This is a genomic window from Acinetobacter sp. UC24323, from assembly GCF_024151445.1.
GTDB lineage: Bacteria > Pseudomonadota > Gammaproteobacteria > Pseudomonadales > Moraxellaceae > Acinetobacter > Acinetobacter baumannii.
The window spans coordinates 397,751-513,093 of record NZ_JAHIBY010000002.1; the positions used below are offsets into that span (position 1 = coordinate 397,751).

The following is a 115,343-nucleotide window of genomic DNA, read 5'->3' on the forward strand; positions in this document are numbered from 1 at the left end:
TAAGAATTGGAGTGATCGCATTTGTTGTACAACTTGCAGCAGAGATGATTTTGTCTTCATCTAAAATGTCAGAGTTGTTTACACCAAATACAACGTTTTTCATTTCGCCTTTACTTGGTGCAGTTAATACAACACGTGCAACACCTGGGCATTTCAAGTGTTGACTTAGGCCTTCAGCATCACGCCATTTACCAGTGTTGTCGATTAAAAGCGCGTTTTCAATACCGTATTGAGTATAGTCTACTTCGCTTGGGCTAGACGCATAGATCACTTTGATGAAGTTACCGTTAGCGATAATTGCTTCGTTTTCTTCATCAACAGAAATTGTACCTGCAAAAGTACCGTGAATAGAGTCACGACGAAGTAAAGAAGCACGTTTAGCCAAGTCACCGTCAGAAGACTTACGAACAACAATCGCTTTAAGGCTTAAACCACGACCTAAACCTGATTGGCTAATGATTAAACGAGCCAAGATACGGCCAATACGACCAAAACCGTAAAGAACTACATCTTTAGGTTGTTCAGAAGTTGCGCTACCTTTAATTGACTCAACAGCTTGAGCAACAAAAGCGTCAACATCACCGCCTTTTTCTTTATATTCAACTGCAAGTTTACCGATATCAACTTCTGCAGAACCGATATTTTCAACTTTTGCTAAAGCTTCTAAAATTGGGAAAGTATTTACTACAGAAAGCTCAACATCTACAACACGTGTACGACGGTGAGTTTTCAAAATTTGGATAACAGAACGGTTAATTAAAGAGCGACCGTAAACAGATACGACAATATTTTTTTCACGGTATAATTGACCGATTAATGCAATCATACGTTCCGCGATTTCTTCACGGTTTTTCCAACGGCCTTGGTGTTCAGCGTGCAGGGCGATGATAGTGTCTTTGCTCACAGATACGTCCTCTAATTAATTATATCTAGGCGTGATTTTTAAAACCCCGTAATTGTAATGGAATTATTGGCAAGAATGAATCAAAAGCTGACGTTAGTGGCTAGATTTTCCTAAAATTCATCATAAATTCATAAAATACCTATAATTATTTTTTATTATCTTATTGTTTAAAGCCGCTAAATTTTTGCTTTTTCTTACTTTTTAGATTTTGATGCTCTAATCGTGAGCATCATTTTTTAATCTTTTTTGATATTTTTCGATATTTAATTGCAAATTTTTGGCTTTTTGCTGCTGTTGGTAAAGATGAAAAGCCCCTTCTAAAACCAATACGAAAACGGCACACCAAATTGGAAGATAAGTAAACCATTCTTCTTTACCAATGCTTTCCCCTAGCACTAAAGATGCTAAAGCAAGTAACACCGGTTCAAGATATCCAAGCAGACCAAACACAACCAAAGGTAAATAACGGCTTGCCAATATATAACATCCCAAGCCTATAGCACTAAGCACACCTAAACCCGCAATAACCAACCCGAGTGTCGGCTGATCGAGGAACTTACTATATGGCAATAACCCTGTATGTGTCAGATAGATTGCAACTGGCATAATAATCAGAAGGTCCCACCAAAAGCCCCCTAAATTATCCGTTTTAATTTTCTTACGTAACAAGAAATAAGTGGAATAACCTATAGCCACTAAAGCAGTTTCCCAAGCAATACTTCCTAGTCGAAAAATCTCATGCCCTACGCCAATAATTGCAAGGACAATAGCGACTCACTGAAATTTCGATATTTTCTCTCCATATAAGACACTACCCGCTAAAACCAAAACAAGCGGTAACAGGAAATATCCCAAAGAAACTTGCAAACCACGTCCATGCATAGGTCCCCATAAAAACAGCCATAACTGCACCGAAGTCAAAACGGATGTTGTAATGAGTAATAGAAGTAAAGAAGGTTTCGCTAAAATACGTTGATATATATTTTTAATATGGCTTAAATCACCACTCCACCACATAAATAAAGTTAAAAATGGCAAAGTCGCAATAATACGCCATCCGAAAGTCTGTTCACTATCAAGCTGGCCGAGTAATTGAGTATAAAAATAAAGAACACCAAAAGTTAATGATGCCATGACAGACAAAATCACGCCCTTTAACATCACTAACCTCTTTATACTTTAAGAAAAATAAAGCGATACAATACTTGATTTATCCACTATAAAAAAGAAAAAACCATGCGAAAACATGGTTTTTTCTTAAGCAGTATATATTTATTCTTTATGCTCGGTATGAATAATATCTCGAATATCAAATCCTAATGTTTTTGCATAATTTAGATATTCATCAACCACTTCTTTGTGTGGATGTGGCGTTCTAGATAAAACCCAAAGATATTTTCGGGAAGGTTCGCCTACCAAAACCGTTTGGTAATCTTCATCGAGCTTTAAAATCCAGTAGTCTCCACGAATTATCGGAATCCATCTTACAGCTTCTGGTAAAAAGCTTACCTTTAATTTCGTGTTATACGGCGGATTTACTACAAAAGCCTCACCGATAGATTGCTGTAATTGCTTTTGATTATCGTAGCAGCGGTTATCTACAACTATGTTTCCATTTTCATTTAAGGTATAGGTTGCAGATACATTGTAAGCACATTTTTTTTGGAAAAAAGCAGGTTTACGCGCGACTTCATACCACACACCTAAATAACGGTCTAATTCAACCTTATCGACTGTAGGTAGAGGCTTCTGCTGGGCATAGGCATATGTTCCGACAGCTAAGCCAGTCAGAACAATACCGCCCAATGCAATTTTTGCCAAGCGCCAACTGGCTTGCGGAACATTATTTCGAAATGCCATTGTTGCCCTCAACTCTTTGTTGTGAATACAAAATAACTTAAATATCTACAGTAGCTTGTTTTTTAAACAAATCATGTAGTGTTATGTATCCATTTATTGCAACATTTGCGCTTTTAAACGAACAATTTCATCACGAATACGCGCCGCTTGCTCGAATTGTAAATCCTTCGACGCCTTTAACATTTCTTTCTCTAGCTTAGTAATGTGCTTACTAAACAATTTAGGGTCAGAAAGAATATGTCGTTCATCTGCGCTAAGTGCTTGCGCCTGCTCTAGTACTTTCTCATCAATCTGATCATCAGAAAGTACTTCACCCGTATCAATTTCTTTCACAGCCTGACGAACTGCACTACGTGGTGTAATACCATGCTGCTCATTAAACTCGATTTGTTTTGCACGTCGGCGCTCTGTCTCATCAATTGCCTTTCGCATAGAATCAGTGATTGTATCAGCATATAAAATTGCTTTACCTTTCACATTTCGCGCAGCACGACCAATCGTCTGAATAAGCGAACGCTCAGAACGTAAGAAACCTTCTTTATCTGCATCTAAAATAGCAACTAAAGAAACTTCCGGCATATCTAGGCCTTCTCGCAGCAAGTTAATACCCACTAGTACATCAAATACGCCTGTACGTAATTCATGAATAATTTTGACACGTTCAACTGTATCAATATCCGAGTGCAGATAAGCAACCTTAACGCCATATTCTTTTAAATAAGAAGTTAAATCTTCCGCCATACGCTTGGTTAAAGTCGTTACCAATACACGCTCATTTAAGTTTTTACGAATGTTAATCTCAGACAAAACATCATCGACTTGGGTAAGTACAGGACGAACTTCAATTTCAGGATCAATCAAGCCTGTTGGTCGAACAACCTGCTCAACCACTTGTTCTGATTTTTCCAGTTCATATCTAGCTGGTGTGGCACTCACAAAAATAGTAGTCGGAACAATACGCTCCCACTCTTCAAATTTCATTGGACGGTTATCAAGCGCACTTGGTAAACGGAAACCGTAATTCACCAAGTTTTCTTTACGCGAACGGTCACCTTTATACATTGCGCCAATTTGAGGAACCGTTACATGCGACTCATCGATAATAAGTAAGGCATCTTCAGGTACATAGTCAAATAAAGTCGGTGGTGCTTCACCTGCCGGTCGTCCCGATAAATGACGTGAGTAGTTTTCGATACCATTGGTGTACCCTAACTGCTGCATCATTTCCAAATCATAACGCGTACGTTGCTCGATACGCTGCGCTTCGAGTAACTTGTCATGTTCACGGAAGAACTTAAGCTGGTCTTGCAATTCATCCTTAATGGTATCGATAGCACGTGTTAGGTTGTCTTTTGGCGTCACATAATGGCTTTTCGGGTAAATCGTGACACGTGGTACTTTGCGGACCATTTTACCGGTAAGCGGATCAAACCATCGAATTGAGTCTACTTCGTCATCAAAGAGTTCAATACGAATCGCATGTTGGTCTGATTCTGCCGGGAAAATATCAATAATTTCACCACGGATACGATACGTACCACGTAAGAATTCAAGCTCATTACGCGTATATTGCATTTCAACCAAACGGCGAATAATTTCGTCTCGACTTACTCGGTCACCTTGGACCACATGCAATAACATTTGCATATAAGCATTTGGGTCACCCAAACCATAAATGGCCGAAACAGAAGCAACAATAATTGCATCACGACGTTCTAACAAAGCACGCGTTGCCGATAATCGCATCTGATCAATATGGTCATTAATTGCCGCGTCTTTTTCAATAAATGTATCTGATGACGGAACATAAGCCTCGGGTTGATAGTAGTCGTAATAACTTACGAAATACTCAACTGCATTGTTTGGGAAGAAAGCTTTAAACTCACCATAGAGCTGGGCTGCCAAGGTCTTATTATGCGCCATCACAATCGTTGGGCGCTGAGTTTGGGCAATCACATTTGCCATGGTATAGGTCTTACCTGAACCGGTCACACCTAGCAGTAACTGATTACGAAAACCCTTTTCGATACCATTCACCAGCTTTTCAATTGCCTGTGGCTGATCACCCGCTGGCTGGTAATGAGTGACCAAATCGAAAGGTTGATTTTCGTTCACAGTTCTCTCTCTTTATAAAAAATTTGAATTTATCGTCTAGCAAATTAATGGGGATTTTTTCCCTAATTTAAAGTCTATAGTGAGATTAATCTATATCGAAAATATTAAGCATCTTGATACTTGACCAATGCTGTAAACGGTTGCAACATGGACTTATCCATTAGATAAAAAGCATAACCATGACCTATCAATATCATGATGAAAGTATTGTAACCGAACTCCCTGAAGATACCGTGTTTGTCTTCGGTAGTAATATGGCTGGACAACATGGTAGTGGAGCCGCACGTGTTGCCAGTCAGCATTTTGGGGCTGTAGAGGGTGTAGGACGTGGCTGGGCTGGTCAGAGCTTTGCAATTCCAACATTAAATGAACATATCCAACAAATGCCACTCTCCCAAATCGAGCATTATGTTGAAGACTTTAAAGTTTATGCAAAAAATCATCCTAAAATGAAATACTTTGTGACAGCTTTAGGATGTGGAATCGCAGGTTATAAGGTTTCCGAAATCGCTCCTCTTTTTAAAGGCATACATCACAATGTGATTTTTCCTGAATCGTTTAAACCGTATGTGGAAGAAGATGCTGTTTCACAGTTCCCAACACTCACTCAAAAAATGGTTCAAAGTTTCATTAATGATGAAGTTATTTTCTACTTTAATCACGGCAGTGAATCTTTTGAAGATGCTTTAGATAAAACGGATTTATCACGTGCTGAAAAAGCGATAGCGCTTATTGTGCTTAATGAGGAATTGTATCCTCGTGACCGCTATGGCAGAGGCCGTGACCACGAATTGAGAGATATTTTAGGTAAGCTCAATGGTAAGATTTTTAATATTCATGGTAACTCAGAAGGTGCAATGATTTTCGTAAGTGTAATTGTTGCGCTTATGGAACTTTATGATTTTGATGAGCAAGATTTTATAAAATTATGGCGCGGTGAGAAAAATATCGACCACCCTATTAACCGTTAATTTACTTTGATATTTTATGAGTGAAGCAGATAAATTCTGCTTTCTCATTATTTTATTTTACTTATATTTAATATTTTTATTTTAATTATTCTAATAGATTTAAATCGATTATTTTCCCAAATCTTAGTTTTTCTCATTATACTTTAAGACAAAATGAATACTTAAAAGAAACGCATGGAAACTTTAGATTCTTCAATTTTTGACCTCACCCCAATTCCAATGTGGATTGAAGACTTTAGTGAAGTTAAGCAGTTATTTGACTTATGGAGAAATCAAGGGGTTGAAAACTTATATGAATTTCTAAGTCAAAATGAAAATCTAGTGGCTGAATGTGCTCATAAAATTAAAATTATTAAGGTCAACCAAAAAGTATTAGACCTTTTTGAAGCAAAAAACCAAGAAGAGTTATGTGCCAACTTAAATCTTATTTTTAAAAAAGAAATGTTTGAAGCCCATATTCATGAACTCGAAGCGTTATGGAAGGGCAAAACTCATTTCTCGAGTACCACTATAAATTACACGCTCTCTGGTAAGCGTATTGATGTACAACTACGTGGAGCAATTTTACCGGGTTCTGAAAATACGTTTGACCGTATTTTAATTACCACCGAAGACATTACTCCTTATCAAAATGCGCTTCGTCAGGAAGAGAAAAATCGACGCCTAGCAGAATCAATGTTTATCTACTCTCCGACTTCGCTTTGGGTTGAAGATTTTAGCCGTATTAAAAATAGAATTGATCAGCTTAGGCTATTAGGAATTGAAGACTTTAGAACTTTTTTAGATGTACATCCTGAATTTGTTCGCCAATGCATAGAAGACATTTTAATTTTAGACGTCAATCAGTCGACTCTCGATTTATTTAAAGCACCAGATAAAACCACTCTGTTAAAAAATACCCATAAAATTTTTGCCGAAGAGATGGTGGAAACTTTTAGAGAACAGCTAATTGAACTCTGGCAAGGAAATATTCACCACAAGCGTGAAGCCGTTAACTATGCGTTAGATGGCCAAATTAGAAATGTCTTATTGCAATTTACCGTATTCCCCGGTTATGAAGAAACTTGGGGATTGGTACAGGTTGCGCTTACAGATATTACTGCACGAAAGAAAGCCGAAAATTATCTAGAATATTTAGGCCAGCATGATGTACTGACTAAACTTTATAACCGAGCTTTCTTTACAGAAGAGCTTAATCGTTTAAATCGCAGTATTATCCGCCCTGTTTCTTCAATTTTTTTAGACATGAACGGCTTAAAGGAAACCAATGATCAACTTGGCCATGATATTGGTGATGGTTTATTACGTCGAGTAGGTAATATTTTAAATCAGGCAATTATGAATACTGCTTATACAGCTTCTCGAATCGGTGGCGACGAATTTGTAATTTTAATGCCTGGTGCAGATGAAGCGAATGTTTTGATGATGCTGCAAACCATTCAGGAGCTTTTTAATATAGATAATCAATATTATTCAAGTCATCCTATTAGTATTGCGATTGGGCACGCCACAACAAAAGAAAATGAACAAGTTGAAGATATGCTAAAACGCGCAGATCATCATATGTATCAAAAGAAAAAAAGTTATTATCAAGAAATTCTTCTACCATAAAAAAACAGGCATATTGCCTGTTTTTTTATTTAAATTAGCGCTTACCCATAGAACGACGAGTACCACGTGGTGGCATCCAAGTTCTATCTGCATATTGTTCAGGTTTCGGACGTACTTGGTTGTGTACAGCATCGCCTGCTTGGTTACTTTCATTCGGCATTGGAAATGGCAATTTCACCAAAGCCTTTTTCTGTTTTGGCTGTTGCTCAGTCATGATTCATTCTCGATATTTCGATTGCGGCTTATTATAAAGGATTTTTCTTGTTTCTTTCGAAAAAAGCTTCAATTGAATAAAACCGCAACAAGCTCTTTCCTAAATTAAACTTTTTTACATCTAAAAATCCCCACATCCGCAAATTGCTTAATTTTTGCGATAAGATAGTGTGCTTTTTATTTTTAATCCCATAAGAGGAATATTGCCGTGGACGTACGTCTTTCTGATCGTGTCAATGCTATCAAACCGTCCCCTACACTTGCTGTAACTAACAAAGCTGCTGAGCTTAAAGCTGCTGGCAAGAACGTGATTGGTTTGGGTGCTGGCGAGCCAGATTTTGATACCCCTCAACACATCAAAGATGCTGCAATTGAAGCGATTAATAATGGTTTCACCAAATATACGGCTGTAGATGGTACTCCTGGGTTAAAAAAAGCAATTATTGCTAAATTAAAGCGTGATAATAATCTTGATTACCAACCTAACCAGATTTTGGTTTCTTGTGGCGGTAAGCAAAGCTTCTTTAACTTGGCACTAGCATTATTAAACAAGGGTGATGAAGTGATCATCCCTGCGCCATTCTGGGTAAGCTATCCAGATATGGTCATTATTGCTGAAGGTACGCCTGTTATCGTGAAATGTGGCGAAGAGCAACGTTTCAAAATTACACCTGAACAATTAGAAGCAGCAATTACTCCTAACACTCGTTTAGTGGTATTAAACAGCCCATCTAACCCAACAGGTATGATTTATAGCAAAGCTGAATTAGAAGCTTTAGCTGAAGTTTTACGTCGTCATCCACAAGTATTTGTTGCATCTGACGACATGTATGAACCAATTCGTTGGGAAGATGAGTTCTACAACATTGCAACTGTTGCACCTGATTTATATGACCGCACGATTGTTTTAAATGGTGTTTCTAAAGCATATGCAATGACAGGTTGGCGTATTGGCTATGCAGCCGGCCCAGCAAAAATCATTGGTGCAATGAAAAAAATCCAGTCTCAATCAACTTCTAACCCGACTTCAATTTCGCAAGTTGCTGCTGAAGCTGCGTTGAATGGCCCACAAGATGTTTTAAAACCAATGATTGAAGCATTTAAACGTCGTCATGACTTAGTGGTTAATGGCTTAAACGACATCAAAGGGATTTCTTGCTTACCTGCTGATGGTGCTTTCTACGCGTATGCAAACATTCGCCCTCTTATTCGTGCAAAAGGCTTAAAGTCTTGCACAGAATTCTCTGAGTGGTTACTTGAAGAAACTGGCGTAGCAGTCGTTCCTGGTGATGCATTTGGTTTAGGCGGTTTCATGCGTATTTCATATGCAACAGCTGACGAAGTACTTGTTGATGCGTTAGCACGTATCAAAAAAGCTGCTGAATCAATCGAAGGTGTTGATGCTGCGATTGCATCTATCGAAGCTGAAAAAGCTGCTAAATAATTTGAAAATATAAAAAAGGCCTCAAAATTGAGGCCTTTTTTATAATTAAAATTATTCTAAATTAAATAAAGCTGCCACCTCAGCCTCAGTCAGTTTTTTTGTATCATTCTGAAAATTATAAAAATCAGGTTTTGAATCAATAAAAATTTCCATATCTAATTTCAAGTCTTTTACTGGTTCATTTAAAGAAAACACATTGATATTGCAGTAACTTTGATCTTTTGTTCTCCAAAAAATTGTTGTTCCACAAGCGTTACAAAAGCCTCTTTCACCCCATTCAGAAGAGTTAAATACACTAAGATGCTTTTGCTGAATAAACTTTAAACTACCTTTAACTACATCAACTGTCATAATGACACCACTGGTTTGTCTACGACACATCGAGCAATGGCAAACATGTACATCATGATTTTTTAACTCAACTTCGAAAGTTGTTTCACCACACAAACACTGTCCGTTCATTATTATTTTCCACAAAAAGTTTATATTTTTAGGGTTATAAAATATTCTGCTCAACCAAATTTTACAAGTTTATAAACTATAAGTGACCTATCCTTCTATTCACTCCAACTTGACAATAGTTAATTTAACGCCTAATTTAACATCAAGTTCTATTTTAGAACTTTAATAACTGAAGGACTCAAAAAATGAAAAATCCTATGGAAATGACAGGCCTCGAATTTTTACAAGCCATGATTGAAGGTTATATTCCACCTGCCAGTATTAGCAAAACTATTCCGATGCAACCTACTGAGATTTCTGAAGGATCTGTGACCTTTAAAGCACAAGCAGATCACAATCATTTAAACCCTTTAGGTGGTGTACATGGTGGTTTTGCTGCAACTGTTTTAGATTCAGTGACTGGCTGTGCTGTACATACAATGCTACCTGCTGGTGTGGGTTATGGAACCATAGATCTTAATGTGAAAATGTGCCGCCCTCTTCCACAGAATCAGGTTTTAATTGCCACAGGTAAAGTGATCAATTTAAGTAAAAATTTAGGTATTTCCGAAGGAAAAATTACTGATGAAGAAGGCAAACTTTATGCTTATGCAACAGCAACCTGCATGATTATTCGACCATAAAAACCAAGGCAGCTTTAAACGGCTGCCTTTTTTATTAAGTAAGGAATATCTGGGCGGTCACAAGTTTTCGCAACCACATAAGGTGCCCAAATATTCTTAAGTTGAAGCTCTATCACTTCATGATGCTGAGTAGACCAAGCTAAAACTTTATTTTTACCTAGGAATAATTCTCCTTCGAGCTGGAAAATATAGAGAGGTTTAGATTGATCTAATACCTTGGAACACTTTAAAACTTTCAATGAAGTATGCACATCCCATTTTGAACTAAACCAGAGTTGTAGTAAGTCACCTAAGTACAAATCTTGTTTTTTAAATGGAAAAGCATCGATCCATGCATCTTCTACAGGTGTGTAATAAGATTCTGGTTGATTTAAAATATTGAGATAATTGCGTTGATAAAAATCAAAATTAGAAAAAATAGAAGCAACAGTAAGTGTTTTCATACTTATCTCCGATTTAGCCATTTTAGTGCTGGCAAGTTGGTTTAAATCCACACTGTTTGGATTACTCCAAACGCTTGTTCTTTTCTGAATCTAGCAATTGAATTTTCAAAGCGCAAGTAATTTATGATCTTACCTTTCAACTGGTCAAATAAAAAGCATACAACACAAAAATGAATGAAACATGACGATTTTTACTTGACCCTTGTCAAAATCTCCTTATAATCGCATGCAGATTCTCCCATAGCTCAGTCGGTAGAGCGACGGACTGTTAATCCGCAGGTCCCTGGTTCGAGCCCAGGTGGGAGAGCCAAATACTAAAAAGCCCGCAGCATTAAAGCGGGCTTTTTTATTGCTCTCTATTACAGTATACCTATAAAAAAAATCCTCTACTGCCTGTAGAGGATTTGCTTTTCATAATTCAAATATTTACCAGAACGAATCATCAGTTCTAGACTTAGGTGACCTTCTAGGCTTAGATCTTTTTAAAATTACATTATTCCACTTCTACAACTTTTAAAGGGTTAAAAGTCTGAGTCGTTGGCATCATTTCTATACGGTTAATATTAATATGCGGTGGTTGTGATGCGATCCATGCTACTGTATTTGCAATATCTTCCGGCAAAATTGGATTTTTCTTATCGTATAGACTGTTAGCTTTCTCCTGATCTCCCTTAAAACGTACAAGAGAAAATTCGGTACCACCACACAACCCTGGCTCAATATTCGTTACTCGCACGCCAGTACCAGCCAAATCTGCACGTAGATTTAAACTAAACTGCTCTACAAAAGCTTTTGTTGCCCCATACACATTACCACCTGGATATGGGTATGTACCTGCAATTGAACCCATATTAATGATTAAGCCTGATTTCTTCTTTACCATACTTGGTAAAATTAATCGGGTAACCGTAACAAGACCTTTAACATTGGTATCAATCATGGTGTACCAATCATCTAAATCCGCTTTATCTGCTGGCTCTAGACCCAATGCCAAGCCTGCATTATTCACTAGTAAGTCAATTTGATCGATTTGAAATTCATTTGGTAATTCTTTAAATAAATTATTTATATTTTCTGCCGTATCAGTCATATCAAATACGAGTGGGTAGAAATTTTCGCCAAGTTGTTTTTGTAGTTCTTCTAATTTTTCTGCGCGTCTTCCACATCCAATAACTTTATAGCCTGACTCAATCAGTTTTTTTGAAATACTATAACCAAAACCTGCTGATGCGCCTGTAACTAATGCTAACATTCTTATATCCTTAGAAATAATCAACTGTTTCAGTTGAACTCATGATGAACATATCAGCCTTTATATTTACACAATATTTATTATTAGCCTAAAAAAATAAAAGTTTTTTTAAAAATTTTAAGAGAAATTTAAATCTGTAAAAAATATATTTATTAAATAATGATATGCATTAAAAAACTAAAAAATGGTCCTTACTTAACCTTAAATATCGACTCAAACTATTTAGAAGTTAGAGCTACTTAATAAAAAAGTTTACCGTGAAAGGTAAACTTTTTAACTTGAGGTATCCAAGCTTATGCAGGGATACCACTATGAAAACGGAAAGTATCATCTGGAGTCAAAATCAGATTCTTTTCAACTTCACGGATATGTTCAATACGCTGTTGAATATCTTCTTCAGGATCTTTCATTTTGGCAGTTTTTGCGACGTCAAGCGCTAGTGCTAAATAGTCTTCAAAATGACGAGATTCTGACTTAAGCAAGTAACGGTAATAGCGCCCTAACTCATCATCAACACGCGGAGCAAGCGCATAAAAGCGTTCACATGAACGTGCTTCTACAAAAGCCCCAATCACAAGTACATCAATTAGAGCTTCTGGTTCATATGTGCGGATTTCTTTTCGTAAGCCACCTGCATAGCGTCCAGCACTTAAACCTTTCCACTCTTGCCCACGTTTTGTCATAAATTCTAGAACTTGTTCATAGTGAAGCATTTCTTCACGTACAAGCTGGGCAAGCTTAACTTGTAGGTCCGTAAAAAAACTATAGCGGAACATCAAGTTCATGGCTGTACCCGCTGCCTTTTTCTCACAGTTAGCATGATCTTGCATCAAGATGTCTAAATTATTAACAGCCTCATCCAACCATTCTTTTGGGGTTTGACATCCTAAAAATGCTAATACAGGCTGCATTAATTCATCGTAATTGATACTCGACATTACTACTTATCCTGCTGCCTGAATCGCTGTTTTCATGTCTTTCACCGCCTGTACTAGTCCAACAAAAACACTTTCCGCAATAATTGAGTGACCAATATTTAACTCATGAATTTGTGGAATTGCCGCAATTGGAGCAATATTTTTCAGATTCAAACCGTGACCAGCATTTACAACCAAACCTTTTGAAGCTGCGTATTCCACACCTTTTACGATGCGAGCAAGTTCTTCTTGTTGTTCTTGCTCTGTTGTTGCATCTGCATAAGCCCCAGTATGTAATTCAATAGTAGGCGCTCCACAAGCAATTGCTGCATCAATTTGAGCAAAATCAGCATCAATAAAGAGTGAAACATCACAACCAATGGCAGCTAAAGCTTGAGTTGCAGCTTTAACTTTTTCAAAGTTACCCACTACATCTAAACCGCCTTCTGTTGTAACTTCTTGGCGTCGTTCTGGTACAAAACACACATGTTGCGGTTGAATTTCTTTCGCAAACTCAACCATTTCATCAGTTACGGCCATTTCAAGATTCATACGTGTTTTCAATAATGGACGCATACGGCGCACGTCATCATCTTGAATATGTCTGCGATCTTCACGCAAATGCAAAGTAATCCCCTCTGCACCCGCTTGTTCACAAATAAGAGCAGCTTCTACAGGGTCTGGGTAAGCAGTACCGCGCGCCTGTCTTAAAGTAGCAACATGGTCTATGTTTACACCAAGCAATGCAGCCATAAAAAAATCCTAATTACGATTGAGTTTGAGTATTTTGAATCCACAATTGTCGACTTTTTAGGGGACGGTCACCTAAAAGCGATGTAATCATTTGACGGTATAGTTTACCTAATAATTGCAATTGTTCGTGAGAAAAATTCTGTCCCTGCTCATAATCCAGCATGGATAAAATTGCTTTTCCTGACAACGATGAGCGACTTGCCTGAACAACGGGGGCAAATCCTTCAGTCACTTGAAACTGATAAAACTGTTGAGGCAAAATTTCTTTTTGTGAGCTATCAATTGAAAAATCCATCGCATAGCCTAGCTCTGCAAGCAAGATATGCTCAAATTGCCTCAAGATCTGTCTAAGAAATAAATCCGGATTTTCATGAGAAGATAGCTGCTGGAGTTGAAGCAGCGTTAACTGGTATTGTTCAAAAGTTTGTGGCATTGCCTCTTCTAGTGGGCAAAGTCTAAGAACAATTTCGTTTAAATAGAACCCTGCAAAAAAAGCATCGCCAAAAAAGAAAACCGGCTGATTTAGTATTTCCAGCTTTGTAAAATTTTTGAGCTCACTTTTGCCTGTGGCTTGCAAACGGATTGGCTGATATTGAGGAGGCGGAGTCTGTCTTAAAATACCATCAACCCGCCCATATTCTTGAGTGAAGAGATGCACAATATGGCTTTTTTCACGGTATTTACGATGGTGAATCATATATCCATGTAGGACTTCATTGCGCATCATAAAAAGAAACTATTCCTCAGATTCTTTTTCTTTTTTATCGTCATCATCACCATCAGGAATTACAGCCCCTACAACAGCAGCTGTACCCTTCACTACACCTTTAGTCGTTTTATAAGCAATACCTACTGGTACGGTTACAAGCTTATATACACAACCTTGCAACATCAATGTACATCCAACGATAATCAATATTGATGTAATTGCTTTCATACCAGTATTCCCTACTTTTTAGATATCACTATATCCTAAACTTTTTAAAGCACGTTCATCATCAGACCAACCGCCTTTGACCTTAACCCATAAGGTAAGCATGATCTTTTGTTCGAACATTTTTTCCATGTCTTTACGTGCATCCATGCCAATTGTTTTAAGCTTGGCACCTTTTTCACCAATTACAATCGCTTTTTGACCAGGACGATCCACAAAAATAGTTGCATCAATATAGGTACATGCTGGTTTTAAACGACCGGTTTTTTCATTAACAGTTGCCTCTTCCGTTTTGAAAGATTCAATTTGTACTGTTAAATCATAAGGTAGCTCTTCGCCCAACTGACGCATGATTTTTTCACGGATGATTTCACTTGCCAAGAAGCGCTCTGAACGGTCCGTAATTTGATCGAATGAATATAAAGGTGGCTGATAAGGAAGATATTTTTCAATCGTTTCACTTAAGTGCTCTAAGTTTGCTCCACGGAGTGCAGAAACAGGAACAATCTCAGCAAAATTCATAAGTTTGGCACGTTCTTGAATTAAAGGGAGAATCTCTCTCTTATCTCCAAAAGTATCAGCTTTATTAATTACCAAAATAACTGGCATATCAGCATTCTTGAGTTTCTCAAGCACTAAATCGTCATTTTGAGTCCACTTCTGGGCATCAATAACAAATAAGACTAAATTCACGTCACGTAACGCAGAATGCGCAGCACGGTTCATCATTTTATTGATTGCACGTACTTCTTTCTTATGCATACCTGGAGTATCGACATAAACCGCTTGCATTTTTTCACGCGAATCAATACCGATAATTTTATGGCGTGTCGTTTGAGGTTTACGTGAAGTAATAGAGAGTTTTTGGCCCAATAAATGGTTCATGAGGGTAGATTTACCCACATTTGGACGTCCTACAATCGCCACAAATCCGCTCTTAAAATCCGAAGGAATTGTAACGCCTTTGGAACTAAAAAATTGATCAATCAGATTGTTTGGATCTTGGTTTTCGTTTGAATCTGGATTGATTTGATCAGAATGCATCGACATGCAGGTTATTGCTCCAATAACTTTAAAATTTCCGCCGCTGCTGCCTGCTCGGCAAAACGACGACTTGACCCCTCACCATGAATTTTTGATAAACCATCTACCAAACATTCGACTTTAAAGTGCTGATGAGGCGCATCACCCTGAATATCTACAACCTCGTAAACAGGGAGAGGTTTTTTACGTGCTTGTAGATACTCTTGTAAACGTGATTTTGGATCCTTGAGTTGATCTGTTGGCTCAATATGATCTAAATAAGGCGTATACCATTTTAACACAATATCTTTGAGTAGGTTCAGATCACTACTATCAAGATAAATTGCACCAATAATGGCCTCCACTGTGTCAGCCAATATTGACTCACGATGATGACCACCAGATTTCAACTCGCCTGTGCTTAATATTAAACACCGACTAAGTTGCAAATCGGTTGCAATTTTACCTAATGCTTCCTGACGTACTAAAGTCGCGCGCATACGCGTTAGTCGCCCCTCATTTTCATGAGGGTACGCATGGTATAAATAATTGGCGATAATCATCCCCAACAGTGAATCGCCCAAAAATTCCAGACGTTCGTAGTTATACTTATGACTCACCGAACGATGAGTCAAAGCCAACTGTAGCAATTCAGGCTGCTTAAATTGATAACCGATTCGACTGAGTAAGCGAGGATCACTTAGCTTGAACTGATGTTTTGTCAAAACTCTTCTCAAATGTTAAAACTAAATCAATATTCAGTAAGAAAGGCTTTCTTACCTCATATTTCTTTTTGACTGTTAGACTTGGCTGGTTAAACACTTCAGCAATCTCTTTAAAATGCAGATCACGAATGTTGTTCATTTCCAGCCGTTGGTCCATCTGTGTCATAAACTTTTGGGGTGTGATATCAGCCGAGCTTTGTTGCATAAGCTCTGTAATCTGATTATTAATCACACGATCATCCCAATATGCTGGCCAAACTGCAAGTACGGCTTTCACCGCAATTGCAAATATGACCACCCCAAATAAAATTGCTAAATACGAAGTACCCTGTTGTGCCTTACGCATTTTTGTTTTCCTAATGGTTGTTTTTAATCTATTTTCCCATTTCGGTTAAAGCTTGGCAGGTGGAAACCAGGTTCTTTATGCATCCAGACATAGAAAGCTCGGCCTGTTAAATTTTCTTCAGGTACGAAGCCCCAGAAACGACTGTCAGCACTTTGATCACGGTTATCCCCCATTGCAAAGTAATGTCCTTTCGGAACTGTTACTTCCCAATATAAACCGTCTTGGTTTGCATATTTACCATTATCAACATAGTTGATAAATGGTGCCTGACGCGCTACATTTACGCCTTCAAGCTCACGCATCGTAAAAGTATGATCACCAATTGTTTCTTTATGATAAATAGAAGTTGGTGTATCTAAAGCATCTTTTTCGCGACTAAACTGTGTTGGTACTTTAGGAATTTTTTGACCATTAATAATCAATTGTCCATGATCATAAACAATATGGTCACCAGGTAAACCAATTACACGTTTAATATAACTAATAGTGGGTTGTGGTGGATAACGAAAAACGATGACATCACCACGTTTCGGTTCACCGATATCAATCACTTTTTTATTGACGATAGGTAAACGGACACCATAGTCAAATTTATTAACTAAAATAAAATCGCCAGTCTCTAAGGTCGGAACCATAGAGTCTGATGGAATATTAAATGGTTCATAAAGAAATGAGCGAAGTACAAGCACAACAGCTAAAACTGGCCAAAAGTCATAGGCCCATGTAATAACAAAATTTTCGTTCTCTCGCCCTTTATTTGCACGCTGTTTAAAAACAAGCTTATCTAGCAACCACACTGCAAATAAAATCAGCGTAACAGGAACAAGAATTAAATTAAAATCAAAATCCACAGGACCTCACTCGCAGCTTAGCTGCTTGCCTTGCGGCTGGGAGAAGATAAGTTCATCCCAGCCTTTTCTCTTATCTTTCTACTTTCAAAACAGCTAAGAACGCTTCTTGTGGGATTTCTACACTACCCACTTGTTTCATACGTTTCTTACCTTCTTTTTGTTTCGCAAGTAGTTTCTTCTTACGAGACACGTCACCGCCATAACATTTTGCTAAAACGTTTTTACGCATCGCCTTCACGGTCGAACGAGCAATAATTTGTGCACCAATAGCAGCCTGAATTGCGACATCGAACATTTGACGTGGAATCAAATCTTTCATTTTCTCAACTAAAGCAATACCACGATGACGAGCATCATTACGGTGACAAATCATTGCAAGCGCATCGACCTTCTCACCATTAATTAACACGTCAACCTTAACTAAAGATGAACTCTCAAAACGAATAAAGTTATAGTCAAGTGAAGCAAAACCACGTGAACATGATTTAAGCTTATCAAAGAAGTCCATAACCACTTCAGCCATAGGAATTTCAAAAGTAATTGAAACTTGATTACCTAAGAATTTCATGTCTTTTTGTACACCACGGCGCTCAATACATAGGGTCATGACGTTACCTAAGTACTCTTGCGGTACAAGAATATGACACTCTGCAATTGGCTCACGCAAATCTTCAACAACAGAACCATCCGGCATTTTAGATGGACTATCAATATAGATCGTATCGCCTTTTTTAGTGACAGCTTCATACACTACCGTTGGCGCTGAGCTGATCAAATCAAGGTCATACTCGCGCTCTAAACGCTCTTGTACGATTTCCATGTGCAACATGCCCAAGAAACCACAACGGAAACCAAAACCAAGCGCATCTGAACTTTCAGGTTCAAAGAATAAAGCCGAGTCATTGATCTGTAGTTTTTGTAAGGCTTCGCGGAATGGTTCAAAATCGCTTGCATCAATTGGGAAAAGGCCTGCGTAAACCTGAGGTTTAACCTTTTTAAAACCAGGAAGTGAAGCTACTTCAGGGGTTGTTGAAAGCGTGATGGTATCACCTACCGGCGCACCAAAAATATCTTTAATACCCGCGATAACAAAGCCTACTTCACCAGCTTCAAGCATGCCAGTTTCAGTATGTTTAGGGTTGAATACACCTACCGATGTAACAATGTGAGTCTGACCAGTAGATTTAACCAACATTTTGTCGCCCTTGCGGATACGACCATCTTTAATACGAACTAAAGAGACAACACCTAAATAGTTATCAAACCATGAGTCAATGATTAATGCCTGTAAAGGAGCCTCACGGTCACCTGTTGGAGCAGGAATAACATCAACTAATGTTTCTAAAACACCTTCAACGCCTAAGCCTGTTTTTGCAGAACATGTAGGTGCATTGGTTGCTTCAATACCGATAATTTCTTCAATTTCGTGAATAACGCGCTCAGGCTCTGCTTGCGGTAAATCAATTTTATTTAAAATTGGAAGAACCTCGAGACCTTGCTCAATAGCGGTATAACAGTTTGCAACTGATTGTGCTTCTACACCTTGTGCAGCATCAACAACCAATAACGCACCTTCACAAGCAGCTAATGAACGAGATACTTCATAAGAGAAATCAACGTGTCCCGGAGTATCAATAAAGTTAAGCTGATATTCCTGCCCGTTTGGATGAGTATAGTACAACGTCACCGAAGCAGCTTTAATGGTAATCCCACGTTCACGCTCGAGCTCCATTGAGTCCAAGACCTGAGCTTGCATCTCACGATCTTGCAGGCCACCACACATCTGAATAAAACGGTCAGCCAAAGTAGACTTACCATGATCAATATGAGCGATAATCGAGAAATTTCGGATATTTTTGATATCAACGGATTTTTTAGCTTGCGCCATGGGCTACCTTGAGAAAATATAAAGTGCTATGTAGCTTGTTTTAATACATAGCCAAAGCGGTTTAACAAATTGCGAGAGATTATAGCAGATTGCAGAAATGAAAAAGATATAAATTATTTCTTTTAAAAAAAGCTTTTAAAGTTCTCTATATAATCAGCTATTGTTCGTCTGAGAAAAGTTAAATTAATACAGCTTCAACTCAAATTTGAGTAAATCACCCCCTAATGTATTAACAGTATGGTTGACTGTTGTTCCAATTAATTCAAATCCAAGTCTGTTTGCAACTTGTTGTGACCTCACGTTCTTTTCAAATATTTCAGCCCAAATATATTTTATTTTTTTCCTAAACAATTGCTCTTGCTTCAGATACTGAATTAATCCTATAAGTGCTTCTTGCATATAACCCACACCCCATGCATCAGGATGAAGCTCATAACCAATGACTACACCGAAATCATCATTAATTTGCTTAATACTGTTTACACCGCATGTGCCAAATATAATTCCATCATGTTTATGACGAATTGCATGCCTAAAACCTAGCTGCTGATCCCATTTCTTATGCATTTTTTCAATCAAAGCTTCTGCTTCCTCTAAGGAAGTAAAAGCTTTTAAATCATAGAATTCAAGTACTATGGAATTTGAAAATAATTCAAAAATGAACTTTAGATCATCTTCTTTAAGTTCATTTAAAATTAGTCTATCGGTTTCAATCGAAAATAAACGCTCCAAATTCCGACCTCTCTTAATTACTACTATATGAAACAGTGAAATCTAAAGGATTTATACTTGAATCAAGAGGTTTATAAGCCTGTGTAAAAGTCGGCGACATACGTTTAGGTCGACCTGAAGCAATTTCAATACATGCCCATTTGGTATTTCCGACGAACAAAATTGCCTGATCAGAAGGACGGAAAAAGGCATACTGACGAAATGAATACAGAGCATTAATATCATCTAGCCATGTCCGCAGCACAATTTCTTCCCCTTCAAACGCAGCTTTACGGTATTGCACATGGTGTTCAACCGCAACCATTGCATGTTTTAGCTCTAGATATTTGGTTACTCCTACCCCTAATGTTTCCACATGAGCAGCAGCGACGTCTTGCATCCACTGGACATACATTACATTGTTAACATGCCCTAAAGCATCAATATGCTGTGGCTGAACCTGAATATGTAAATCGAAAATACTGCTCACAAAACACCCACTTTAATCATTAAATTCAAAGCTAAAATTTAATTAGCTAGATCGAACATTATGCCGAATACAAATAATAAAAAACCACCCATTTTCAGGGTGGTTCATTTTTATAATATTTTACTGAATACGTAAACCAAGCATTGCTCGTTGTCCTTGACGAATAATCCCAACTCGCGCAACTGTATTTTTCGGCAAATTCGAAACAACTTTTGCAAAATCCTGACTATTTAGAATTTGAGTATTATTAACCTGAATAATCACATCGCCAGGAATGATATTTGACAATGATGCTAATCCACCACGGCGGACATCTTGTACATAAATACCACCTTTTATACCTAAAGCATTTTTCTCTGGCACAGCGAGATCACGAATACTCATTCCCAATACTGGACCTTTAGAAGCAGAGGCTTGATTACCGGTAGCAGGTGTTTCATCTGGTGCAGTTGCCAGTGTTGCCGAGATATTTCGGGTTTTATCATCACGTAAAACTTCAAACTGAACAGTTTGGTTTGGTTGTACTTTATTTAATGCATAAAGCAAATCACTAGTACGCAGTACAGAAGCACCATTTAATTTTAGAATAACATCGCCAGCTCTAAGCCCTGCTTTTTGAGCAGGTGAATTTGGAGAAACCTGAGTAATCAGAGCACCTTCCGGTTTAGGCAATTTATAGGCATCTGCAAGGTTACGGTCAATATCTTGCATCATAACGCCTAGGTATGAACGAGTCACTTTCCCTTTCGTTTTAAGCTGTTCAGCTACATCCATCGCAACATCAATTGGAATAGAGAAAGATAAGCCCATATACCCCCCCGTACCACTAAAGATACGTGAGTTCACCCCGACAACTTCACCATTTTGGTTAAACAATGGACCGCCTGAGTTACCAGGGTTCAACGCCACATCAGTTTGAATAAATGGTACAGAGGTTTCACCGCTCATGTTACGTGATTTAGCGCTGACAATACCTGCTGACGCTGAATAATCAAAACCAAATGGTGAACCAATTGCTAAAACCGGCTCTCCTACACGTAAACGGTCAACATTTCCTACGCGTAAAGCAGGATAGTTAGTTCCATTTACCTTTAATAATGCAACGTCTGTCCGCTCATCACTACCGACCACTGTTGCATCAATTTCACGACGGTCATTTAAAGTAATACTGATGCGGGAAGCATTTTCAATTACATGGTGGTTCGTAAGTAAATAACCGTCTTTACTAATAAAGAACGCGCTACCATATGCAGTTTTCTCTTGAGGACCTTGTTGCTGTGGAATGATGACCTGATTACCAAAGAAACGTTTTAAAATTTCAGGAACTTGCTGTTGTAACAGTTCATCCTGAGTCATTTTTTTTACAACGTTTACACTCACCACAGCCGGACTAACTTGTTCAACGAGGTTTGAAAAATCAACAGCAGCATTTGCTTGAACAGCAGCAACTGTAAATACCGCTGCATACATTCCTTGTTGTAAATAGCGAGATTTCATTCGGTGCTCACCCACAATTGGTCTACGAGAATAAGAATAAAACTTTTGTATCACAATGCTTTGGAATTGTGCGTAACAATATGTTTATTTGTAAGGCATCCTCATCAAGTTTATTTTACACATTGCAATTTTTTAAGCTAATTGCAATTTTTCTGTGACTTAGAGCGCTTAAGCTCTTGCCTTTTTAGGTAAAAAGGGGTGTCATTAGCGGACGTTTTAAATTGATGCGAATGGACATGCCTAATCAACAGACAATTCACCACTTTGACGTGATTATTGTGGGCAGTGGCGGTGCTGGTTTAAGTCTGGCTTTATCGTTACCAAGTCATTTTAATATTGCAGTTTTAGCTAAGGCTGCTTTAACTGAAGCAAGTACCTTCTATGCACAAGGTGGTGTTGCTGCAGTGCTTGATGAAACTGACTCTATTCAACAACACATTAATGACACTATGATTGCAGGTGCTCATTTATGTGAAATGGATGCAGTCCAGCATACTGTAGAAGGCGGTCGCCCTTCTGTTGATTTCCTTTTAAAGCAAGGTGTGCAGTTTACCTTAGATGAAGATGAACAGCTTCATTTGACTCGTGAGGGTGGCCATTCGCAGCGCCGTATTATTCATTCTGCTGATGCAACTGGCAAAGCTATTTCAACCACTTTGGTTGAACGCGCCAAAGAACGTAAAAACATCACTATTTTTGAAAACTATATTGCGATTGATTTAATCACGTCGCATAAGTTAGGTCATACAGAGCAGGCAAATCGTGCTATTGGTTTGTATGCACTAGATGAAAGTACTGAAAAAGTTCATACCTTCCTTGCCCCATTTACCGCACTTGCTTGCGGCGGCGCAATGAAAGCTTACCTTTATACATCTAATCCGGATATTGCTACTGGTGACGGTATTGCGATGGCATACCGTGCAGGTTGCCGTGTTGCCAATATGGAATTTAACCAGTTCCATCCAACCTGCCTTTACCACCCGCAAGCACGTTCTTTCTTAATTACTGAAGCCATGCGTGGTGAAGGTGCTTACTTACGTTTACCAGATGGCGAACGTTTTATGCTACGTTTTGACGATCGTGCAGAGTTAGCTCCTCGCGATATTGTGGCACGTACCATTGACCATGAAATCAAGCGTCTCGGTATTCGCCATGTGTGGTTAGACATTACACACAAATCACCTGAGTTTATTAAAGAGCACTTCCCTACACTTTATGCACGATTGCTTGAGCTAGGTATCGACATCACTAAAGATATGATTCCGGTGGTGCCGGCTGCACACTATACCTGTGGTGGTGTTGTGGTTGACTCAAATAGCCAGACTGATATTGAAGGTCTATATGCAATTGGTGAAACCTCTTATACGGGTTTACATGGTGCAAACCGTATGGCGAGTAACTCATTACTTGAATGCTTCGTTTATGGCATGAGTGCAGCAAAAGATATCGAAAGTAAGTTTGATAAAAACTTCAAATTACCGGAAGTACCCACTTGGGACGATTCTCAAGTAACCAATCCAGATGAAGATGTCGTGATTTTACAAAACTGGGATGAGTTACGTTCGACCATGTGGAACTACGTTGGTATTGTAAGAACCACAAAACGTTTAGAACGTGCGTTACACCGTATTGAAATGTTAAAACGCGAAATTAATGAATATTATCAAGATTATCGTGTCAGCAAGAACCTGATTGAACTGCGTAATCTTGTACTTGTTTCCGAAATGATTGTTCGCTGTGCCATGCACCGTAAAGAATCACGTGGCTTACATTATACACTTGATTATCCGGAAACTTCGAGCGAGATTCGTAAAACGGTTCTGACGCCTCCAAACTTTGCAGTAGAGCAACCTTTGGTGAATACCAGTGTATAAATAGTTTCTTTATAAAAAAGCACGGTTCATGCCGTGCTTTTTTATTACTTAAGATTTATGGTCTAGGTGGAATTGAGTAAGTCGCGGTCACATGTGCCACGGGTTCCTCTTGCCCTACTGAATAAATCCAGACCTCACCTACGACTAAGCTCTTTCCTACTTTCATGAGCTTACATTCACTGCGTAAGTCTTGATCACCTGCGGGTTTTCTCAGGAAATTAATATTAAAATTGGTGGTTACAGCTAAACCAATAATTCCAATTTCACCGAGTATTGCAATATATAAAGCAAAGTCTGCCAAAGTCATCATAGTCGGGCCAGATATAGTACCACCCGGACGTTGATGTCTTTGGTCAACGTGATAATAAACAACGGCAGCTTTAGAGGTGACTGATTCAATCGTGCAATGTTCCAAACTTTGTGGGAATTCCTTTTCAAGAAATGCCACAATTTCTTCTTTTGAGCTTTTCATCCTTGTTATTCTTCAATTTTAAACAGTAATTAAAATAGCATAAGATACTGCCCAATATTTTCTATGACGTTTGAAACCAGATTTCTTGTCATTTTTCACCACTCCCAGAGAAATGAGAGTGGCTTTTACTACTACTTATCCTAAATATTGCAAAGCTTGTTCGAATACCTGATCAGGACTTTGGGTAGCATCTAAACGTTTAATACGCGCAGGCTCAGCTTTCCATAAGGTTTCATATCCTTCACGAACCTTAGTAAAGAAGCTTAACTTTTCCTGTTCAAAACGGTCTAAAGCTCCGCGTTCACGTGCACGGTTCATACCGAGTTCAATCGGTGCATCTAACCAAAAAGTCACTTCTGGCATACGTGAAACGAAGTTCTGGTTTAAAAGCTGTAATTTGTCTTGGCTTAAACCACGACCGGAACATTGATAAGCATAACTCGCATCGGTAAAACGGTCACTTAATACAATTTTATTAGACTCTAATGCCGGCAAAATAACTTGTTGTAAGTGTTGAGCTCGTGCCGCATAAATTAAGAGCAGTTCGGTATCATGACTCATATTTTCATCATGATTCACTGCTAAAAGCATCGAACGGATTTGTTCTGCGAGTGGTGTTCCACCCGGCTCTCGAGTTAAAACAACTTGTTTACCTTGTTCTTCAAAATGCTGATGAATTTTTCGAATGAGTGTAGTTTTTCCTACCCCTTCCGTGCCTTCAAAGCTAATAAACATCTCTTTTCCTTATTTCTTCGATCTCAACACGGATAAATACTCTTGCACTGCTTGGTTATGTGCTTGCAAGTCTGCCGTAAATTTATGTCCACCATTACCAGTCGCTACAAAATAGATGTTATTTGAATCATCTGGATGTAACGCAGCTTCAATGGCTTTTTGGCTTGGCAGCGCAATTGGAGTTGGCGGTAACCCATTAATTGTATAGGTATTATATGGTGTTGGTGTACGTAAGTCTTCGCGAGTAATGTTACCCTTATAGTTTGCACCCATACCATAAATTACGGTTGGATCAGTCTGTAAACGCATACCGAGTTTTAAACGGCGCACGAAAACCCCTGAAACTTGTGTAAGTTCGTTATCGAGGCTCGTTTCTTTTTCAACAATAGAAGCCATGATTAAAGCTTCATACTTATCTTTATAAGGTAAATTTGGCGCCCGCTTTGCCCAAGCCGCATCTAAGGCTTTCATTTGACGATGATATAAATCGGTCAGGATTTTCTTATCAGTCTCACCTTTAGCAAAGAAATAAGTGTTGGGTGCAAACAGACCTTCAGGATGATGATAAGGAATACCTAAAGCCTTCATAAGCTGGTCATCTGGTAAATCCAATATCGTATTTTTTACATTTTTATCGTTTTTTAGTGCTGTAATCAGCTGCTTAAAAGTTGTTCCTTCAATCACTAGAACACGGTTCATCTGGGCATTATCAGCATCAGATAACATCTCTAATACTTGTCTTACGCTCATTCCCTGCTCTATCTCATATACACCAGCTTTCATACTGTCATGAATCATAAACTTTTGATAAAGCTTAAGTACAATTGGGAAATGGATTTTATTTTCTTTGGCTAAACGATCAATAAAACCAGAATAGGTCTCACCTGATGTGATCGATAGCATCTGCTTTTTCCCTTCAATAGGATAAGCTTTAAATAAACTTGACCATAAAATAGCAAAAATAGAAATTAAAACGATAAAACAGCCAATCAGCACTAACTTTTTTGGAAAATTAGATGCTGTTTTCTTGCCCTTTTTTTTAGCATTTTTTGCTTTCGCATTCACAGGTGGCTTCGGCATATTAATGAATCTGATTCAAGTTAAGAGTATGAAATAAATTTAGGCACGCCTGTGACTCTAGAATTTGTTCACTGATTTGAGTAACTACTCGCATTGGATGTAAAGCATTACAAAAGAATAGACTCTGTATTTGTGGTACTTCATCTAGCTCAATTATTCTAACTTCACAGGCAATTCCGTAGTGCTGCATACGCGCCAAAATTTCTGCACGCATCACACCGTGGACGCCATTATAGCGAAGTTCCGGAGTAATCCATCTATCATTTAAACGAATAAAACAATTACTGCTTACCCCTTCAACAATATAACCTTGTACATCAGTTACTAAAGCTTCAACCCAGCCTTGTTGATCTGCTTCTTTTTTTAGCAATACCTGCTCAAGACGGTTTAAGGATTTAAGCCCAACTAAACTCGGCATGGTTAAACCTAAAGTCTGATTTAAAACACCACACTGTATAAAATCTGGCTGGAACTGCTCCAATGCTTTTGGATAAAACCAGATATAAATATCTGCCGCATGCTTTGGCAAACTATAGCCACGATCACCTTCACCACGGCTAATCACAATTTTTAAAGTCCCGTTGAGCACGAGATTCTGATTTTGGAGATGCTGCAAACTTTGTTCGATTAACTCAAAATCTGCAACCAAAGATAATTTTTGGCAAGCAAGTTTTAGACGTTCCCAGTGCCGTGCTTTAAGCTCAATCTTATTTTGAAAAACACGAATTGTGGTAAAGCAGCCATCCCCATAATGAAATGCCCGGTCCAATAAAGGAATGGTCTCTACAGGTTGTCCATTTTTAAAACACCACATGCTTAATCCATCCTTTATTTAAAACCACCCAACAATACAACACCTTTCATTTAATTAATAAATGACTGATTTTAAAAAATTATACCGATTTAAGAGAAACTTTTGAAACTTGTTATATATCAAGATTTAAGAATAACTTATCCATTTTTATTATTTCTATATTTTTCATATTAAATTCGTTTTTTATTATTTTTTTAGAATAAAGACTAGCGCTATTCTGCGTTCATGTTTTGAACATTTCGTATTTTTTGAGGGGTTATCTCATGCGTTTTTCTCAGTTAAAAGTCGGGGTTATTGCTGCATTACTTTCTGTTTCATCGTTTGCAGCTCAAGAATTCTTAAACGTTTCTTACGATCCAACTCGCGAGTTATATACAGATTTCAACAAACAGTTCGGTACTTACTGGAAACAGCGTACCGGTCAAGATATTGAGTTTAAACAGTCACACGGTGGATCTGGTAAACAGGCCCGCGCTGTAATCGATGGCTTAAATGCAGATGTTGTGACATTAGCACTTGCTGCTGATATTGATGAAATTGCTGAAAAAGCAAAATTGCTTCCAACAGACTGGCAGAAAAAGTTACCGCAAAACTCTACTCCGTACACATCAACTATCGTGTTTTTAGTTCGTAAGGGTAACCCTAAACAAATTAAAGATTGGGGTGACTTAATCAAGCCAGGCGTGGAAATTATTACGCCAAACCCGAAAACTTCTGGTGGTGCACGTTGGAACTATCTTGCAGCATGGGCTTGGGCAAAACATCAAGCAGGTGGTAACGATGCAAAAGCACAAGAATTTGTTCGCCAAATTTATAAACACACCAAAGTTTTAGATTCAGGCGCCCGTGGTGCAACCACTACATTTGCTGAACGCGGAATTGGTGACGTATTACTGGCTTGGGAAAATGAAGCACATTTAGCTATCCGTGAACAACCAGGCAAGTTTGAGATTGTGACGCCATCTTTATCTATTTTGGCTGAGCCGCCAGTTGCAATTGTTGAAAAAAATGCAGCGAAAAAAGGCAACTTAACTATTGCAAAAGGTTACCTCAACTATTTGTACTCACCTGCTGGTCAAGAAATTGCAGCACGTAATTTCTACCGTCCTCGCAATGCAGCTGTACTCAAAAAATACAGCAATGTATTTAAGCCATTGAAACTTGTCACCATTGATAAAGAGTTTGGCGGTTGGACAAAAGTACAAAAGCAACACTTTGATAATGGTGGTGTTTTCGATCAAATCGTGAAAATCAATAGTGCAGAGAAGTAATTCTTTGTTCTAACGATAAGGAGAACAGACATGACACACACTGTAATTGTTCCGGGTGTAGGTGGAAGTGAACATCAACATTGGCAATCTTGGTTGCAGCGTCAACTCGTGTCTAGTTCTCGCGTTGAGCAAAAAAACTGGGATAGACCCGTATTAAGCGAATGGATTGAGCAATTCGTTAACACAGTTCAAGCAGTACAAACACCAGTCCAAATTGTTGCGCATAGTTTCGGCTGCCTAACTAGTGTTGCTGCCTTAGCAGAGCATCCAGAGTTACAACTTCAAGTTAAAAAACTGATTTTGGTTGCTCCTGCAAATCCGGCACGTTTTGGTGAAGCCGGATTTGCCCGCCATAGTTTGACTGACTACAAAGATTATTTTCATCAGCTAAAAATTAATGTGCCTGCAACGCTACTCATTAGTGAAAATGATCCATGGTTAGACTTTTTTGATGCTTTACAGCTTGCGAAATCTTGGCAATTAACCCCGATTAACCTTGGACAAGTCGGTCATATTAATGTTGCTTCAGGCTTTGGTCCGTTTCCTGACTTACTGAATCATCTACTTCCTGAAGACTCGATGTGTAGCCACTCATCTATTGATCCGGTAAAGACACATTTCTCTTTGAAATTTGCTTAATACCTAGCTTTATACCGCGCCGTTTATCTTTATTTATTCGCTTACTGGTTTCAGCAGGCTTTTCTCTTTGAGGAAATATCATGTCGCAGCGATCCCGAGTGCTGCCTGGGTTTGGTCTATCATTGGGCTTCACCCTCGCTTACGTTTCTTTTATTGTGCTTATTCCATTAGCCGCAGTCTTTATCAAATCATTTGGAATCGGATGGGACGGACTATGGGAAATTTTAACCTCTGAGCGTATTTTAAAATCGCTTCAACTCAGCTTTAGTTCAGCCTTAATTGCGGCGTTTATTAATGTTGTATTTGGGCTACTTTTAGCTTGGTGCCTTGTCCGTTATAACTTTCCCGGAAAGCGTCTGGTTGATGCCTTAGTGGACTTACCTTTTGCACTTCCAACAGCGGTTGCAGGCATTGCGTTGACCTCACTCTATGCGCCTACAGGCTGGATCGGTCAATATTTAGAACCCCTTGGTATTCAGGTTGCATATACCCCCATAGGGATTACGTTAGCTTTGGTGTTTATCGGCATTCCTTTTATTGTTCGAACTGTTCAACCGGTATTAAGCGATATTGAAACTGAACTTGAAGAGGCAGCTTCCGCACTCGGTGCAAATCGTTGGCAGACCATTACCAAAATTATTTTACCAATATTACTCCCTGCCCTATTTACAGGCTTTGCTTTAGCATTTGCTCGCGGTGTAGGTGAATATGGTTCTGTAATTTTCATTGCAGGTAACCAGCCGTTTAAAACTGAAATTGCTCCGCTTATGATCATTTCTCGCCTCGAAGAATATGACTATGCAGGTGCAACGACTATTGCAGCAGTGATGTTGGTTCTCTCTTTCATTATTTTATTTGTCATTAACTTACTTCAAGCATGGGCAAACCGTCGTACAGGGAGAAATGTCACATGAACCTACATACCGACAGCAATGCACTTGCCTTGAAATTGCAATCTCGTGACGCGACACGTGAACCAACTTGGGTACGTTATACGCTCATTACAATTGCACTGATTTTTTTCCTTAGCTGCCTCATGCTGCCACTTATTCTGGTTTTTGTTGAAGCATTTAAACAAGGTCTTGAAGTCTATGTTCAAGCTTTAATTGATCCAGATACGTTATCAGCAGTGAAATTAACACTATTGACCGCAGCAATTGCCGTTCCGATTAATGTGATATTTGGTGTTGCCGCTGCATGGGCTGTTTCCAAATTTCAGTTTAAAGGCAAAGCAATTTTAACCACCATTATTGATATGCCTTTTTCGGTTTCACCTGTTATTGCAGGTTTAATGATTGTACTGATTTTCGGTGCTCAAGGCTGGTTAGGCGGTTGGCTCATGGAACATGACATCAAGATTCTATATGCCGTACCTGCCATTGTTTTAGCGACCATCTTTATTACAGTTCCATTTGTGGCGCGTGAGTTAATTCCACTTATGGAAGCGCAAGGAACTGAAGAAGAGGAAGCAGCGATTGTACTCGGTGCATCAGGTTGGCAAACCTTTTGGAAAGTCACACTCCCTAACATTAAATGGGGTCTGATTTACGGCGTGATTTTGTGTAATGCCCGTGCAATGGGTGAGTTTGGGGCAGTATCAGTAGTTTCCGGCCACATCCGTGGTGAGACCAATACCCTGCCTCTACATGTCGAAATTTTATATAACGAGTACACCTTTAGTGCAGCTTTTGCGGTGTCCTCACTACTTGCTTTCTTGGCACTATTAACACTGATTTTAAAAACCTGGTTAGAACTACATCAAGACAAACCAGAACCGCATTCAACTGATTCGTAAGGAATGAAATCATGAGTATTCAAGTTAAAAATATTGAAAAACACTTTGGTGCATTCCATGCGCTTAAAAATATTTCACTCGATTTCCCAGAGGGTGAACTGGTTGCCTTACTCGGCCCATCTGGCTGCGGTAAAACGACGCTACTTCGTATTATTGCGGGTTTAGAATCAGCAGATGGTGGTCAAGTCTTACTAGAAGGAGAAGATGCAACCAATGTACATGTCCGTGAACGTCAGGTCGGTTTTGTTTTTCAGCACTATGCTTTATTCCGTCACATGACCGTATTTGACAATATTGCCTTTGGTTTACGTGTCCGTCCTCGTGCCACACGCCCATCGGAAGCCGAAATTAAAAAACGTGTGACTCGTCTGCTTGATTTGGTTCAATTGGGCTTTTTAGCAGACCGTTACCCAGCCCAGCTTTCTGGTGGTCAACGCCAACGTATTGCCTTAGCTCGTGCACTTGCCGTAGAACCTCGTGTGTTATTGCTTGATGAACCATTTGGTGCACTAGATGCTAAGGTCCGTAAAGAATTACGCCGCTGGTTACGTAACTTGCATGATGAGCTGCATATCACTTCAATTTTCGTAACCCATGACCAGGAAGAGGCACTTGAAGTAGCAGACCAAATTATTGTGATGAATAAAGGTAACGTCGAACAAATTGGTTCTCCGCGTGAAGTTTACGAAAAACCTGCAACACCATTTGTATTTGATTTCTTGGGTCAAGCAAATCGTTTTGAAGGTGAACATGCAAGCGGTATTATCCGTATTGGCAATGATCGTATCGAATTACCGACCACAGTTCAGGCACCGCAAGGAAAAGTAATTGCTTTTGCCCGTCCGGATGAGTTACATATTCATGCGCAACCACAGGCAAATACAATTGAAGCAACTTTTGTACGTGAAGTCTGGATTGCTGGAAAAGTAGTGGCGGAATTACAAGATCGTAATGGACGTTTAATTGAGATTGCTCTGAGCAGTGAAGCTGCAAAACAACATGCATTTAAACCAAATCAAACTGTTTGGGTAAGTGCATCTCAACTTCACCTATTTGCAGATCAAGTTGCTTAAGGAATTATTTGGTGAGGAGCCATCTCGCGGTATTTAAAGCCGTTCCTCACCTCTTTTGAGGAAAAGTGTAAATGAACTTTCAACAATTAAGAATTATCCGAGAAACAGTACGCCAAAACTTTAATTTAACGGAAGCATCTGCCGCGTTATACACCTCTCAATCAGGTGTAAGTAAACATATTAAAGATTTAGAAGATGAATTAGGCGTACAACTTTTCGTCCGTAAAGGTAAACGTCTGCTGGGTTTAACTGAACCCGGTCAATCACTCCTTAGCATTGTAGAACGCATGCTTGTAGATGCTGAAAATATTAAACGTCTTGCCGATGACTTTAATAAAGTGGACGAAGGTACTTTAACGATTGCAACAACTCATACTCAAGCACGTTATGTATTACCACCAATCGTCAATCAATTTAAGAAACTATTTCCAAAAGTTCATTTGATTTTGCAACAAGCAAGTCCTGTCGAAATTGCAGAAATGCTTTTACAAGGTGAAGCTGATATTGGTATCGCGACAGAGTCTTTAACAACTGAAGAAAATTTAGCAAGTATTCCATACTATCAATGGCAGCACAGCATTATTACTCCTCAAGATCACCCACTTACACAGCTCGATAAAATTGATCTTGATGCTTTATCTGAATACCCACTAATTACTTATCACGGCGGTTTTACAGGTCGTTCAAAGATCGATAAAGCATTTGAAGATGCACAAATTGATGCCGATATTGTAATGTCTGCGCTTGATGCCGATGTTATCAAAACTTACGTTGAACTCGGAATGGGCGTCGGAATTGTCAATGATGTCGCTTACGATGCAGAACGTGATTATCGTTTAAAACAAATTAAAACTGATATCTTTGGTGTCAACACCACATGGATTGCTGTTCGCAAAGGCCATTTATTACGTGGTTATGGTTATGAGTTTATTTCTTTATGCTCACCTGATGCTGACATTAAAGCATTGAAAAAAATTGCCTATCCAGATGAGTAAAAATTAAAAAAATAAAAGAGCTTTTTAGCTCTTTTATTTTTTTATTAAGTACAAAAAAACGAGCCGTAGCTCGTTTTTCTTTTGTGATCTTACCAGTAGAAGTTCACACCAACCTTACCAACTGGTAACCATTTGTATTTATCGTCATTACGAATTTCATTTTCTTCCTTATCTACTGCATCTTGAGCAGACGTTGGGTTACCATTCACAGGAGCAAGATTATATTGAGTTAACTGAACTTTTGGATTACCTGTATAGTAAGCACCTACTTCACCAAATACACCCCAATTTTTATTAAATTTCGGTGCAAAACCAAAACCTACATAAGGGGCGATATTATTTTCATAATTCATCTTACCTCTTACACCACCTTCTTGGCCAGCAACTGCTTGTTGATAGTTTTTACCATCAATTGATAATGTTTCGCCATTACCAATACGTTTAGCTAAGTCATAATCATTATCTAAATAAGCAGCACCCGCAGCTACATATAAGCCTTGAGCCCATGGATTAGAACTAGCGCCCCAAGGACGTATTTCAGCATTTAGATAAATATTATTGTTATCCATATCTAGGTCATATTTAGTACCATTTACAGAGACGTCATCTGTCCACGAAATGTCACCGCCGTTATAACCCAGAGCCAAACCTACATATGGGTTGGCTTGCCATAATAAAGCACCACCGTAACCAGTTGTACCTACCTCAGCACGCACCCCTACAGGAAGTAATTGTTATTGGTCAAATGCATAGCTGTCATGAACAACAGCTTCATCTGCCATTGCGGCACCAGCAGCGAATAAAGCTGTTGTTGTGACTAACACACGTAATGCTTTCATAGTTTTCTCCTCAAAAAGGCTTTGTTTTTAATTTATTCATCTTGTGACTGAAATCATAATAATGACAGCTTAGATTCTTTTTTATACAAAAAATGCTAGATTTCTGTTATTTTTTGATACAAATTGAGTTAAATTTTTATTTTCAAATCATTTTTGTGTAAAAAACACTTGATTATCTAATAAGCTTATTTCGATTTACCTCATTTATATCATCAATTAAACGTAACACGTTTTTTGAAAGATTCTTGTCACAAATTAGTGTAAAATCTTTAAAATTTTTTATGGAAGGAAGATCATGTCTCAGCTTTCTACGATCATTGAGCAAGCATTTGAAGACCGCGCAAATTTCACTGCAACAGATTGCCCAAGCGAAATTCGCCAAGCTGTTGAAGAAGCAATTGCTGGTTTAGATAACGGTACACTTCGAGTTGCAGAAAAAATCAATGGTGAATGGGTTGTTCATCAATGGTTAAAAAAAGCTGTTTTATTATCATTTAAACTTAATGACAATAAACCAATCGAGTCATGTGATCTTCGTTTCTACGACAAAGTTGAAACTAAATTCTCTGGTTGGACTGAAGAGCAATTTAAAGCTGCGGGTGTTCGTGTTGTTCCTCCTGCTGTTGCTCGTCGTGGTAGTTTCCAAGCTAAAAATGTGGTGTTAATGCCATCTTATGTCAACATTGGTGCTTACGTAGATGAAGGCACAATGGTTGATACATGGGCAACTGTAGGTTCATGTGCTCAAATCGGTAAAAACGTTCACTTATCAGGTGGTGTTGGTATCGGTGGTGTTTTAGAACCATTACAAGCTAACCCAACCATTATTGAAGACAACTGTTTTATCGGCGCACGTTCTGAAATCGTTGAAGGTGTTATTGTCGAAGAAGGCTCTGTTATTTCTATGGGTGTTTATATCGGTCAATCTACACGTATTTATGATCGTGAGACTGGTGAAATCCATTACGGCCGTGTTCCTGCTGGCTCAGTTGTTGTACCAGGTAACTTACCGTCAGCTGATGGTAAATACAGCTTATACGCTGCAATTATCGTGAAAAAAGTTGATGCACAAACACGTGCAAAAACAAGTTTGAACGATTTGTTACGCGCTGACTAATTTCAGTTTGATCAAACATCTCTACGATCAACACTGATCGTAGAGATTTTATTTTTTATATAGTGTGGTATTTCTAGAATGGCTTCCTTACGTTCCTCTGCAATTCCTGTCTCTGACCCTGCGTCCGGTCTACGCATTACCGAGATTTTTTACTCCTTGCAGGGTGAAGCAAATGCCTCTGGCCTACCGACTGTATTTATTCGTCTCACAGGTTGCCCTTTACGTTGTAGTTATTGCGACACCACCTATTCTTTTGAAGGTGGCGAACGCTTATCACTTGAGCACATTATTGAAACGGCTGAAAAATATCAAACGCCTTATATTTGTGTAACAGGCGGTGAACCCCTAGCACAACCCAATTGCTTAATTTTATTACAACGTTTATGTGACGCCGGTTTTGACGTTTCCCTAGAAACCAGTGGCGCTCTTGATGTATCAAGAGTGGATCCGCGTGTTTCAAAAGTCCTCGACTTAAAGACTCCAACTTCTGGTGAAGAACACCGTAATCTCATCAGTAATCTTGACCATTTAACACCGCGTGACCAAATCAAATTTGTGATTTGTAATCGTGAAGACTATGAATGGTCAAAACAACAAGTTGAACAATATCAACTGCAAACCAAAGTCAGTACTGTCTGGTTCTCCCCTGCTTTTGCAGTTGAAAAAGGTGCTGTTGGCCTGCCACGTTTAGCACGTGATCTGGCACAGTGGATACTGGACGACAAACTGCCTGTACGTTTCCAGCTACAGTTACATAAACTGCTCTGGAACGATGAATCAGGTCGCTAATCGTTCAATAAAATAAATCATTCCGAATATGGAGAAAAATATGCGCCCTCGTGCCATTGTTTTACTTTCAGGCGGCTTAGACTCAACCACTTGCCTAGCTTGGGCACAAGCGCGCTATGAATGTATTGCTATTAGTTTTATGTATGGTCAACGCTCAACCACTGAACTTGATGCCGCAAAAGCATTAGCTCAGCGTGCAGGTGTCGAACACCGTGTAATTAATATCGATTTAGCCAATTTAGGCGGGTCTGCACTTACAGATCATAACATTGCTGTACCAGAACAATTACAAGAAGGTATTCCTGTAACTTATGTACCAGCACGTAACACAATTTTCCTCTCTTATGCCTTAGCAGCAGCAGAAGTTTTCAATGCTGAAGCGATTGTTATTGGCATCAATGCCGTTGATTATTCAGGATATCCTGACTGTCGCCCAGAATTTATTGATGCTTTTGCCAATATGGCTCGTTTAGCAACTAAAGCTGGCGTAGAAGGAAAACCTCTTAAATTTGAAACACCCCTGTTACATTTATCCAAAGCGAATATTATACGTTTAGGGATTGAACATGGCGTAGACTATAGTCAAACGGTATCTTGCTACCAAGCAGATGCTCAAGGACGTGCGTGTGGTAAATGTGACAGTTGCCGTTTGCGTAAAGAAGGCTTTATCGATGCTGGTGTTACCGATCCAACACGCTATATACCGCAATAAGTAGGTAAAATTTATGAAGTTGTTAAAATCAAATCTTATTCTTTCATCTTTATTCTCAGCAGCTGCACTTATGGCTGGTTCAGCTCAAGCAGCTGAAAACCCAGTTCAAGCAGCATATAAAAGCACTAACGTTAAAGGTGCATTAATCAACGTTTGTAAAGACCAAACTGCAAAAGGCGGTAAATTAAGTTCAGCTGAAGTAAGTAAATTCTGTAGCTGCCAAGTTGAAGCGCAAGGTAAAGTGACTGAAGCACAAAAATGGGAAATTCAAAGCGCAATCAATGCGAAGAAAAGCCCAAGCTCTTTAGCTTTTGTACAACAGCAAAACCGTGACCTTAAAGCATGTTTCGGTCCTCAGTTAACAACTAAGCTTGAGAAATTAACTGAAGAAGCAATGAAAGCAGCTCAACAACAAGCTCCTAAAAAATAAGCTTTTGTTGCTCCAAATTAAGCCTGCATTTATGCAGGCTTTTTTATAGCTCTGTTAAAATGACACCGATCTCGCCATTTGAAATAAGCCATGCAAGACCAATGGAAAACTAACGCACATAACAGACCGTCAATTGTTTCCTTTAGTGGAGGTAAAGATAGCTCTCTTGCACTTTATCATGCCATGCAAACTGGTAACGTAATTGGTTTAATCGTTATGCTAGAAGAGCAAGGACAACGCTCCCGTTCACATGCAATGCCACTTGATATTATTCGGGCGCAAGCACAAGCAATTGGCTTACCTGTATTTATGGCCTCATCTAGCTGGAATGACTATGAAAATAAATTCATCAACTTATTAAATGAAGCCAAACAAAAAGGTGCTGAGGTACTGGTTACAGGTGATTTAGATATGCCGGAACATGGTTGTTGGCATGATCGTGTTACTCAAACAGTGGGCCTTAAATTAGGAATGCCGCTCTGGCTAAGGCCCCATCGTGAAGTTGTTGAAGAATTTATTCAACTTGGATTTCAGAGTGTAGTTGTGACTGTAAACCTTAAACTCGGGATGAAGGTGGAAGATTTAGGTCAAGTGTTATCGTTAGAATATATACAGGAACTTGAAAACCGTGGAATTGATCCATCTGGAGAAGGCGGTGAATTTCATACCACTGTGATTGATGGTCCAATTTTTAACAAAGCTATTCCTGTAAGAAAGCTCGATATTGTTTATCATGAAGAATATGCTTTTTTACCACTTGAATTAGATCAAATTTAACTTTTAAAGGATAAGAAATGTCTGAGAATATTCAACTGCCAAATCAGGTTTTCCCAACCACACACGGCGAAGTTAATTTGGCTGAAGTCGATAATGAATGGCTGATTATTTACTTCTACCCTAAAGACTCAACGCCAGGCTGTACAACACAAGCTGTCGGCTTTTCTTGTTTAAAAGATCAATTTGATGCTTTAGGTGCTCGCATTTTTGGAGTATCACGCGACTCGGTAAAAGCCCATCAAAACTTTACAGAAAAACAGGCACTAACAATCGATTTAATTAGTGACAAAGAAGAAGTACTTTGCAAACACTTTGATGTGATTAAAGAAAAGAATATGTATGGGAAAAAAGTAATGGGGATCGAACGCTCTACTTTTATTTTCCATAATAAAACCTTAGTTAAAAGTTACCGTAAGGTGAAAGCAGCCGGCCATGCTGAACAGGTTTTAGAAGATTTAAAAGCATTACAAACAGCTTAATAAGCTTGAGTAACAAAAAAGCGAGTTGAATACTCGCTTTTTTACACGCACATAAATTGCTCAGCCATTTTAATTTGGCGTATGATAAAAATATTAAAATAACTCGAACTCAGGCATTGCTATGAATCTACTAAAAGTTTGTACTTTATTGCCTTGTAGCCTTGTTATTGCTGCCTGCTCCGTTAATTCATCAAGCACTCCTCCTACACTGAGCTCTTCTACACCACAAGTTCAAAAATCATCGATAGAAATAAGCTGCCAAGACTTACAAAATCCTGCTTACCGACAAGCTATGCTTAATGCAATTAATGAAATTCGACAACATCCTCGTCAATGTGGTCAGCAGTATTTTTCTGCAGCTAAACCTTTAAGCTGGAATAATAATTTATATCAAGGTGCAAGTGCTCACTCTAAAGATATGGCAAATAACAACTTTCTTGGACATGTTGGCTCAACAGGTTTAGATTTAAGAGCGAGATTAAAAAAATATCATATGCTGAGTAAAGCCAATGGTGAGAATGTCGCGAGTGGACAAAAAACTTTAAATGAGGTCATGGCTAAATGGATCGCCAGTCCTCTGCATTGCAGTAATATCATGAACCCTAGATATACCGAATATGCCATTGCATGTGCTTCTGACCAGTCTGCTAAACAAAGAAGCTACTGGACACAACAATTTGCAGGTTTTTAAAGTAGACTCAAAAAGGTATCAAACAATTCAAACTACTTAAAAAAACCAGAGATTCTTTAGTTAGATCGACTCATTCTTTATGAGACGACACGGTTTCCTCAATATTTGAATGGTCTGCCTGTAAAAACTTTTGTTGTAGCTGTAAATATAACGGTGTATTTTGGAATTCTTCCAAAAATTGAATGGTGCCTTTGGGAAATGCATCCGTTTTAATTTTGCCCTGATAGTAGGCTTCACGCATTGGAGTTGCAGAAATCGAATCTTTCAAGCTATCAAGTTCGACCATCACCCATTCTGGAAATAGTCGTAAATAATAAGATGACTCATCCTTGAAATGGCCAATCAAACCAACTTTTGAGTTCGGTTCTATTACACCATTTACTAATGATTTAACCTGTTTTACCCACTTCTCATCATTATAAACATCAACCACATGTACAAAACGAATGCGCTTTTGCTCATCTAATGAAAAATTAGATAAAATCATTTGTTCTCGTTCAATTGCAAGAAACGGATTTTTTATATTACGTTCCATTTGGGCAGAACCTAAAGCCAAAATCACATAGCGACTTTGTTGCAGTGCAATTTCAATCGTTTGCATATGTGCCAAATGAAATGGCTGAAAACGACCTATAAAAACGAGATAGTCAAATGTATACATAATTAATTTTTCACTTTTTATGAACTCACCAGTTACGCTCATTACAAAAAATATGCGCCATAATGAGAACCTAAAAATCAACAACGTGGTTTAAAGCAAGGATAGTACGATGACACTTAGCTGTATTCAACAACCTCATCAACATTTACAAGCAAATTTAGAAGGTGGCGTACTCACCTTAGCCATAAATCGCCCAGAAGCAAAAAATGCATTATATGGCGAACTTTACTTATGGATTGCCAAAGCACTTGATGAAGCCGACCAAAATAAAGATGTACGAGTAGTCGTTCTACGTGGTGCCGAACATGACTTTACCGCTGGTAATGACATGAAAGATTTTATGGGTTTTGTACAAAATCCGAATGCTGGTCCAGCAGGTCAAGTTCCTCCATTTGTACTCCTTAAATCTGCTGCCAGATTATCGAAGCCGCTTATTATTGCAGTAAAAGGCGTGGCAATTGGTATTGGTGTTACGATTTTATTACAGGCAGACCTCGTTTTTGCCGACAATACGGCCCTCTTTCAAATTCCTTTTGTTAGCCTTGGGCTTTCTCCTGAAGGTGGTGCAAGTCAATTATTGGTTAAACAAGCTGGTTATCACAAAGCAGCTGAACTACTGTTTACTGCCAAAAAGTTCAATGCAGAAACTGCTGTACAAGCCGGTTTAGTTAATGAAATCGTTGAAGATGCTTATGCCACTGCTCAGGCAACTGCCCAACACTTAACAGCTTTACCGCTTGCTTCATTAAAACAAACCAAAGCATTAATGAAACATGATTTAGATCAGATTATTGAATGTATTGACCATGAAGCAGAAATCTTTATGCAACGCGTTCAATCACCAGAAATGCTAGAAGCTGTACAGGCATTTATGCAAAAACGTAAACCGGACTTTTCACAGTTTAATTAAAAATCAACTTCTATGATTTGAATAAACTCAAAGGCAGGCTCTTCGTAAGGATGGCTTGCCTTTAATGCTTTTGCCACTGCACTTGCCTTTTCTTCAAGCACAATCGTTTCAACACGCCATTCATCAACTTGTTCAAGTTCACCTAGCTCTCCTATATAAGGGTCAGCTCCTTTAACTGGCTTGAATTGCCCTATTCCTTTAACTTGCCAAGCACATTGTTCATAGTTCCCTATCCCACCTGCTCCGACCGCAAATATAGACTGTTTAGTCGACTCAAGATGTGACTCAGGTACGTAATAAATCAGCTTTAACATGAATAGAATGACTCAAAACTAGTAATTAGCTTTAAATCATACCCTTTAAGAAGACTCCGAATCAAAGTCAGCTCATCATTGCTAAATAATTTGCTCCAATAAAAAGTATTTGTATGGCAAGCGCCAAGCCAAATAAGCGCCAACCTTTATCTCTTGTGTACATCGTTCTTATGTGATTTTTGTTTTTCATCATTTTGATCTCCGATTTTTATCGTTGTTACAGAGAAAGCAAAAATTGAACCAACAGCAATCCAAGCATAAGGGGTTAAATATACTTATGTCTATACTCTTATAGATTTTCTTAAAGTCCTTAAAAAATGTATTTTCTTACCTTTACTTTAAGTTTAAAGAAAATTTTTCTAATTCAGTGAGCTACCATTATTCTGAATCACTTTAAGCATTCGATTTCTTTAAATATCTGTTCTCATATACTGTCATCATAAATGCTAAACCACATAAAATGACAAAACCGCAAGTCATTGGAATTAGTGTGCCGTTATATAATTGCCCAATAATAGAGGCAAGAATAAGTGACAATACGGACGAAGCTGCACCAATAATAGCTGATGCCATACCAGCTACATGTCCCATAGGTTCCATTGCAATCGCGTTTAAATTACCAAATAAAGTTCCAAATAATAAAAATAAAATACAGGCATAAAGCATAAACATCCAAAATGCTACAGTCACACCTATAAGTTGAATCCCTAAGAAAGTTAATGAAATTAAGCACAGACCGAGAAAGCCATAAATACAGATTGGACGCATACCAAACTTCATGACAATTTTAGAATTGGTAAATGAAGCAATGCCCATTACACCAGCAAGCACAGCAAAATAAGCACTAAACTCTTGCCCTGTTTTACCAAACTGCTGCATAAAAATTTGCTGAGAAGTACCTAAGTAACCAATAAATCCACCAAAGCAAAAGCCTGCACATAACAAATAGCTCATGGTGGTTTTATTACTTACCACTTCTTTAAATCCCTCTTGAAAAGCTTGCAAGCGCATAGGTAAACGATTTTCAGGAAGTAGCGTCTCTTCTAACCGTAATGCTACCCACACTCCAACGACTGTGGCATAGACCATGTATAAAACAAAAATTTCACGCCAGCCAAAGAAATGAATAATGAGCTGCCCCAAACTTGGTGCAATTGCTGGAGCAACCATAAACACCATCATAATTAAGGACATAATACGTGCCATTTGTGCACCACTGTATTTATCGCGCACAATTGAAATAGAAGCTACGTAAGGACCAGATACTCCAATCCCTTGAATGAAGCGGCCAACTAAAAACCATTCAAAACTTTGTGTGGTAAAGCACAATAAACTTCCCAAAAAATAAATAATAATTCCTGCAAATAAAATGCGCTTACGACCAATCGCGTCGGATAGAGGCCCTGCAATGAGTTGTCCTATCGTCATACCAGAAAAAATACCAATAATGACCCATTGCGTCTGATTATTATTCTTTAAGTCAAAAACTCGTCCAATCTCACCTAAAGCTGGTAAAACTGCATCTATTGAAAAAGAAACAATAGACATGAGTAATGCCATCAGCAGTGCAAACTCACGGAAATGGATTTTTGACTTCATTTTTCTTCTCTACTATTTATTCTACTTACATTGTACTACATACAAATAAGCCACCTTACGGTGGCTTATTTCAATTTTTATATTAACCAATAAACTTACGTGCGTTACGGAACATACGTAACCAAGCACCGTCTTCAGTCCACTCTTCTGGACTCCAAGAGTGTTGAATTGCACGGAAAGTACGCTCAGGGTGCGGCATCATGATCGTTGCACGACCATCTTTAGACGTTACGCCCGTAATCGCTTCCGGTGAACCATTTGGGTTCAATGGATAATGTTGAGTCGGGTTACCGTGGCTATCAACATAGCGCAATGCAACTTGATTCGCTGCATTTAAGCTTGCAATATCAGCTTCGCTAGCAACCACACGGCCTTCACCATGTGCTACAGCAATCGGTAAAATTGAACCTTCCATACCCTCAAGTAATACAGAAACTGATTTTTCAACACGAACGTTTACGCTACGTGCTTCAAAAACTTCTGACATATTGCGGTGGAAACGTGGCCAGTGTTCAGCACCCGGAATAAGTGGCGCTAATTGTGACAACATTTGGCAACCATTACAGATACCTAAGCTAAATGTACCTTCACGGTGGAAGAATTGCTCAAACTGATCACGTAGTTTTGCATTGAACAGAACTGATTTTGCCCAGCCACCGCCCGCACCCATTACATCACCGTAAGAGAAACCACCACAAGTCACTAAACCTTCGAAATCACTTAGGCTCACACGACCAGCAAGTAAGTCGCTCATGTGTACGTCAATTGTGTTAAAGCCAACTTTGTCAAAAGCTGCAGCCATTTCAATATGACCATTTACACCCTGCTCACGCAAGATTGCCATATTCGGACGACGGCTATTAATAAACGGTGCTTCGATAGGTTCATTTAAATCAAATGTAGGTTTTGCAATTAAACCTTGATGTGATTTATCAGTAATTAAAGCAAATTCTTGGTCAGCAGTTTCAACGTTATCACGTAAACGTTGGATCTGATGAGATACTTCAGACCAAGCTTGTTGTAACTCTGCACGCTCTAAAGTTAAGCCATTTACAGATAATTGATCAGTATTATTTACGCGACCAACTACAGCAATTGCATCTTTTAAGCTAGAAGCAGCTACTTCTGCTTGTAAAGCTTCCCAATCAGCTGCTTTAATTTGAACTACTGCACCAATTTCTTCTGCAAATAAACCAGCAGTAGTCTGATCTTCTAATGCTACACCTAAACGCGAAGCGAACATCATTTCAGCTACAGTTGCGAGTAAACCACCATCACCGATGTCATGGTAAGCCTGAATCAAGCCACGGTTATTCCAGTCTTGAATTAAAGCAAAGAACGCTTTGAAGTCATCAAAACTATCAACATCTGGAGTGACTGAACCAATTGCTTTATATACTTGCGCAAGAATCGAACCACCTAAACGGAATTGTCCTTTAGATAAATCAATACGGACAAGTACTGAGTCTTCTAAATTCTTAAGTTCAGGTGTTAAAGTCTTACGAACATCAGCTACTGGAGCAAATGCAGTAATTACGCCAGTCATTGGAGATGTTACAGCTTTATCTTCACCGTTGTCGTTCCAAGTGGTACGCATTGAAAGTGAATCTTTACCTACAGGAATCGCAATTCCCAAAGCAGGACACATTTCCATACCAATTGCTTTCACACCTTCAAACAATGCTTGGTCTTCACCTTTTTGACCAGCAGCAGCCATCCAGTTTGCAGAAAGTTTGATATCGCTAATTTGTTCAATGTTTGCACATGCAATATTGGTAATTGCTTCAGCAACTGCCAAGCGAGCAGACGCTGCTGGATTTAACAATGCAACTGGTGGACGTTCACCCATTGCCATTGCTTCACCAGTGAAGCCTTGTAGGCTTGTAGTCGTTACTGCTGCATCTGCAACAGGAATCTGCCAACGACCAACCATTTGGTCACGTGCAACCATACCTGTAATTGAACGGTCACCAATGGTGATCAAGAATGATTTAGACGCAACTGTAGGATTTTTCAATACACGGAAAATCGCATCTTTCAAATCAACTTTTGAAGCGTCAAATTCGTTACCTTTACGTTCAATTGTTTCATAAGAACGTTGCATACGCGGTGTACCACCAAGCATCACTTGCATTGGGATATCAACTGCGTTGTTTTGGAACAATGGATCTTCAACAGTTAAGTGGCGTGCTTCAGTTGCTTCACCTAACACGGCAAATGGACAACGTTCACGAGCACAGATTGATTCGAACTGTTCTAAAGACTCTGGACGAATTGCAAGAACATAACGCTCTTGTGCTTCATTTGACCAGATTTCCATTGGGCTCATGCCCGGCTCTAATGAAGGAATCTTACGAAGGTTAAGAACTGCACCTAACTCATGATCGTTTACAAGCTCAGGCATTGCATTTGATAAACCACCAGCACCTACGTCATGAATAGACACGATTGGGTTAAAGTCTTCTAAACGCCAGCAAGTATCAATCACTTCCTGACAACGGCGTTCCATTTCTGGGTTTTCACGTTGTACAGATGCGAAATCAAGGCTTTCACCCATTGTACCGCTGTCTACAGAAGAGGCTGCGCCACCACCAAGACCGATTAACATCGCAGGGCCACCCAATACAATGAGCAAGTCACCCGGTTGAATCGCATCTTTTTCTACATGGTCAGGACGAATGTTACCGTAACCACCCGCGATCATGATTGGCTTATGGAAGCCCTTCACTTCACCATTTACGTTTTGTTCGAAAGTACGGAAATAGCCATTTAATGCAGGACGGCCGAATTCATTGTTAAATGCCGCGCCACCTAATGGACCTTCAATCATAATTTGTAATGGCGATGCCATACGTGAAGGTTTACCGTAGTTTTCTTCCCAAGGTTGTTCAAAACCAGGAATATTTAAGTTAGAAACTGTAAAGCCTGTTAAACCTGCTTTCGGTTTACCACCACGACCAGTTGCACCTTCATCACGGATTTCACCGCCTGAACCTGTTGCTGCACCAGCAAATGGAGAAATTGCTGTTGGGTGGTTGTGAGTTTCAACCTTCATTAAAATGTGAGCAGCTTGGCTCTTATATTTGTAAACAAAATGACCGTTTTCATCTGCTTTAGGATAAAAACGCATCGTGTCATAACCAACAATTACAGATGCGTTATCTTTATATGCTGATAACACGTCAGTTGGAGACTCTTTATAAGTGTTTTTAATCATTTGGAACAATGATAATGGTTGTTTTTCACCATCAATTGTCCATTCAGAACCGAAGATTTTATGACGACAGTGTTCAGAGTTTGCTTGTGCAAACATCATCAACTCGATGTCATTTGGGTTACGACCAAGTCGAGTAAATGCTTCAGTTAAATAATCAATTTCTTGTTCAGATAACGCAAAACCAAATTCGTTGTTGGCTTTTACTAATGCTTCTTTACCTTGACCTAAAATATCAATTGAATTTAAAGGTTTTGGTGCTGTTTCTGAAAACAGTGCTTTTGCATCTTCAATTTGTGCAAAAACAGTTTCAGTCATACGGTCATGAAGTACTTGTTTTACTTCATTAGAAATTTCAGAAACACCTTTTAAGGTAAATAAAAGACCACGTTCTAAACGGTGAACTGGAGTATTACAGTTTTTGAAAATGTCAGTCGCTTTAGATGACCAAGGTGAAATCGTACCCACACGTGGTGTTACTAAAATCTGAATCTCATCACTTGCAGGTTGACGAAGTTCAAAAGACTCACCGTCATTTAATAATTGCAAAGCAGATTGATGTTGCTGCTCGTTGAGCGCTTGATCAAACAAATAGACCCATTGGCTGTCAAAAGATTGAACAGAACTAATTGACGATAAACGTGTTAATAGTTGAGCTTTCTTAAAAGAAGAATGTGCTGCTGCACCGGCCACGATAAACATGTTGATTTTGGCTCCACGGGCAGGTCTTGTGAACCTTACCGCAATGTGACTTTAGAGAGAGCGCATATTCTACTGTGTCTTGCTAAAATCAGCTAGATGTAGAATCAGTATTCTGTAACCTAATTCTGCAAGAAGTGATGTGTTTTTTGTTCAAAATCATTTTTTTAATCATTCTCGCTCAAAATAAATTGTTTCATGTTTATTCAATAACATAATAAAACCTGAACTAAGACAAACTATGTCGCACCAAGCTAGTGCTTTTAGCATTTTTTTGGCATGATCAGGCTTTATAGTTTTGAATAATGATAAATGGAACAAATGCGTTGGTTAGAACTACTATCTGCAGTTCGTTTAGGTAGTAAAAAAAGCAGTACAGAGCTGGCTCGAAGCCCATTTCATAAAGATTATGACCGCATTATATTTTCACAAAGTTTTCGTCAGTTAAACCGCAAGACTCAAGTTCATCCTTTAGCACAGCATGATGGCATTCATACCCGTTTAACTCACTCGCTTGAAGTTTCCTGTATTGGCCGTTCCATGGGCATGCTGGCAGCCGAAAAAATTAAAGATGAATTGCCTGTCTGGATTTCTCCCGCCGATGTCGGCGCAATTATTCAAGCGGCCTGCCTTGCTCATGATATTGGCAACCCACCCTTCGGGCATGCAGGTGAATATGCAATTCGTGAATGGTTTGACGATGCCTCACATAATGATTTTTTAAAAAAATTAACTCCTGAAGAAGAAGCCGATGTCCGTCAGTTTGAAGGCAACGCCCAAGGATTACGCCTATTAACCCGTATTGACTATCATCCAGATGATGGAGGCATGCGTTTAACTTACGCAACCTTAGGCGCTTATTTAAAATATCCTTGGCTTTCAAAAACAATCGCGTCTCAAGGTGATCGTCCATCACACCAACGAGCGAAATTTGGTTGTTATCAATCTGAAAAAGAAATTTTAAAACAAATTGCTGAGCAGCTCGGACTTATTCAATTAGGTGAATATCACTACTGCCGTCATCCACTTACCTATTTGTTAGAAGCTGCCGATGATATTTGCTATGCTCTCATCGATTTAGAAGATGGCATTATTCTAAATATGCTGAATTACCAAGAGGTTGAACCGATTTTTCTCAACTTGATTGCAGATTATGGTCAACCTGAAGAGCTATCACTTCCAAGCAGTACATGGCAACAAAAAATTTCGGCATTGCGTGGTCGTGTTATGAAGCGTCTGGTTGATGAAGTCACTACAGCTTTTGCCAAACATCATTATGAAATTATTACTGGTCAGCTCAAAGGTAGTCTTTTACAGTACTGTTCGCCTGATATTGCGGCAGGTATTGAAACAGCCAAAAATCTGGCACGTGAAAAAATCTTTGAACACCCACAAAAGTCTGGTTTAGAAATTATTGCTCACCAAAGTTTGCAAACTATTCTTGATGCATTTGTTCCCTTAACGATGCCGCATAAATCTTTAAGCTTTAAAGAACAGCGCTTGATGTCTATTCTTAATTTGTACGGTGCTCGCTTTAGTAATAACCACTACAGCAATATCATGCAGGTACTCGATATTATCAGTAAGTTTTCAGATCATCAGGCTTATAGCTTGGCTCAAGAGCTACAAGGTAATAAAATCGGCTTGTTTTAAGCTGCCTTAATATAGAAAGAAATACAGCTAGTGTCGTTTTAATACATTTAGAACGACCAGATTTACAGTTATGAATAAGTGAAATTACGCTATGATCGGATGTTTAATTGGCGAAGTGTTTGCCCTAGAAGCCCCAACTGTCTTACTGAATGTAAATGGTGTGGGCTATGAAATTGATACACCACTTTCAACATTTTGCCAATTACAAAAAGGCCAGAAAGTTACGCTATGGACGCATTTGGTCGTCCGTGAAGATGCTCAGCAGCTTTATGGTTTTAGTGATGCTCAAGAGAAAACTATTTTCCGTACCTTACTAAAAGTAAATGGTGTGGGCCCGAAAATGGCATTAGGTATTCTTTCTACGTTAAGTGTTGAATTGCTGGTACACACAATTGAACATGACGATGTGAATACTTTGGTTAAAGTTCCGGGGGTAGGCAAAAAAACAGCTGAACGTTTAATGATTGAACTTCGTGACCGTTTTAAAACTTTGGCACAAGGAACTTCTAGCGCTGCCGCCCTGCCTCAGATTCAATTTGTTTCGAACTCACCTGTTGCAGAAGCAGAAGCAGCCTTACAGTCACTAGGTTATAAACCTCTTGAGGCACAAAAAGCTGTTGCGGCGGTTAAAGCCGATTACACTGAATCAGCCGATATTATTCGTGCTGCACTTAAATCAATGATGAAGTAAACACACCTATGCAAGACCGTCTAATCAGTGGAACAGAAAAACCTGAAGATCATTTTGATCGGGCTATTCGACCGACTTCACTTGCCGATTATATCGGGCAACCAGTCGTACGCGAGCAAATGGAAATTTTCATCGGTGCGGCTCGTGGTCGTGGTGAAGCACTCGATCACACACTGATTTTTGGTCCACCGGGCTTAGGAAAAACCACGCTTGCCAATATTATTGCGCGTGAAATGGGTGGCAATCTCAAATCCACTTCAGGGCCTGTTTTAGAGCGTGCGGGTGATTTGGCTGCAATGCTGACTAACCTTGAAGAAGGCGATGTTTTATTTATTGATGAAATTCATCGTCTTTCACCAGTGATTGAAGAAATTCTGTATCCGGCAATGGAAGATTACCAACTCGATATCATGATTGGTGAAGGCCCTGCTGCCCGTTCAATTAAACTAGATTTACCCCCTTTTACACTTGTTGCTGCGACCACACGTGCAGGCTTGTTGACCTCACCACTACGTGACCGTTTCGGTATTGTGCAACGTCTTGAATTCTATTCTGTAGAAGACTTAACTCACATCGTGTCACGATCTGCAAACCTCATGGATGTACCCATTACAGTTGAGGGTGCAGAAGAAGTTGCACGCCGTTCACGCGGAACACCGCGTATTGCCAATCGTTTATTACGCCGTGTACGTGACTATGCACAAGTAAAAGGTACAGGCGAAGTTAACCATGAAATGGCTCAACGTGCGCTTGATATGCTTAATGTCGATAAAGCTGGTTTAGATACCTTAGACCGACGTTATTTAAGTATGTTGTTAGAACGTTTTGATGGTGGACCTGCTGGTGTTGAAGCCCTTGCAGCTGCTATGGCTGAAGATAGCGGAACACTTGAAGATGTTATTGAACCTTATTTAATTCAGCAAGGTTATGTTATGCGTACTGCACGAGGTCGCATTGCAACCAACCAATCTTATTTACAGTTTGGCATGACGCCACCTGAACCTAAAAACTAACCAAAGGAAGAGAATTTTCTCTTCCTTTTTTTATTTAACTATTCTTTTTAACTCAAATAAAAATTGTCTTATCAATAAATTAGCCACTCTATACCTTTTAAGTCTTTCTTTATACCTTATTGATTTTTTAATATTTTTAAAAACTAAATTATAAGAAATCTAGATATTAAATCTTCTGAACAATAATATTTTTAGGATAAGGATATGTACAAAAAAGCTGCTTTAATTTTTCCACTTGCCCTAATAAGTCAATTGAGCCTAGCGGATTGGGTAAAAGATGCTACACAACAAAATGAAAATCAGGTCATTCAATTAAGACAACACATCCATGAGTACCCTGAACTAGGCAATATGGAATTTAAAACATCTGCATTGGTTCAAAAAGAATTAAAGTCTTATGGCATTCAAGTCAAAACAGGTTATGCAAAAACAGGGGTAATCGGCATTTTAAAAGGGAATAACTCCGGCCCTATTATTGCGCTTAGAGCAGATATGGATGCGCTACCTATGGAAGAAAAAAGTGGTGTGCCATTTGCCAGTAAACAAAAAGCAATTTATCAAGGTAAAGAAACTTATGTGATGCATGCTTGTGGACACGATGCGCACACTGCAATGTTATTAGGTGCAGCAAAGATATTGGCGGCCAATAAAGATAAAATATTAGGCACTGTAATTTTTGTATTTCAGCCCGCTGAAGAAGGTGGAGCAGATATCGATAACTTCACGCATGGTGATCAAATCGGCTCAAGAAAAATGATTGCGGATGGTGCATTTAAAGACTACAAACCAGAAGCCATTTTTGGCATGCATGTCATGTCTGGCATGAAAAGCGGACATCTATATTATAAAGATGGTGCTATTTTAAACAGTGCCGATCACTTACGGATTCAAGTTAACGGTAAACAGGTTCATGGCTCAACCCCTTGGTTAGGCAGAGATCCAATTTATGCATCAGCTCAAATGATTAATAATTTACAAAGTCTTATTAGCCGAAGAACCGACCTAACCCAAGGTATGGGCGTTATTAGTATTGGCAATATTCAAGGCGGTACAGCTGGAAATGTGATTCCTGAACAGGTCAATATGATCGGTACTATTCGATCTAACAACGAACAGATCCGAGAAAGTATCCTAAAAAACTTACCAACTCTGGTGGAACATAACGCTCAAGCTAATAATGTAACAGCAAAAGTTGAAATTGCGCCTTATGCTCCAGTAACCATGAATAATAAAGCTCTTACTCAACTTACCCAGCCAACATTAGCCAAAACTGTTGGAGATTCGAATCTTCATGTTTTGGACCATAATGCAAGTGCAAGTGAAGATTTTGCCTATTATGGGAAATTAATGCCCTCTTTCTTCGTTTTCTTAGGAGCAACACCTGAAAATCAGGACTTAAGCCAAGCTGCACCAAATCACAACCCTTCTTTTATAGTAGATGATAAGGCCTTAAAGACAGGAACCGAGCTACATATAAGATTCGTTTTAGACTATCCGGATATCGCTAAACAAGTTCAGGCTGCATGGAAACAGTCTTAACTTAACAATATGCTCACCATAGAGTGTTCCGTTTTAAAGAAGAAAGACAGCAGTCGCGATTGAAAGGTTGTGCCATAGGACTTAGTATGCAATCTGCTAAACTGCCCCGTATTTAAAAGCAGATGTATGGCTTTGGATAGAACTGATATTTTATTCAACAGTCATATTTTAAATATAAAGCTCTATAGTGAACTAAAACGGAATACTCTCATGGCGAATCATTTTGAATTCAACATTCGTGTTTATATTGAAGATACGGACGCAGGTGGTATTGTTTACCATGCCAACCACATTCGCTATATGGAACGTACCCGTACAGAATGGCTCCGCGCTGCTGGCGTTGACCATTACTGGCATCAAAAAGACTACAACTTTGTAGTATATAAAATTGACGTAAAATATATGCGTCCTATTTTAATGGATGACTTAATTACTGTTACAGCACGTGTAGTTTCATGTAAAGCTGCGTCATTTGTGTTGCAACAAAATATTTATCGTGGTGAAATCTTGCTTGCTTCTGGTGAGGTTGAGTTGGCATGTTTAAGTAAAGATCTAATGCCACGTCGTCTTCCGGAAGAAATACGTGATCTTATTCGTAAAGAATTGGAACAAGACTAAAAAAACAACCGGCATATGTAACTATGGCAACAAACATTGAATCAACCCTGCATATTTCTGACCTTATTTTACAAGCAAGTCCAGTCGTCCAGTTGGTCATGCTGATTTTATTGTTAGCATCAATTTTTAGTTGGTACCTGATTGCCAAGTTACATATGAGTTATAAAAAAGCACGCCAAGATGATGAACATTTCCAAAAAATGTTCTGGTCTGGTGCTGAACTCAATACGCTTTACAACAACGCACAACTCAATTCAAAACGCTCAGGCCTTGAAGATATCTTTTATCAAGGATTGAGTGAGTTTTTTAAACTCAAAAAACGCCAAGCTCCTACCTCACAAATGATCGAAGGAACAGAACGTATTTTACGTGTCGGTTTAAGTCGTGATCAGGGTAGTCTTGAATATGGTTTAGGTACTTTAGCAAGTATCGGTTCTGTTGCCCCATATATCGGTTTATTCGGTACTGTTTGGGGAATCATGAATGCTTTTATTGGTTTGGCTGCTGTTGACCAAGTGACGTTAGCGACAGTTGCGCCAGGTATTGCCGAGGCCCTTATTGCAACTGCAATTGGTCTATTTGCTGCAATTCCTGCGGTATTGGCTTTTAACCACTTTACAGCTAAAAGCGAAAGTGTCTACTCTGATCGTGCATTATTTGCCGAAGAGATGATTGCTTTATTGCAACGTCAATCTGTGGGTTCGTCACAGGAAGATGCATAATGGCCATTCAACGTTCAGGGCGCTTTGAGCGCATAAAAAAACCATTAAAAAGTGACATGAACGTCGTGCCTTATATCGATGTAATGCTGGTACTTTTAGTGATTTTCATGGTGACTGCTCCCATGATTACCAGTGGTATTAAAGTCGATTTACCTCAGGCAAATAATCATCCAATTGAATCAAAAGATATGCCAGCCATGGTCACGATTGGTAAAGATGGCAATATTTATCTTCAATATGAAGATTACAAAGATAATGAGCCACTTTCTCTTGAAAAACTTGAGTCTGTTTTAAGTGAAGCACAAAAACAAGCTGAGCAGGAAAATAAACAACTTACAGTTTTAGTGAATGGTGATAAGACCCGCCCTTATGGAGAAGTCGTATCATTGATGGCAAGTTTACAAGAAGCAGGTTTAACTCAAGTTGGCCTTCTGACAGAGCCTTTAAAATAAGCTATGAATAAAAATCAAAAGCCTCCTTTTAAACAAAATGCAATAGCATTGAGCTTCACCCTTGGAGTTCATGCAATTGCCATTGTTGGCTTGCTTTTTTTAGGCTTGAGTAAACCACCTGAACAACCAAAAAAGCTGACCACTGTTTTAGTTAAACCAGAAGATTTACCACCACCTTTGGCAAAAGAAGTTGAGCAACCAACCGTAGCAGAAAATCAGGCTGAAGAAGTTCTAAGCCCGATTGTGGATGAAACTCTTCCTCAAAATCTTCCAGCTGCCCCTCCTCCTCCAACAGCACAACAACTTGCTGCTCAAAAGCAAAAAGCTGAGCAGGCACAACAAGCAAAATTAGCTGAGGAAAAGCGTAAAGCTGAAGAAGCTGCTAAAGCAAAGCAAGCTGCAGAGCAACAACGTTTAGAGGAAGCACAGAAGCAACAGGCCGAAGCTAAGCGTCAAGCGGAGGCTAAAGCGAGAGCTGAAGCTGAACAAAAACGAAAAGCCGAACAAAATGCAAAAGCTGAGGCCGATGCGAAAGCTAGACAAAAAGCAACTGAGGAAGCTAAACGTAAAGCGGAGACTGAAGCAAGACTAAAACGTGAAGCTCAAAAGGCTGAAAACGCTAAACTTCAAGCACAACAAGAAGCTAAACGAAAAGCTGAATCAGATGCTAAGGCTAAGCAACAAGCAGCTGATAACGCGAAACGTAAAGCCGAGGCCGATGCGAAAGCTAAACAGCAAAAAGCAGCTGAAGATGCTAAACGTAAAGCTGAGGCTGATGCAAAAGCCAAGCAGCAAAAAGCAGCTGAAGATGCTAAGCGCAAAGCTGAGGCCGATGCGAAAGCTAAACAGCAAAAAGCGGCTGAAGATGCTAAACGCAAAGCTGAGGCCGATGCGAAAGCTAAACAGCAAAAAGCAGCAGAAGACGCTAAACGTAAAGCTGAGGCTGATGCAAAAGCCAAACAACAAAAAGCAGCAGAAGATGCTAGACGTAAAGCCGAAATTGAGGCCGAAGAAAAAGCTGCCTCTGCTAAAAAAGCTCAAGAAGAAGCTGCCCAGAAAAAAGGTGAAGCTAAAAAAATTGCATCTTCGGCTAAACGTGATTTTGAGCAGAAAATTCGTCGTGCTTGGGATGTTCCTACAGGAAGCAGTGGTAAAACTGTTAGCGTTAGATTTACCCTGTCTGACTCAGGTAGTGTTAGCTCGATTGTTATTACACGGTCAAGTGGAGATGATGCATTGGATGCAAGTATCAAAGCTGCAATTCAGGCGTCTGCTCCCTACCCAATGCCATCGGATCCTGATGCAAGACGAGAAGCGCGAAACGTTACCTCTACTTTCAGAGCACAATAATTTTGTAAGAGTTACATGCTTTAAATAGTTTGAAGCATGTAACTATGCTACAAAATCACCAGTCACAAAAATACCTTCAATGACTTTAAACCTATGAAAACGAGCCGCAAACACCTTCTAGCCTTAACGCTACTTACAGCATTAAGTCCTCTTGCACCAACAGCTGCCTTTGCTCAATTACATTTAGAGATTGCAAAAGCACCTGATCAGGCGCCTAAAATCGCTATTGTGCCTTTTAATAACGACAATGGACTTTATCCTATTGTTGAAACTGACTTGAACCGCTCAGGACGTTTCACAAGTTCATCAAAAAATTTACCTGCGAATGCCGCTATTAACCAGATTCAAGCATCTGATTGGCAAGCTGCGGGTATTCCTTATGTTGTTACTGGACAAATTAAGCAAACAGCTGATGGGTTTGAAGTCCATTACCAACTTTATGATGTACAAAAACAGCAATATCTTCTGAATGAGTTGTTAAATGTTCCTGCTTCACGCATACGTCAAGCAGGACATATGGTAAGTGACGCTATTTATCAGGCCTTAACCGGAATTCCAGGTGATTTTAGTGGTCGTATCGCTTATGTATTACGTAATCCTGCCACTCCTGCTGAACGTTACACCTTACAAATCGCCGATACAGATGGTGAACAACCGAAAACTGTTCTCTCTTCACGTGACCCGATTTTGTCTCCGGCATGGACTCCTGACGCTAAAAAAATTGCTTATGTTTCTTTTGAAACTAAACGTCCAGCCATTTATTTACAAGATCTCTCTACTGGAACACGTGAAGTACTTACGAGTTTTAAAGGCTTAAATGGTGCACCAAGCTTTTCACCAGATGGCAAATCAATGCTATTTACAGCATCGATGAATGGTAACCCTGAAATTTATCAAATGGATTTATCCACTCGCCAAGTCAAACGCATGACAAATGACTCGGGAATTGATACTGAAGCGCGTTACACACCAGATGGAAAAGCTTTTATTTTTACATCTGACCGTGGAGGCTCTCCTCAAATTTATCGCTATGATTTTGGGAATGGCTCAGTAAAACGCTTAACATTTAAAGGGTCATTTAATGCTCGTGGCACTTTAAGTGCAGATGGTAAAAAAATTGCACTCGTGCATCGACCAAGTGGTAGTAACTATAAAGTTGCGATCCAAGATATTAATACAGGCATTGTCAATATTCTTACCCCAACCAGTTTAGATGAATCACCAAGTTTCTCACCAAATGGGCAAATGGTGGTTTATGCAACTCGTGAAGGGAACCGTGGTTTACTGTCTATCATGTCCACTGATGGTCGTTTCCGTATGAATTTACCGAGTGAGCAAGGTGAAGTACGTGAACCAGCCTGGGCACCTAAATAACTTTTTATTCCATTGATGGAGATGATGATGAAATCAATTAAATATTTGGCCTTTCCTCTACTTAGTGCAGCACTTGTCATGACAGGTTGTGCAAGTCGTAAGCCAGCAACAACGACAACTACAGGTACAACTAACCCAAGCACAGTAAATACGACAGGCTTAAGTGAAGATGCTGCATTAAATGCTCAAAATCTAGCAGGTGCTTCTTCAAAAGGTGTAACTGAGGCAAACAAGGCTGCCCTAGCGAAACGCGTCGTTCACTTCGATTATGACAGTAGTGATTTATCTACTGAAGATTACCAAACACTTCAGGCTCATGCTCAGTTCCTCATGGCAAATGCAAACTCAAAAGTTGCATTAACTGGTCATACAGACGAGCGCGGTACACGCGAATACAACATGGCCTTGGGTGAGCGCCGTGCAAAAGCAGTTCAGAATTATCTTATTACCAGTGGTGTAAATCCTCAGCAACTTGAAGCTGTAAGTTATGGTAAAGAAGCGCCTGTTAATCCTGGCCATGATGAATCAGCTTGGAAAGAAAACCGCCGCGTTGAAATTAACTATGAAGCGGTTCCTCCTCTATTAAAATAAAACATCCCAAAAAATAAACGCCCAAATATGGGCGTTTATTTTTACATTCTTACTTTAAGAAGATTTGTTTTGCTCTTCTTCTGAATGTTGCATTGACTCAATCAAATCATGCTTATTAAAAGCTTTATATTCAGGTTTTGCCTCATAATCTTTCCAAGCTTCCTGAACACTTTCTTTCGAAATTTCTTCTAAATTGATTGGTTCACCTGCTGTTGGGGTCGCATCAAACTTCTTAGTTGTCATTTCGATTCTCCTAAATCTACATTCCTTTGTTATGCAAACAACATACCACGTAAAATGGGGCTTGTAAGCATAAATGCAACACAAATAAAGTAAGATAATTTTTATTTTTCGGCATTCTCATCTAGAATATGCCACGTATTTATCTGACTCATTTTGATGCTTGCGCACAGGAGCGTTTTTTTATGTCCAACCTCACATTGTCCCAATTTTTACAACAAGAAAAAGGGAATCTTACACCTGAGTTGGCTCAAGTCATCGACACAATTGCTGCGACTTGTAAAACCATTGATCAAGCCTTACAAAAAGGTGCCTTGGCTGGAATTTTGGGTAGCGCAGGTAACGAAAATGTTCAAGGTGAAACACAGAAAAAACTTGATGTGATTTCTAATGACTATTTAATCGATGCTTTAAAAGTCCATCCTCACGTCGGTGGTCTTGCATCTGAAGAACTTGATGATTTTACACCAGCACAAGAAAACGGCGAATACTTAGTTCTATTTGATCCATTAGATGGTTCAAGCAACATTGATATCAACATGTGTGTCGGAACAATCTTCTCGATTCTTCCTGCCAAAAATGCGGTTACACAAGCACAAGATTTCATGCAGGCAGGCACTCAACAAGTTGCTGCTGGCTATGTGTTATATGGCCCATCAACTATGATGGCTTTAACAGTTGGAAACGGTGTAGCTTTCTTTACGTTAGACCCAGAAACACAAACATTCTTACTTACTACAGAGAATGTTCAAGTGTCAGCAGATACTCAAGAATTTGCTATTAATGCATCTAACCAACGCCATTGGGAACAACCAGTAAAACAATATATTGAAGAGTTACTTGCAGGTAAAACATCTGTACGTGAAAAAGACTTCAATATGCGTTGGGTCGCATGTATGGTGGGTGATGTTCACCGTATTTTATGCCGTGGCGGTATTTTCCTTTACCCATATGACTTAAAAGACCCGAAAAAAGCTGGTCGTTTACGTTTAATGTATGAAGCTAACCCAATGAGTATGCTCATTGAACAAGCAGGCGGCGCATCAACTACTGGCCGTGTACGCATTCTAGAGATTGAACCTACAGAACTTCATCAACGTGTTCCTGTGATTATCGGTTCTAAGAATGAAGTTGAACGCGTAACAAGCTATCATTAATAATTTAAATTACACAGGGCGTCATAGTATGATGACGCCCTTTTGGATATTTCCTTATGGCGGTTATTTTTTTAGAATCAAAAGACAATGCAAAAATTAAACATTTGCGTGGTTTAATTGAACTCAATAGCGCCCGAAAAAAGCATCAACAAACAGTTCTTGAAGGTACCCACCTTTGTCTAGCTTGGTTACAACAACAGAAAAAACTCTTTTCATTGTTTACGACTGAACAAGCCTTAGAACATCCCGATTTAAAGAAAATCATTGAACTTCACCAAGGTCATGTCTTTATTATTAGCGAAGTTTTATATAAAGACTTAAGTACTTTAGGTAATACTCTTCCTTGCTTGGGTATTATCGATTTACCGAAAACTGCATCAACCATTGACTATAGCGTAGATACGTTAATTCTAGAAAATGTACAAGATCCAGGTAACGTAGGTACATTGTTACGTTCAGCGGCAGCAGCAAATATAAAACAGATTATTTGCACACAAGGTTCTGCCTCACTTTGGTCTCCACGAGTTTTAAGAGCAGGTATGGGGGCACATTTTAGCCTGTCTTGTTTTGAAAACTTTCAATTGACCGATATTCTTCCTAAATTTGATATTCCTGTTTTCGTTACAAGCTCTCATCGCTCGACTAGTCTTTATTCAAAAGACCTTTCAAAACCATGTGTTTGGATTTTAGGCAATGAAGGACAAGGTGCAAGTGATTATGCTTTAGAACATGCACAATCAGTGACTATACCGCAGCCAGGTGGTCAAGAGTCATTAAATGTAGCAATTGCAGGATCAATTTGTTTTTTTGAAATGGTTCGCCAACGCCAATAAAACGTTAATTTATTTTACATCGCTCATATTTGTGAAAAAAATCATTTACACTACTAAAAAATAGCCGATTGTTGTCAACCTCCCACCTCTTTTCAACGTTATATAAGAGATATATTGAAGATAAGGTGGGTACGTCCAATGACAGGATTTTCCATCTCCATGGATTTAGCACCGAAAAAGTCTCGATCGGAAACATCTAGTGCTCATGCCAGCACGGCTGAGCAACGCCTAAAGGTTTTCATGCAAGATGTTACTGGTCGTGCTTTAGTGATGATGGAAAGTGCTACCCAAGGTCAACAAGGCATTGCTATGGACTTGGTTCAAGAAGCATTTATTGCTTTACACAAGTCTTACGCCGATCGAAGTACTGAAGAATGGTATCCCCTATTTTATACTATTCTAAATAACAAACTTCAGGATTGGCGCCGCAAAGAAGCACGTCGGGCAAACCCATTTTCATTCTTCAAAAAAGTTAGTCTAGACAATGATGATGAAGAAATCATTGATATTGTCGATGAAAAAGCAATCAATCCAGCAGATTTTCTAGATCAAGCAGTGACCATAGAAGAGATTCAGGAAGCGATTGCAAAACTACCTGTTCGTCAACAACAAGCTTTTATGTTACGTGCGTGGGAAGGTTTTGATACCCATACTACAGCGCAAATTATGAACTGTACCGAAGGTAGTGTAAAAACCCATTATCATCGAGCAATTCAGGGACTTAGAGAGTATTTAGCGCATTTAAATCCCATGGGAGGTTCCAATGAATCATGATGATTTCACTAAAAAGGTGACATCCAAACTCGATAGTTTGGCCCATCACCATAAAAATAAAACAGTGGTGATGAATCATGTGCTTGACCATATCCAACAAAAACCAGCCTCTTATTATAGTGTCTGGAAAATGACTGGTTTTGCACTTGCAGCAGCGATTACTGGTTTTGTTATTTTACCAAATTCAGTAGATATGCTTGATAAGCCACAAAATCAAGTCGTTGTAAATCCTAAATTATCGCCACAAATGGTAGAAGATTTAGAAATGCTCATGGTGTTGGGTGAGGATAAAGTTCAACATGGTAGCTAAAAAGTTAGCACTTATCCTTTGTTCATTAAGTTTCTTGCAAACAAGTTTTGCAGGTTTCGAACGTTTCTGGATTTTTTCGAAAGATGCCAATACGCAAGTAGATGATACTTGGAATGCTCTATCTGAAGAAGAGCAACGAGCTGTAATTAAACGTTATCAAAGCTTAAAGGAATTACCATCTAACCAAAGTGCTAACTTGCAACAACGTATGGATTGGTTTAACCAGCTTCCAGATGCAGAAAAGCAAAAAATGCGTGAAGCCTGGCAAAAAATGAGTACACAAGAGCGTAATGATTTACGTCAACGGATGCTCAAAGCAAGTGCTGATGAAAAAACTGCTATACGCGAAGAATATATAAATAAATATTTAGAGCACTAAACCCGTATTTAACATTTATCTATTTAAAAATAAAAAAGTTACTAACAAATAAAAAGCCTCCTAGTGGGGGCTTTTTATTTTTTTCATCACTTACGATAACGTCTATAAGCAATTAAACTTAGTAGTGATACGATAGAAAGAATTCCAATACTTCCGCCACCTCCACCACCACGTGAATCATCAGTTGTGGTTGCTGTACTTACCAACTTAATAGTACCCTCATTTGAGATTTTACCATCAGCATCATATACATAATAAGTTAAGGTATCATTGAAGGTATTAAATACATTACTAGCTTGAATATAAATATTACCACCATAACAGATATTACCACTATCTTCTTTAGGACATGGGCCTTCACGATCTGCTTTAACTACCTTAAAAATACCATCCGTTGAAGTTTTATTTGGTATATAAATTGGTAACTCCACACCTTGATCATTTACCCAAAATTGAGATTTATTCGATTTTGTCCTAAGAGTATTAGTAGGTCCATCCCCTTCATCATTCGCAAATTGTAATAGATTTAAAGGAATGATCTCATTTGCTAAATATTTAAAAGTTACAGTACCCTCACCAGCTACTGGTGGAATATTATCAAATCGAGCTTCTAATAAACCAGATGTTTGCGTAATTCCATCCTTACTACTAATTGTATATTTACAATAGTTGTAGTCACCAGCTTGGGTAATAATATCATCTGAACGATAGAAGATTATTTGTTGGAGAGCAGGGTTCCATTCACAAAATAATCCATCGTCTTTTTTAATGCTTGTAGTTTTATCATCAATCAATCCTGTGCCAACAACTTCAAGGTTAATATTATAATCAGTAGTATTAAAGAACTTTAATAAATGGTTACTATCTTCATTCGGCAAAGGTAAGCCATTAGCTTTCAAATCTATATAGATAGCTCTGTATTTTGCATTTGCTTTGGTTTGATCAAAAAGATTTTTATAATTTGCAGAATCGATTTTTAATACATTTAATAAATATGCATAATCTGGATTTAATATATTTTTCTGAACCGTATCATATTGAGATTGATATTTTGCAAGTAGATCTGTAAGGGAAGTATTCCCTAAACCTTTTATATCACCAGCAGTCAGTTTCATTAGTTCAATTGAACCAATATCACAACTATTACGGTTATTTGGCTGATAGTAGAGCTTACTATCAGCAAGTCGTGATAGGCCTCGTTGATCTATAGAAGTACATGTATCTTTACCTTCTGGGTCTACATCTACTAAATTCTTACCACCAAGATTATTTTTTGGATAGTAAATTGGTAAAAAGCCAGTTTCTGGGGCAGATGCATGTAAAGGTTCAAGCAATAAATTAAAAGCCTGTCCCCCTATATCAACCGTTCGATGCGTAGATGTAAGAGCTTCTGCCGGCAAATCACATTTTCCAGCATCATTCGTTAAATTTAATGCATTAAAGGATAGTATGAAACCAGCATTTTTTAAATCAGTGGCCGGTCCTATAAAATAATGACACGCATAAATTCCAGAATTATAACCAATTAAGTTAAATCTTAATTCTTTACTTCCTAATGTGTCATATAAAAACGTGGTATAAGCATTATTTTCAATAATAGTATTGTTCTTTAAGGTTAAACTACTGTTAGAACTAAGTATGGTCGAAGGATTAGGTGTCCCGTTAGGAGTAGCATCACCAGTAAATTTCAAAATGCTACCATTGATTGTATTTGCAATATTTCGAGCAATTGTATTAATTGTAAAGGTTGCTTTCGGCTCTCCACAGAACTCAAAAGTATTATTGGAACTATTTGAACCATTATTCATAATACTAGAAGAGGTAAATGTTACTTCCCGTTTTGCATACGCTGTACCATTCCAACAACTCATTGAAAGTACACTTCCTGCTGTTGCAGTATTACCTTGAATCAAAGAGTGGGTTGCAGATAAATTAACATTATCGCCACCGAGGAAAATGGCACCGCCTTTAGATGCTTGTGAATTCAAAATTTGGCTATTTAATAAGGTAACATTACCACCTGCATAAATAGCCCCACCAAAATCTGGTACTGAACCATTTTCCAAAATAATGTTTTGAAGGAATAAGGGTTGTTTATTTACTGCCGTATTAAAGATACGTGATTTACCAGCAGCATTAATTCTCGTCTGTAACGGTTGTAATGCTGGATAATCATTGGTTAAAACACTCTTCTCTGACCAATTTTTATCTTGGTCTTTTTCACCAAATCCGTAAATCGCTATATCTGCATTTGGAGTTAGTTCTTTATTTAAGTTATAAGTTCCTGCTTTTAGCTGGATGACCTGACTTTTAGAAGTGTTATAAACTGTACATCCGTAATCAGATCTTCGTGTTTCAGCAACTTTTATCGCCTCCCTTAACGAACAAGCATTAGGGTTTTCACCATCTTCATCTGCAAAAGTTGTTACTTCGATTCTTTGATTAGCTGTATCGGCAAAAAGAGGCATAGCCGCTAGTACAGCTAATGCTAATACTGCTTTTTTATAGTTTTTCATAGTCCTCATCCCTGATTATGACTTGAAACGGCGTAATGCAATTAATCCAAATAACCCTAAAATTAATCCACCACCGACACTTCCCCCACCACCCGTACTCACAGATTTATCTTCAATACCAGATACAGGTTCCTGGACTACAGTTGCTGGAATCGATATATATTGGAAATCTGAACCATCGTTAAATCTCGATACACTTGTAACGACTTGAATACTAAAAATATCTGCACCATGCCAATTACCATTTGGTGTATAAATTACATTTCCATTTTGATCTATAGTTACACTGCCTTTAGAAAATGGTGTATCCGTACTTTGTTTTATTTTCAAACAGCCGGGTTGCCATTCTTTACCATCAGGACGTTCACCGAATAAACGCTTACACGTGGCAGGTGTAACCAAGTCTGCTTCACTTAAAGAGTTTAAAATATTAAATCTTGCGACTTGTCCATATTTAATGTCCTGCCCCACTGTACCAATTTCATTATTTAAAATATATTCAATCGCTCCTAGATCACATAATTCATCGTAACCACTGCGATTTTTTCCACGTTGATCAAGTCTCTCACAACTTGCTAAACCAACTGATGAACCATCACTATATAAACGCCCTTTATTAATAATTAAAGAGTCGGCTAAAGTATTATAGCTCTCAAGTAACCTTGGCTTAAAGAAACCAAGAAAACTATCTTTTGGTGTATTAAATGGGCATAACAAGCCATCTTTTACAGTTACATCACATATACCTTCATCACTATCGCCAGCAATTAATTTTTCATCTGCAGGAAAGATTATATTAGGAAGCTTTGATGTAGCATTACGATTACAGTCAGATATAACCAGATTACTTTGGATAATTGCTTTATCCGTTGAACTAGCCTGACAATTAATAGTATTTCCTACCAATATACTATTTGAAACTGAAGCATTACCTTGTGGAGCATCAAGAAATAAACCTGCCGCATTTTTAATCATTGTAATATTATTAACAAACATCCCATCTTTAATGTTTGCAATAAAACCAACTTTATTATGGAAAAAGGTACTATTACTAAAGCCGATGGCACGTACATTTAAGTATCCACCAGTACTTTCATCATCAAACTTTGTTGCACCATAAAACAAGGCACCATCTGCAGAAGAGATTTCATTATCACGTACTACAGATTGGGTCACCAAATATAAAGGCTGCTCACTATAAATGACACCACCTTGGGTTGCTTTATTATTTTGCATCAAACTATTTATAATACTTACAAAACCGGCTGTTTGACCTGTTTTAGATAATAGCCCTTGGTTGTAAATCGCCCCACCCTGATTCGCATATCCACCAATCAGTCGAGAGTTCTGAATAGTCAGTTTTTCATGGTTTAAAATTAAACCGCCTGTTAATACATTAGAGCTTGCGCCTGCACCATGTAAGTTAATATCACTTAAGGTCACAGCAAAAGATGCTTTCTCAACGCTACCATCATCAATTTTAAATAGCTGATCTGTACCTGCCATTTTAATGGTTGCATTATGAGAACCGGGCTGATCAGTATCAACTAATGTAGAATCGTTTTTTGCTGTACTAATTGTAAGGGGTGCTGTAATCGTTATTCTGCTATTTAACGTATATTCTTTATCGCGCTGTAAAATAATATTTGATGAACTATCTTTATTTCCACAGCCATGATACCCATCTTTTACTGAGGCAACCACGGTAGAATCACTTGAATTACGCTTATTTATTAGTTCTACAGCCTCACGTAATGAGCATACTGTATTATCGACATCTTCATCAATTGTAGTTGTGACTTCAATATCAGCAGAATAAGCGTGCCCAGCAGCAGCCAATAATGCAAAAGCAATGCTCCGTTTGAGCATACCCTTCTCCTTACCTATTTTTTTCATTTTTCTTTGTCGATATTGCAAAGTTTCCACTTTTGCAAACGCATCCTTTGTGCGTACTTTGTCACAGGAATCAGAATTTCTCAAGATGTTTTGATCGGTCTATAGCGTCATTTTCGATAGGGAACTTTCTAAATATTTGTACAATTAAAGATCTATTGATATATGAAAATTTTACTTATAAAAATTTAAAAGTATTTTTCAAGGTTAAAAGAATAAGTAGCTCATGATTTTTATAGTAAGGAAAGTCTACTTAGGCTAATAAATTAAAAGTCCAGAAGCTAGAAAATTATTATTGTTGATATTCATCAATTAAAGCATAGATTTGTCTTAACGTTGCATTTGAAAGTTTAGTCTTCTCACCTTTAAGGAGTTTTTCTAATTGTGCTACGGTTTGCAATAGAACAGAAGCTTGATGAGGCCCATGTAAAAGTAAATAGTCTACAATCTGCTGATCAAAATGGATCCCACGTCTAGCCATTACAGAAGTGACTAAAGCATAGCGATCAGCATATAAACTTCCGCTCGGCACTTTTACACTCACTGCTTGTGTAAGTCGCGATTGTAAATCTGGTAACTCTAGTTTTAATTCAATCGGTGCAACACGTGAAGAGAAAACAAGTTGTCCTTCATGGTTATTCATTAAATGAAAAACAGCTTTTTGCCAGTGAGGCACCCCACTAATTGACTCAATATCATCTAAAGCCACCAGATCATAGTGCTCTAAGCAAGTAATTGCCTCAATTGGAGCATCGAGAAGTTCAAGCAAAGAAACTTTAATTGCAGATTTACCGACCTCTAAATAAGAATCACAAATCGCTGAAAGCAAATGACTCTTGCCTGTTCCTGCCCCACCATAGATATAAAATCTATTTACTAGACCCGCATGTAGTTGTCGCACTGCATCCACTACATGCCCCCAACCTGGTCCCGAAAAATCACTGATTCGGGCATCAAGTTGAGGTTCTATATCCAGCTGGAGTTGACGCATATAATGAATTGGCCTTGAAATTATTTCTGATCTGAAAGATTCGGGGTATCTGTATCTTGCTGTTTTTTAACTTCAAGATCAAGTTTAGTATTTTCAGTTTCTACATGAAGTTGCTCAATATTACCCTCTTGGATTAATAATGTAGAAGATGGAGCATAGAATGAACTCCGTTCATAATTTTCTCTAAGGTGTTTTAAGAGCACCACAATGACAGCCGCCACAGGTAATGCAATTAACATTCCTAAAAAGCCAGCCAATTGAGCCCCAGCTAAAACAGCAAATACAACTGCAACAGGCGAAAGACCAATTTTATCACCGAGTAGGAATGGCTGCAGAATATAGCCCTCTACTGCCTGCCCAATCATAAAGACTACGCCAACAAGTAATAAGTGTGTCCAGTCCATTCCAAATTGGAACAAACTTGCAATAACCGCTGCAATAATCCCGACTGCAAATCCTAAATAAGGAATAATACTGGCAAGACCTGCCACCATACCAATAATTAGGCCGACCTCTAGTCCAATTAATTGTAAGCCTACAGCATAAACTACGCCGAGCAAAAGCATAACAAGGAACTGACCTTTAACAAATGCTCCTAACACGCTATGGCATTCACGGACGATTTGTAAGGTCGTAGCCTCATATGGCCGTGGAATGAGACGACGTAAGTTTTGTAACATACGGTCCCAGTCTAATAAGAAGTAAAAAGCAATAATTGGGATTAAAACAACTGTTCCACCAATTTGAATAAAATTAAGTCCTGATTGTGCAAGCTTTAATAAAACTGCTTGAATACTATCAGCACTGTAATTGGTTTGAACATAATCCATCACAGCTTTGGACATTTGATCGGTATCAATTTCCATTTGCTGGACATGGAATGTCGAAGAAATCCACGGTAATAGCTCTGCATTAATCCAGTGGATCCCCGCTGGAATACTGTCTCGAGCGTAAACAAGTTGTTTCCAGATCAGTGGAACCAGATACCATAATGCAACGGTTAAAGTTACACCTATACCAATAAAAACAATACTAATTGCCAACCAGCGAGGTATCTTAATTTTTACTAGAACTTCGACTAGTGGACTAAATAAATAAGCCAGGAAAAAAGCACCAATAAATGGAATGACCACAGGCTTGAGCAAGTATAATACCCATACCAGCAATACAATACCTGCGAGTAAGAAAATACGGCGCAGTATACGATCTTGCATAAAATCTAGCCTTTTTTGATTTAATCGTTATAAATGGAAAAATATTTTTATTAAAGATAGCATTTTCGAGCATAAATAACATAAGAGTTTCGTATATTCAGGTTATAATCTGCCGCCAATGCGGAGACTTCATTTATGAGCAACTCAACTTCTACCCCAAATACCGGTTTAAGCTACAAAGATGCGGGTGTTGACATTGAAGCGGGCGACGCACTGGTCGATCGTATCAAGTCAGTCGCTAAACGTACAACTCGTCCAGAAGTAATGGGCGGACTTGGTGGCTTTGGTGCACTATGCAAAATTCCTAAAGGTTACGAAGAACCTGTTTTGGTTTCTGGAACTGACGGTGTAGGTACTAAATTACGTTTAGCACTTAACCTTAATCGTCATGACACAATCGGCCAAGATCTTGTCGCTATGTGTGTAAACGATCTTTTGGTTTGTGGTGCAGAACCACTATTCTTCCTCGACTATTATGCGACTGGTCACTTAAATGTCGATGTAGCTGCAAACGTAGTTACTGGTATCGGTAAAGGTTGTGAACTTGCAGGTTGCGCACTTGTAGGTGGTGAAACAGCTGAAATGCCTGGCATGTATGAAGGCGAAGATTACGATCTTGCTGGTTTTGCCGTAGGTGTAGTTGAGCAAAGCAAAATTATTGATGGCTCTAAAGTAAAATCTGGTGATGTACTTATTGGTGTTGCATCAAGCGGTGCTCACTCAAATGGTTATTCATTACTACGTAAAATCTTAGATGTTAAGAATGTAGACTTAACTCAAGTAATTGATGGTCGCCCTCTTGCAGATGTAGCAATGGAGCCAACACGTATTTATGTAAAACCAGTTCTAGAGCTTTGCAAACAAGTTGATGTACACGCGATGGCACACATCACTGGTGGCGGCTTACCAGGTAACTTACCACGTGTATTACCAAATGGTGCTCAAGCTGTAATTAATGAAGCTTCTTGGGAATGGCCAGAATTATTCAAACTTTTACAACGCGAAGGCAATGTAGAACGTTTTGAAATGTACCGTACCTTTAACTGTGGTGTAGGTATGGTCATTGCTGTTGATGCAAATGATGCAGAAAAAGCAATTGAAGTGCTTAATGCTCAAGGTGAAAAAGCTTGGAAAATCGGACATATCCAAGAAAATGCTGAATCAGTGGAAGGTGCAGACGAAAAAATTCGTGTGATCTTTGAATGATGAAAATTGCTGTTCTAGTCTCTGGGAACGGCAGCAACTTACAAGCCTTGATAGATGCAAATCTATCAGGGCAAATTGTAGGTGTACTGTCTAATAAAGCCGATGCTTATGCCCTAGAGCGTGCTCAAAATGCCAATATCGCGACAGCCGTAATCTCTCACAAAGACTTTCCTAGTCGTGAAGATTTTGATGAAGCTATGCATCAGCAACTTATCGCATGGCAAGCTGACGTGGTTATTTTAGCTGGCTTTATGCGTATTTTAACTGCTGACTTTGTCGATAAATGGCAAGGTAAAATGCTTAATATCCATCCTTCATTATTACCTGCCTATAAAGGCGTTAATACACATCAACGTGTATTAAATACGGGGGATCGATTACATGGCTGTACCGTTCACTTTGTGACTTCTGAACTTGATGCTGGTCAAGCAATTGCTCAATCTGCCATTGAAGTAAAAGAACATGACAATGTTGCATCCTTGGCCGAACGTGTACATAAACTTGAGCATTTTATTTATCCTCAAGTTGCAGAGTGGTTATGCAATGGCCAGCTCACATGGAAAAATGGACAAGCCTATTTCCGCAATCAAATTCTTGAACACCCTATTCGTTTTGCATCTTGGTAAAAGTTTGCTTAACGTCAATTAAAAAAGGACATGCATGCATGTCCTTTTTTTGCGAAAGCTTTATTAGCGTGAATTACGGTGAATAAGTTCCTTAATATAATTCACTGTATCAATCGGATGCTCTAGAGGGAACATATGCCCTCCTTCAACAACACTAAATGGAATCCCCATTTTACGTTTTGCCATTTGAGGAAAACCTCTTTTTAAAAAGGCGCTCTCTTTTCCTACAACTAAATGTACTGGCATTTTCGGTTTTGGCATAGGTAACCACCACCAAGAAGGGTTTTTACGGAAAATCGCAACTTCATCTTCACGGGAAATAGTTAACGTTACACCACCACGTACCGAGTCTTCTTTTAAAGCATAGTCAATGTATGCTTGAAAGCAATCTTCATCAAAGTCTTTATAAAAACCTTTTAGGCGTAACAATGCAGCTGCTTGCTCACGTGATTCCCAATGCTCGCGACGACGCGCAGATAAACCTGCTGGTGTCATATCATCAACTATTTTGGGTTTAAATAATTTTGCCATATGAAAAGCAAAAGAATATCTACCTAAAATAAGAGGCGGATCTAACATGATCACTTGTGAGAACAACTCAGGCCGTCTAAAAGAAGCCATTAAAGTTAAAACTGAACCGAGTGAATGGCCCAGTCCAATCACTTTTCGCCCCTTCGCTTGACGTACAATACTATCAATTACCTGATCAACTAAAAAAGGCCAATGATTGGTAATCGGATAACGTTTGTCAGGTCCAATGAGTGGAACATAAATTACGTCATACTCATCTTTTAATTGATCAAACAATTTTTGATACACCATAGATGGCACGCCGTTGGCATGCGCAAAGTGTATAACCGGTTTTACTGACATACCGTTATCCTGCTTAAATTATTGTAGTTTTGCGTCCTGACTTGTTTGTAAGCGTTCAGCAACCGACTCACTTAAACCATTCCCCATTTCTGATCCCATTCGCCCTAGAATGGATTGTAATGGGTTACGTTCAATCGTGTAGTCAACTTTATTATCAAGCTTCAGTTCACGCATCAAGCTTGTAATGTTACCTGAACGGTCAGCTACGCCTAACTGAATTGCTTGCTCGCCAGTCCAGAAAAGACCAGAGAAAATAGCAGGATCATTAGTTTTTAAGCGTTTCCCACGTCCTTCTTTAACTGCGTTAATAAAGTGAGTATGAACATTATCGAGTACAGATTGGATATGTTGTCTTTGTACAGGATTAATCGGTTTTGTCATACTTAAAATGTCTTTATTCGTCCCCGCTGTAAGAGTTCGGTCTTCAATTCCTAGTTTTTGAGCTAAACCAGTAATGCCATAGTTTGGCATAATGACACCAATTGAACCTACCAAACTTGATGGATTCACAATAATTTCATCGGCAGCAGAAGCAATATAATAAGCACCCGAAGCACCCATATCGCCAATTACCGCATAGACTTTCTTGTCAGGATGCTCTTTTTTCAAATAGCGAATTTCCTGCCAGATTTCATCTGACTGAACAGGTGAACCACCAGGAGAATTAATATTAAGGGCAATTGCTTTACTATTCGATGCCTCAAAAGCACGTTTAAGCGCTTTGTTTGTATCTTCACTATTCACAGCCTGATTGCTTGAAGCATCAATAGTTCCAATAATATCAACTACTGCAAGGTGAGCACTGCTACTACTTGCTGTAGAGCCATCTTTAGTGGTCGAACAGCCTTTGCCCATTAAGACGATAATGAACAATAGATAAATAAAAGTAAGTGTTTTAAAAAATATACCCCAGCGACGACTACGGCGTTGTTCTTCTACAGAAGCCAGTACAGCTTTCTCAAGGATTTGCCATTCCGGTCCGTTCTGTTTAGGGGTTATAGGTTCATTTTGTGGTTTTGGTGGCCAATCGGACATAAAATTCCAATCCAAATCAATCGAAATGATGTCATTATATACGTTGATTTGATAAAAACTGTCTAAATAATATGATTTCATTTATAATATTTTTGTCTTTTTTTACTTGTTGTTTCTTCCTTACTTACTGCTATAGATGACTAGACCAGATTCAAAAAGCATGAACTATCAATTACTCAAAACATTTAGCCGCCAACCCATTCAATTTGGGCGTTTTCTTGCTCGTCTGTTAGCAGGACTTGTAAATACTCTAAAAATTACTAGAACATCAAAAAGTATTGAGCTTAACTTAAGAATTGCGCTTCCGTATTTAACACCTCAGCAGCGTATAGCGATTACAGAAAAAGCTGTAAGAAACGAATTAACTTCATATTTTGAGTTTTTAAGTATTTGGGGCTCATCAAATAGTAAAAATATCTCACGCATTCACCGTATTGAAGGTGAACATTTTTTTCATGAAGCATTGGCTGCAAAAAAAGGTGTAGTTCTTATTGTTCCACATTTTGGTACGTGGGAAGTCATGAATGCATGGTGTGCTCAATTCACATCAATGACCATTTTATATAAACCCGTTAAAAATGCTGATGCAGACCGTTTTGTGCGAGAAGCCCGTAGCCGTGAACAAGCGAATCTCGTCCCTACCGATGAAAGCGGTGTAAGACAAATTTTTAAAGCATTAAAGCAAGGTGAAACGACAGTAATTTTGCCGGATCATACCCCTAATGTGGGTGGAGATATGGTGAACTATTTTGGTGTTCCACTTGCCTCAAGTAATTTAAGCGCAAAACTCATCCAGAAAACTAAAGCAAAAGCTCTGTTTCTTTATGCGATCCGTAATGAAAACGATGGGTTTACTATGCATATCGAGCCAATGGATGAGAAAATTTATGAGGGTACTGCGGACGATGGAACGTATGTCATCCATCAAGCGATTGAGCAACTCATTTATCAATATCCAGAACACTATCACTGGAGCTATAAACGTTTTAAAGCGAACCCTGCTTTAGACAATATCTATAATATCGATCCGACAGAAGCACTTAAAATTGTAGATAGGCTCAAAGCAGAAGCTTTAAAAACCTCTACTCAACCAGAGCCTATCCAAACGTCGGTCATGTAAAACTATTTTGTGATTTTCCAACACAAAACTTAAGGTCCCTTGTTCCACAGTACTTTTTAGCGGAATATGTAGAGCTTTTAAACGTGCTATAACTTGTTGGCTAGGATGGCCATAACGGTTATCAAACCCTGCCGATGCAATGGCCAGTTTAGGTTTTAAGGTCGCTAAGAAATCATAAGCCGAACTGTGCTTACTTCCATGATGCCCTAGCACTAACACATCTATCTTCAATTTAGGATAATCTTTTAATAACTCGTATTCAGCTTCCCATCCTGCATCGCCCATAATAAGAAAATTTTGGTAACCAGCAACTTTTTTAAATTGAAGATATACAACACAAGAATATTGATTCTGGTTAGAAGCAACAAAAGCCAGATCTTTTTCTTTAGGCCATAAAATTTGAATATCTAACTCAGGATAATGCCATTGTTGCCCTTGATGGCAATATTGTAATGGTTGCTTTAAATCATTTGGTAATTGTTCATTCGAAATAAGCTGCTTTACAGGAATCTCTTGTTGAATAAGAGGAAACGCGCCACTATGGTCTTGATCAAGATGGGATAGCAAAACATGATCTAATTGTCTTACGCCTTGCTGACGTAGAAAAGGCACTACAACATTTTGTCCAATACTAAATATTTTTTCATCGTAAGAACCGCCTGTATCAATTAACCAGTTTTGTTGGGAATGTTGTAGAAAAATAGCCTGTCCCTGTCCAACATCTAAAATATTAAGCTGAATTTGCTGACTCGTTTTGTTCATAATAACTAAGGGTAAACAACATAATATTCCCCAAGTTTTGGGCAGAATTCCTTTAGGTAAAAATAAAATAATAATGGTACAGCTAATCGCCAATAAACACAGTGGCGTCAAGCTTATACCTTGTAATGGTAAAGAGAGTTTTTCTAATAAGCCCAAACAACTCAGCAATATACTGAGCAACATATCATTGAAATGAAAAAGCATATTTCCAAATGGTTTTACTACAAACCATGCGCAAGCAGCTATGATGTTTAAAGGGACAATAACACTACCAACAATAGGCACGGCAATAATATTGGTTAATGGAGCAACCCAAGAAATTTGTTGAAAGAAAAGTAAGGTTAAGGGACTCAATGCAATAAATATTTTGCCTTGAGATTCAATTAATACCTTACTCATAAAAATCATTTTTGAGTTCAGACTTAAAAAATGTTGCTCAGGTAGCTGCGCTATAGTTTGGTAAATTCTTAATAAAATAAAACATGCCCCATAAGACAGCCAAAAACCTGCAGAAAGCACACTAAACGGGTCCATTAGCAACAGTAGACTTGCACTATATACGAGTAATGTAAAAGGTTTAATAGGTTGTTTTAATAATAGAAATCCAATAAATATAAGGGCTGATAATAATGTTCGTAGTGCAGGAATTTCGAAACCTACAAATGCAGTATAAATTAAAACACCAAGGCAGCATGGTACAGCCATCAAAACCTGTTTCGGTTTCCATAAATAAATTTGAGGATAATAACGACTGATAAATTGATGACATGCCCAAGATAACATAATGGCAAAAATGAGCACATGTGGGCCTGAGATCGCCAATAAATGACTAATTCCTAATTGTTTGAACTGTAGTTGAGTTTCATCTGATAAAAGGCTTTCATCACCTGTCAGCAAAGCTAAAATTAAACCCTTTTGCTGTATAGATGAGCTGTTTAATATTTGCCTAAAAGTTAAGCGAATTTTTTCTATATTTAAACGAAAACTATTGGAAAAAGACTGTTGTTCTTTTAAATGTTGCTGATAGCCCAATCGATAGATTTCATCAAGGCTTAAAGGCTCAATATATCTCACGTTAAAACCAGACATAATATTTCGCTGAATAAACCACTTTTCCTGATCAAAAGCTCCTGGGGTGGCATAACTATGTGCAGGTCTTGTTTTTCCAGATATTCGATAATAGTGACCTAATTCAAGATTCTGATTATTCTTTAATAAATTTTGATTATTACTTTTTAAATATAGCAACCAATTCACCGGTTCTTTAGAAAGATTTAGAACTTGTGCAGTTTGTTGAACCTTATTATCTTTTTCTTCACTTAAACGGTTTATATAAACAATAATGTCGAGATTTCGGGTATCTGTTTCTCTTTGTTCTAATCGTTCAATCAGTGCTTTTTCAGCATAGTAGTAACCAACCATAAAAAGACTTGTTGTACATAATAAGCAAAACACTGCCTTTAAAAATGGTCGATCAACGAACATGGGGCGTTTATAAAGATAAAAAATAAAGGCAAGTAATAGTAGAGCCTCGCCCACTTTTTCATATTGCATGATTAAAGGGAAATCTATTCCCATCAATGCAATACCGCCAATCCACCCCAATAGAATAATCTTAAACATTTAAAAATCTAGTCATTATCATTTTAGTGGCAAAATTAAAGCCCAACTCAGTGGGCTTTAACAATGTGATTTAATGACATTTTTTTTAAGAACCATTTACCCACAGCCCATCTTCCATATGCAAGATTGAATCTGCTGCCTGAGCTAATTGCTCATCATGGGTCACAATTAACATTGCCATGTTCAGTTCTTTCTTAAGATCGGTGAGCAATTCGAAAATACCTACTGCTGTTTTACGATCTAGGTTACCCGTAGGCTCATCAGCTAGTACTACCGCAGGCTTAGTCACTAATGCACGAGCAAGCGCAACACGCTGACGCTCACCACCTGAAAGTTCACCTGGTTTATGGTCCATACGATGAGATAGCCCCACTCGATCTAGCAAATATTCAGCCTGTGCCTTTACCGACTTATATTGACTGTCTGCTCGAAGCATTAAAGGCATCGCTACATTTTCAAGAGCAGTAAATTCAGGTAATAAATGGTGGAACTGGTAAACAAAACCTAAGTATTGGTTACGTTGAAAGCCACGTTCCGCTTCACCTAAATTATCAAAGCGCTGACCATTCAAAAATACCTGTCCTTTAGTCGGCTGATCTAAGCCACCAAGTACATGCAACAAAGTACTTTTACCTGAACCACTTGCTCCGACAATAGATACAAACTGCCCTGCTTCCACTTGTAAAGAGAGACCTTTAATGACTTCAACCTTAGATTTACCGTCATCAAAATGTTTATAAATATCTTTTGCTTCTAAAACGACTTTACTCATAACGCAATGCCTCGGCAGGTTGAACTTTGGCTGCACGAAGCGCCGGATAAATAGTTGCCAAGAAACTTAAGAGTAAAGAAACAATCACAATAATTGTCACGTCTTGCCATCTTAAGTAAGAAGGTAAGTAATGTACAAAATAGGCATCGAACAGATTAAGTCCGAGAACATTATTAAACCAAGAAATAATATCGCTGATCGTAAGTGCCAGAATAACCCCTAAAACCGTACCCGCAACTGTACCGATCACACCAATAACCGTACCTTGCACCATAAAGATTTTAGTAATCATAGATGGCGATGCACCTAAAGTACGTAAAATTGCAATGTCTGATTTTTTGTCAGTCACGACCATAACTAAAGACGAAACAATGTTAAATGCAGCAACTACAATAATTAGTACAAGCAATAAACCGACTAATGTTTTTTCCATTTGGATGGCATTAAATAAGTTGCCATGTGTATAGGTCCAGTTTGTTGCGTAGAAATTGCTTGGCAAATTCTTCACAATGTCATCGGCAACTTGAGGAGCGGCAAAAATGTCATCTAATTTTAGACGAACGCCTTGAGCGCCATCAGGTAAACGCAATAAAGTTGAAGCATCATATAAAGCAATGTATCCAACCATCGAGTCAACTTCAGCACCTACACTGAAAATACCCACCACTTTAAAGCGTTTAAAACGAGGTACAACACCAGCTGGAGATGGAGTCGCTTCAGGTAAAACCAATGTCACGCTATCGTTTAGACGTAAGCCAAGCGAATCGGCCATGTCTTTACCAAGTACGATACCGAATTCACCTTTTTTAAGTGAGTCGAGGCTACCGGCAACAATATGATTTTGAATGATAGAGACATTCTTTTCATATTTAGGGTCAATACCCGTCACCATAATACCTGCCACTTGCCCTTGAGCAGTTAACATACCTTGCAATTGGGTAAAAGGTGCAACTCCAGTCACGTGGGGATGATTTTCAACTCGTTTAACCAGTTCAGGCCAATCCGTAAGGATTTGCGTCGATGAAACTGTCGCTTGCGGTACCATTCCCAAAACACGATTTTTTAATTCGCGGTCGAAACCGTTCATTACAGAAAGTACCGTAATTAGTACAGCGACACCAAGTGTCAAACCGACCATCGAAACCAATGCAATAAAAGAAATAAAATGATTACTGCGTCGAGCGCGAGTATATCTCAACCCTATATACAGTGAGATTGGTTTAAACATACCTTCTAAATCCAAGGTCATTGATGGAAAAAGAGAAGTGTTCATTCACACTTCTTATTTAGCCATATCGTTAGATGCTGTATTAAGGCTTAAAAATCAGTAAGTTCTGATCTATCCTTAACAATCCTAATATTATATTGCTGCGCTATTTTCTACTACTTAAGATATGAGATCAATTTGATCATGCATTTAGCTACGAATTAGAACAATTTAATGAATAAGCTCAACAAATTACCCTCATCTTCTCCTATTTAGACTTAATATGTTGAGCAAAATTACGATTTGCTTGAATGTCTTTATAAAAATATAGAAATAGACCAAATAAGATAATGAAAGCTCCCACAAAAACCATAATCGACAATTGTTCATGGTTTAAAACAGCTCCAATGATCATTGCTAGCATTGGTGTAATGACTGTTGTTAACGATAAAGTGGTTGGTTTTATATTCTGAACAAGTTTGAAATAACAGAACATAGCCACAAGTGAAGCCATCAGAACTGTATAAATTAATGCAAATAAAGATTTAGCTTGTGGTAAATGAGTCGGTGCATATTGCCAAATAAATGGAATAAGGCAGCTTGCCAAAATTGAAGAAACCAAGATCGAACCGGTCGCTTGAGCCATTGGCTGAATTTTGGCATTCACTTTCTTTACCCAAAATATAGAAAATGAATAAACAAAAACACTGACCAACATTAAGACAATGCCAAATGGATGCACATGTTGATTTGAACCATTTAAACAAATGATCGCTAGTCCACAAACAGCAACAGCCATACCTAGCCACTGCAATTTAAAAAGATGCTGACCAAAAGCAAAACGACCAATCAACCCAGCCATAATGGGCGCTAGACCAAACATCAAGGCAATCATGCCAGAACTTAAATATTGGGTCGCAGCATAGGTAAAAATTTGCGAGCCGATTAAACTAAAAGACCCTGCAAAATAACTATGTAAAGCTTGTTTATGAGTTGGAAAAGAAGTTTTTAGAACAAGTAAAACAATAACCGACAGAGGCAAAGCTATATAAAACCGTAACAGTAAAGCCCACATGACATGTAAGTCAGATACGCTCCATACAATGGCTAAAGGTGTCGTTGCCCAGATAAATACAAGCAAGACATAAGTTGAAGCCAAGTTGGTTTGGGATGGCATAAGAGGCTCACTAAGCAGTTTTACGTTTTTGCTTTAAAATCGTTTGGTCGAGTGCACTAGAAAATTCGCGCTTATCACGTTCTGAAATAGGTGGTGGACCACCCGTCTGTACTCCTGCGCCGCGCAGCGTATCCATAAAATCACGTAAGTGCAAACGTGCTTTTACGTTCGCTGTGGTATACACCTCACCACGTGGGTGAATCGCAATACCACCTTTCTCAATAACTTGAGCTGCGAGTGGAATATCTTGCGTAATGACAATGTCATTTTCAGACATACGATTCACAATTTCCTGATCGGCTTGATCGGCTCCACTTAAAACTTGCAGAGATTTAATACGCACTGAAGGGGTAATACCGACATTTTGATTGGCTACAAAAATCACTTCTAATTGATAACGATCCGAAGCTCTTAAAATGACTTCACGCAAAATTTTAGGTAATGCATCTGCGTCTACCCACAACTTGAATGGCAGCACGTTATTCTCTATTTCCACTAAAAATATAAGTCTAACAGATGCATTTCATTAGAGAATAGCGCTAAATATAAAACTTGTTTTCTAAATTTAATTTGAACAATACGTTAATGATTATTTATATGTACTCTTAACAGCACATGTTTTGCTAGGTGGAGAACTTTTTAATAACTAAATACGTGCTTTTACAAGAGAATTTACATATGTTGACTTGAAAAATAGCAATTACCCTCGATTTAATATATCAAGTGAGATAAACCCAACATCAATCGTACCTATGAAAAATCAAAACAGTCCAGAAGTTATTACGGTAAACGACCAAAATTTTGGTAGTCATGGAGAGCATTGGAATCTACTGACTTCCCATCCAGAGACAGATGTACCAAAATGGCTTGGACTAGCGCTTGATGCTCCTGTAATGCCAATGGGTTTATGCCAAAATGAAGACGAAATGGATCAATCTTTTTGGCTCATTCAAGGTCCACAAGGTCAGAAGGTCACCATTAATCAAATTATTGCAGTTGAAAATCAAAAACCTCGTGCTTTAAAAACTGCCTTCCCTAGTTTTGATAGTCCCTATCAATATAATGCCCAAATTGAGCGCATCATTACTTGTGACTCTGCTACTCAAGCAGTATTAAGTTTAAAATTAAATAAAAGTACAACGATTTATGCATTTGATAATTTATTTAGCGTTAATCGTTGCCAATATGACAAAACCCAAACTTATCAAGTCCAATTTAATGCATGGGCCTATGAATTAGAATCAGTGCCTGCGGGAGAAACAATTGTCGTAGATGATCCAGCGTCAATTAAACATCACCGTGCATTAAATGCGATTTTAACTGAACATAATGGAATTGCACCCGAAAACCTACAAGAACTGATTAATGAATGGCAACCAAAAACTAAAGAAGATCAAGAACCTGTAACGGTTGATTTTTCTAAAATGGTTGCATATTTATATGGAGAAAATCTTGGTCAAGAAGATGAAGCTTGGTTCCAAGGTAATATTGTCGGTAAAACTTCAATGTCATTTATGGGTGCAGAATATACCCTTTATGATGTCACTTTAGTTTTAGAAGACAACCTTCCTGCCATATTAGTGCGCATTGCTACAAAAAATGATTTGTACAAAAACTTTAATATTGGCGAATATATTCGTGGCAATATCTGGATTCAGGCGAATATTTATGCTAAAAATAGTGAAACTAATTGAATTTCACTAATATTTTAAAAATTAGGCTATTGAATGAAGATTATACCTGAACAAACCACCAGCCTCATTCAAACTAGTAACCCACGTATAAGGGTCGATACTGGTGCGTTTTGCTTTTTCGTTTTAGGTATGTTCTTAGCCGCAATTATGATACATCAATTTGGTTTTATGCCTTTTTAATTGATTATTTATATAAAAATAAAGCCCTCTTTTTGAGGGCTTTATTCATTTTATGACTTAACCATTACGTTTAGCAAAATCATCCATAAAGCGGATAAGTGCCTGAACGCCTTCTAATGGTACAGCGTTATAAATACTTGCACGCATACCACCTACTGAGCGGTGACCTGCTAAGTTCAATAAGTGATTTGCTTCAGCTTCTTTCAAGAATTGCTTTTCTAAAGCTTCATCTGCCAAAGTAAATGGTACATTCATAATTGAACGATTTGGAATGGCAATCGGGTTATTATAAAAGTCGCTTGAATCGATATAGCCATAGAGTAACTGAGCTTTTTCAAGGTTAACTTTATGGATAGCATCTACCCCACCCTGCTCTAGTAACCACTCAAATACTAAACCAGACAAGTACCAAGCATAAGTCGATGGTGTATTTACCATAGAGCCATTCTTGGCTTGATCAGCATATTTTAAAATGCTTGGAATTTCTGCTTTAGCTTGATCCAGTAAGTCATCACGGATAATAATAATTGTTAAACCAGCAGGACCAATATTTTTTTGCGCACCTGCATAGATGAGACCAAATTTCGAAACATCAAGTGGAGCAGATAAAATGCTTGATGAGAAGTCACATACCAGTGGTGCTTTAACATCAGGAACGCCAGCAAACTGTAAACCGCCAATTGTTTCGTTATCAGCATAATGGACATAAGCTGCATCGTCAGACAAGTTCCATTCGCTTTGCTCAGAAATTGCGAACTTACCGTCTACTTTAATACTAGCTTCTACAACATTAATATCGCCATAACGTTTTGCTTCTTTTAAAGCTTTTTCAGACCAAATGCCAGTATGGATATAATCTGCTTTGTTATTTTTTCCAAGCAGATTTAAAGGAATTGCTGAAAATTGTAATGACGCGCCACCTTGTAAAAATAGCACTTTATAGTTTTCAGGAATATTCATGAGCTTACGCAAATCTGCTTCAGCTTTTTCCGCAACAGCAACATAGTCAGCACTACGGTGACTCATTTCCATGATGGATAGGCCCTTACCTTGCCAATCCAACAATTCTTGTTGAGCTTTTTCTAAAACGGCAGTAGGTAATGCAGCAGGACCAGCACAGAAATTGTACGCGCGCATGATTTTTCCCTTGTAAAAGTGAAACACAATAAAAAAAGGCATTTAACCACAGATTGCTTAAGGTTGCAGCAGCTTCTCTAGTAAATATTTCAATGCTAGGGCGTGTTTATGCCTATTTTTTCAACAACTATTTTATTTATTTCATTGCTTTCACTTATTTTTTTATAAGTTTTATTAAATAAAGTTCAACTTGACTTGTGAATATAGTTTCCCATACTGTGATGAACATATAAAAACTTGCTGTATGATTTTCCATCAAGCAAAAATAACCTCAAAATCATTTTGTGCTTTTATACAATTGTATAATAAACAATATGATAATTGAATTTAATAACAAGAAATTTAAACTATAAGGGATGATCAAAAATTGTTATATAAAATGCCAACACATCAATATCGACAGTCTAAACGTCCTTTTTTGTTTAAACCCAATTACCTTGCGTTGGTATTGGGAGTGTTAATTGCAACGCCTATTTATGCGCAAAGTTTAAGTTATGCTGAAGCAGAACAACAGGCTTTAAAAAGCTCATACAGCACTCAAGCCAACCAAGCATTACAACAAGCCTCTCAGTTAGAAGCCGAAGCGGTAAAAGGTTTAGGACTCCCCAGAGTTGATTTAAATGTGAGAGCATATGCTTTTCATAGTGAAACAGATGTACCCTTAGGCTCTTTTAAACAAAAACTTGAAAATGATTTAAGCCAAGGACTCAATGATAAATTATCCCAGTGGAACAATGTCATTCCATCAGATGTTTTAGGTCAAGTTCAGGAAGGCTCAAACCAAATCATACATGACGGTATAAACCGTTTTCCTGACTACGCTAATTTGACTGTAGAAGACCAAGTAGTCCGACCATCTATTTCAGTGGTGATGCCGCTCTACACAGGTGGGTTAACAACTAGTGCAAAAAAAATAGCTAACATTCAGGCTCAACGCTCCGAGCTTTCAAGCCAACAACAACAAGATATCCAGCGCTTCGAAGTCGTACAAAGTTATTTTAATGTGCAATTACAACAACAACTGGTCGCAAGTAGTCTATTTAACTTTAATGCAATGCAAAAACATTACAGCAATGCGTTAAAGCTCGAACAGCAAGGTTTTATTAGTAAAGGGCAACGTATGCAGTTTGAAGTTGCTCGTAACAATGCCGAACGAACTCTACAAAATGCGCAGGCAAATCTGAATGCTAGCCAATTTAATTTAAACAATCTTTTGCACCAGCAAAATAATGCTGATTTAAGTACTCCTCTTTTTGTAAATACTGTTCGTAGCCAATCGTTAGAATCTCTTTTAAGCAGTTACTCTCAAAAATCTAGCCTTGTGCAAAAAATGCAGTTAGACACTCAATTGGCAAATGCAAATATTCAGGCTCAACAAGCAGCAAAAAAACCGAGTCTTTTCGCTTTTGGTGAGTATTCACTCGATGAAAATGAAAACTGGATTGTAGGTGTTATGGCAAAATACAATCTGTTTTCTGGCGTAGATAAAAATAAGAATATTCATGCTGCCGAGTTAAAACGTTATGCTTCAGAACTCATGACTGAACGAACTAAACAAGAGATTGAAGCATTATTGAATAAGTCTTATAACGAGCTCAATTCAGCACAGCAAAGTCATACGCTATTACAAAGGAATATCAGCGCAGCTCAAGAAAACTTACGTATTCAGGAACTTTCTTTCAGAGAAGGCATGGGTACAGCGACTCAAGTGATTGATGCACAAAATGCATTAAGTGCTTTAAAAACAGAAATGGCTTTAAATGCTTATAAATATGTCATATCGCTCGCAACGCTATTACAAAGCCATGGTTCTATGGACCAGTTTAAAGCTTATGTGACTCAACCACACACTGACTATATCCGCTAATGGGGACATAACATGAATCAAGACTCAGCTCATTCAGAACAAAATTCTCCAGTTGCGGATACGGCAGAAACTCACCAAAATCAGCAAAATACTCAAACCGACAATACTCAAGAAGTAAAAACGAGTAAAAGTGATTCTCAACCTCCTAAAAATTCGAAAATTAAACTAATTATTGCGGTCGTGGTTATTGCTCTATTAGGTTTAATCATTTTCGGTTTGTGGAAAAGCTATCAACCTAAGCCTATTGAATTACAAGGCCGAGTTGAGGCTGAAACAGTTCATGTCAGTACTAAGGTTCCGAGCCGTATTGAAGAAATTTATGTGCAAGAGGGCCAGAAAATTTCCAAAGGTCAGCCCCTTGTTCGTTTAGTCAGCCCTGAAATAGAAGCTAAAAAACAACAAGCCTTAGCCACCCTACAATCAGCTTTGGCATTTCAATCTACGGTAGACCGAGGCTCTCAACAGGAAAATATTGATACTCTTTATGCCAATTGGCAGAGTATGAAAGCACAGGCAAACCTTGCTAAAACCACTTATCAACGTGGAGAAAATTTATATAGACAAGGTGTTATTTCTCGTCAAAGAAGAGATGAGATGTTAGCCGCACAGACTTCTGCTCAAGAGTTAAGTGAAGCAGCTTATCAACAATATGCTCGAGCAAAGCGCGGAAGTACCAGTCAGCAGAAATCTACAGCGGATGCACAAGTTGAGATTGCAAAAGCCGCGGTAAGTGAAGCTCAAGCACTTGAGGCAGAAACTCGTTTACTCGCTCCTATTTCAGGTACAGTTTCAAAAACTTATGGCAAACCTTCTGAACTCGTTGCTATGGGTGTACCTGTTGTCAGCATTTTAGAAGATGATGATTTGTGGGTTAGTTTAAATGTCGGTGAAAACCAATACGCTTCTGTTTATAAAAACAAAACGCTGGAAGGTTTCATTCCTGCGCTGAATCAAAGTGTGATGTTTAAAGTGAAAAATATTGATGCCGAAGGCGAATTTGCCACCATTAAAACCACACGTCAGACCGGTGGTTATGACATTCGTAGTTTTAAATTACATTTGGTGCCTGAGCGTCCTGTCAAAGACTTAAAAGTTGGCATGAGTGTTCTATTTAAAATTAAAGAAGAAAAATAAAACATGTTTGCCAGCATATTACGTGAACTAAACTATTTAAGAAGCAATAAATGGGATTTGTGTATGATGACACTCATCCCTGCTTTTATCATTTTTTTGTTTAGCAGCATGTTTTATGCAGGTAAAGCTGAACATTTACCCATTGCCATTATTGATCAAGACCAGAGTGAACTGAGCCGTAATATTGGAAAGTATCTTTCACTAAATCATACAGTCGATGTAAAAACAATTACTACAAGCTCAAGTGAAGCCGAGAGATTACTCAATGAAACCAAAATATGGGGTTATATTTTTATTCCGGATGGTGCCGAAAAACGTTTTGTGAAAGCTCAAGATGCTCAAATCAGTATTGCTTTTAACCAATCTTTTTTTAGTGTCGGGAACACGATTTCCTCGGCGATGTTAGTCAGCACTCTCAATGCTTTAGCAGACTATGCTGGCCAGAATTATCTTGCAAATAATATTCCCTATTTAGATGTACCTACAGCACACGTCAAAATTTCAACGCTTTATAACCCGAGCATGAGCTATGAGTTCTATTTAGAACCCTTCATGGTTCCAGCCGTATTACATTTATTACTATGTTGCTGTGTGGCATTTGCCATTGGACAAGAAATTAAACGCGGTACACTAACACAGTGGGTGAACCGAGAAAGTTTTATTCAAGGCTTATTGGCTAAAAATTTGCTGTATAGCTTTATTTTCTGTTTCTGGACTTGGTTATGGATGTTTTGGCTGGTTGAAATTCGAGGCTGGTTTGTAGCAGGTTCACTAAGTTTCTTATTAGCTGCTCAGTTCTTGCTTTATTTTTCTTATGCTTTAATTAGTAGTACCGTCATTCTCGCGACCAAAAATTTAAGTAAAACTTTTGGTTTTATTGCAGTATATGGCGGATCTTCTTTAAGTTTTGCAGGCGTTACTCTACCATTAAATAATGCACCGATTTTCACTAAATTTTGGTCATTGATTATTCCGTACACCCCTTATGCAAAGCTCCAGACCGAACAATGGGTGATTGGAAGTCCACTTTTCATTTCAATGTCTCCCTTCTTAATACTTATTGGCTACTGCCTTATTTATTTCTTTTTAAGTTGTTTGCTGCTTAAAAAACTGGTTCAAGGAGCAACATCATGAAGGAATTTTTAAAGGCTTACGTTCAAACATTTAAAGATATTGTGAGTAACAGTTCAGTTTTCACAACACTTATTTTATCCGTCATTCTTTATAGCTTTTTTTATCCGACAGCCTATAAAGCTGAGCGCGCAGAATCAATTCCAATTGTCATTGTTGATGAAGAACAAAGTCTTTTAACTTCTCAAGTCATTGGTCAAACAGCCAATAGCCCTCACGTTAAAATTGTTGATGTCACTGCTAATTTTCTTGAAGCTGAACAAATGGTTCGCGAACAAAAAGCCGATGGTATTTTACTTTTACCAAGCAATTTAACGCAGAGCTTACGCCGCGGAGAAACTGGCGGAATCGGCTTATACTTAAGCACAACCAACTTTTTAAAAACTAAAGAAATTGGGTTAGGTCTTGCCACCTCTATTGAAGCAACTTTAAAGGAATATATTGAAAGGTTTGGACAACGTACACACTTCCAGCCTGCTCTTTCTATTCATCAAATGCCTTTATTTAATACGCTTTCAGGCTACGGTAGTTATATTTTTCCTGCAGTTGCATCACTTATTATTCACCAAACAATTGTGTTAGGTCTGGCCATGCTGGTTGCAAGTTACCGCGAACAACATGAAAAAATTACCCCTATTCGTTTTGCAGGAATTTTTGCCAGTATCTTTACAATTGGTTGTTTAGGAAGTTTTTATCTTTTTGGTTTTACCTTGTGGTTCAATGACTATCCACACGGTGGAAACTTTGTCGGTTTGCTAGTCGCTGTTCCTATTTTTATTAGCTGTGTAATTGGTTTAGGTATGCTGATTGGCTCACTTTTAGATATACCGGAACGTGCCGGACATATTATTGTATTTAGCTCAGTTCCTCTTTTCTTATTAACTGGTGCCGCCTGGCCTCATCAAGCCATGCCTGAATGGTTGCAATGGTTTGCTTGGTGTTTACCCTCTACACACGCCGTACAGATGTTTGTACAACTTAATCAAATGGGCGTTCCTTTAAATGTCGTGGCCCCGAAATTAATTTTTCTTGCGACTATTGGGGTTATATTTTTAATTACTGCCTATTCACGTTTAAAAGTATCTAAATAAACTTATTTATAGGCTAATCAAAGTGTACAGATTATATTTTTATTTACTATAAAATCTTATAGTTAAAGCTTATTTCTTAAAAAAATTGACTTAAATTTTATAAAAAATTAAATAAATTCAAATAATTAATTTACATCAATTGTCATAAAACCTTAAGAAAACTTTAAGTTGGAATTAAGGAAATTTCTCCATATTAAAAACGTATAGTTTTTCAGCAGCTAAGCAGAATAATTCTGTAACCCTGCCCTATGGTGGAATTTAGATATGGCAAAGGTGTGCTATTGCGCAGATGACTTTGCAATGAATGCAGAAATATCTGACGCAATTATTCAACTTATTGAACAAGGTGCGCTTCAAGCCACCTCATGTATGACCCAATCTGATTTATGGGAAACTGCTGCTGCCAAATTAAAACCGTTTAGTGATCGAGTTGATATCGGTTTACATTTAAATCTTACCCATGCTTTCGCTTCGGGTAATCTGGTTTTTCCCTTACCTATGCTTATAGTCCGAGCATGGTCTGCAAGTCTTAATCGCGAATTAATCACTCAATGTATTGAGGAGCAATGGGACTTATTTGTTTCAGTATTAGGAAAACAACCTGACTTTATAGATGGTCATCAACATATTCATCAATTTCCATTTATACGTGATATTTTGCTGCAATTACTAAAAGAGAAAAAATTTACGGGTTGGATTCGAAATTTACAACAGCCGATCAATCCCCCTCCTTACCGTTTTAAAACTCGTATGCTCTCAGCATTAGGTTCTAACTCTTTGGCAAAAGCTTGCCAGACATATCACTTTAATCAAAATGGCCAATTTGCTGGCATCTATGATTTCAAACTGACCAATTATGGCGAACTCAATCAATATTGGCTTGCGAATGCAAAAGACCATTTACTGATTATGTGCCATCCAGCACTTGCACAATCAAATGATCAAGATCCAATTCAACACGCCCGAATTCAAGAATATCAATACTTCTGTTCGGCTCAGTTCCAACTTGATTGTCAACAATACGGTATCCAGCTCACCAGACTAGGGGCAATGCAATGAATATAAAACCCTTTTTATCCTGCGTTGTTCCAGCCTACAACGAAGCAGAAAATTTAAAAACCTTTATTCCTGCTTTGGCAAATAGTCTAAAACAGCAAAATCTTAGCTATGAAATTATTGTGGTAGATGATGGAAGTAAAGACGATACCATTCCAATTTTACAAACAATGATTGAGGATTATCCTTTAGTTGTGCTGGAGCTTTCACGGAACTTTGGCAAAGAAGCAGCTTTAAGTGCCGGTTTAGACCATGTGACTGGTGAAGTTGCTCTACTGATTGATGCTGATTTTCAACATCCATTTGAAGCAATTCCAACCATGATTAATCTTTGGAAAAATGGTTATGACATGGTCTATGGTATTCGTAATCGTACAACCGAATCATGGCTTAAACGTGTTTTAACCCAAGCTTATTACCGTATTTTAAACTTAAGTTCACCTATTGATATTCCAGAAAGTGCTGGAGATTTCCGACTTCTTGATGCAAGAGTTGTTGAAGCCATCAAACAGTTACCAGAAAAAAATCGTTATATGAAAGGCCTATATGCTTGGGTTGGCTTTAAAAGTATAGGCATTAATTTTTCTGAGCAAGAACGTCAACATGGCCGTTCTAGCTTCAACTTAAAATCTCTTTTTAACTTAGCCATGTCAGGTTTAACGGGTTTTTCTGATTTACCTTTACGCGTATGTATTTACTTAGGTGCAATTCTAGCCTTAGGTGCGATGAGCTACGGAGTGTGGATTATCATTAAAACTTTGATTGAGGGAATTTCCATTCCGGGCTGGGCAACACTTGCGGCAGGTATGACGCTATTAGGTGGCATTCAATTGTTATTTATTGGAATTTTAGGTGAATACATTGGCCGCATTTATGCTGAAGTTAAAAACCGCCCAAAATATATTATTTCTACCGAACATTCTCGTACTAAGCAGGAACATTCAATCGCCCACCAAGAAAATACGTTCTCTAGTTTCTAATGTTTGCTCATATTCTTCAGCTTGCGCGGTTTACTACTACAGGGACCGCAGCAGCACTTACTCATTATAGTGTAGCCATGCTTCTATTTAAGAAACATGTTGCACTGCAATATGCCAATTTATGCGCTTTTCTACTCGCCTATTGGGTGAGCTATTTTGGGCACCGCGTTTTTACGTTTAAAGCACAACATCTTACGCATCGGCAGACTCTCCCAAAATTCACGTTGGTTGCCGGCTTAGGGTTTTTATTTAATGAAAGTTTTCTTTTACTTTCAAACCTCTATTTTAACGTACCTGTTTCAACCTTAGTGTGTACTGCAATTGTTCTGACATCTATGGTGACTTTTTTACTTAACCGTTTTTTTGCATTCCAACATTAAGGATTATGTATGCAGCAATGGCTTCGTAGTTCCAAATTTTTATTAATATTCTTACCAATTTGGCTATTTGTTTTGTCTTGGATTAGACCTTTATCTGTACCAGACGAAGGTCGCTACGGAGATATTAGCCGTACTATGTTCGAATCTGGAGACTGGTTAACTCCACGAATCGATGGTTTACCTTTCATGCATAAGCCTCCTTTACTACATTGGTTAAGTTCTATGTTTATGGAGCTTTTTGGCGTGCATGTATGGGTGTTACGTTTAGTACCCGTTTTAGCCGCTACACTCATGCTAATCGGTCTATTTTTATTCGTAAAAAAGCATATTTCAGAAAGCGTTGCACAACTTACCGTTATTATTTTAGCTACTAACCTGCTTTTTTTTGGTAGTAGCCAATACATTAACCATGATTTACTGCTCGCCTCTTGGATCACCATTAGTGTTTTATGTTTTGTGGACTTCACCATTTCTGCACGGAAATCTATTTTATTTTTAGGTTATATCGCTGGTGCAGCAGCCTTCTTAAGCAAAGGTTTAATTGGGATTTTAATTCCCGGGATGATTCTTTTACCGTGGTTAATTTACACCAAGCAATGGAAGAAAATACCTTCTCTTCTTAATCCATTGGCTATCTTGTTATTTTTACTCATCGTTAGTCCGTGGCTCTACTTAGTACAAAGTAAATATCCTCAATTTTTACACTATTTTTTTATTGATCAACAATTTAATCGTTTTAGTTCAAAAGAGTTTAATAACAAACAGCCATGGTGCTTCTATCTGATGATTTTATTTGTCAGTTTTTTACCATGGCTTTTTGCGAGTAGATTTACGTCTATAAAAACCATTTTTAAAGATTACAAATCATGCTCTTTACTTGCCCTATTTGTATGGTGGTTTGTTTCTGTTACTGTTTTCTTTTCTATTCCGCCTTCTAAGCTAGCAGGCTATATTTTACCTGCTGTTCCGCCTCTTGCCATTTTCTTCGCGCTTGTGATGAATAAGGTTCTTGAAAGCAGTAATAAAACCAGATTGCAGACTTGGGGTATTCCTGTATTTACTGTACTTGTTGGAATTGGCGTTAGTGCAACACCACATTTTATTCGTGTACATCAGCCTTTTTTCCAAAACCAAGCCATATTTATTTATCTCATTGGTGCCTTATTAATTGTGCTTCCACTTGTGTTAGTTGGGCTATATAAAAAACAGAAATTGAACTATTTGACTTATATTTTTATAAGTTTAATTGTTCTCTGTAGTGCAGTCCCATTTGCTGTTCGTATTTTAGATACCAAAAACAATGTAGGCCAAACAGATTTTGCTGAGTACATTGCCCCATCTACAAAAATCGTTTTCTACGATTATTATTTCTATGATGTTCCATTCCTTTTACAACTTAAGCACCCTGTTTATATCGTAAACCAATGGGATACTGTGCATTCAGATAGTGCCTCTTTAGAAATTAAAGATGGTTTGTTATTTGAACCGCAACTCAAAAAGTACTTGTGGAGCGAACAGCAGCTTCAAGATGCTCTAATGCAAAAACAAGATCTGATCGTGGTAAGTCAACCTCATAATTTTGCAACTAAAGACCCGTCAGTAAAAACTTTGCATTACAGAAACTATGATGTATTTATTTTCCATCCCTCGAAATAAACCAGAAATAAAAAAGGAAGCCGAAGCTTCCTTTTTTATTTTAAAACGTTTTACTCTTCAGAAGTATCTTCATTATTAGATACAGCTTCTTCGCTATCAGTTTCAGTCGTATCTACTTCACCTTCAAGAAGTTCTTCTTCGTCTTCTACAGCTTCAATTGAAACTACGCCAACAAGCGTTTCTTCTTCGCTTAAACGGATCAGACGAACACCTTGAGCATTACGGCCTGTCATTGCAACTTCTGCAGCACGCGTACGAACAAGCGTACCACCATCAGAAATTAATAATAACTCTTTGGTTTCATCAATAGAAACTGCACCAACTAGCTCACCGTTACGTTCACTTGTCTTGATCGCAATAACACCCTTACCACCACGTTTTTTGGTCGGGAAGTCATTTACTGGAGTACGTTTACCATAACCGTTGGCACTCGCACACAGTACTTCACCTGTTTCAGGTACAACAACAAGCGATACGATGCGACTTACTAGACTTGAATCTGCTGAGTCATCATTATCATCTGAATCATCATTTTCTACATCTGCATCTTCTTCACTTAAGGTGCTGCTTGCAAAGCTTACACGCATACCACGTACACCTTTCGCTGTACGACCCATTGCACGTACGTCAGTTTCAGCAAAACGAATTGCTTTACCTTCGTTAGAGAACAACATGATTTGCTGATTACCATCAGTAATCGCAACACCAATTAAGGTATCTTCTTCATTAAGTTCAATAGCACGCAGACCATTTGAACGAATGTTTGCAAATTGTTCTAACTCAACACGCTTAACTGTACCAGAAGCTGTCGCCATAAACACATAGTGGTTTTCCGGGAACTCGGTTAACGGCAAGATTGCGGTTACGGTTTCTGTTGCATCTAGAGGTAACAAGTTCACGATTGGACGGCCTTTTGCCCCACGTGATGCTTGAGGAACTTCAAATACTTTCAGACGGTACACTTTACCCACATTGGTAAAGCAAAGTACGGTCGCATGGTTCGATGCCACAATCAGATGTTGAATAAAGTCATCATCTTTCATTGAGGTTGCAGACTTACCACGTCCACCACGGCGCTGTGCCTGATAGTCTGAAAGAGGTTGAGTTTTTGCATAACCCGTTTGCGAAACCGTTAATACCACTTGCTCTTCAGGAATTAAATCTTCACGGCAGAAATCCACACGAGATTCAACAATTTCGGTACGACGTGCATCGCCATATTGTTGTAAAACTTGTGCCAACTCTTCGCGAATAACACCCATTAACAAGTTAAAGTCATTTAAAATTGCAGTAAGTTCAGCAATTTGACCTAAAATTTCAGTATATTCCGCATGTAACTTGTCTTGTTCAAGACCAGTTAAACGGTGTAAACGTAATTCTAAAATTGCGCCTACTTGTGTTGGTGACAGACGGTAAATTGAATCACTTAAACCAAATGGACGATTTGGATCTTCACCTTCAATTTCATCTGGGCGAACGGAAATTGCACCAGCTTTTTCAAGTAGTGCAACAACGCCACCACCCGCCCACTCACCCGCAAGTAAACGCTCACGCGCTTCAGCAGGGTTTGCAGAAGTTTTGATGGTTTCAATAATTTCATCAATATTGGCTAAAGCAACTGTCAAGCCTTCCAAGATATGCCCACGTTCACGTGCTTTACGTAATTCGAACATGGTACGGCGTGTCACAACTTCTTGGCGGTGACGAATAAATGCCGCAATAATATCTTTTAGATTCATCAATTTTGGTTGTCCATTGTCTAGACAAACCATGTTGATGCTGAATGAGTTTTCAAGCTGGGTATTTAAGAATAAGTTATTTACAACGACTTCTGCGTTTTCACCGCGTTTCAAGTCAATTGCAATACGCATACCTTCTTTATCAGACTCATCACGAAGTTCTGAAATACCTTCAAGCTTTTTCTCTTTTACTAACTCGGCAATACGTTCAATAACTCTTGCTTTGTTTACTTGATATGGAATTTCAGTAAAGACGATGGTTGTACGACCTGTCTTTTCATCTTCTTCGAAATGGTATTTACCACGAATGTGTAAACGACCTTTACCGGTACGGTAGGCATCAACAATACCTGATTTACCGTAAATAATACCGCCTGTAGGGAAGTCAGGACCGGTAATGTATTCCATCAATCCTTCAATCGAGATATTCGGATTGTCAGCATAAGCCAAACAAGCATTCACAACTTCTGTCATGTTGTGTGGTGCCATGTTAGTTGCCATACCTACAGCAATACCAGCAGCACCGTTAATTAACAAGTTTGGAACACGTGTCGGAAGTACTTCAGGGATACGTTCCGAACCGTCGTAGTTATCTTCCCAGTCAACTGTGTCTTTTTCTAAATCTGCAAGAAGCTCATGTGCCAGCTTAGTCATACGGACTTCGGTATAACGCATTGCCGCGGCGCTATCGCCATCGATCGAACCGAAGTTACCCTGACCATCAACCAATAAATAACGTAAGCTAAAGTCTTGAGCCATACGAACAATGGTTTCATAAACAGCTGAGTCACCATGCGGGTGATATTTACCGATTACGTCCCCAACGACACGAGCAGATTTCTTGTAAGCTTTGTTATAGTCATTGCCCAATTCGTGCATGGCATAAAGCACACGACGGTGAACAGGTTTAAGACCGTCTCTCACATCCGGCAATGCACGAGATACGATTACACTCATTGCGTAATCTAAATATGAATGCTTGAGTTCGTCCTCAATGGCAATCGGTCGGATTTCCGATACGCTCATGCATACTCCTTCTTACAGATAGATATTTCTATCCGTTTATATGTCTTGATCTTGCAAAAAATTTAGTTCCGGAAAGTGAACTAAAATCGAAAAAAATATAGCTGTATACTATAGCATAAAAGCGCTTTGTAATGTGCGGAATCTACACTGCCAATCTGGTGATATTTGTATAATTTAATTGCATATTATTCTACTCTTTTAGCTGCAATCATTATCTTCATGCCTAATCAAAACTATGTGAATTTTATTTTATAAAAATCAAACATCCAAAGCATAAATTTTCTAATTTTTACTTCTAACTTCAGACTGTAAAACAAAAAACCCCTAGTTCAAAACTAGGGGTTTTTAACTTTAATCAATAAAGATTAAAGCTTAGATACCAACTCTGGTACTACAGCGTTCAAATCACCAACTAACCAGTAGTCAGCAACGCTGTTGATTGGCGCTTCTTCGTCTTTGTTGATAGCAACAATAACTTTAGAATCTTTCATACCAGCCAAGTGCTGGATCGCACCAGAAATACCTACAGCAATGTAAAGCTCAGGTGCAACGATTTTACCAGTTTGACCAACTTGGAAGTCGTTAGGTACAAAGCCTGCATCAACTGCTGCACGTGAAGCACCTTGTGCTGCACCAAGCTTGTCAGCTAATGGGTCAAGTACTTTGTGGTAGTTCTCACCAGAACCTACACCACGACCACCAGATACAACAATACGAGCAGCTGTTAATTCTGGACGATCAAGTTTAACGATTTCTTCAGATACAAACTTAGAAACACCAGCATCTTTTACTTCGCCAACTGTTTCAACAGCAGCTGAACCACCTTCCGCAGCAACTGGATCAAATGCTGTACCACGAACAGTACCAACAATGATTGCTTCGTCAGATTGAACAGTTGCAATTGCGTTACCAGCGTAGATTGGACGCTTGAATGTGTTAGCCGATTCAACAGAAATAATGTCTGTGATCATGCTTACATCAAGAAGCGCAGCAACACGTGGAAGAATGTTCTTACCAGTTGTAGTAGAAGCAGCTAAAACGTATTTGTAACCTTTAGCCAAGTCAGCAACTAAGCCAGCTACGTTTTCAGCTAATTGGTTTGCATAAGCAGCGTTGTCAGCAAGTAATACTTTGCTCACACCAGCAACTTTAGCAGCAGCGTCAGCAACTGCTTGAGCGCCTGAACCAGCAACTAATACAGTAATATCACCACCGATTTTTTGAGCTGCAGCAACAACGTTTAAAGTAGCACCGTTAAGTGTCTGGTTGTTGTGATCAGCGATAACTAAAATACTCATGATTTTATCCTTCCGTATTAGATCACTTTCGCTTCATTTTTCAATTTTTCAACAAGCTCATCTACAGATTTCACTTGTACACCAGCTTTACGTTCTGCAGGCGCTTCAACTTTAATCGTTTTAAGCTTAGTACCAGCTGTAACACCGTAATCAGCAGGAGATTTTGTATCAAGCGGTTTTTTACGAGCTTTCATGATGTTAGGCAATGCAGCATAACGTGGCTCGTTTAAACGCAAGTCAGTTGTAATGATTGCAGGAAGTGCAAGTTCAACAGTTTGTAAACCACCGTCGATTTCACGAGTCACTTGTACTTTACCGCCATCCACTTTCACTTCAGAAGCAAACGTACCTTGACCAGCGCCTAATAATGCACCAAGCATTTGACCTACTTGGTTAGAGTCATCATCAATTGCTTGTTTACCAAGAAGGATAAGTTCTGGTTTTTCAGCGTCAACAACACCTTTTAAGATTTTAGCAACTTCTAGAGCGCCAATTTCGTCAGTAGTTTCAACTAAAATACCGCGGTCTGCACCCAAAGCCATTGCAGAACGGATTTGTTCTTGAGCTTCTTTAGGACCAATAGAAACAACAACGATTTCTGATACTGTTCCTTTTTCTTTTAAGCGAACCGCTTCTTCCACTGCGATTTCACAAAATGGGTTAATTGACATTTTAACGTTGGTAAGGTCAACCCCACTATTGTCCGGCTTAACACGAACTTTAACGTTGGCATCAACCACACGTTTTACAGCAACAAGAGCCTTCATGTAATCCTCGGCTGTTCTAGCAAAAGTAAATGTTGAGAAAAGTATATTAACTCTTCGATTAAAATTTTTTAGGTACCCTATCTTGCAATGTGTTTGGCATTTCGGTCAAGTCACAATTTTCTGGAACGGGGCAAAAAAAATGAAATCATCAGTTCATAAAAAAAATTTTATACATATCTAACTCCTATTTTATTCTTTTTAAAGTCTATTTTATACATTGATTTTTATTATCTTTTTATCTTATTTACCTTATTAGTCAGAGGGATAAGACTCTCAAAAATGAGTCAAAATTTATAGTTTTTAGACTATATATGCCGACAAAATGTGCAAAGATCAAAATGGTCAATTGGGTAATTTCATCGATTTCTTTTAAACAAATTTGTAAAAAAATACAAATGATCTCTACATTCTGCTTTTTATTCCAGTTAAAGCGGCTTAATGCTTAGTGGCTCGTGGATGGGCCTGATCGTACACTTGGGCCAAATGATCAAAATCAATATGTGTATAAATTTGAGTAGTCGATAAATTGCTATGACCTAACATTTCTTGAACTGAGCGTAAATCACCACTACTTGATAACATATGACTAGCAAAACAATGTCGAAGTAAATGTGGGTGTAAGTCGACATTTACACCCGCTCTTTGTGCCTGAAGTTTTACACGCTTTTCAATTTGCCTAGGGGTTAATGCACCGCCTCGCTGTGAAATGAAAACGGAAGCATTTTGGTCAAAATGGCCTTTCCAGATATTATAAATTTTTAGCCAATTCAATAAGCTTTCTTTTGCCTTTTTCCCAAACGGTACAATACGGGTTTTATTTCCTTTACCTGTAATACGAACGAGTTGACGATTAAAATCAATATCTTTAATCGTTAAGCCTTGCAGTTCAGCGAGCCGTAAACCACTTGAGTACAGTAGTTCCAACATGGCTTTATCTCTTAACCAAAGCTGCTGATCAACTGGTTTTTCAGGCATGGGTTGATCTAAAATTTGATTAACCGTTTCTATGTCAATCATGCCCGGTAAAGGTCTAGGCTGACGTTTCAATTTAAAATCGTCAGTAGGATTAATTTCTAGGTATTTGCCCTGTTCAGCCCACTTCATAAACTGACGAATAGAAGTAAGATGACGTTGCATGCTACTTGAACTTAACTGATCTTGCTCAACACGTTGAGCCAAATATTCACGTAAATCTGAAGCTTCAACATTTCTTAAATCAACTTTTTTAAGCTCACAAAACTCAAGGAAGCTTTTAACATCTCGCTCATAAGCGGTAATTGTATGCTCAGACTGGTTTTGAATTTTTCTTTCTTTTAACCACATTGAGAGCAGTTGTAATGCAAAATCCAAATTGCTCTCCATTTATTTGCCCATTTTTTTGAGTGTACCAAAAACTATTTAATCAGGAAAATTTGATATCGCACAGCATAATGAATCCAACTTATATATTACAATTTATACTAAGTATCCGTTGGACTTACACCATGACCGCCATACTCATTCCTTATTTAATTGCCATTACTTTACTTACCCTTACCCCTGGTTTAGATACAACTTTAATTATTCGTACTGCAACACTTGAAGGAAAATCTAAAGCGTTTCAAGCAGCTCTTGGAATTAGTCTTGGCTGTATTGCTTGGGGAATTGTCGTGGCATGCGGTCTAGGTGCCCTACTGATGGCATCTGACTTAGCATTCAATATATTGAAATGGATGGGCGCCGCTTATTTAGCATGGCTGGGTTTAAATATGATTTTAAAACCTCGTAGTCAGCTCGCAGATATACAAGACAATCATTCAAATCACTCTACTTCAGAGAATTGGTTTATTAAAGGTTTCTTTGGCAACTTACTCAATCCAAAAGTTGGTATTTTTTATATTTCATTTCTTCCCCAGTTCATTCCAGCGCAAGCATCGGCTGTTACTTGGGTAATGGGACTAGTAATGATTCATGTGGTGATTGGCGTGTTATGGTCAAGTCTATTAATTCTGGCTATGCAGCCACTTTCGCGCTATCTAAAGCAACCCAAGTTTGTAAAATATATGGACCGAATTACGGGCAGTATTTTTGTTCTATTCGCTTTGAAATTGGCGTTGAGTAAAAGGTAATAAAATCAAAAAATATTGTACATATAAAAGAAAGCCTCTTTTATCACGTTAACTGATGAAAAGAGGCTTCTATTTAGGCCATGCGATTAACCTTGGAAATAACGTAAATCCAAACGTCCATCATATACATGAGTTGTTGGACCAGTCATCCAGACCACATCGCCTTCTTGCCATTCAATTTGTAGCTTACCGCCAGCAAGTTCAACTTCTACAGAGTTCGCAAGTAGACCACGGCGCATGCCACTTACCGCAGCAGCACATGCTCCTGTACCACACGCAAGTGTTTCACCCACACCACGTTCAAATACACGTAAGCGAACATGTTTGTCATCAATCACTTGCATGAAACCAGCATTAACTCGCTCAGGGAAACGTTTATGTGATTCAACTTGCGGACCAATACCAGCTACATCAGCAGTTAGTACATCTGGAACTATAGTGACCGCGTGTGGGTTACCCATGTTGACCACATCAATACTAATGTTTTGTTCATTTGCCAACTCAAGGGTATATAAAGCTTCAGGTTCATCAGCCACAAATGGAATTTCGTTTGGTAGAAACTTTGGGTAGCCCATATTTACGCGCACCCAACCATTTTGCCCAAGCTCTGGCTTTACAATACCCGCTTTGGTTTGTACGGTAATGTTGGTTTTATTAGTTAAATGACGTTCGTGGACAAAACGGGCAAAACAACGCACACCATTACCACATTGCTCAACCTCAGAACCATCTGCATTGAAAATACGGTATTTAAAATCAGCTTCGGGTACATCTGGTGGTTCAACAATTAAAAGCTGATCAAACCCCACACCAAAGTGTCGGTCTGCCAAACGTTGAATTGTTGCTGTATCTAAATAAGCTCTTTGGCTAATTAGATCAACCACCATGAAATCATTGCCTAAACCATGCATTTTGGTAAATTCTAATAACATCTCATTTACTCCTCAGGCAATAAACGTTCTTTTTCCCAAAGCGACTCAACCGTTTCACGTTCACGAATTAAATAGCTTTTTTCACCTGATACCATGACTTCTGCTGCACGGCCACGCGTGTTGTAATTTGAGCTCATGACAAAACCATAAGCCCCGGCACCAAGTACAGTCAACAAGTCATTTTCTTGTAATGCGAGTGAGCGGTCTTTACCAATGAAATCACCTGTCTCACAAATTGCACCAACCAAATCCCAAGTTTTTTCTTCGGTATCTGTACGTGGTACAACAGGTTGAATATCCATCCAAGCTTCATATAAAGCAGGACGAATTAAATCATTCATTGCTGCATCAATAATCGCGAAGTTACGATGCGTCGTTGGTTTAAGCAAATCAACTTTGGTTAAAAGTACACCTGCATTTGCACTGATGCTACGACCCGGCTCCATATAAACTTTCAAGCCTAATTTTTCTAAAGCCGGCTTCATAGAGTTTGCATATTCTTCAACACTTGGTGGTGTTTCATCTTTATAACAAACCCCTAAACCACCACCGATATCGATATGTTTCAGATTAATGCCTAGTTTTTTCAACTCATCAATCATCACAATGACACGGTCTAAAGCATCAACAAATGGTTTAGTTTCAGTGAGCTGTGAACCAATGTGGCAATCAATACCTACGATTTCAAGGTTAGGTAAAGATGCAGCATATTGATAAGTTTCATAAACTGCATCACTTGGAATACCAAATTTATTTTCTTTTAATCCTGTTGAAATATAAGGATGCGTTTTTGCATCGACATCAGGATTTACACGTAAAGAAATAGGCGCTTTTTTGCCTAGGCGAGCTGCTACTTTTTGAATACGGTCCAACTCTGCATAAGACTCGACATTAAAACAGGCAATACCTACATTTAATGACGTTTCAATATCAGCTTCAGTTTTACCTAAACCTGAAAAAACAATTTTAGAAGCATCGCCACCTGCTTTTAAAACACGTGCTAGCTCACCACCAGACACAATGTCAAAACCCGCACCAAGTTTTGCCAAGACATTAAGAACAGCTATATTTGAGTTCGACTTCACCGCAAAACAGATTTGATGATCAATAAAGTCAAAGGCACGATCCATATCTAAATAATGTTTTTCAAAAGCTGCTTTTGAATAAACATATAACGGTGTGCCAAATTGCTGCGCAAGCTGCTCTAGAGAACATTGCTCTGCATGCAATACTCCATTAATGCGGGTGAAACTCATGAAGGTGTCCTTATTTCAAAGCTTAAGGTGATGTAGTTTGTGGTTGAGCTGCTGATGATTCGACTGACTGTTCAGCCTGTTCATCTTGTTGCACAACTTGTTTCTGTTCTTTATTACGATAGAGCAAGTATTTTGCACGTTTGTCATAATTTGGATCAGAAGGTAGCTGCAATGCTCCTGACTGACCGCAAGCGCTAAGCAAAATACTGCTGCTCAATAAACTGATGAGGCAAATGACACGACGCATCTGAGCACCTGATTTAAACAATTCGATGCAGTATACCGTGATCAGGCAAGCGGCTAAAGAGTAAACTTGAATAGAAAAACAATATGCATAAAAAACGCCAGCTTTTCAGCCAGCGTTTCATCATAACCAAATAAATTTGATTATTTTTTATGACGTGGTTTATAGAAGAAGAAATAACCAATGATCAAAATAACAAACCAAATTGGGCTGACTTTAAGCGCTTTAAAAGTGTCTGGCTCTAAAGACAATACGTAAATCATACCAATAAAGAAAATAATTGTGATCCAACATGTAAATAAGCCACCCGGCAATTTAAATGTTGATTTGGCATGCAGTTCAGGACGCGTGGTGTAATAACGGATGTAACTCCAGATAATAAGCAACCACACGCAGATGAAGAGAATCGTTGAAAGTGTTGTTGCAAGCGTAAATGCTTCAACTGTATTTGGTACAAAATACTGTAATGCTGCACCTAACAATAAACACGCAGCAGAGAAATACAATGCATTTGCCGGTACCGCACGTCTGTTCAGCTTACCAAAAGCTTTTGGCCCCTGATCTTCACGAGATAAACCAAACAACATACGACTTGTTGAGAATACTCCACTGTTCATGGATGACATGACTGATGATAATACCACCAAGTTCATCAAAATCGCAGCTGCCGCTACCCCTGCTTGACTAAACAGGTTTACAAATGGGCTGATCGCCGGATCAATTCTGTTCCATGGTGTTACTGACATTACAATGAGTAGCGCCAATACATAGAAAATAATGATACGGATTGGAATTGAGTTAATCGCTTTAGGCAAATTACGCTCAGGGTCTTTAGTTTCCGCAGCTGTTGTTCCTACAAGCTCGACACCCACGAAAGCAAAAATTGCAATCTGGAAACCAGCCAAGAAGCCATGCACACCTGTTGGGAAGAAACCGCCATTTGCCCAAAGATGAGTAAATGAAGCGACTTCACCTGTAGTAGACGTAAAGCCTGTAAAGATCATCCACAGACCCACTGCAATTAAAATAATAATCGCAAGGATTTTAATAAGTGCAAACCAGAACTCTAATTCACCAAACAATCGAACTGTTAATAAGTTCAATCCCATAATGAACACAATCGCGGCAACACTAATCATTGCGCCTTCAACAGGCGAGAAAGGTAAGCCATTATTGAAGAACTGTAAGTAATAAATAATTGCAGACAGATCGGCGATACCAATCGTGATCCAACACAACCAGTAGGTCCAACCCACGAAGTAACCAGCCCATGGGCCAATTAAGTCAGTAGAAAAATCAATAAATGATTTATAGGTTAAATTTGACAGAAGAAGTTCGCCAAGCGCACGCATGACAAAAAACACCATCAAACCAATAATCATATAAATAAATAAGATAGAAGGTCCGGCAAGACTAATTGTTTTACCTGAACCCATAAATAATCCGGTACCGATGGCACCACCAATCGCGATCAGCTGTAAATGCCGATTAGAGAGACTACGATGGAGCTCACCTTGTTCATGAGGGTCGCTCAGATTTTGATTCGACATTTTATGAATACACTCCAGTAATTTTTTTAGTCCGTTAGCTAAAATCAAATCAAAAAGACGATATCGCACCATTTGCAGGTATCTTTTAAATGTATATTTTTTGACAACTTTTCAGCTAACCAATTTTTGTCTGTATTGCTGATAATTTCAAGATACATACAATTAAATCCGATAATACGCACAAGAACCTAGCAATACAACGCACTTTTCAGTCTAAAATTAAGACTTGAACCACTTTGATTTTTAAATTAAAAAGCCATATCAATTGATCAACTTTTTAACTACCAATTCCCTCTCGAGCTTCTAATACTTTCTCGAAATTTGACTGACTACTACCTTATCTCTCTATTTTTAAAACATGACATTTACTCTTTAATTTTGCTTACCGAAGCTTAAGCAAAATGTATTCCATATCGATTAAGTTCTCTTTTGGGCTTTTTGCTATACTCTGCTTTTAATGATTATGAAGTTATCTCACTGAAGTCGAATATGAGCAAAGTCAAAACCGTTTACCGTTGCGAGCAATGTGGTGCCGATCATCTAAAATGGGCAGGTCAATGTTCAGAGTGTGGTGAATGGAATTGTCTTAATGAAGTCAAACTAGAACCCACCACTGCTCATCGTGCACGTCCTAAAGTTGGGGGTTATGCGGGTCAAGTCGCCAATATTACAACGCTTAATAAAGTCTCTGTTTCTCATGAAACCCGTTTACCAACAGGCATTAGCGAATTTGACCGTGTGCTTGGTGGTGGCTTGGTGACAGGTTCTGTAGTACTCATTGGTGGTGACCCAGGTATTGGTAAATCGACCATTCTTTTGCAAACTGCGACCCATATGGCAAGCGCAAAAAGTTCTGCGCTTTATATTACGGGTGAGGAATCGCTGTCACAGGTTGCCTTACGCGCCCAACGCCTTGATCTACCAACAGACCAGTTAAAAGTCATGGCTGAAACTTGTGTCGAACGCATTTGTGAAGTTTTAGAACAAGAACGTCCTGTTGTCGCAATTTTGGACTCTATCCAAACGCTTTACACAGAAACGCTTCAATCTGCGCCGGGTGGGGTTTCACAAATTCGTGAATCTGCTGCGTTATTAACCCGTTATGCAAAAAATAGTGGCACAGCGCTATTTATTGTTGGTCACGTGACCAAAGAAGGTGCATTGGCAGGTCCTCGTGTTTTAGAACACATGGTGGACTGCGTACTTTACTTTGAAGGCCAATCAGACTCACGTTATCGAATGATTCGTGCAGTGAAAAACCGTTTTGGTGCAGTCAATGAGCTTGGTGTATTTGGCATGACCGATAAAGGCTTACGTGAAGTGGCTAACCCTTCTGCTATCTTTTTAAGTCGTTATGACGAAGCCATTCCAGGTTCAATTGTCATGATTAGCCGTGAAGGCACTCGCCCACTTTTAGTTGAAGTTCAGGCTTTAGTCGATGATGCTCAAGGACAACCAAGACGTGTTGCACTTGGTCTTGAACAAAACCGTTTAAACATGTTGCTTGCTGTTATGCATCGTCATGGGGGTGTACAAACCACCGGACAAGATGTGTATGTCAATATTGTAGGTGGTTTAAAAATTACCGAAACAGGTTCGGACTTGGCTGTTTTACTTGCATGTGCTTCGAGTTTGCGAACAAAAGCCTTACCTCAGCAGCTTGCAGTTTTTGGTGAAGTTGGGCTTTCAGGTGAAATCCGCCCTGTACCTAATGGTCAGGAACGTTTAAAAGAAGCAGCAAAACATGGCTTTAAATACGTCATCTTACCAAGAGGTAATGCCCCGCAAAAAGCAATTCCGGGCGTACAAGTGATTGCTGTTGCCCGCCTGCATGAAGCCTTGACTGAGGCGATGCAACTCAGTGATGAATTGACATAAAAAAACATACTTTTAAGGTTGAAATTTAGAGTAAATACCTGCATAAATACTATTACAAATTAACTTTAAACAGGAATTTCCTATGGAAGTACACCAGCGTGGCTTGATTACCGGTATTTTAATGGCTGCTTTAGCAATTTCTCCGCTTGCTGAAGCTAAACGTGCAGGTGGTGGTAAAAGCCACGGTATGGCACGTTCTACTACTTCAAGCCAGTCTTATCAACAACCTCGTCAAGTGACTCCAGTTCAACAACCTGCTACAGCACCTCAGAGATCTGGTCCGGGTGTTGGTTCAATGGTTGCCGCTGGGGTGGCTGGTGCTGCCGTAGGTGCTGTTGCAGCAAATGCTTTAGCAGATGACAAATCAACATCAGCTGAACACCAAGTAACTCAACCTGGTAATGAACAAGCTGTTCAAGCCCAAGAAGAGAAAAAAGGTGGTATTCCTGGCTGGCTTTGGGTCTTACTTGCAGCCGCTGTAGCTTTCTTTGTATTCCGTAAATTGGGATCAAAAAAAAAATTAGCAGCTAATAACCCTTATGCACCAAATAATGGCGGTCAAAACCCATTTGGCCGCTCGGCAGCTCCAACCAATACAGGTGACAATACCAATATCTTTGGTCAATCTGTAGGTGGTGGTGCAGCAACACAAGCTCCTTTTGGTAGCGCAACGACGAATAGTGGTAACCAATTACCAGATGGTAGCGAACCTGCTTCTTTCTTACGTGTTGCCCGTCAGCGTTTTAACCATATTCAGTCAATCAATAGTGCAAGTAACATTGAAGAAATTCGTCGTTACTTAACACCTGAACTTTATAACTCTATGTATAACGACATCATGGAGAACCAAGATCAGGACGTTGCTGAGTTTAGTAACTTAAATGCAATGGTTGTAGACAGTGCGACTGAAAATGGTCAATACATTGTGAGCGTACGTTTCACAGGTACAGTAAGTGAAGATTTAAACAGCTTGCCACAGCCATTTACTGAAATCTGGCACTTTGTAAAACCTGTTGGTTCACAGCAAGATTGGGTTGTTGCAGGTATTCAACAAGCCTAACTTAAATAAGTTCTAAATAAAAAAGCCACATTATTGTGGCTTTTTTATTTCGTTGTTTTCAGGCAATTTCGGCTGGAAAAGCAATGACTTTTTCAATTTTAAGTTGATCGGTTGCAACCATGAGTAATCGATCAACTCCTAAAGCGATCCCTGAACATTCAGGCATATGAGGTAACGCAGCCAACAAGTGCTCATCTAATGGCATAACATGAAGCCCTTGCTTAGCCCGCTCTGCATTATCTGCTTCAAAGCGTGAACGTAACACATCTGCATCGAGTAATTCATCGTAGGCATTGGCTAGCTCTAAGCCTTCGATATAAACCTCAAAACGCGCTGCAACCTCTTCCCCATCTTCATCTAATTTCACTTTCGCTAAAGACGCCATTTCTGGTGGAAAGTCAGTTAAAAAGACAGGTGCATCAAACCCTAAACTTGGTTCAACAAAATGAGAAAACAACAAATCCATATAAGCTAAACGGTCATCGCCCAAGTCGAGATTTAACCCAACACGATTTGCTGTGTCTTTAAGTTGCTTTAAAGTCGCTTGCAACGGGTTAATATCTAAACGGTCCTGAAAAGCATGCTTATAACTTAAAATAAACGGACGAACTTCACCAAAACGATGTTGCAAACAGGTTTGCAATAAATCGGCTGTTTCGTGCATTAACGCTTTTAAGTCCAGACCCGGACGGTACCATTCAAGCATGGTAAATTCACTGTTGTGTTTGCGCCCGTGCTCATCGTCTCGGAAAACCTTACAGATTTGATAAATCGGTCCGCTGCCACTTGCCAGTAGACGTTTCATGGCAAATTCAGGCGAAGTCTGTAAATACTGAGTCTGCAATTTGCCATTGATATGACGTAAAGCCTGAACTGAGGCTAAATGTACGTCAGTCACACCTGCTTGTGAAACCACGGGTGTTTCGACTTCCATGACCCCACGTTCTGCAAAGAACTGACGGATTTGAGTATAAAGCTTGGCACGAGCCTTTAAAGCATCAATTGAACAAGTAGGTTGATAACTTAAACTCATGCCTGTGGTCCCCCGTGAGCTGCCCATTCACGGCGCAGCGGATAATTCTTACGTAATAAATCAAATGCTTTTTGCTCTACCTTGCCCTCTTTAACACAGGCACGGATGTTGGCATCATCTTGAGCAATATCATAAATTTGAGATATTTTTTGCTTTAACACTGCTTTTAAATCATGTCTTGAAAAATAGTCTTCACATGCAGGTAACTGAGTTTCAAAACGCTTATTAATGTCATATCCAAATTTTTGGCAAAACGCTTCATAAATCATTTGGGTACCGCGGGCTTTTCCTTCAAGGCTATAACCAGCAATATGCGGTGTCGCCAAAGCCAACATATTTAAAAGCTCTTCAGATATCACTGGCTCATGCTCAAATACATCGAGCACCACTTTACGCTGGGTACGTTGAATGTCTTCGATTAAAGCGGCTTCTTTTACGACCGGACCACGTGCACTATTAATTAAAATCGTGTTCGGTTGAAGCGCTGCAAAAGCTTTTTCGTCAAACAGATGATACGTCGCATGTTCGCCTTTTTTGGTCAGCGGTACATGAATTGAAACTGCATTAGCTTGTTGCAACAAGGTTTGAAAGCTTACATTTTCAATTGAATCTAACTGTACAAAGGGGTCAAAGCCAATCACTTTCCAACCAAGCAACTGAGCCATATAGGCCAAGCGCTTACCAACATTGCCAAGACCCACAATACCTAGCGTAAATTTTTCTTGTTGTTCTAAAAGGCTAGCATCTAAATGCAGTAAAGCTGTAATGACATATTCAGCAACCGCCTGTGCATTACAACCTGCGGCATTGGCCCATGTAATGCCATGCTTTTCTAAAGCTTGAATATCTAAATGATCGGTCCCGATTGTGGCACTACCCACATATTTTAGGGCGGTATTTTGAATTAAACTTTCATTTACTGCGGTGACTGAACGGACCAATAAAGCTTCAGCATCTTGTACGTCTGTATGCGTTAAGGTGCGCCCTGCTTTATGTTGAATATCGCCAAACTCTGAAAAAAAGTAATCGGTAAACGCCAAATTTTCATCTGCGACGATTTTCATGGTCTGCAACCCATAGCTTATAAAAACGTTATTATCCTTTGAGTTGTGGCAAAGTACAATGTTAAGGGTATTAAATTAGTACAGGGTTTCAAGACTCAGTTCACTTACAAACCACCGCCAAAATAAAAGTAAGCCATCACGGCAAGTGTGAGCCAAATTAAAATAATAAGTACGGCAACCAAATAGTTTTTTGGCCGCTTTTCATGTTCATCTAGCCATTCTTTAGCTTGTTGTTCAGCATCAAAAATGACTTGCTGAGGCGTAAAACGAACTGCTAACCAAATGAGTATGGGTAAAATAACCGCATCATCAATAAAACCTAAAATAGGAATAAAGTCTGGAATTAAGTCGATTGGACTAAACGCATAAGCCACCGCTACCACAGCAATAATTTTGGGTAACCACGGCATTTGAGGATGCCTTGAGGCAAACCAAAGCATAATAATTTGTTTTTTTAGACGTTTTGCCCATTCTTTTATTGATTGTACCCAAGACATTTGGACAGACTCTGAACCTTTAGAATTTTATAATAATCTATAAAAACTAACCTTAGCTTAAAAGTGAAAGGAATATCGAATGAACCCAGCCCTAATTCCTTCACATTAAAAGATATATTTTATATTTCCGTATATAAAACAAATCCATCGCCCCTACAAAAGCTTGCCAAAGTCAGGCCCGATTGCTTGGCTAACTGAATGGCCATACTGGTAGGCGCTGAAATTGAAGCAAGCAAGCTAATATTGAGCTGAGCACATTTTCGTATCAGTTCATAACTTGCCCGACTGGTCATCACCACAAAACCCAAACTGGTGTCGTAATTTTCTTGCGCTAAATAACCGAGCAATTTGTCTAAGGCATTATGGCGGCCCACATCTTCAAATAAAGCCACGATTTGACCGTCAACTACCCATGCTGCGGCATGCGCCCCACCCGTTAAAGCAGTAATTTCTTGTTGAGTTTTTAAATGGGAAATAGCACTCGGAATTTGCTCAAGCCATATTTTTGATGCATGCGTTGCAATTTTTGGCACGTCTAACTGAAACTGCTCTAAGCTTTCAATTCCACATAAACCGCAGCCTGTACGGCCTACCATCATACGGCGATGTTCCTTTAGGGCGGCAAATGCTCTCGATGAAATGGTCATTTCCACCGTAATGCCTAGTTCATTTTGATGCACATCAAGGGTATATAGCTCTTTTAAGCTGGTTAAAATTCCTTCCGAGAGACTAAAACCTTTGGCAAATAAATCGACATCGGTCGGTGTCGCCATCATCACCGCATGCGAAATACCGTTATATACCAAGGCAATTGGGTACTCTTGCACAATATGATCTAAGACATTTTCAGATTCGGTTTTGTTAAACCGCTGTACTGGCAATGTTTCAACCCCATAAGCATGTGGTGTCAAAATTATTTCCTTTATTTCAAAATGGCGCTTGTTTAGAGCGCCATTTGCTTAAATTTCATTTTAAAAATCAGATTCACTTAAAGACTGCTGACTTTCTTATTGGCATCTTCAGGGTCAACAGCTGTTGCCAAGTTAAAATGCTCTGGTGCATTTCCGGGATGTAAAATCACAGGAACACTTTTAGAAGCCGGAATCTTGGCATATTTATCATGACTGCTTAAGGCCACCAAAGGATTGGTTTCCGGATAGTAAGCCGCTAAGCTGCCTCGTGGAATGTTGTACGGGACAATACGGAAACTATGCACAATGCGCTTCACACCATCCGAGAAAACACTTTCAATATCAACCCACTGATTTGCTTCAAAGCCCGCTTCATCAATATCGGCTTGATTCATAAACAACACACGGCGCTGACCAAAAACCCCACGGTAACGGTCATCCAGACCATATAAAGTGGTGTTGTATTGGTCGTGAGATCGGGTGGTCATTAAGGTATAAACCTTACTTTCGGTATATGCGGCAGCGTACTGATTTTCTTTATCAGCATAGACTTCTTCAAGTGGCGTAATCAGAAATTGCGCTTTACCACTCTTTGTATTCCAGATGTGCTGATTAGCTGGATGTTCTAAATGGAAACCGCCTGGTTTATAAACGCGCAAATTAAAGTCATGGAATTCATCAAATACATCGGCAATTGAGTCACGAATGCGGTCATAGCTTTCAATGTACCATTTCCATTTAATCTGACTCTCTGGCAGCACGGCCTCAGCCATTCTTGCCACAATATCGGGTTCAGACAAAATATTTTTAGAAATTGGAGTATTACGCCCTGCCGACAAGTGGACATTACTCATTGAGTCTTCAACTGTAATAGCTTGTGGGCCATGAAGCTGCTCATCAATTTCGGTACGGCCTAAACATGGCAAAATAAGCGCATCTTTACCACACACTAAGTGGCTACGATTTAACTTGGTTGCCACATGTACGGTTAAATTACATTTTCTAAGCGCTTCTTGTGTATAAGCGGTGTCAGGTGTTGCAACGGCAAAGTTTCCGCCCAAACCAATAAAGACTCTGATATCACCTTCGGCCATGGCTTTAATGGTTTCAACCACACCATATCCATTTTTTCTTGGTGATTTAATACCAAACACACGGTCAATATTGTCGAGAAGTTTCGGGCTTGGGAGTTCATTAATGCCCATAGTGCGGTCGCCTTGCACGTTACTGTGCCCGCGAACCGGACAAAGCCCTGCACCCGGTCTACCAATTTGACCACGCGCCAACAATAAATTTGCCAGCATATGTACGTTAGCAGTTCCGTGACGATGCTGGGTAATCCCCATACCCCAACAGAAAATTGAACGCTCTGACTCTAAAAAGAGTTTAGCCAGTTTTTCTAAATGTTCAGGTGACAGACCTGAGTGCTTATAAAGATCTGCCCACTCCGTTCTTTCGACCTCAGCAATCATTTCGTCGAAACCAACGGTATTGACTGCAATAAAGTTTCGGTCAAAAACGCTTGGTTTACCTGAGGCAAGGGCCTTTTTATCCCACTCATGTAAGTGCTTTAAAATACCCAACATCAGTGCATAGTCGCCGCCAATTTTAGGCTGGAAATAATAGCGACTAATTGGCGTACTGCCATTGGTCATCATTTCAAGCGGTGCTTGCGGGTCTTGGAAACGTTCGAGACCTCGCTCTTTAATTGGGTTAATCGCAATAATGTTACCGCCGCGTTTAGACACTTCACGCAAAGTACCTAACATACGTGGATGGTTGGTGCCCGGGTTGTGCCCAAAACTAAAAATGGCGTCGGCTAAATCAAAATCTTCTAGGGTGACTGTACCCTTTCCTAAACCAATCGAGTCGAGCAAACCCACACTTGTGGTTTCATGGCACATGTTTGAACAGTCTGGAAAGTTATTTGTACCAAAGCTTCGTACAAATAACTGATATAAAAATGCTGCTTCGTTACTGGCACGGCCAGAGGTATAAAATGCCGCTTGGTCTGGATGGTCTAGCGCATGTAAATGTTGAGCGATGAGCTTAAAGGCATCGTCCCATGAAATAGGCACATATTTATCGGTTGCAGCATCATAACGAACTGGGTCGGTTAAGCGGCCTAGGTCTTCTAGGAAAAAGTCACTTTGTTCTGATAGCCAACTAACGGTATGCCCTGCAAAATATTCGGGAGTGACGGTTTTACTGGTTGCTTCAAAAGCAACCGCCTTTGCACCATTTTCACAGAAGTTAAAGGCATGAGCATCTTTCTTTTCAGGCCATGCACAACCGGGACAGTCAAAACCTGTAGGCTGGTTAATGTTGAGTAAGGTAATTGAACCTTTACCTAAAATATCTTGTCGCTTTAAGTTACGAGCAACACTTAGCAGTGCGCCCCACCCGCCAGCAGGATGAGTATATGGCTCAATTCGCGCAAAACCGTTATTTTCCTGTATGTGCTTTTGTTCTTCTGAATTATCCACTTTTTCATCCTCTTATCTTTTTTACACTCAACAGGCTCAGTGAAATCACAATTTAATTATGGTTTTATCAAAGCTACCCGCTGTTTACCGATGAGTAGAGTCCACTTTTTATATTATTGCCACTATGCTAAAAGCCGGCTCAACCGTTCTTATAATATGTGCCATATTCTTTACAATTACAATAATTCAAGCCAACCACGTTATTTGCATAAAAATATAAAAAACAATGATTTAAATAGATATTAATTCTATCTTTTACAGATAAAAACATTATTGGGTTTCATTTTTAACCGACTGAAAGCTTTTTAAAATTGACACTTACACGACTTTATCTATGTTTTTTCCGCATTAAGCAGTATAAAACAATTAAAAACTTATCTGCATTAGAGCATTTATGAAGGTTGTGATCGCCCCTGATTCATTTAAAGATAGCTTATCGGCTTTAAAGGTAGCTCAAGCCATTGCCAAAGGATGGCAAGCGGTTTTTCCCGATGCAGAAACGATTTTGTGCCCCATGGCAGATGGCGGTGAAGGAACCATTGAAGCTGTGTTAGAAGTCTGCGATGGTCAATGGCGTGAAAAAACTGTGGTTGGACCATTAGGTCAGCCTGTTCAGGCCAAATGGGGTTGGTTAGAAAAACAAAAAATTGCCATGATTGAAATGGCTCAAGCGAGCGGCATACAGTTAGTTCCACCGTCTGAGCGTGATGCCTGCCACAGCACAACATTTGGCACAGGTCAGCTTATTTTGGATGCCTTAGACGCGGGTGCAAAAGATATTATTTTAACTGTGGGCGGTAGTGCGACCAATGATGGCGGCACAGGCTTACTTAGTGCTTTGGGTGCAGTTTTACTCGATGCTAACCAAAACGTTTTATCCGCGGGCGGCCTTGCCCTTAGCCACCTATCCAAAATTGATTTAACACATTTCGACTCACGTATTCAGCACACACGGTTTTTACTAGCTGCCGATGTGACCAATCCACTTTGTGGCCCAAACGGCGCATCACATATTTTTGGCCCACAAAAAGGTGCTTCCGCTGCTCAAGTCCAGTTACTCGATACAGCCCTTGCCCATTTTGCCGATGTCACGGCACAACTTTTAGATTTCGATAAACGAGATGAAGCGGGTTCTGGGGCTGCTGGTGGTTTGGGCTTTGCCGCCAAAAGTTATTTAAATGCAGACTTTAAAGCTGGAGTTAAAGTTGTGGCTGAACTGAATCAACTTGAGCATAAAATTTCTAACGCAGATTGGGTGATGACGGGTGAAGGTAAATTTGACCAACAAACCTTAAGCGGTAAAACCGTTTTTGGGGTAAGTCAAATTGCCAAAGCCCACAATGTTCCGGTCATTGTGATTGCTGGGACTTTAGGTGAAGACTACCAAGTACTTTATGAGCACGGCGTAAGCGCTGCTTTCTCACTAGCCAATGGTCCCATTACCCTAGAACACGCCTGCGAACATGCAGCAGAACTCATTTATGAGCGAACAGTCGATATAGCGAGATTAATTCAGTTTAGCCAAACCAGCTTAAAAGATAAAAAAACTTAATCGGGTAATTTTAAAAGATTCTCTCTACAACTTTCCAAGATTTCATCGCTAAGGTTTGATTGGTCTGGACATGCACGAGACAATGCAATTGCCCCTACTGACTGAGCAAGAATATTAATAGCTTGTTTTCTCAGCTCTTCTGTTTCTAAAGAAACTTGTTTTGCGCGTTCATTCATAATGAACTCAATAAGCTGCTCAATACCCTCTTCAAACTCGACTTTTACTTCGTCGGGCTGTCTAGCGGCATCACAAGATAGCGCTGTTAAGGTACAACCTTGATCTCGGTTGTCCCGATGTGTACGAGACACATACATTTGAATAAATTGAGTTAAGTTTAAACCTTCTATTCTTTTTAAAACCTGCTCAAGACCATATTTGGCAGTAATAGTAACAAGGTCTGTTTTCGAGCTGAAATGTTTATAAAACCCACCATGAGTAAAGCCTGCGCTAGACATTAATTCGGCAATGCCCACCCCGTCGTAGCCTTTACTACGGAACAGTTGAGTCGCCTTTTCAACAATTTTATCTCGGTTTTCTTTTACCTGAGTTTTACTGACTTTCATGTTGGTGCGCTCACTTTTATTCACCCTGCTCGTCATTATTATACATTGATTATGATTGACATCAAAACCTGCATATTTTAGATTATGATCATCATCTAAAAATTAAAGCGTGGAGACATCACATGTCAGCTCAATCAAAAGTACTTATTACAGGGGCTTCGTCAGGAATTGGTTCTGTTTATGCAGATCGATTTGCTCAACGTGGCTATCACTTAATCTTGGTGGCACGAGACACCAACCGTTTAGATAAAATTTCAAAAGATCTTCAAGAAAAATACGGCGTACAGGTGGAGTTCATTCAAGCCGATTTATCAAACGATCAAGACATTCGCAAAATTGAAGATGTACTCAAAAACGATGCTGATATTGAAATTTTGGTAAATAATGCTGGGATTGCACTGAACGGAAACTTTTTAACTCAAGATCGTAATGAGATTGAAAAACTTTTGACTTTAAATATGACTGCGGTGGTGCGGTTGTCTCATGCAATATCGCAATCCCTTATACGCAAAGGTAAAGGCGCCATTATTAATTTAGGCTCTGTACTTGGCTTAGCGCCTGAATTTGGTTCTACCATTTATGGCGCAAGTAAATCTTTCATCCAATTTTTTAGCCAAGGTTTACATTTAGAGCTAAAAGATCATGGTGTGCACGTTCAAGCGGTATTGCCTTCTGCCACCAAAACCGAAATTTGGGAACGTTCAGGTATAGATTTAAGCCAAGTTCCGCCATTAATGGATGTCAATGATTTGGTCGATGCAGCCCTGATTGGTTTTGATCGTAAAGAAACAATTACAATTCCTGTGCTGAAAGATGAAAATCAATGGAATAATTTTGAAAAATCGCGTATGACATTATTACCAAACTTCTCTTCGGCTGAAGTAGCCCAACGTTATAAAAACTAACGACTACGGCTACCCAACTCTCAAGTAGGAAAATCTTATGAATGTTATTGATGCTCTCCGCAAACGCCGTGCAGTTAAACGCTTCGACCCTGCTTTTCAACTCTCTGAAGATGACAAGAAGCAGTTATTGCAAGAAGTTTTAGCAAATGCACCAAGCGCTTTTAACTTGCAGCATTGGCGTCCGGTCATTGTTGAAGATGCAGAGTTAAGACAAAAAATTCGCACGATTGCTTGGGACCAACCACAAGTAACAGAGTCATCATTACTGATTGTGTTATGTGCCAAAGTAAATACATGGGAAGTTGACGCTAAACGTGTATGGGATGGAGCTTCTCCAGAAGTTCAAGATATTATGGTTGGTGCAATCGACCAGTATTACCGTGACCGCCCACAAACCCAACGTGACGAAGTGATGCGTAGTGCGGGCATCTTTGCTCAAACCCTTATGTTACTTGCTCAAGAGCATGGTTTAGATAGCTGTCCAATGGATGGTTTTGACTTTGATGCAATGGCAAAGCTTATTAACTTACCTGAAGACCATGTGGTGTGTTTAATGATTGCGGTTGGTAAATCAGCTTCAGAACCTTATCCACGTGTGGGCAAACTCCCTTACGACGAGGTTATTATTAAAAATACATTCTAAGTTGTAATTCAAATTTTAGGCTTTCATTCTATTTTTAGTTTTATGATAAATAGATGGAAGCCTTTAATTTGGCATACATTTAGGCGCTAAAAATCATAAATTGGCGAATGTAAATTAAGCGACCTTATTTCTATCATCTTCTATATATGACATCGTAATATTAATTAAGCAGTCCACTAACTCTTCAAAAGTAAAACCCATATTTTCAGACGTAAAAAAGTTCATTGTTAAAGCAATACTTGAATGAATTAAAATATAAACCATCATTTTTAAATTTTTGATTTTTAATACTTCAGGATGCATCATGGCATATTCAATGGCCAAGACATTGATCGCTTTTACGGCTTTTACATGACTTGCCTCAGTACTATATTTAGAAGAAACACTGAGCCAATAAAAATATTTATTATTATCTTTTGCCAAAAACTCGCCAATTTTTAAAAAAATTGTTCTGATTGCTTCAGGAATCTCTAAATCTAAAATTTCAGGAATCACGCCATAAATAACTTTTGAAATTTCCGCAATAAAGTGCTGCTGCATCTCAACAAAAAGTGCTTCTTTATTTTTAAAGTACTCATAAAAACTCCCCGATCCTACGCCTGCTATCTCACACACTTTAAGTACTGTTGTATGGTCCAAGCCGTTTTTCATAACAGATATAAATCCGGCACTGACTATAGAATCAAAGGTATTTATTGCTCTATTTTGTTTTGGTTTTCTTATAGTTACCATAATGATTTATCCTTCTAATAATCCGTCTTTTTTCTGTATAAATTCATTGATAAATTCTAGTATAAATCAAAATTTGATCAATTATTTTATAAAGATGAGTTTAAAAAAATGAATACAGCTCTAAAATCGGATCAAAAAATTTTTCGTCGTAATGTTGAACTGACTTACGATCATCATAAAAGTTACTCTTTTTATTATGAGGAAAATCCTGTTGTTACTTCCTTGTTCGTTGTACTTTCAGCGATGTTTCCCGCTGGTGAAATGTTTTTTATAGAAAGTATCAGAAATGTTCGAAATCAAATTAAGGATGAAAAACTTTTAGAAGATATAAAAGCCTTTATTGCTCAAGAAGCTTTCCATAGCCGCGAACATAAAACGCTAAACAATCACCTCACCCATTCGAACTATCCTGAAGTTGTCGAAATTGAGGCCCAAACCAAAGCGCGTTTGGATAAATTACGTCAACTTTCAGCAGTCGAACAAGTCGCCGCTACAGTCGTGATGGAACATTATACCGCCACACTTGCTCGCCTATTACTCACAGACTCGTTAATTAAAGCAAAAACCACGCAAGAGAGCAGAAATCTGTGGGAGTGGCATGCCCTCGAAGAGCTTGAGCATAAATCGGTCGCGTTTGATGTATTAAATGCGATAGGAGGAAATTCTAGCAAAAACAGAAAAGTAGCTTTAGCTAGAGTTGCAAAACTCATTACGCCTATTATTTTTAAATATTGGATAAAAATCTTAAAAAGAAAAGATATTAACTTCACTTTGAAACAGTTGAAGGATGGTATTTATTTAGGTTTTGGTGGAATCAATCGGGTCGGTATTTTGTCTAAAGCATTTGTAGATATGTTAGATGTTAGAGCAGAAAATTTTGACCCGTTAAACATGCAAACAGAACAATTAGAAGCCGAATTCCGAGAAAAACTATTTGGCCAAGCAGGCTTTCTTAGAGACTACCTCAGCTAGAAAAACCAATCTATAAAAGCCCTTATCAGCGGGCTTTTATAGAAATAACGATTTTAATTTTTATGTATTTTGATTGACCTTAACTTTCTATTTTGGATCGGCTCAGATCACTTAGACCAAGAAAATAATCTAGCAATCTCTCCCTTTCATCTACCCCACCAGAGCTTAAAAGCTGAATGATTGTGCCTTCCACCATATATAAAAATAGTTTGGCATCGGTAAAAGAGGCATCAGGTTTTAGTGTTCTAAGCTGACTATAAATTTCATTTTTTAGCCATGTTCTATAGCGCACCGCGGTTTGATAAGCGTTAGGATAACTATTTTTAATTTCAAAAATGGCTTTAAATAATAAGTAATACGGCCCTTCTAAATCGGTATGTAGAAAGTAAAGCTTTTTGAGTTTATCGATGGCAGGAGTGCTTAAGTCATATTCGACCATTGCGACTACTTGTTCTTGGAGCTTTTCTTTTTGCACCATCAGGCAAATTTCAATAAGCCTTTCTTTAGAGTGAAAATAATTATAAAAAGTCGCTTTTGTAATCTCTGATTCTCTCACTATTCTATCGACCCCAATCAGATGAAATCCACGGTGATGAAACAGATCAATTGCTTTATTTACAACGTATAAGGCACGTGTTGGGAGAACTAAATTTGGCATAGTTTTACCGTTATAAATTCTTGTTGTTTATAAATGAGATACTTTTTTGGGAGAAAAAAAGGCACAGCAAAGCCTATAAAGACTATGCTTGGCACATCTCAAGTTTTATTGTTGCTAAGTTTTTGGTTGTGACGATTTAAAGTCTGAAAGCGCTAATAGCCCTCAAACTGCTTTAAAGTTTATGTGGTGTCGTTATAGCTTTTGGCAAAGGTTGCCAAGAAATAATGGATGTGCAAAGTCAACTCCTTTTTATTGGGAGTTCTGCCAAAGCATTAAAATTATGGTGGCAGAACGAAAGAGGGTTGACAGACTGGTCAAACGAGGCCAGCACACCCAAAGGTGTCCCCCTCCCGTTCTGAACTGCACCCCATAAGTTAGACTTTTTAAACTTATGAGGTGTGCCCTATGCCAATTCCGAAGCATTCAAAAGAGTTAAAATT

The 115,343-nt window shown here is 38.7% G+C and carries 112 protein-coding genes, 1 tRNA gene and 3 pseudogenes (1 of these 116 cut by a window edge); 56 read left to right on the forward strand and 60 right to left on the reverse strand.

All coding sequences use genetic code 11. The features are described 5' to 3' along the window. The 4 genes and pseudogenes from KNQ97_RS04555 to uvrB all read right to left on the reverse strand — a co-directional run. Positions 1–904, reverse strand: partial view of a glyceraldehyde-3-phosphate dehydrogenase gene (locus tag KNQ97_RS04555; protein ID WP_000031228.1) — the 5' portion only. The gene continues 554 nt to the left of window position 1, outside the view; 904 of the gene's 1,458 nt are visible here — the first part of the coding sequence; it begins with the start codon at positions 902–904; its stop codon lies off the left edge, out of view. Between the two features lie 216 nt (positions 905–1,120). Next, a pseudogene (rarD, locus tag KNQ97_RS04560) lies at positions 1,121–2,068 on the reverse strand (EamA family transporter RarD). Between the two features lie 108 nt (positions 2,069–2,176). Next, a complete protein-coding gene (locus KNQ97_RS04565; RefSeq protein WP_000885644.1) occupies positions 2,177–2,764 on the reverse strand; it encodes a lipocalin family protein in 588 nt (195 codons plus the stop codon). A gap of 93 nt (positions 2,765–2,857) precedes the next feature. Then, positions 2,858–4,879 carry an excinuclease ABC subunit UvrB gene (gene uvrB / locus KNQ97_RS04570; RefSeq protein WP_001004983.1) on the reverse strand — a complete coding sequence of 674 codons (2,022 nt, stop codon included), beginning with the start codon at positions 4,877–4,879 and terminating at the stop codon, positions 2,858–2,860. Between the two features lie 179 nt (positions 4,880–5,058). Here uvrB and KNQ97_RS04575 point away from each other — a divergent pair, with 179 nt between their 5' ends. Both KNQ97_RS04575 and KNQ97_RS04580 read left to right on the forward strand, forming a co-directional pair. After that, positions 5,059–5,850: a hypothetical protein gene (locus KNQ97_RS04575; RefSeq protein WP_000222202.1), complete on the forward strand. Its 792-nt coding sequence runs from the start codon at positions 5,059–5,061 to the stop codon at positions 5,848–5,850. Positions 5,851–6,024: 174 nt separating this feature from the next. After that, entirely contained in the window at positions 6,025–7,461 is a 1,437-nt protein-coding gene (locus KNQ97_RS04580; protein ID WP_253611928.1) for a diguanylate cyclase, read from the forward strand. A gap of 34 nt (positions 7,462–7,495) precedes the next feature. On the opposite strand, the gene KNQ97_RS04585 is transcribed toward KNQ97_RS04580, so the two are convergent. Next, positions 7,496–7,675 carry a hypothetical protein gene (locus KNQ97_RS04585; protein WP_000139632.1) on the reverse strand — a complete coding sequence of 60 codons (180 nt, stop codon included), beginning with the start codon at positions 7,673–7,675 and terminating at the stop codon, positions 7,496–7,498. A gap of 207 nt (positions 7,676–7,882) precedes the next feature. Here KNQ97_RS04585 and KNQ97_RS04590 point away from each other — a divergent pair, with 207 nt between their 5' ends. Continuing rightward, a complete protein-coding gene (locus KNQ97_RS04590) occupies positions 7,883–9,118 on the forward strand; it encodes a pyridoxal phosphate-dependent aminotransferase (protein WP_000383200.1) in 1,236 nt (411 codons plus the stop codon). 51 nt (positions 9,119–9,169) lie between these two features. On the opposite strand, the gene KNQ97_RS04595 is transcribed toward KNQ97_RS04590, so the two are convergent. After that, on the reverse strand, positions 9,170–9,580 hold the full coding sequence (locus tag KNQ97_RS04595) for a GFA family protein (protein ID WP_001014258.1): 411 nt from the start codon (positions 9,578–9,580) through the stop codon (positions 9,170–9,172). A gap of 185 nt (positions 9,581–9,765) precedes the next feature. Between KNQ97_RS04595 and KNQ97_RS04600 the strand changes: the two genes are divergently transcribed. Continuing rightward, positions 9,766–10,203, forward strand: a complete 438-nt coding sequence (locus KNQ97_RS04600; protein ID WP_000795399.1) for a PaaI family thioesterase — start codon at positions 9,766–9,768, stop codon at positions 10,201–10,203. Positions 10,204–10,217: 14 nt separating this feature from the next. Here the strand turns inward: KNQ97_RS04600 and KNQ97_RS04605 are convergent, their stop codons facing one another. Together KNQ97_RS04605 and KNQ97_RS04610 are read right to left on the reverse strand one after the other, a co-directional pair. Beyond that, positions 10,218–10,646 carry a hypothetical protein gene (locus KNQ97_RS04605; RefSeq protein ID WP_000855167.1) on the reverse strand — a complete coding sequence of 143 codons (429 nt, stop codon included), beginning with the start codon at positions 10,644–10,646 and terminating at the stop codon, positions 10,218–10,220. 41 nt (positions 10,647–10,687) lie between these two features. Next, the gene (locus tag KNQ97_RS04610; RefSeq protein WP_086240206.1) at positions 10,688–10,822 is read right to left on the reverse strand and encodes a hypothetical protein; all 135 of its coding nucleotides are present in this window, start codon (positions 10,820–10,822) and stop codon (positions 10,688–10,690) included. Positions 10,823–10,880: 58 nt separating this feature from the next. On the opposite strand from KNQ97_RS04610, the gene KNQ97_RS04615 reads away from it, so the two are divergent. Continuing rightward, positions 10,881–10,956 (forward strand) — tRNA-Asn (locus KNQ97_RS04615). Positions 10,957–11,139: 183 nt separating this feature from the next. Here KNQ97_RS04615 and KNQ97_RS04620 read toward each other — a convergent pair. The 13 genes from KNQ97_RS04620 to KNQ97_RS04680 form a co-directional block, all read right to left on the reverse strand. Then, a complete protein-coding gene (locus tag KNQ97_RS04620) occupies positions 11,140–11,898 on the reverse strand; it encodes an SDR family oxidoreductase (protein ID WP_000880604.1) in 759 nt (252 codons plus the stop codon). A 293-nt stretch (positions 11,899–12,191) separates the two neighbouring features. Then, entirely contained in the window at positions 12,192–12,836 is a 645-nt protein-coding gene (locus KNQ97_RS04625) for a tRNA-(ms[2]io[6]A)-hydroxylase (protein ID WP_000095056.1), read from the reverse strand. A 6-nt stretch (positions 12,837–12,842) separates the two neighbouring features. Then, a complete protein-coding gene (gene pdxJ, locus KNQ97_RS04630) occupies positions 12,843–13,568 on the reverse strand; it encodes a pyridoxine 5'-phosphate synthase (RefSeq protein WP_000729414.1) in 726 nt (241 codons plus the stop codon). A 13-nt stretch (positions 13,569–13,581) separates the two neighbouring features. Continuing rightward, positions 13,582–14,295: a DNA repair protein RecO gene (gene recO / locus KNQ97_RS04635; RefSeq protein WP_253611929.1), complete on the reverse strand. Its 714-nt coding sequence runs from the start codon at positions 14,293–14,295 to the stop codon at positions 13,582–13,584. A 9-nt stretch (positions 14,296–14,304) separates the two neighbouring features. Then, positions 14,305–14,505 (reverse strand): NF038104 family lipoprotein, encoded by a 201-nt coding sequence (locus KNQ97_RS04640; RefSeq protein ID WP_000644486.1) that lies wholly within the window; start codon positions 14,503–14,505, stop codon positions 14,305–14,307. Positions 14,506–14,523: 18 nt separating this feature from the next. Further along, the gene (gene era, locus KNQ97_RS04645) at positions 14,524–15,546 is read right to left on the reverse strand and encodes a GTPase Era (RefSeq protein WP_085941302.1); all 1,023 of its coding nucleotides are present in this window, start codon (positions 15,544–15,546) and stop codon (positions 14,524–14,526) included. Positions 15,547–15,557: 11 nt separating this feature from the next. Next, positions 15,558–16,250, reverse strand: coding sequence for a ribonuclease III (gene rnc, locus KNQ97_RS04650; RefSeq protein ID WP_000160699.1), 693 nt, complete (start codon positions 16,248–16,250; stop codon positions 15,558–15,560). Then, positions 16,222–16,596, reverse strand: coding sequence for a DUF4845 domain-containing protein (locus tag KNQ97_RS04655; RefSeq protein ID WP_001224039.1), 375 nt, complete (start codon positions 16,594–16,596; stop codon positions 16,222–16,224). The genes rnc and KNQ97_RS04655 overlap by 29 nt, the downstream gene beginning before the upstream one ends. Positions 16,597–16,619: 23 nt before the next feature. Then, positions 16,620–17,447 (reverse strand): signal peptidase I, encoded by an 828-nt coding sequence (lepB, locus tag KNQ97_RS04660; protein WP_000344900.1) that lies wholly within the window; start codon positions 17,445–17,447, stop codon positions 16,620–16,622. A 70-nt stretch (positions 17,448–17,517) separates the two neighbouring features. Next, complete coding sequence (gene lepA, locus KNQ97_RS04665; RefSeq protein WP_002069183.1) at positions 17,518–19,335, reverse strand: translation elongation factor 4; 1,818 nt, start codon at positions 19,333–19,335, stop codon at positions 17,518–17,520. 183 nt (positions 19,336–19,518) lie between these two features. Continuing rightward, the gene (locus KNQ97_RS04670) at positions 19,519–20,067 is read right to left on the reverse strand and encodes a GNAT family N-acetyltransferase (RefSeq protein ID WP_000440273.1); all 549 of its coding nucleotides are present in this window, start codon (positions 20,065–20,067) and stop codon (positions 19,519–19,521) included. 13 nt (positions 20,068–20,080) lie between these two features. Next, the gene (locus tag KNQ97_RS04675) at positions 20,081–20,536 is read right to left on the reverse strand and encodes a thioesterase family protein (protein WP_000094835.1); all 456 of its coding nucleotides are present in this window, start codon (positions 20,534–20,536) and stop codon (positions 20,081–20,083) included. Positions 20,537–20,656: 120 nt separating this feature from the next. Then, a complete protein-coding gene (locus tag KNQ97_RS04680) occupies positions 20,657–22,033 on the reverse strand; it encodes a Do family serine endopeptidase (RefSeq protein WP_000842416.1) in 1,377 nt (458 codons plus the stop codon). Positions 22,034–22,263: 230 nt separating this feature from the next. On the opposite strand from KNQ97_RS04680, the gene nadB reads away from it, so the two are divergent. Continuing rightward, positions 22,264–23,907, forward strand: coding sequence for an L-aspartate oxidase (gene nadB, locus KNQ97_RS04685; RefSeq protein ID WP_253611930.1), 1,644 nt, complete (start codon positions 22,264–22,266; stop codon positions 23,905–23,907). Positions 23,908–23,962: 55 nt separating this feature from the next. Here nadB and KNQ97_RS04690 read toward each other — a convergent pair whose 3' ends face one another. From KNQ97_RS04690 to pabC, 4 genes are all read right to left on the reverse strand, one after another. Continuing rightward, positions 23,963–24,379 (reverse strand): PaaI family thioesterase, encoded by a 417-nt coding sequence (locus KNQ97_RS04690; RefSeq protein WP_000842540.1) that lies wholly within the window; start codon positions 24,377–24,379, stop codon positions 23,963–23,965. A 135-nt stretch (positions 24,380–24,514) separates the two neighbouring features. After that, positions 24,515–25,114 carry a dTMP kinase gene (tmk, locus tag KNQ97_RS04695; RefSeq protein ID WP_031961087.1) on the reverse strand — a complete coding sequence of 200 codons (600 nt, stop codon included), beginning with the start codon at positions 25,112–25,114 and terminating at the stop codon, positions 24,515–24,517. A 9-nt stretch (positions 25,115–25,123) separates the two neighbouring features. Then, positions 25,124–26,194, reverse strand: a complete 1,071-nt coding sequence (gene mltG, locus KNQ97_RS04700; RefSeq protein ID WP_253611931.1) for an endolytic transglycosylase MltG — start codon at positions 26,192–26,194, stop codon at positions 25,124–25,126. Between the two features lies 1 nt (position 26,195). Next, entirely contained in the window at positions 26,196–27,008 is an 813-nt protein-coding gene (gene pabC, locus KNQ97_RS04705) for an aminodeoxychorismate lyase (RefSeq protein ID WP_000263429.1), read from the reverse strand. A 263-nt stretch (positions 27,009–27,271) separates the two neighbouring features. On the opposite strand from pabC, the gene KNQ97_RS04710 reads away from it, so the two are divergent. The 6 genes from KNQ97_RS04710 to KNQ97_RS04735 all read left to right on the forward strand — a co-directional run bounded on the left by KNQ97_RS04710 (position 27,272) and on the right by KNQ97_RS04735 (position 32,781). Continuing rightward, positions 27,272–28,279, forward strand: coding sequence for a sulfate ABC transporter substrate-binding protein (locus tag KNQ97_RS04710; protein ID WP_001212600.1), 1,008 nt, complete (start codon positions 27,272–27,274; stop codon positions 28,277–28,279). Between the two features lie 30 nt (positions 28,280–28,309). Then, a complete protein-coding gene (locus KNQ97_RS04715; protein WP_000149921.1) occupies positions 28,310–28,918 on the forward strand; it encodes an alpha/beta hydrolase in 609 nt (202 codons plus the stop codon). A gap of 80 nt (positions 28,919–28,998) precedes the next feature. Beyond that, the gene (gene cysT, locus KNQ97_RS04720; RefSeq protein ID WP_000083115.1) at positions 28,999–29,832 is read left to right on the forward strand and encodes a sulfate ABC transporter permease subunit CysT; all 834 of its coding nucleotides are present in this window, start codon (positions 28,999–29,001) and stop codon (positions 29,830–29,832) included. Next, positions 29,829–30,713, forward strand: coding sequence for a sulfate ABC transporter permease subunit CysW (gene cysW / locus KNQ97_RS04725; RefSeq protein ID WP_001048807.1), 885 nt, complete (start codon positions 29,829–29,831; stop codon positions 30,711–30,713). Before cysT ends, cysW begins: the two co-directional genes overlap by 4 nt. Before the next feature lie 11 nt (positions 30,714–30,724). Then, positions 30,725–31,786: a sulfate/molybdate ABC transporter ATP-binding protein gene (locus KNQ97_RS04730; protein ID WP_000027499.1), complete on the forward strand. Its 1,062-nt coding sequence runs from the start codon at positions 30,725–30,727 to the stop codon at positions 31,784–31,786. Between the two features lie 71 nt (positions 31,787–31,857). Further along, positions 31,858–32,781, forward strand: a complete 924-nt coding sequence (locus KNQ97_RS04735; protein WP_001011052.1) for a CysB family HTH-type transcriptional regulator — start codon at positions 31,858–31,860, stop codon at positions 32,779–32,781. 89 nt (positions 32,782–32,870) lie between these two features. On the opposite strand, the pseudogene carO reads toward KNQ97_RS04735, so the two are convergent. Then, a pseudogene (gene carO / locus KNQ97_RS04740) lies at positions 32,871–33,620 on the reverse strand (ornithine uptake porin CarO type 1). A gap of 295 nt (positions 33,621–33,915) precedes the next feature. Here carO and dapD point away from each other — a divergent pair. From dapD to KNQ97_RS04775, 7 genes are all read left to right on the forward strand, one after another. Next, positions 33,916–34,737: a 2,3,4,5-tetrahydropyridine-2,6-dicarboxylate N-succinyltransferase gene (gene dapD, locus KNQ97_RS04745; RefSeq protein WP_021511065.1), complete on the forward strand. Its 822-nt coding sequence runs from the start codon at positions 33,916–33,918 to the stop codon at positions 34,735–34,737. Between the two features lie 78 nt (positions 34,738–34,815). Beyond that, positions 34,816–35,526 carry a 7-carboxy-7-deazaguanine synthase QueE gene (gene queE / locus KNQ97_RS04750; RefSeq protein ID WP_000157724.1) on the forward strand — a complete coding sequence of 237 codons (711 nt, stop codon included), beginning with the start codon at positions 34,816–34,818 and terminating at the stop codon, positions 35,524–35,526. Positions 35,527–35,566: 40 nt separating this feature from the next. After that, positions 35,567–36,238, forward strand: coding sequence for a 7-cyano-7-deazaguanine synthase QueC (queC, locus tag KNQ97_RS04755; protein WP_001247780.1), 672 nt, complete (start codon positions 35,567–35,569; stop codon positions 36,236–36,238). 13 nt (positions 36,239–36,251) lie between these two features. After that, a complete protein-coding gene (locus KNQ97_RS04760) occupies positions 36,252–36,668 on the forward strand; it encodes a hypothetical protein (protein ID WP_000771345.1) in 417 nt (138 codons plus the stop codon). Between the two features lie 90 nt (positions 36,669–36,758). Continuing rightward, positions 36,759–37,445, forward strand: coding sequence for a diphthine--ammonia ligase (locus KNQ97_RS04765; protein WP_253611932.1), 687 nt, complete (start codon positions 36,759–36,761; stop codon positions 37,443–37,445). Between the two features lie 17 nt (positions 37,446–37,462). Beyond that, positions 37,463–37,924, forward strand: a complete 462-nt coding sequence (locus KNQ97_RS04770; protein WP_001293529.1) for a peroxiredoxin — start codon at positions 37,463–37,465, stop codon at positions 37,922–37,924. A 121-nt stretch (positions 37,925–38,045) separates the two neighbouring features. After that, a complete protein-coding gene (locus KNQ97_RS04775) occupies positions 38,046–38,615 on the forward strand; it encodes a CAP domain-containing protein (RefSeq protein ID WP_001050698.1) in 570 nt (189 codons plus the stop codon). Positions 38,616–38,685: 70 nt separating this feature from the next. Here KNQ97_RS04775 and KNQ97_RS04780 read toward each other — a convergent pair whose 3' ends face one another. After that, complete coding sequence (locus KNQ97_RS04780; protein ID WP_001991184.1) at positions 38,686–39,276, reverse strand: nicotinate-nicotinamide nucleotide adenylyltransferase; 591 nt, start codon at positions 39,274–39,276, stop codon at positions 38,686–38,688. Between the two features lie 109 nt (positions 39,277–39,385). On the opposite strand from KNQ97_RS04780, the gene KNQ97_RS04785 reads away from it, so the two are divergent. Then, entirely contained in the window at positions 39,386–40,186 is an 801-nt protein-coding gene (locus KNQ97_RS04785) for an enoyl-CoA hydratase-related protein (protein WP_000175549.1), read from the forward strand. On the opposite strand, the gene KNQ97_RS04790 is transcribed toward KNQ97_RS04785, so the two are convergent. The 4 genes from KNQ97_RS04790 to purL all read right to left on the reverse strand — a co-directional run bounded on the left by KNQ97_RS04790 (position 40,183) and on the right by purL (position 46,015). Next, on the reverse strand, positions 40,183–40,500 hold the full coding sequence (locus KNQ97_RS04790; protein ID WP_253611933.1) for an NGG1p interacting factor NIF3: 318 nt from the start codon (positions 40,498–40,500) through the stop codon (positions 40,183–40,185). The two genes, KNQ97_RS04785 and KNQ97_RS04790, sit on opposite strands and share 4 nt — an antisense overlap. A gap of 67 nt (positions 40,501–40,567) precedes the next feature. Next, positions 40,568–40,693, reverse strand: coding sequence for a KGW motif small protein (locus KNQ97_RS04795; RefSeq protein ID WP_000977276.1), 126 nt, complete (start codon positions 40,691–40,693; stop codon positions 40,568–40,570). Between the two features lie 200 nt (positions 40,694–40,893). Further along, positions 40,894–42,099, reverse strand: coding sequence for a multidrug effflux MFS transporter (locus KNQ97_RS04800; RefSeq protein WP_253611934.1), 1,206 nt, complete (start codon positions 42,097–42,099; stop codon positions 40,894–40,896). 82 nt (positions 42,100–42,181) lie between these two features. After that, positions 42,182–46,015, reverse strand: a complete 3,834-nt coding sequence (gene purL, locus KNQ97_RS04805) for a phosphoribosylformylglycinamidine synthase (RefSeq protein ID WP_253611935.1) — start codon at positions 46,013–46,015, stop codon at positions 42,182–42,184. Positions 46,016–46,324: 309 nt separating this feature from the next. Here purL and KNQ97_RS04810 point away from each other — a divergent pair, with 309 nt between their 5' ends. The 10 genes from KNQ97_RS04810 to pal all read left to right on the forward strand — a co-directional run bounded on the left by KNQ97_RS04810 (position 46,325) and on the right by pal (position 56,015). Continuing rightward, complete coding sequence (locus KNQ97_RS04810) at positions 46,325–47,665, forward strand: deoxyguanosinetriphosphate triphosphohydrolase (RefSeq protein ID WP_000437078.1); 1,341 nt, start codon at positions 46,325–46,327, stop codon at positions 47,663–47,665. Positions 47,666–47,756: 91 nt separating this feature from the next. Then, on the forward strand, positions 47,757–48,356 hold the full coding sequence (gene ruvA / locus KNQ97_RS04815) for a Holliday junction branch migration protein RuvA (protein ID WP_000578663.1): 600 nt from the start codon (positions 47,757–47,759) through the stop codon (positions 48,354–48,356). A gap of 8 nt (positions 48,357–48,364) precedes the next feature. Next, positions 48,365–49,369, forward strand: coding sequence for a Holliday junction branch migration DNA helicase RuvB (gene ruvB / locus KNQ97_RS04820; RefSeq protein ID WP_001154002.1), 1,005 nt, complete (start codon positions 48,365–48,367; stop codon positions 49,367–49,369). 204 nt (positions 49,370–49,573) lie between these two features. Continuing rightward, on the forward strand, positions 49,574–50,908 hold the full coding sequence (locus KNQ97_RS04825) for a M20 family metallopeptidase (protein ID WP_103235793.1): 1,335 nt from the start codon (positions 49,574–49,576) through the stop codon (positions 50,906–50,908). Between the two features lie 210 nt (positions 50,909–51,118). Beyond that, a complete protein-coding gene (ybgC, locus tag KNQ97_RS04830; RefSeq protein ID WP_001273591.1) occupies positions 51,119–51,526 on the forward strand; it encodes a tol-pal system-associated acyl-CoA thioesterase in 408 nt (135 codons plus the stop codon). A 23-nt stretch (positions 51,527–51,549) separates the two neighbouring features. Beyond that, positions 51,550–52,248 carry a protein TolQ gene (gene tolQ, locus KNQ97_RS04835; RefSeq protein ID WP_000224630.1) on the forward strand — a complete coding sequence of 233 codons (699 nt, stop codon included), beginning with the start codon at positions 51,550–51,552 and terminating at the stop codon, positions 52,246–52,248. Beyond that, complete coding sequence (gene tolR / locus KNQ97_RS04840; RefSeq protein WP_001007562.1) at positions 52,248–52,700, forward strand: protein TolR; 453 nt, start codon at positions 52,248–52,250, stop codon at positions 52,698–52,700. Before tolQ ends, tolR begins: the two co-directional genes overlap by 1 nt. Before the next feature lie 3 nt (positions 52,701–52,703). After that, the gene (tolA, locus tag KNQ97_RS04845) at positions 52,704–54,050 is read left to right on the forward strand and encodes a cell envelope integrity protein TolA (RefSeq protein WP_253611936.1); all 1,347 of its coding nucleotides are present in this window, start codon (positions 52,704–52,706) and stop codon (positions 54,048–54,050) included. Between the two features lie 93 nt (positions 54,051–54,143). Further along, on the forward strand, positions 54,144–55,424 hold the full coding sequence (tolB, locus tag KNQ97_RS04850) for a Tol-Pal system beta propeller repeat protein TolB (protein WP_000858386.1): 1,281 nt from the start codon (positions 54,144–54,146) through the stop codon (positions 55,422–55,424). A gap of 27 nt (positions 55,425–55,451) precedes the next feature. Next, positions 55,452–56,015, forward strand: coding sequence for a peptidoglycan-associated lipoprotein Pal (pal, locus tag KNQ97_RS04855; RefSeq protein WP_016653673.1), 564 nt, complete (start codon positions 55,452–55,454; stop codon positions 56,013–56,015). Positions 56,016–56,069: 54 nt separating this feature from the next. Here the strand turns inward: pal and KNQ97_RS04860 are convergent, their stop codons facing one another. Beyond that, the gene (locus KNQ97_RS04860) at positions 56,070–56,258 is read right to left on the reverse strand and encodes an NF038105 family protein (protein WP_000208542.1); all 189 of its coding nucleotides are present in this window, start codon (positions 56,256–56,258) and stop codon (positions 56,070–56,072) included. 182 nt (positions 56,259–56,440) lie between these two features. Between KNQ97_RS04860 and KNQ97_RS04865 the strand changes: the two genes are divergently transcribed. The 5 genes from KNQ97_RS04865 to KNQ97_RS04885 all read left to right on the forward strand — a co-directional run bounded on the left by KNQ97_RS04865 (position 56,441) and on the right by KNQ97_RS04885 (position 59,708). Beyond that, complete coding sequence (locus KNQ97_RS04865) at positions 56,441–57,412, forward strand: class 1 fructose-bisphosphatase (protein ID WP_000067971.1); 972 nt, start codon at positions 56,441–56,443, stop codon at positions 57,410–57,412. A gap of 56 nt (positions 57,413–57,468) precedes the next feature. Further along, the gene (locus KNQ97_RS04870) at positions 57,469–58,245 is read left to right on the forward strand and encodes an RNA methyltransferase (RefSeq protein WP_000268350.1); all 777 of its coding nucleotides are present in this window, start codon (positions 57,469–57,471) and stop codon (positions 58,243–58,245) included. A 159-nt stretch (positions 58,246–58,404) separates the two neighbouring features. Then, positions 58,405–59,019 (forward strand): RNA polymerase sigma factor, encoded by a 615-nt coding sequence (locus tag KNQ97_RS04875; RefSeq protein WP_000362320.1) that lies wholly within the window; start codon positions 58,405–58,407, stop codon positions 59,017–59,019. Further along, entirely contained in the window at positions 59,009–59,329 is a 321-nt protein-coding gene (locus KNQ97_RS04880; protein WP_001015075.1) for a hypothetical protein, read from the forward strand. The genes KNQ97_RS04875 and KNQ97_RS04880 overlap by 11 nt, the downstream gene beginning before the upstream one ends. Further along, the gene (locus KNQ97_RS04885) at positions 59,319–59,708 is read left to right on the forward strand and encodes a DUF3106 domain-containing protein (RefSeq protein WP_000225916.1); all 390 of its coding nucleotides are present in this window, start codon (positions 59,319–59,321) and stop codon (positions 59,706–59,708) included. Before KNQ97_RS04880 ends, KNQ97_RS04885 begins: the two co-directional genes overlap by 11 nt. An 86-nt stretch (positions 59,709–59,794) precedes the next feature. Here the strand turns inward: KNQ97_RS04885 and KNQ97_RS04890 are convergent, their stop codons facing one another. The 4 genes from KNQ97_RS04890 to cxpE all read right to left on the reverse strand — a co-directional run bounded on the left by KNQ97_RS04890 (position 59,795) and on the right by cxpE (position 66,322). Beyond that, positions 59,795–62,224 carry a CSLREA domain-containing protein gene (locus KNQ97_RS04890; RefSeq protein WP_103235799.1) on the reverse strand — a complete coding sequence of 810 codons (2,430 nt, stop codon included), beginning with the start codon at positions 62,222–62,224 and terminating at the stop codon, positions 59,795–59,797. A 15-nt stretch (positions 62,225–62,239) separates the two neighbouring features. Next, on the reverse strand, positions 62,240–64,093 hold the full coding sequence (gene rbtA / locus KNQ97_RS04895; protein WP_103235800.1) for a rhombotarget A: 1,854 nt from the start codon (positions 64,091–64,093) through the stop codon (positions 62,240–62,242). Positions 64,094–64,409: 316 nt separating this feature from the next. Continuing rightward, complete coding sequence (gene hda / locus KNQ97_RS04900) at positions 64,410–65,108, reverse strand: DnaA regulatory inactivator Hda (RefSeq protein WP_001249536.1); 699 nt, start codon at positions 65,106–65,108, stop codon at positions 64,410–64,412. A gap of 20 nt (positions 65,109–65,128) precedes the next feature. Further along, entirely contained in the window at positions 65,129–66,322 is a 1,194-nt protein-coding gene (cxpE, locus tag KNQ97_RS04905; protein WP_001153980.1) for a chloramphenicol efflux transporter CxpE, read from the reverse strand. A 135-nt stretch (positions 66,323–66,457) separates the two neighbouring features. On the opposite strand from cxpE, the gene purM reads away from it, so the two are divergent. Then, positions 66,458–67,528 carry a phosphoribosylformylglycinamidine cyclo-ligase gene (purM, locus tag KNQ97_RS04910; protein ID WP_000071984.1) on the forward strand — a complete coding sequence of 357 codons (1,071 nt, stop codon included), beginning with the start codon at positions 66,458–66,460 and terminating at the stop codon, positions 67,526–67,528. Next, entirely contained in the window at positions 67,525–68,154 is a 630-nt protein-coding gene (gene purN / locus KNQ97_RS04915) for a phosphoribosylglycinamide formyltransferase (RefSeq protein ID WP_000975530.1), read from the forward strand. Before purM ends, purN begins: the two co-directional genes overlap by 4 nt. 63 nt (positions 68,155–68,217) lie before the next feature. On the opposite strand, the gene KNQ97_RS04920 is transcribed toward purN, so the two are convergent. Beyond that, positions 68,218–69,027: an alpha/beta fold hydrolase gene (locus KNQ97_RS04920; protein WP_000114069.1), complete on the reverse strand. Its 810-nt coding sequence runs from the start codon at positions 69,025–69,027 to the stop codon at positions 68,218–68,220. Positions 69,028–69,045: 18 nt separating this feature from the next. After that, positions 69,046–70,062, reverse strand: a complete 1,017-nt coding sequence (gene sppA / locus KNQ97_RS04925) for a signal peptide peptidase SppA (RefSeq protein WP_253611937.1) — start codon at positions 70,060–70,062, stop codon at positions 69,046–69,048. Positions 70,063–70,198: 136 nt separating this feature from the next. Here sppA and KNQ97_RS04930 point away from each other — a divergent pair, with 136 nt between their 5' ends. Next, on the forward strand, positions 70,199–71,182 hold the full coding sequence (locus KNQ97_RS04930) for a lysophospholipid acyltransferase family protein (protein WP_001984639.1): 984 nt from the start codon (positions 70,199–70,201) through the stop codon (positions 71,180–71,182). Here the strand turns inward: KNQ97_RS04930 and KNQ97_RS04935 are convergent. The 3 genes from KNQ97_RS04935 to KNQ97_RS04945 form a co-directional block, all read right to left on the reverse strand. Beyond that, complete coding sequence (locus KNQ97_RS04935) at positions 71,135–73,567, reverse strand: DNA internalization-related competence protein ComEC/Rec2 (protein ID WP_253611938.1); 2,433 nt, start codon at positions 73,565–73,567, stop codon at positions 71,135–71,137. The genes KNQ97_RS04930 and KNQ97_RS04935 overlap by 48 nt on opposite strands. Before the next feature lie 85 nt (positions 73,568–73,652). Continuing rightward, the gene (lolD, locus tag KNQ97_RS04940) at positions 73,653–74,339 is read right to left on the reverse strand and encodes a lipoprotein-releasing ABC transporter ATP-binding protein LolD (protein WP_000049406.1); all 687 of its coding nucleotides are present in this window, start codon (positions 74,337–74,339) and stop codon (positions 73,653–73,655) included. Continuing rightward, entirely contained in the window at positions 74,332–75,567 is a 1,236-nt protein-coding gene (locus KNQ97_RS04945) for a lipoprotein-releasing ABC transporter permease subunit (RefSeq protein ID WP_001984636.1), read from the reverse strand. The genes lolD and KNQ97_RS04945 overlap by 8 nt, the downstream gene beginning before the upstream one ends. 19 nt (positions 75,568–75,586) lie before the next feature. On the opposite strand from KNQ97_RS04945, the pseudogene KNQ97_RS19215 reads away from it, so the two are divergent. Next, positions 75,587–75,785, forward strand: a pseudogene (locus tag KNQ97_RS19215) (hypothetical protein); the annotation flags it as partial. 29 nt (positions 75,786–75,814) lie between these two features. On the opposite strand, the gene KNQ97_RS04950 reads toward KNQ97_RS19215, so the two are convergent. Both KNQ97_RS04950 and KNQ97_RS04955 read right to left on the reverse strand, forming a co-directional pair. Beyond that, positions 75,815–76,723: a DMT family transporter gene (locus KNQ97_RS04950; protein ID WP_001140078.1), complete on the reverse strand. Its 909-nt coding sequence runs from the start codon at positions 76,721–76,723 to the stop codon at positions 75,815–75,817. Positions 76,724–76,733: 10 nt separating this feature from the next. Further along, entirely contained in the window at positions 76,734–77,219 is a 486-nt protein-coding gene (locus KNQ97_RS04955; RefSeq protein WP_001985538.1) for a YaiI/YqxD family protein, read from the reverse strand. Positions 77,220–77,475: 256 nt separating this feature from the next. Between KNQ97_RS04955 and KNQ97_RS04960 the strand changes: the two genes are divergently transcribed. Then, the gene (locus KNQ97_RS04960; RefSeq protein WP_000795874.1) at positions 77,476–78,417 is read left to right on the forward strand and encodes a hypothetical protein; all 942 of its coding nucleotides are present in this window, start codon (positions 77,476–77,478) and stop codon (positions 78,415–78,417) included. Between the two features lie 33 nt (positions 78,418–78,450). Further along, positions 78,451–78,597 carry a hypothetical protein gene (locus KNQ97_RS04965; RefSeq protein ID WP_000691794.1) on the forward strand — a complete coding sequence of 49 codons (147 nt, stop codon included), beginning with the start codon at positions 78,451–78,453 and terminating at the stop codon, positions 78,595–78,597. A 57-nt stretch (positions 78,598–78,654) separates the two neighbouring features. Here KNQ97_RS04965 and serC read toward each other — a convergent pair whose 3' ends face one another. After that, on the reverse strand, positions 78,655–79,734 hold the full coding sequence (serC, locus tag KNQ97_RS04970; RefSeq protein ID WP_253611939.1) for a 3-phosphoserine/phosphohydroxythreonine transaminase: 1,080 nt from the start codon (positions 79,732–79,734) through the stop codon (positions 78,655–78,657). Positions 79,735–80,113: 379 nt separating this feature from the next. Between serC and KNQ97_RS04975 the strand changes: the two genes are divergently transcribed. The 8 genes from KNQ97_RS04975 to KNQ97_RS05010 all read left to right on the forward strand — a co-directional run bounded on the left by KNQ97_RS04975 (position 80,114) and on the right by KNQ97_RS05010 (position 89,029). Then, positions 80,114–81,601 carry a TolC family protein gene (locus KNQ97_RS04975; RefSeq protein ID WP_005138183.1) on the forward strand — a complete coding sequence of 496 codons (1,488 nt, stop codon included), beginning with the start codon at positions 80,114–80,116 and terminating at the stop codon, positions 81,599–81,601. A 12-nt stretch (positions 81,602–81,613) separates the two neighbouring features. Continuing rightward, complete coding sequence (locus KNQ97_RS04980) at positions 81,614–82,735, forward strand: HlyD family secretion protein (RefSeq protein WP_031987388.1); 1,122 nt, start codon at positions 81,614–81,616, stop codon at positions 82,733–82,735. A 3-nt stretch (positions 82,736–82,738) separates the two neighbouring features. Beyond that, on the forward strand, positions 82,739–83,869 hold the full coding sequence (locus KNQ97_RS04985) for an ABC transporter permease (RefSeq protein WP_367398835.1): 1,131 nt from the start codon (positions 82,739–82,741) through the stop codon (positions 83,867–83,869). Beyond that, a complete protein-coding gene (locus KNQ97_RS04990) occupies positions 83,866–84,957 on the forward strand; it encodes an ABC transporter permease (protein ID WP_000657703.1) in 1,092 nt (363 codons plus the stop codon). The genes KNQ97_RS04985 and KNQ97_RS04990 overlap by 4 nt, the downstream gene beginning before the upstream one ends. 264 nt (positions 84,958–85,221) lie before the next feature. Further along, on the forward strand, positions 85,222–86,016 hold the full coding sequence (locus tag KNQ97_RS04995) for a ChbG/HpnK family deacetylase (protein WP_001140935.1): 795 nt from the start codon (positions 85,222–85,224) through the stop codon (positions 86,014–86,016). Further along, positions 86,013–86,993 (forward strand): glycosyltransferase family 2 protein, encoded by a 981-nt coding sequence (locus KNQ97_RS05000; protein WP_001022409.1) that lies wholly within the window; start codon positions 86,013–86,015, stop codon positions 86,991–86,993. Before KNQ97_RS04995 ends, KNQ97_RS05000 begins: the two co-directional genes overlap by 4 nt. Further along, entirely contained in the window at positions 86,993–87,373 is a 381-nt protein-coding gene (locus KNQ97_RS05005) for a GtrA family protein (RefSeq protein WP_000457363.1), read from the forward strand. The genes KNQ97_RS05000 and KNQ97_RS05005 overlap by 1 nt, the downstream gene beginning before the upstream one ends. A gap of 9 nt (positions 87,374–87,382) precedes the next feature. Continuing rightward, positions 87,383–89,029 carry a glycosyltransferase family 39 protein gene (locus KNQ97_RS05010; RefSeq protein WP_253611941.1) on the forward strand — a complete coding sequence of 549 codons (1,647 nt, stop codon included), beginning with the start codon at positions 87,383–87,385 and terminating at the stop codon, positions 89,027–89,029. A gap of 50 nt (positions 89,030–89,079) precedes the next feature. Here the strand turns inward: KNQ97_RS05010 and gyrA are convergent, their stop codons facing one another. The 4 genes from gyrA to xerA all read right to left on the reverse strand — a co-directional run bounded on the left by gyrA (position 89,080) and on the right by xerA (position 95,182). Beyond that, on the reverse strand, positions 89,080–91,794 hold the full coding sequence (gyrA, locus tag KNQ97_RS05015; RefSeq protein ID WP_000116449.1) for a DNA gyrase subunit A: 2,715 nt from the start codon (positions 91,792–91,794) through the stop codon (positions 89,080–89,082). A 365-nt stretch (positions 91,795–92,159) separates the two neighbouring features. Then, positions 92,160–93,092 carry an electron transfer flavoprotein subunit alpha/FixB family protein gene (locus KNQ97_RS05020; protein ID WP_000025985.1) on the reverse strand — a complete coding sequence of 311 codons (933 nt, stop codon included), beginning with the start codon at positions 93,090–93,092 and terminating at the stop codon, positions 92,160–92,162. A gap of 17 nt (positions 93,093–93,109) precedes the next feature. After that, a complete protein-coding gene (locus tag KNQ97_RS05025) occupies positions 93,110–93,859 on the reverse strand; it encodes an electron transfer flavoprotein subunit beta/FixA family protein (protein WP_000646179.1) in 750 nt (249 codons plus the stop codon). A 435-nt stretch (positions 93,860–94,294) separates the two neighbouring features. Continuing rightward, a complete protein-coding gene (gene xerA, locus KNQ97_RS05030) occupies positions 94,295–95,182 on the reverse strand; it encodes a site-specific tyrosine recombinase/integron integrase (protein ID WP_002000102.1) in 888 nt (295 codons plus the stop codon). A 161-nt stretch (positions 95,183–95,343) separates the two neighbouring features. On the opposite strand from xerA, the gene KNQ97_RS05035 reads away from it, so the two are divergent. Then, complete coding sequence (locus tag KNQ97_RS05035) at positions 95,344–95,967, forward strand: LysE family translocator (protein WP_000125202.1); 624 nt, start codon at positions 95,344–95,346, stop codon at positions 95,965–95,967. Between the two features lie 86 nt (positions 95,968–96,053). On the opposite strand, the gene dapF is transcribed toward KNQ97_RS05035, so the two are convergent. From dapF to KNQ97_RS05055, 4 genes are all read right to left on the reverse strand, one after another. Beyond that, positions 96,054–96,899: a diaminopimelate epimerase gene (gene dapF / locus KNQ97_RS05040; RefSeq protein WP_002047032.1), complete on the reverse strand. Its 846-nt coding sequence runs from the start codon at positions 96,897–96,899 to the stop codon at positions 96,054–96,056. Between the two features lie 5 nt (positions 96,900–96,904). Beyond that, the gene (gene lysA / locus KNQ97_RS05045; RefSeq protein ID WP_000011145.1) at positions 96,905–98,155 is read right to left on the reverse strand and encodes a diaminopimelate decarboxylase; all 1,251 of its coding nucleotides are present in this window, start codon (positions 98,153–98,155) and stop codon (positions 96,905–96,907) included. Between the two features lie 22 nt (positions 98,156–98,177). Further along, positions 98,178–98,402 carry a lipoprotein gene (locus KNQ97_RS05050; RefSeq protein ID WP_001255198.1) on the reverse strand — a complete coding sequence of 75 codons (225 nt, stop codon included), beginning with the start codon at positions 98,400–98,402 and terminating at the stop codon, positions 98,178–98,180. A 140-nt stretch (positions 98,403–98,542) separates the two neighbouring features. After that, a complete protein-coding gene (locus KNQ97_RS05055) occupies positions 98,543–99,949 on the reverse strand; it encodes an amino acid permease (protein WP_000070815.1) in 1,407 nt (468 codons plus the stop codon). 489 nt (positions 99,950–100,438) lie between these two features. Here KNQ97_RS05055 and radA point away from each other — a divergent pair, with 489 nt between their 5' ends. Then, the gene (gene radA, locus KNQ97_RS05060) at positions 100,439–101,827 is read left to right on the forward strand and encodes a DNA repair protein RadA (RefSeq protein WP_000048860.1); all 1,389 of its coding nucleotides are present in this window, start codon (positions 100,439–100,441) and stop codon (positions 101,825–101,827) included. An 82-nt stretch (positions 101,828–101,909) separates the two neighbouring features. Continuing rightward, positions 101,910–102,887 carry a Tim44 domain-containing protein gene (locus KNQ97_RS05065; RefSeq protein ID WP_000451848.1) on the forward strand — a complete coding sequence of 326 codons (978 nt, stop codon included), beginning with the start codon at positions 101,910–101,912 and terminating at the stop codon, positions 102,885–102,887. Between the two features lie 58 nt (positions 102,888–102,945). On the opposite strand, the gene epmA is transcribed toward KNQ97_RS05065, so the two are convergent. From epmA to KNQ97_RS05090, 5 genes are all read right to left on the reverse strand, one after another. Further along, a complete protein-coding gene (gene epmA, locus KNQ97_RS05070) occupies positions 102,946–103,920 on the reverse strand; it encodes an EF-P lysine aminoacylase EpmA (protein ID WP_000059542.1) in 975 nt (324 codons plus the stop codon). Next, positions 103,917–104,984 carry a 4-phosphoerythronate dehydrogenase gene (locus KNQ97_RS05075; RefSeq protein ID WP_253611942.1) on the reverse strand — a complete coding sequence of 356 codons (1,068 nt, stop codon included), beginning with the start codon at positions 104,982–104,984 and terminating at the stop codon, positions 103,917–103,919. Before KNQ97_RS05075 ends, epmA begins: the two co-directional genes overlap by 4 nt. Before the next feature lie 104 nt (positions 104,985–105,088). Beyond that, positions 105,089–105,481, reverse strand: a complete 393-nt coding sequence (locus tag KNQ97_RS05080; protein WP_000119198.1) for a YkvA family protein — start codon at positions 105,479–105,481, stop codon at positions 105,089–105,091. Between the two features lie 119 nt (positions 105,482–105,600). After that, the gene (gene fdhD, locus KNQ97_RS05085) at positions 105,601–106,392 is read right to left on the reverse strand and encodes a formate dehydrogenase accessory sulfurtransferase FdhD (RefSeq protein WP_253611943.1); all 792 of its coding nucleotides are present in this window, start codon (positions 106,390–106,392) and stop codon (positions 105,601–105,603) included. Between the two features lie 77 nt (positions 106,393–106,469). Continuing rightward, on the reverse strand, positions 106,470–108,878 hold the full coding sequence (locus KNQ97_RS05090; protein ID WP_000370445.1) for an FdhF/YdeP family oxidoreductase: 2,409 nt from the start codon (positions 108,876–108,878) through the stop codon (positions 106,470–106,472). A gap of 394 nt (positions 108,879–109,272) precedes the next feature. Between KNQ97_RS05090 and KNQ97_RS05095 the strand changes: the two genes are divergently transcribed. Beyond that, on the forward strand, positions 109,273–110,430 hold the full coding sequence (locus KNQ97_RS05095; protein ID WP_253611944.1) for a glycerate kinase: 1,158 nt from the start codon (positions 109,273–109,275) through the stop codon (positions 110,428–110,430). Here the strand turns inward: KNQ97_RS05095 and KNQ97_RS05100 are convergent. Continuing rightward, entirely contained in the window at positions 110,427–110,993 is a 567-nt protein-coding gene (locus KNQ97_RS05100; RefSeq protein WP_253611945.1) for a TetR/AcrR family transcriptional regulator, read from the reverse strand. The genes KNQ97_RS05095 and KNQ97_RS05100 overlap by 4 nt on opposite strands. A 122-nt stretch (positions 110,994–111,115) precedes the next feature. Here KNQ97_RS05100 and KNQ97_RS05105 point away from each other — a divergent pair, with 122 nt between their 5' ends. Both KNQ97_RS05105 and KNQ97_RS05110 read left to right on the forward strand, forming a co-directional pair. Beyond that, positions 111,116–111,898 (forward strand): SDR family oxidoreductase, encoded by a 783-nt coding sequence (locus KNQ97_RS05105; RefSeq protein WP_253611946.1) that lies wholly within the window; start codon positions 111,116–111,118, stop codon positions 111,896–111,898. Between the two features lie 37 nt (positions 111,899–111,935). Continuing rightward, entirely contained in the window at positions 111,936–112,541 is a 606-nt protein-coding gene (locus tag KNQ97_RS05110; protein ID WP_253611947.1) for a nitroreductase family protein, read from the forward strand. A 114-nt stretch (positions 112,542–112,655) separates the two neighbouring features. On the opposite strand, the gene KNQ97_RS05115 is transcribed toward KNQ97_RS05110, so the two are convergent. Beyond that, positions 112,656–113,273, reverse strand: coding sequence for a TetR/AcrR family transcriptional regulator (locus KNQ97_RS05115; RefSeq protein ID WP_031997612.1), 618 nt, complete (start codon positions 113,271–113,273; stop codon positions 112,656–112,658). A 108-nt stretch (positions 113,274–113,381) separates the two neighbouring features. Here KNQ97_RS05115 and KNQ97_RS05120 point away from each other — a divergent pair, with 108 nt between their 5' ends. Continuing rightward, complete coding sequence (locus tag KNQ97_RS05120; protein WP_253611948.1) at positions 113,382–114,245, forward strand: metal-dependent hydrolase; 864 nt, start codon at positions 113,382–113,384, stop codon at positions 114,243–114,245. A 79-nt stretch (positions 114,246–114,324) separates the two neighbouring features. On the opposite strand, the gene KNQ97_RS05125 is transcribed toward KNQ97_RS05120, so the two are convergent. Further along, entirely contained in the window at positions 114,325–114,903 is a 579-nt protein-coding gene (locus KNQ97_RS05125) for a TetR/AcrR family transcriptional regulator (protein WP_253611949.1), read from the reverse strand. Positions 114,904–115,343 lie beyond the last annotated feature (440 nt).

Bases quoted from the DNA above. Each gene is read 5' to 3' on its own strand.
- KNQ97_RS05050 (WP_001255198.1), bottom strand. From the start codon at position 98,402: ATGCGTCGTGTCATTTGCCTCATCAGTTTATTGAGCAGCAGTATTTTG.
- KNQ97_RS05020 (WP_000025985.1), bottom strand. From the start codon at position 93,092: ATGAGTATTTTAGTTATCGCTGATCACAACAACCAGACACTTAACGGT.
- ruvA (WP_000578663.1), top strand. From the start codon at position 47,757: ATGATCGGATGTTTAATTGGCGAAGTGTTTGCCCTAGAAGCCCCAACT.
- KNQ97_RS04775 (WP_001050698.1), top strand. From the start codon at position 38,046: ATGAATCTACTAAAAGTTTGTACTTTATTGCCTTGTAGCCTTGTTATT.
- xerA (WP_002000102.1), bottom strand. From the start codon at position 95,182: ATGTGGTTAAAAGAAAGAAAAATTCAAAACCAGTCTGAGCATACAATT.
- KNQ97_RS04600 (WP_000795399.1), top strand. From the start codon at position 9,766: ATGAAAAATCCTATGGAAATGACAGGCCTCGAATTTTTACAAGCCATG.
- KNQ97_RS04880 (WP_001015075.1), top strand. From the start codon at position 59,009: ATGAATCATGATGATTTCACTAAAAAGGTGACATCCAAACTCGATAGT.
- lepA (WP_002069183.1), bottom strand. From the start codon at position 19,335: ATGGCGCAAGCTAAAAAATCCGTTGATATCAAAAATATCCGAAATTTC.
- KNQ97_RS04580 (WP_253611928.1), top strand. From the start codon at position 6,025: ATGGAAACTTTAGATTCTTCAATTTTTGACCTCACCCCAATTCCAATG.
- KNQ97_RS05125 (WP_253611949.1), bottom strand. From the start codon at position 114,903: ATGCCAAATTTAGTTCTCCCAACACGTGCCTTATACGTTGTAAATAAA.
- KNQ97_RS04790 (WP_253611933.1), bottom strand. From the start codon at position 40,500: ATGTTAAAGCTGATTTATTACGTACCTGAGTCACATCTTGAGTCGACT.
- KNQ97_RS05000 (WP_001022409.1), top strand. From the start codon at position 86,013: ATGAATATAAAACCCTTTTTATCCTGCGTTGTTCCAGCCTACAACGAA.
- KNQ97_RS04980 (WP_031987388.1), top strand. From the start codon at position 81,614: ATGAATCAAGACTCAGCTCATTCAGAACAAAATTCTCCAGTTGCGGAT.
- KNQ97_RS04595 (WP_001014258.1), bottom strand. From the start codon at position 9,580: ATGAACGGACAGTGTTTGTGTGGTGAAACAACTTTCGAAGTTGAGTTA.
- KNQ97_RS04935 (WP_253611938.1), bottom strand. From the start codon at position 73,567: ATGTTTAAGATTATTCTATTGGGGTGGATTGGCGGTATTGCATTGATG.
- KNQ97_RS04990 (WP_000657703.1), top strand. From the start codon at position 83,866: ATGAAGGAATTTTTAAAGGCTTACGTTCAAACATTTAAAGATATTGTG.
- lysA (WP_000011145.1), bottom strand. From the start codon at position 98,155: ATGAGTTTCACCCGCATTAATGGAGTATTGCATGCAGAGCAATGTTCT.
- KNQ97_RS05010 (WP_253611941.1), top strand. From the start codon at position 87,383: ATGCAGCAATGGCTTCGTAGTTCCAAATTTTTATTAATATTCTTACCA.
- rbtA (WP_103235800.1), bottom strand. From the start codon at position 64,093: ATGCTCAAACGGAGCATTGCTTTTGCATTATTGGCTGCTGCTGGGCAC.
- sppA (WP_253611937.1), bottom strand. From the start codon at position 70,062: ATGTCCGATTGGCCACCAAAACCACAAAATGAACCTATAACCCCTAAA.
- tmk (WP_031961087.1), bottom strand. From the start codon at position 25,114: ATGTTTATTAGCTTTGAAGGCACGGAAGGGGTAGGAAAAACTACACTC.
- purL (WP_253611935.1), bottom strand. From the start codon at position 46,015: ATGTTTATCGTGGCCGGTGCAGCAGCACATTCTTCTTTTAAGAAAGCT.
- dapF (WP_002047032.1), bottom strand. From the start codon at position 96,899: ATGTTATTAGAATTTACCAAAATGCATGGTTTAGGCAATGATTTCATG.
- cxpE (WP_001153980.1), bottom strand. From the start codon at position 66,322: ATGCAAGATCGTATACTGCGCCGTATTTTCTTACTCGCAGGTATTGTA.
- KNQ97_RS04655 (WP_001224039.1), bottom strand. From the start codon at position 16,596: ATGCGTAAGGCACAACAGGGTACTTCGTATTTAGCAATTTTATTTGGG.
- KNQ97_RS05065 (WP_000451848.1), top strand. From the start codon at position 101,910: ATGGAAGTACACCAGCGTGGCTTGATTACCGGTATTTTAATGGCTGCT.
- purM (WP_000071984.1), top strand. From the start codon at position 66,458: ATGAGCAACTCAACTTCTACCCCAAATACCGGTTTAAGCTACAAAGAT.
- dapD (WP_021511065.1), top strand. From the start codon at position 33,916: ATGTCTCAGCTTTCTACGATCATTGAGCAAGCATTTGAAGACCGCGCA.
- KNQ97_RS05005 (WP_000457363.1), top strand. From the start codon at position 86,993: ATGTTTGCTCATATTCTTCAGCTTGCGCGGTTTACTACTACAGGGACC.
- lolD (WP_000049406.1), bottom strand. From the start codon at position 74,339: ATGAGTAAAGTCGTTTTAGAAGCAAAAGATATTTATAAACATTTTGAT.
- tolR (WP_001007562.1), top strand. From the start codon at position 52,248: ATGGCCATTCAACGTTCAGGGCGCTTTGAGCGCATAAAAAAACCATTA.
- KNQ97_RS05115 (WP_031997612.1), bottom strand. From the start codon at position 113,273: ATGGTAACTATAAGAAAACCAAAACAAAATAGAGCAATAAATACCTTT.
- KNQ97_RS04985 (WP_367398835.1), top strand. From the start codon at position 82,739: ATGTTTGCCAGCATATTACGTGAACTAAACTATTTAAGAAGCAATAAA.
- KNQ97_RS05105 (WP_253611946.1), top strand. From the start codon at position 111,116: ATGTCAGCTCAATCAAAAGTACTTATTACAGGGGCTTCGTCAGGAATT.
- tolA (WP_253611936.1), top strand. From the start codon at position 52,704: ATGAATAAAAATCAAAAGCCTCCTTTTAAACAAAATGCAATAGCATTG.
- KNQ97_RS04995 (WP_001140935.1), top strand. From the start codon at position 85,222: ATGGCAAAGGTGTGCTATTGCGCAGATGACTTTGCAATGAATGCAGAA.
- purN (WP_000975530.1), top strand. From the start codon at position 67,525: ATGATGAAAATTGCTGTTCTAGTCTCTGGGAACGGCAGCAACTTACAA.
- nadB (WP_253611930.1), top strand. From the start codon at position 22,264: ATGGACATGCCTAATCAACAGACAATTCACCACTTTGACGTGATTATT.
- KNQ97_RS04715 (WP_000149921.1), top strand. From the start codon at position 28,310: ATGACACACACTGTAATTGTTCCGGGTGTAGGTGGAAGTGAACATCAA.
- recO (WP_253611929.1), bottom strand. From the start codon at position 14,295: ATGATGCGCAATGAAGTCCTACATGGATATATGATTCACCATCGTAAA.
- KNQ97_RS04860 (WP_000208542.1), bottom strand. From the start codon at position 56,258: ATGACAACTAAGAAGTTTGATGCGACCCCAACAGCAGGTGAACCAATC.
- KNQ97_RS05055 (WP_000070815.1), bottom strand. From the start codon at position 99,949: ATGTCGAATCAAAATCTGAGCGACCCTCATGAACAAGGTGAGCTCCAT.
- KNQ97_RS04575 (WP_000222202.1), top strand. From the start codon at position 5,059: ATGACCTATCAATATCATGATGAAAGTATTGTAACCGAACTCCCTGAA.
- KNQ97_RS04810 (WP_000437078.1), top strand. From the start codon at position 46,325: ATGGAACAAATGCGTTGGTTAGAACTACTATCTGCAGTTCGTTTAGGT.
- radA (WP_000048860.1), top strand. From the start codon at position 100,439: ATGAGCAAAGTCAAAACCGTTTACCGTTGCGAGCAATGTGGTGCCGAT.
- cysT (WP_000083115.1), top strand. From the start codon at position 28,999: ATGTCGCAGCGATCCCGAGTGCTGCCTGGGTTTGGTCTATCATTGGGC.
- KNQ97_RS04825 (WP_103235793.1), top strand. From the start codon at position 49,574: ATGTACAAAAAAGCTGCTTTAATTTTTCCACTTGCCCTAATAAGTCAA.
- KNQ97_RS04735 (WP_001011052.1), top strand. From the start codon at position 31,858: ATGAACTTTCAACAATTAAGAATTATCCGAGAAACAGTACGCCAAAAC.
- KNQ97_RS05095 (WP_253611944.1), top strand. From the start codon at position 109,273: ATGAAGGTTGTGATCGCCCCTGATTCATTTAAAGATAGCTTATCGGCT.
- ruvB (WP_001154002.1), top strand. From the start codon at position 48,365: ATGCAAGACCGTCTAATCAGTGGAACAGAAAAACCTGAAGATCATTTT.
- cysW (WP_001048807.1), top strand. From the start codon at position 29,829: ATGAACCTACATACCGACAGCAATGCACTTGCCTTGAAATTGCAATCT.
- queE (WP_000157724.1), top strand. From the start codon at position 34,816: ATGGCTTCCTTACGTTCCTCTGCAATTCCTGTCTCTGACCCTGCGTCC.
- KNQ97_RS04945 (WP_001984636.1), bottom strand. From the start codon at position 75,567: ATGTTTAAACCAATCTCACTGTATATAGGGTTGAGATATACTCGCGCT.
- KNQ97_RS04730 (WP_000027499.1), top strand. From the start codon at position 30,725: ATGAGTATTCAAGTTAAAAATATTGAAAAACACTTTGGTGCATTCCAT.
- pdxJ (WP_000729414.1), bottom strand. From the start codon at position 13,568: ATGGCTGCATTGCTTGGTGTAAACATAGACCATGTTGCTACTTTAAGA.
- queC (WP_001247780.1), top strand. From the start codon at position 35,567: ATGCGCCCTCGTGCCATTGTTTTACTTTCAGGCGGCTTAGACTCAACC.
- KNQ97_RS05100 (WP_253611945.1), bottom strand. From the start codon at position 110,993: ATGAAAGTCAGTAAAACTCAGGTAAAAGAAAACCGAGATAAAATTGTT.
- KNQ97_RS04640 (WP_000644486.1), bottom strand. From the start codon at position 14,505: ATGAAAGCAATTACATCAATATTGATTATCGTTGGATGTACATTGATG.
- KNQ97_RS04800 (WP_253611934.1), bottom strand. From the start codon at position 42,099: ATGAAGTCAAAAATCCATTTCCGTGAGTTTGCACTGCTGATGGCATTA.
- KNQ97_RS04710 (WP_001212600.1), top strand. From the start codon at position 27,272: ATGCGTTTTTCTCAGTTAAAAGTCGGGGTTATTGCTGCATTACTTTCT.
- KNQ97_RS04585 (WP_000139632.1), bottom strand. From the start codon at position 7,675: ATGACTGAGCAACAGCCAAAACAGAAAAAGGCTTTGGTGAAATTGCCA.
- KNQ97_RS04965 (WP_000691794.1), top strand. From the start codon at position 78,451: ATGAAGATTATACCTGAACAAACCACCAGCCTCATTCAAACTAGTAAC.
- tolB (WP_000858386.1), top strand. From the start codon at position 54,144: ATGAAAACGAGCCGCAAACACCTTCTAGCCTTAACGCTACTTACAGCA.
- tolQ (WP_000224630.1), top strand. From the start codon at position 51,550: ATGGCAACAAACATTGAATCAACCCTGCATATTTCTGACCTTATTTTA.
- KNQ97_RS04780 (WP_001991184.1), bottom strand. From the start codon at position 39,276: ATGTATACATTTGACTATCTCGTTTTTATAGGTCGTTTTCAGCCATTT.
- KNQ97_RS04795 (WP_000977276.1), bottom strand. From the start codon at position 40,693: ATGATGAAAAACAAAAATCACATAAGAACGATGTACACAAGAGATAAA.
- KNQ97_RS04870 (WP_000268350.1), top strand. From the start codon at position 57,469: ATGGCGGTTATTTTTTTAGAATCAAAAGACAATGCAAAAATTAAACAT.
- KNQ97_RS05035 (WP_000125202.1), top strand. From the start codon at position 95,344: ATGACCGCCATACTCATTCCTTATTTAATTGCCATTACTTTACTTACC.
- gyrA (WP_000116449.1), bottom strand. From the start codon at position 91,794: ATGAGCGTATCGGAAATCCGACCGATTGCCATTGAGGACGAACTCAAG.
- KNQ97_RS04565 (WP_000885644.1), bottom strand. From the start codon at position 2,764: ATGGCATTTCGAAATAATGTTCCGCAAGCCAGTTGGCGCTTGGCAAAA.
- KNQ97_RS05025 (WP_000646179.1), bottom strand. From the start codon at position 93,859: ATGAAGGCTCTTGTTGCTGTAAAACGTGTGGTTGATGCCAACGTTAAA.
- KNQ97_RS04890 (WP_103235799.1), bottom strand. From the start codon at position 62,224: ATGAAAAACTATAAAAAAGCAGTATTAGCATTAGCTGTACTAGCGGCT.
- KNQ97_RS04975 (WP_005138183.1), top strand. From the start codon at position 80,114: ATGCCAACACATCAATATCGACAGTCTAAACGTCCTTTTTTGTTTAAA.
- KNQ97_RS04920 (WP_000114069.1), bottom strand. From the start codon at position 69,027: ATGTCAGTAAAACCGGTTATACACTTTGCGCATGCCAACGGCGTGCCA.
- KNQ97_RS04865 (WP_000067971.1), top strand. From the start codon at position 56,441: ATGTCCAACCTCACATTGTCCCAATTTTTACAACAAGAAAAAGGGAAT.
- KNQ97_RS04620 (WP_000880604.1), bottom strand. From the start codon at position 11,898: ATGTTAGCATTAGTTACAGGCGCATCAGCAGGTTTTGGTTATAGTATT.
- KNQ97_RS04875 (WP_000362320.1), top strand. From the start codon at position 58,405: ATGGATTTAGCACCGAAAAAGTCTCGATCGGAAACATCTAGTGCTCAT.
- serC (WP_253611939.1), bottom strand. From the start codon at position 79,734: ATGCGCGCGTACAATTTCTGTGCTGGTCCTGCTGCATTACCTACTGCC.
- KNQ97_RS04960 (WP_000795874.1), top strand. From the start codon at position 77,476: ATGAAAAATCAAAACAGTCCAGAAGTTATTACGGTAAACGACCAAAAT.
- pal (WP_016653673.1), top strand. From the start codon at position 55,452: ATGAAATCAATTAAATATTTGGCCTTTCCTCTACTTAGTGCAGCACTT.
- mltG (WP_253611931.1), bottom strand. From the start codon at position 26,194: ATGCCGAAGCCACCTGTGAATGCGAAAGCAAAAAATGCTAAAAAAAAG.
- KNQ97_RS05120 (WP_253611948.1), top strand. From the start codon at position 113,382: ATGAATACAGCTCTAAAATCGGATCAAAAAATTTTTCGTCGTAATGTT.
- KNQ97_RS04930 (WP_001984639.1), top strand. From the start codon at position 70,199: ATGACTAGACCAGATTCAAAAAGCATGAACTATCAATTACTCAAAACA.
- KNQ97_RS05075 (WP_253611942.1), bottom strand. From the start codon at position 104,984: ATGAAAATCGTCGCAGATGAAAATTTGGCGTTTACCGATTACTTTTTT.
- pabC (WP_000263429.1), bottom strand. From the start codon at position 27,008: ATGTGGTGTTTTAAAAATGGACAACCTGTAGAGACCATTCCTTTATTG.
- hda (WP_001249536.1), bottom strand. From the start codon at position 65,108: ATGCGTCAACTCCAGCTGGATATAGAACCTCAACTTGATGCCCGAATC.
- KNQ97_RS04760 (WP_000771345.1), top strand. From the start codon at position 36,252: ATGAAGTTGTTAAAATCAAATCTTATTCTTTCATCTTTATTCTCAGCA.
- epmA (WP_000059542.1), bottom strand. From the start codon at position 103,920: ATGAGTTTAAGTTATCAACCTACTTGTTCAATTGATGCTTTAAAGGCT.
- KNQ97_RS04950 (WP_001140078.1), bottom strand. From the start codon at position 76,723: ATGCCATCCCAAACCAACTTGGCTTCAACTTATGTCTTGCTTGTATTT.
- KNQ97_RS04765 (WP_253611932.1), top strand. From the start codon at position 36,759: ATGCAAGACCAATGGAAAACTAACGCACATAACAGACCGTCAATTGTT.
- KNQ97_RS04625 (WP_000095056.1), bottom strand. From the start codon at position 12,836: ATGTCGAGTATCAATTACGATGAATTAATGCAGCCTGTATTAGCATTT.
- KNQ97_RS04690 (WP_000842540.1), bottom strand. From the start codon at position 24,379: ATGAAAAGCTCAAAAGAAGAAATTGTGGCATTTCTTGAAAAGGAATTC.
- KNQ97_RS04680 (WP_000842416.1), bottom strand. From the start codon at position 22,033: ATGAAATCTCGCTATTTACAACAAGGAATGTATGCAGCGGTATTTACA.
- KNQ97_RS05080 (WP_000119198.1), bottom strand. From the start codon at position 105,481: ATGTCTTGGGTACAATCAATAAAAGAATGGGCAAAACGTCTAAAAAAA.
- ybgC (WP_001273591.1), top strand. From the start codon at position 51,119: ATGGCGAATCATTTTGAATTCAACATTCGTGTTTATATTGAAGATACG.
- KNQ97_RS04885 (WP_000225916.1), top strand. From the start codon at position 59,319: ATGGTAGCTAAAAAGTTAGCACTTATCCTTTGTTCATTAAGTTTCTTG.
- KNQ97_RS04785 (WP_000175549.1), top strand. From the start codon at position 39,386: ATGACACTTAGCTGTATTCAACAACCTCATCAACATTTACAAGCAAAT.
- KNQ97_RS04605 (WP_000855167.1), bottom strand. From the start codon at position 10,646: ATGAAAACACTTACTGTTGCTTCTATTTTTTCTAATTTTGATTTTTAT.
- KNQ97_RS04770 (WP_001293529.1), top strand. From the start codon at position 37,463: ATGTCTGAGAATATTCAACTGCCAAATCAGGTTTTCCCAACCACACAC.
- KNQ97_RS05110 (WP_253611947.1), top strand. From the start codon at position 111,936: ATGAATGTTATTGATGCTCTCCGCAAACGCCGTGCAGTTAAACGCTTC.
- era (WP_085941302.1), bottom strand. From the start codon at position 15,546: ATGCATTCTGATCAAATCAATCCAGATTCAAACGAAAACCAAGATCCA.